Genomic DNA, 113,744 nt, shown 5'->3' on the forward strand with positions numbered 1-113,744 from the left:
ACGATGCCTGCTCTCATCCCAAGAGCTTGAACCAGCCTACCCGTTCAGGGAATCCTCTGAATGGGGCAGTCCACTAGTTCGACGGTATTTTTCGCATGGCCTCATTCCAGACTGGGCGGTTGACGAGGCGTCTGAAGTCTTTACAGACGCGTTTGATCGGCTGGAGGGAAAGACCATTGGGGGTAAGCTTGACAGTCACTACCTCGAATATCGGAATCGCTTTCACTTTGGACTTTCTGGGACGCAAAAATCCGGGATCATCATTTGGCACCCACTTGCATCTCCGTCGCTGTTACGAGCAGCACGTGGGCTGCCGGCTGAGGTAAAGAGTACCGGGCGCGTCGTCTTCGACGTTACCAGGGAGCTCTGTGAAATTGCTGCGTACCTGCCGTATGATACGCCGGCGCGCGACTGGAGCACCGTCCCGTACCACCAACCGGGAAGATACGATGGAGTTTCGTTTTCGTTGCAGCCGGCACCGGAACTTTTAACTAAGGCGCATTCAAGGAACGCGTCAGGCTCTGCACCCAGGCGACCGTCCGTGCGTGAAGACGTAGACAGAGGTAAGCTAATTTCTACAGAGATCATCCGCCATTTTTCATACCTGCGGAATAGCAACAGCGCCGTCTCCGATCTTATGACGGACAAAATTATGGGTAAGATCAAATGGCTGGAGGCGAAGAAAAGCAGATTTCACCGCGTCTGGTACTCGCGAATAACGGGGCTCGTCGACATCCTGGGCTTATCCGACTGAATCAACTGTCGGCTCTGCCTGCCGCCTGGCAGCACCCACGCACTTGTCCGCCCTCGGCCTCCTGGCCGCTACCGCGCGAACGCCATTGCGAGCCCATGGTGCGCTTACAGGCGTCACGCCGCCGCGAGTGTCGGCGTGACATTCGCGGCCGTGCAGAGTGCGCGCGCAAGACTGCGTGTGGGTGTTGGCAGGCTTGAGATCCGGAAGGGTACGATCTCTAGGTTAGCAGGTGAACCCTATGGTAGTTCAGAGGGTTGCCCCATACTCGCCAACCTTGGCAAATTCACGGCCAGGTATTCATTCCCGGCATTTGGTGGATCGGGGCGATGACGAATGGCTCTGGCGCTGAGGTCCAGAATTTGCAGATGCGTTCGTAGGGCGTGAGATCGCCGAGCGTCTTGAGCCTGCTGGCGGCGTTGTAGGCTGCCATGAAGTTGGCGAGGTAGGCGCGCAGTTGATCGTGGCTGTCATAGCGGAAGCGCCTGACGGTTGCGTCCTTGATTGTGCGGTCATCCGCTCGACCTGGCAGTTACCCAGCATAATGGCGTTGGTGCCTTGAGGTCCCGCCAGCCTGAACAGGGTTGGCGCCATGGTGAGACCATCCGGAACATGGGGCACCGGGAGCACGCAAGTGCGGGTAGGCCGACCTTCTAACGATGGGCTGTGGGCCCAAGCCGTTATCTGGCCGCCCCTGCGGCTCGCCCAGGTGCGCCGTGAGCGCGGATCCGTAGTTGCCGTGTTGCCGGCAGCTCCCCTGCGTAGAACTCGTCGAGGAGGAGGAGGATGCGGGTCGTAGGCCTGGACGTCCACCGCGTCTTTGCCGAGGCGGTGATGCTGGGCGAGGCCAAGGTGATCCGTCTGGGCCGCGTCGGGATGACGCGCGAGCACCTGGACACCTTCGCCCGGACTTCATTGACGCACCATGTGGTGGTGGAGGCGGCCGGCAATGCCACGGAGGGGGCCGAAGTGCTGGCCCCGCATGTCGGACGTGTGGTGATCGCCAACCCGCGCCAGGTACGGCTGATGGCCGAGGCGCGCATCAAGACCGACGTGATCGACGCGACGGTGCTGGCCCGGCTCTAAGCCAGCGGCTTCTTGCCGGAGGTTTGGGTGCCTGATGCGCACACCCAAGCGCTGCGGCGCCAGGCGACCCGGCGGATGCAGATCGCCCGCCAGCGGGCGCAGCTCAAGACGATGACGCAGTCGATCCTGCACGCCCATCTGGTGCCGCCATGCCCGCATGCCGACCTGTTTGGGCCGAAAGGGGCGGGCCTCGCTACCTGCACAGCCCCTTCCACCAGACGAGGTCGACGCGGTGGCACCCCACCTGCGCGAGCACGACCGGCTGAGTGAGGACCGTAGACCGCGGTTCCTTAGGTCCGGTCTTGAGGTCCTCGACCGTTACCCGCTTCCGCCATTTCGCAACCGTCTTTGGGTTAATGCTCGGTTAGGGGCTGTGGTGCGAGAGCGAAGCTTGCGATCGCTGTATTGCTGTTCTGACGGCGTGCGTTGTCGTGGCGCTGCCGTGGCGAAGCTGACCCATAGTGCCTCCTTCCACGCGTTTGAAAGGATCGCAGCATCAAACCGTTGGCCCAAACACCTAGCCCAGCCCCACCAGCCCGCGCGCAAAGTCCCGAGCCGTGAAGGGCCGCAGATCGGCCGCCTTCTCTCCCACGCCGACGAAATGCACCGGCAGCCCGATCTCCTGCGCCAGGGCCACCACCACGCCGCCCTTGGCGCTGCCATCCAGCTTGGTGACGGCCAGGCCGCTGACGGCCACCATATCCTTGAAGATCCGCACCTGCTGCAGCGCGTTCTGGCCGGTGGTCGCATCCAGCGTCAGCAGCACCGAATGCGGCGCCGTCGGGTCCAGCTTGCGGATCACGCGGATGATCTTGGCCAGCTCCTCCATCAGCGCGGATTTGTTGTGCAGCCGCCCGGCGGTATCGATCAGCAGAAGGTCCATGCCTTCCGCCCGCGCACGGGCCAGGGCGTCATGCGCAAGGCCCGCGGCATCGGCCCCCATCTTGGCCGGCGCCACCACGGCGCAGCCGGTGCGCTCGCCCCAGATCTGCAGCTGTTCCACGGCAGCCGCCCGGAAGGTGTCGCCTGCGGCGAACATCACGCGCAGACCTTCGGCGCGGTATTGCTGGCCGAGCTTGGCGATGGTGGTGGTCTTGCCGGTGCCGTTCACGCCGACCACCAGCACCACATGCGGCGCGTGGTCGCGGCGGATGGCCAATGGCTGTGCGACGGGCGCGAGGATCTCGGCGATGGCCTCCGCCAGCGCGCCCTTCACCTCCTCGTCCGAAACCTCCTTGCCGAAGCGCGTCTTGCGGAAGCCGGCCACGATGCGCCGCGCCGCGGCCACGCCGAGATCGGCCGCGATCAGCGTATCCTCCAGCTCCTCCAGCGCCGCATCGTCCAGCTTGCGCTTGCGGAAGACGGTGGTCAGCGCATCGGTCAGGCGCGCGGTGGAGCGCGACAGACCGGTCTTCAGGCGGGCGAACCAGCCGCCGCCACCCGCCGGCTCGGGCTCGGGCTCAGGCTCAGGCGCGGGCTCAGACGCGGGCGGCGCTTCCGGCTCGCTGCTGGCCAGGGCCTCGATGAGGGCGGCCTCGGGGTCCGGAGGGGCCAGGCTTCCGGGCGCCGGCGGCGGCGCCTCCGCCTGCGGCAGGGCGGCGGGCGTCGGGGCGTGGGGCGGGGGCACAGCCGGGCTCGGGGGCAGCGGCGCGACCGGCGGCAGCATCGGCGCGGGCGGCGCCTCGGGGCTTGGGGTGGCCGGGATGGCGGGCTGCGCCGGCGGCGGGGTGACGGGGCTGGGCGGGGGCGGCTCCGCCGGGGCCTCGCGGCCGCGCAGCCGGTCCCAGAATCCCTTGAGTGCCATGGCTCAGGCTGCCTCCGCGATCAGGCCCTGGTCGTCGGCGGCCAGCACGCGCATCGGGCGCAGGCTGCCGGCGGCGGGCGCTTGGCCTGCCGCGATCCGGACCGGGGCGAATTGTTCGGTGTGGCCGCGGCCACCCTGTTCCAGCAGCACCTGCTCCACCCGGCCGAGCCGGCTGGCAAACAGCGCCCGGCGGGCCTCGGCCCCGGCCTGCCGCAGCCGCGCCGCCCTTTCGCGCCGCAGCGGCACCGGCAGCTGCGGCATGCGCGCGGCGGGGGTGTTGGGCCGCGCGGAGAATGGGAAGACGTGCAGGAAGCTGAGGCCGGCCTCGGAAACCAGGTCCAGCATCTCGGCAAAATGCGCCTCGGTTTCTGTCGGAAAGCCGGCGATCAGGTCGGCGCCCAGCGCCACCTCCGGCCGCAGCGCGCGGGCGCGGTGGGCGAGCGCCAGGGCCTCCGCCCGGCTGTGGCGGCGCTTCATGCGCTTCAGGATCAGGTCGGCGCCGTGCTGCAGCGACAGGTGCAGATGCGGCATCAGGCGCGGCTCCTCTGCCAGCAGCCGCCAGAGGTCGTTATCCATGCCGGCCGGGTCCAGCGAGGACAGGCGCAGCCGCGGCAGTTCCGGCAACAGCGCCAACAGCCGCCGCACCATCTGGCCGAGGCACGGCTGGCCTGGCAGGTCCGGGCCGTAGCTGGCGATATCGACGCCGGTCAGAACCACCTCCCGATACCCCTGCGCCACCAGGGCGCGCACCTGCTCCACCACCAGGCCGAGCGGCACGGAGCGCGAGGGGCCGCGGCCCTGGGGGATGACGCAGAAGGTGCAGCGATGGTCACAGCCCTGCTGCACCTGGACCAAGGCGCGGGCGCGGCCCGCGAACTCCGTCACCGGCAGCGGCGCGGCCGCTTCGGCCTGCATGATGTCGGAGACCGGTGTGGCGGGCGCGGAAAGATCCCAGGCCTCGGGGCGCAGTTTCTGGGCATTGCCGATGACGCGCTGCACGCCGGGCAGGGCCGCCCAGACGTCAGGCGCGATCTGCGCGGCGCAACCGGTCACCACGATGCGCGCCGCGGGGTTTTCGCGGGCCGCGCGGCGGATGGCCTGGCGGGCCTGCGCCTCGGCCTCCGCCGTCACGGCGCAGGTATTGACGATCAGGGTCTCGGGGCCGTGGCCGGCCTGCGCCGCCAGGGCCCGCATCGCCTCGGTCTCATAGGCATTCAGGCGGCAGCCGAAATTCAGCGTCCGCAGGCTCATCCGGCAAAGGACGAAAGGTCGAGCGTGCCGGTGAAGGCGGTGGCGACCGGGCCGGTCATCAGCACGTGGCCATCGGCCTCCCGCCATTCCATCCGCAGGTCGCCGCCCGGCATGGTGATGGTGGCGCGGCGGCCCGTCAGCCCGCGGCGATGCGCATTGACCATGGCGGCGCAGGCGCCGGAGCCGCAGGCGAGCGTGATGCCGGCGCCACGCTCCCAGATCACCAGCCGCATATGCTCGGGCGAGAGAATCTGGGCGAAGCCGATATTGGCGCGGTCGGGGAAAATGGGGTCGTGCTCGAGGCCCGGACCGATCTCCGCCACCGGCACCAGGTCCAGGTCGCGCACGAAGAAGGTGGCGTGCGGATTGCCCATGGAGCAGGCCGCAGGATCCGCCACCGCGCCGCGGGCCAGCGGCACATGCAGGGTATCGACCTCCCGCGCCAGGGGCACGTCCTGCCAGCCGAGCCGCGCCGGGCCCATATCGGCGCGCCACAGCCCGCCGGGCAGGCGCTCCACCGGCAGGTCGCCGGCAATGGTGCGGACCACCACGCGGTCGCGCCCCGCCTCATCCGCCACCAGGGCCGCGATGCAGCGCGTCGCATTGCCGCAGGCGCCGGCCTCGGAGCCATCCGGGTTGCGGATGCGCATGAAGACATCGGCGCCGTCCGTGCCGGGCTCCATCACGATGAACTGGTCGCAGCCGATGCCGAAATGGCGGTCGGCAATGGCGGCGGCGGCGGCCGGCATGATGGCCAGCGGCTGGGCACGCGCATCCAGCAACGGACCTCGGCGTGCATCCAGCACGACGAAGTCGTTCCCGAGGCCGTGCATCTTGCGGAAGGGCGTGGTCACCGCACCGATATAGAGCGCCCGGGGGCGGCGTGAAACCCGCGGCGCAGCGTCACGCGGCGCTCATCCACCTGTCATCGCCCTGTCGCCGCCCGCGCCTAGGGTCTGTGGACAGTGGGGGCCGGGATGCGGCCGGCGAGGAACTTTTCGTGCTGGGCAGGAAGACAGCGGAGCCGATGGCACTCCATCGGCGAGCATGGCTGACGCACCCAGCGCGGAAAAGCAGCGCCGGACGCACCCGCAGCCCAACTGTCCACAGACCCTAGCTTGCGCCGAGTCGAAGGAGCCTCCCCGCCGTGACCCTCAGCCGCCGCGCCCTGCTGGCCACCACGCTGGCCACCCCCGCCCTGCTGCCGCGCGTGGCCGGCGCCCAGGCCGATGCGCGCCCCGTGCTGCGCATCGCCGTGCAGGCCCTGCCGCCGACGCTGGAACCGCTGGAGGCGATTTCCAATGTCGGGCTGCGCATCACCACCAATGTCTTCGACACGCTCTGGCGACGGGATTTCGCGGCCGAGGCCGCGCAGGGCGGGCAGCAGTTGACGCCGTTCCTGGCCACCAGCCTGGAACAGCGCGACCCGCTGAGCTGGGTGGCCACCTTGCGGGAGGGGGTGCGCATGCAGGATGGCGGGGAGCTGACCTCGGAGGACGTGCTCTCCACCTTCTCCGCCGAGCGCATGTGGGGCGACCCCGTGCAGACCTTCGAGGGCCGGGTGAACTTCGGCCATCTGGCGGGCGTCGAGGCCGAGGGGCCGCGGCGGGTGGTGTTCCGGACCAAAACCCCGGACCCGGTGATGCCGCAGCGGCTGGCGGCCTATGGCGGCTGGATCCATTCGGCCCGCGCCTATGCCGAGAGTGGCCGGGACGGGCTGCGCACCAGGCCGATCGGCAGCGGGCCCTATCGGGTGGCCTCCTTCCAGCGGGACCAGCGCGCGGTGCTGGAAAGCCATGACGACTATTGGCAGGGCCGGCCGCCGGCGAAGCAGGTGGTGTTCAGCGTGGTGCCCGAGGCCTCCTCCCGCCTCGCCGGCCTCCAGGCCGGGGACTACGACCTGGTGACCAACCTGCTGCCGGAGCAGATCGAGGGCCTGGCGCGGCATCCGACGCTGGAGGGCGTCGATGTAGCGCTCGATTTCGCGCACATCCTCTACTACGACACCAGCCGCCCGGCGCTGCGCGACGTGCGGGTGCGGCGCGCGCTGAACCATGCGGTGGATACCGAGCTTCTGGGGCGCAGCCTCTGGGGCGAGGGCTTCCGGCCGATGCGCGCTTTGCAGATCCCGGCCTTCGGCGATCTGTATGACGCCAATCGCCGCGGCTTCGCCCATGACCCCGACCTGTCCCGCCGCCTGCTGCGGGAGGCCGGCTATCGGGGCGAGGAAATCGTCATCCGCATCGCCCCCGGCTATTACCTGCAGATGCTGCAGGCGGTGCAGATCGTGCAGCAGATGTGGCAGGCGGTCGGCCTGAACACGCGGCTGGAAACTCGCGAGAACCTGTCGCTCCTCACCCAGCCCGGCGCCGATATCCGCCCCACCTCCATCGCCTTCCGCTTCCCGGACCCGCTGGGCGGCGGCCTCGCCGTGCATCTGTCCGAGGACTATTCGCTGCAGAAGAACGGCTTCTGGCAGCCGGTACGGTTCAACGAGCTGGTCCGCGCCCTGCGCCTGGCCAATGACCCCACCGAGCGGAAACGCCTGTGGCTGGCGCTGCTCGATGAATTCGAGGCGGAGGCGCCGGCGCTGATCCTGTATCCCGTGCGCGAATACTACGCCAAGCGGCGCGCCATCCAGTGGCAGCATCCGCCGCTCTACTACATGGATTTCCGCGCCTCCCAGCTGCGCTTTACCTGAAGGGCCGCCCAAGATGAGCAAGATCGTCTTTCTCTCCGACCTGCATCTCTCGCCGACGCACGGCTTCTTCTGGGAGAATTTCCGGATCGGCTGCGAGGCCGCCAATGCGGCGGGGGCGGAGGCCGTGATCGTCAATGGCGACCTCTGCATCAACGGCCCGGACAGCGATGCCGAAATGGACTTCGCCGCCCGCGCCCTGTCCCGCCTGCGCGGCGAGGTGCTGGCCCTGCCGGGCAACCACGACGTCGGCGACGAACCGCCCGGCCAGGACGCGAAGCAGCTCATCGACGGCGCACGCCTGGCGCGCTGGAACGACGCCTTCGGCAGCGACCGCTTCACCCTGGATATCGGCGCCTGGCGGCTCCTCGGCGTGAACGCCCAGCTCTTCGGCTCCGGCCTGCCGGAGGAAGCCGAGCAGACCGCCTGGCTCGCCCAGCAGCTGGCCGGCGCCCAGGGCCGCCCGGTGGCGCTGGTGCTGCACAAGCCGCTGTTCATCGAAAGCGCGGATGAGGCGGAGGCCACCGCCTCCTCCCTCAATCCGGCACCGCGCGCCGCCCTGCTGCCGCTTCTGCGGGCGGGCGGCGTCCGCATGGTGATCAGCGGCCATCTGCACAGCAGCCGCGACCGCGTGGTGGAGGGCATCCGCCACCTCTGGCTGCCGGCGCTCGCCTTCCTGGGCTCCGCCAGCCATGGCGGCACGCCCGCCGTGGGCGCCGTGACCGTGGACTTCGCCGGGCCGGAGGCCGTGGTCGCGGACCTGCCCCTGCCCGGCGCCGTGCCGCATGACCTGGCCGCACTGAAGGGCCACGGCCGCTACAAGTTCCTGCGCGACATGCCGGAATGCCCGCCCGGGATGGAGCGATCCGTGCTCGGCGATGCCGCCGCCTAGAACCGTATTTTCGTGCCGACCTGGGCTTTCGGAGAGAGAAAATCTTTCTGAGGCACGTCTATTGCCTTCCCGTGGAAAAATCCTCTTCTCTCGGCTGGAAATCATCCTGCCGAGAGGGTCCACGACCATGACCAAGGTCCATGTCATCCACGAGAACGACGCCTGGGTAGAGCCGCTGCGCAGCGCCTTCGCCAGCCTCGGCACGCCCTTCGAGGAATGGTTCCTGGACCGCGGCGTGCTCGACCTGAACCGGCCGCCGCCGCCCGGCGTCTTCTACAACCGGATGAGCGCCTCCTCCCACACCCGCGGCCATATCTACGCGCCGGAATACGCCGGCGCCGTGATCGAACAGCTGGAACGGCACAACCGCCCCCTGGTGAACGGCCGGCGCGCGCTTCAGCTCGAACTTTCGAAGGTCGCGCAATACCAGGCGCTGTCCCTCCACGGCATCCCCACGCCCGCCACCCTCGCCGTGGTCGGCCGCGAGAACATTCCCGAAGCCGCCGCCAAGCTCGGCTACCCGCTGATCCTCAAGCACAACCGCGCCGGTAAAGGCCTCGGCGTCCGCCTGGTGCGCAGCGAAGCCGGGCTTCGCGAAGCCCTCGCCTTGCTCGACGTCACCGCGGATTCCGAAGCCCACCCGCGCGACGGCATCTGGCTGGTGCAGCGCTACATCGAAGCTGCAGCCCCCTTCATCACCCGCGCCGAATTCGTCGGCGGGCGCTTCCTGTATGCCGTGCAGGTCGATACCTCCGAAGGCTTCGAACTCTGCCCCGCCGACGCCTGCAACATCGGCGAAGGCGCCGCCTGCCCGGCCGTCGCCCCCACCCACAAGTTCAACATCCTGGAAAACTTCCAGCACCCCCTGATCCACCGCATGGAAGCCTTCCTGCTGGCCAACCACATCGGCGTCGGCGCCATCGAATTCATCACCGACACCCAAGGCCAAACCTTCGCCTACGACGTGAACACCAACACCAACTACAACGCCGAAGCGGAATCCCGCGCCGGCCGCACCGGCCCCCAAACCGGCATGGGCGCCATCGCCGCGCACCTGACGGCGCTGCTGCGTCGCGAGGCACTGGCGGCGGCGGCGTGAGGGGGGCGGACGCCAGGTGATTGCAGGGGGACGCTGTCCCCCTGCACCCCCTGCCAAGGGGCAGTGGCCCCTTGGAACCCTTGAATCTTGAGCAGGAATGGAGAGGGGGCCGGAGCGACCGCATGATCTGCGGTACCGCGGGCCCCCTCTCCATTCCTGCTCAAAGGTCCTGAGGTCCAGGAGGCCACTGCCTCCTGGCGGGAGGGGTGCGGGGAGGGCAGAGCCCTCCCTGCGAACCACCCAGCGCCAGCCACCCTCTCGCTTGCGCCCCGCGCTTCGCGCCGCTACAAGCCGCGCTCCGCGAGTCATGGCCTCTGGTTGGGCATGCCTGGCCGCGGATACGTGTCCTTGCCGCATGGTGCGGTCTGGTTCTCTGAGAGGGGGGCTGGGGTGAGTGGGACCGGCCAGACCGAGTGGAGGTCCAAATGCCCAAGATGAAGACCAAGTCGAGCGTGAAGAAGCGCTTCACGTTGACGGCGTCCGGCCGTGTGAAGGCGGGTGTGGGCAACAAGCGCCACATGCTGACGGCGAAGACGAACAAGATGAAGCGGCAGAACCGCGGCACGTTCCTGCTGCCGAAGCAGGACAGTGACACGGTGAAGCAGTGGATGCCTTACGGTTCGAGCCGGTAAGGGGGGATCTGAGCCATGGCACGTGTGAAGCGCGGCGTAACCAAGCACGCCCGTCACAAGAAGGTCCTCAAGCTCGCCAAGGGCTATGTCGGCCGGTCTTCCACCGCCTATCGTCCCGCCCTGGAGCGGGTCGAGAAGGCGCTGCAGTATGCCTATCGCGACCGTCGCAACAAGAAGCGTGAGTTCCGGGGTCTGTGGATCCAGCGCATCAATGCGGCTGTGCGCGAGCATGGCATTACCTATTCCCGCTTCATGGCGGGCATCAAGGCGGCGAACATCGAGATCGACCGCAAGGTGCTGGCGGCGCTGGCCTATGATGATGCGGCGGGTTTTGCGGCCATCGTCGAGAAGGCGAAGGGCGCCCTCCCCGCGCAGGCCTGAACCATTCGGTTCGGACTGAAGACCAAACAGGAGGGCCGTCCCGCAGGGGGCGGCCTTTTCCGTATCCGGATGCTGGCATGATGACGGACGATTTGGCGGCACTGCGGCAGGAAGCGGAGGCGGCGCTGGCGGGCGCTCAGGATCTGCGAGCGCTCGATGCGGTGCGGGTGGCGGTGCTCGGCAAGTCCGGCAGCCTGAGTGGGCTGCTGAAGGGGCTGGGTGCCGTTCCCGCCGACCAGCGGAAGGAACGCGGCGCTGCGCTGAACCGCCTCAAAGGTGAGGTCGAGGCGCTGCTGGAAACTCGAAAAGCGGCGCTGGAGGCGGCGGCGCTGGAGGCGCGGCTGAAGGCGGAGCGGCTGGATGTGTCGCTGCCGCCGCGGCCCTTCGCGCCGGGCACGGCGGCGGAGGGTGGGATTCACCCGATCAGCCGGACGATCGAGGAGCTGACCGCGATCTTCGGTAGCATGGGTTTTCGCGTCGTCGAGGGGCCGGATATCGAGGGCGACTGGTACAATTTCGGCGCGCTGAACATCCCGGACCATCACCCGGCGCGGCAGGACCACGATACGTTTTACATGCCGGGGACGGATGCGGCGGGGCAGCGGCTTGTGCTGCGGACGCAGACCTCGCCCCTGCAGATCCGCACCATGCTGGGCGAGCAGCCGCCCATCCGCATCATCGCGCCGGGCCGCACCTATCGCGCCGACCATGATGCGACGCACAGCCCGATGTTCCACCAGGTGGAGGGGCTGGTGATCGACCGCGGGATCACGCTCGGCCATCTGAAGGGCTGCCTGACCGACTTTCTCCGAGCTTTCTTCGGCATCAGTGATCTGCCGGTGCGGTTTCGCAGCAGCTACTTCCCGTTCACCGAACCGTCGATGGAAGTGGACATCGGCTGGAACAAGAAGACCGGCGAGCTCGGCGGTGGCGGCGATTGGCTGGAGATTCTGGGCAGCGGCATGGTGCATCCGAAGGTGCTGGCCAATTGCGGGCTGGACCCGCGCGAATGGCAGGGCTTTGCCTTTGGCATGGGGATCGAGCGCATCACCATGCTGAAGCACGGCATGCCCGACCTGCGCCCCTTCTACGAAAGCGATCTGCGCTGGCTGCGGCATTGGGCGGCGGACCCGCTGGCGCCGGCCAGCCTGCATGAGGGGATCTGAGCGATGAAGTTTCCCCTGAGCTGGCTGCGCGAGCATCTGGAGACGGATGCGACGCTGGAGACGATTTCCACGACGCTGTCGGCCATCGGCATCGAGGTCGAGGGCATCGAGGACAAGGCGGCGGCGCTCGGCAGTTTCCGGATCGCCCGCGTGATCGAGGCGGTGCGGCACCCGAATGCCGACCGGCTGCGGCAGCTGCGCGTGGATGTGGGCGATGGGCGCGAGCTGTCCGTGGTCTGTGGCGCGCCGAATGCGCGGACGGGCATGAAGGGCGTGCTGGCGGTGCCGGGCGATTTCATCCCGGGCACGGGCATCACGCTGAAGCTCGGCGAGATTCGTGGCGTGAAGTCCGAGGCGATGATGCTCTCCTCGCGGGAGATGGGCCTCGGAGACGATCATTCGGGCATCGTGGACCTGCCGGAGGATGCGCCGGTTGGCGCCAGCTATGTGAAGTGGGCTGGCCTCGACGACCCGGTGATCGAGATCAAGGTCACGCCCAACCGGGGCGACGCGCTTTCCGTTCGCGGCATTGCGCGGGACCTGGCGGCGGCGGGCCTCGGCACGCTGAAGCCTTGGGAGGTGGCGCCCGTGACGCCCGCCTATCCGGCGCCGTTGCAGTGGCGCATTGCCGATCCGCGCGCCTGCACCTGGGTGCTGGGGCGCGCGGTGCGCGGCGTGAAGAACGGGCCGTCGCCGCAGTGGCTTCAGGACCGGCTGGTGGCGATCGGGCTGCGGCCGATCAGCGCGCTGGTCGATATCACCAACTACTTCACCTTCGCCGTCGGCCGGCCGCTGCATGTCTTCGACGTGTCCAAGGTTGCGGGCACCGAGCTGACCATGCGCATGGCCCGGGCCGGCGAGGAGCTGCTGGCGCTGAACGGCAAGACCTATGCGCTGACCGAGGAAGACGGCGTCATCGCCGATGCGAATGGCGCGGAGGCGCTGGGCGGCATCATCGGTGGTGAGCATTCGGGCTGCGATGAGGCCACCACCGAATGCTTTATCGAATGCGCGCTCTTCGACCCGGTGCGCATCGCGCTGTCGGGCCGCCGGCATGATGTGCGCACCGATGCCCGCTCCCGCTTCGAACGCGGCATCGACCCGGCGCTGCTGCCCAAGGCGCTGGAGGCCGCGACGCGGATGATCCAGGAGCTGTGTGGCGGCGAGGCTTCGGAGATTTCCGAAGCCGGCGCCCAGCCCGCCTGGCAGCGCGAAGCCACGCTGCGCTTCGCCCGGGTGCGCGACCTCGGCGGGCTGGACCTGCCGGAAGACGAGATCGTCGGTCGCCTCACCCGCCTCGGCTTCGCCGTGACGCGGCGCGAGGCGGATCGCGTGACGGTCGCCGTGCCGTCCTGGCGCAACGACATCGCCGGCGCCGGCGCGCTGGCGCAGGACCCGTCCCTGCCCGCGGACCGCGCGCGCATCGCCGCCGAAGGCTGCGCCGAGATTGAGCCGGAATGCGACCTGGTGGAGGAGGTGCTGCGCCTCGGCGGGCTGGATGCCGTGCCGGCGGTCTCGCTGCCCGTGACCTCCGCCGTGCCGCGCCCGGCGCTGTCGGCGAAGCAGGTGCGCGCGGCGCTGGCGCGGCGGGTGCTGGCTTCGCGCGGCATGCAGGATTGCGTGACCTACGGCTTCCTGGACCGCGCCACGGCGGCGCTGTTCGGCCCGGCTGCGGAGCAGCCTGGAACATGGTCTCCGCCGGATGCGCTGCACCTGGAAAATCCCATCGCCAGCGACCTGGACCAGATGCGGCCGACGCCGGTGGCCTCCCTCGCCATGGCCGCCGCCCGCAATGCGGCCCGCGGCTTTGCGGATGTCGCGCTGGGCGAGATCGGCGGTGCCTATCGCGATCCGGCAGCAGGCGTCAGCCAGCTCGCCGTCGCCGCCGGGGTTCGCGCGGGCCAGACGACGGCCAACTGGGCGGCGCCGGCGCGGCCCGTCGATGCGCTGGATGCGAAGGGCGATGCGCTGGCGGTGCTGGGTGCGCTGGGCGTGCCCATGGCGGCCGTGATGCTGACCACCGATGCGCCGGGCTTCTACCACCCCGGCCGCTCCGGCGTGCTCCGCCAGGGGCCGAAGACGGTGCTGGCCACCTTCGGCGAGCTGCACCCGCAGGTGGTGAAGGCGCTCGGCCTGGCCGGGCCCGTGGTGGCCTTCGAGGTCTTCCTCGATGCGATCGCGGAGCCGAAGCGCCGCAAGAAGGGCCTGCCGGACCTGCCCGCCTTCCAGCCGCTGAAGCGGGACTTCGCCTTCGTGGTGGATGCGTCGGTGCCGGCGGAGCAGCTGCTGCGCGCCGCCCGCAATGCCGACAAGACGCTGGTCAGCGAGGTCACCCTCTTCGACCGCTACGCCGGCGAGCGGATGGCTGAAGGAAAGATCAGCTTGGCCATCCAGGCCACGCTGCAGCCGCGCGAGCGCACCCTGACCGATGCGGAGATCGAGGCGGTGACGGCCAAGATCGTCGCCGCGGTGGCGAAGGCGACTGGCGCGGTGCTACGAGGGTAGCCGGCAGGGGTCTGCGATGGGCCGGGTCGTTTCGGTGCAGGTGGATGCGGAGGGCCGGCTGGTACTGCCGGAGGAAGTCCGCGCCGCGCTGGGCGTGCAGGGCGGGGGTGAAGTGCTGGTGCAGGCGCACGACGGCCGCCTGCATATCCGCCCGCGCGACGCCGCCATCCGCGATGCCCAGGCCATGGTGGCCTCCATGGTCCCCGCCGGCCTCAGCCTGCAGCTGATGCCTCGGCATCGGCGACCTCGACCTGCAGAGCTGGAACATCCTGGCCGGCCCCGCCGGCCTGCCGGCCGATCTCGCCGCCCGCACCCAGGACCTGCTGCGCCGCGCCAGCGCCCATCCGGGGCTGGAGGAGAAGCTGCGCAGCAACGGCCTGCTGGCCCTGCCGGCCCTGGACCCCGCGTCGACCCGCGCCCGCATCCTGGCTGACCGGCCGCGCTGGCAGGAAATGGTCCAGATCAGCGGCGCGCGGATCGAGTAGCCGGGGCGGCCAGGCCCGGAAAGGTTTGGACTTCGGCGGGTTCTGCCCTATCTCCCGGGTGACGCAGGCGGGATTTCCCGCCATAGCCGGCGCCCGGAAGCAGATGACCGAAACACCCCTCTCCCGCATCCGCAACTTCTCGATCATCGCCCATATCGACCATGGGAAATCGACCCTCGCGGACCGGCTGATCCAGACCACCGGCACGGTGGCGCTGCGCGACATGAAGGAACAGCTCCTCGACAATATGGAGCTGGAGCGGGAGCGCGGCATCACCATCAAGGCGCAGACGGTGCGCCTGCACTACAAGGCGAATGACGGCGAGACCTATGTCCTCAACCTGATGGACACGCCGGGCCATGTCGACTTCGCCTATGAGGTGAGCCGCTCGCTCGCGGCCTGCGAGGGCAGCCTGCTCGTGGTCGATGCCTCCCAGGGCGTCGAGGCGCAGACGCTGGCCAATGTGTACCAGGCGCTGGACGCCGGGCATGAGATCGTGCCGGTGCTGAACAAGATTGACCTGCCCGCCGCCGAGCCCGACCGGGTGAAGCAGCAGATCGAGGATGTGATCGGCCTCGATGCCTCGGACGCCGTGATGATCTCGGCCAAGACCAGCCTGAACATCGAGGGCGTGCTGGAGGCCATCGTCACCCGCCTGCCGCCGCCGACCGGCGATGCCGAGAAGACGCTGACCGCCCTGCTGGTGGACAGCTGGTACGATGCCTATCTCGGCGTGGTGGTGCTGGTGCGCGTGCGGGATGGGCGGCTCCGCAAGGGCATGAAGATCCGCATGATGTCGAACGGCACCGCCCATACGGTGGAGCAGGTCGGCGTCTTCACGCCCAAGATGGTGGCGGTGGAGAGCCTCGGCCCGGGCGAGATGGGCTATGTCACCGCCGCGATCAAAACCGTGGCTGACACCAATGTCGGCGACACGCTGACCGACGACCGCAACCCCGCCACCGAGGCCCTGCCCGGCTTCAAGCCCTCCATCCCCGTGGTCTGGTGCGGGCTGTACCCCGTGGATGCGGATGACTTCGAAAAGCTCCGCGAATCGGTTGGAAAACTGCGGCTGAACGACAGCAGCTTCCACTACGAGATGGAGAACAGCGCGGCGCTCGGCCTCGGCTATCGCTGCGGCTTTCTCGGCCTGCTGCACCTCGAGATCGTGCAGGAGCGACTGTCGCGCGAGTTCGACCTCGACCTGATCGCGACCGCACCCTCCGTCGTCTACAAGATCACCAAGACGAACGGCGAGGAGATCGAGCTGCACAACCCGGCCGATATGCCGGACCCCAGCGTGATCGAGGAAATCAGCGAGCCCTGGATCAAGGCCACCATCATGGTGCCGGAGGAATATCTCGGCTCCGTCCTGACGCTCTGCAACGAACGCCGCGGCGAGCAGGTGGAGCTGACCTATGTCGGCACCCGCCCCATGGCGGTCTATCGCCTGCCGCTGAACGAGGTGGTCTTCGACTTCTACGACCGGCTGAAGTCGGTATCCCGCGGCTATGCCAGCTTCGATTACACGGTGGATGGCTACCAGGCGGGCGACCTGGTGAAGATCTCCATCCTGGTGAATGCGGAACCGGTCGATGCGCTGTCCTTCATGGCGCATCGCACCCAGGCGGACCGCCGCGGCCGGCAGATCTGCGAGAAGCTGAAGGAGCTGATCCCGCGCCAGCTCTTCAAGATCCCGATCCAGGCCGCGATCGGCGGCCGCGTGATTGCGCGCGAGACGATCAGCGCCATGTCGAAGGATGTGACCGCGAAGTGCTATGGCGGCGACATCAGCCGCAAGCGCAAGCTGTTGGATAAGCAGAAGGAAGGCAAGAAGCGGATGCGGCAGTTCGGCAAGGTCGAAATCCCGCAGAGCGCCTTCATCGCCGCCCTGAAGATGGATGCCTGAAACCCAACCCCCTGCCTGCCTGAGGGAACGAGACCAAGATGACCAAGATCGGTAAGCGGGGCCTTCTCGGCCTCGCCGGCGCAGCGCTTGCCGCCCCTGCCTTCGCCCAAGGGGCCTTCCCGACCCGCACCATCACCATGGTGGTGCCCTTCGCGGCGGGCGGACCGACCGATACCGTGGCGCGGCTGATCGCCCAGGCCATGAGCACCAATCTCGGCCAGACCGTGGTGGTGGAGAATGTCGGCGGCGCCGGCGGCACGCTGGGTGCGCAGCGCACCGCCCAGGCGCGGCCGGATGGCTACAATGTGCTGATGCACCACATCGGCATGGCGACCATCCCGACGCTGTATCGCCGCCTGGCCTATGACCCGATCAATGGCTTCGAGACCATCGGCCTGGTGACCGAGGTGCCGATGACGCTGGTCGGCCGCAACGCCCTGCCCGCGCAGAACATGCAGGAGCTGGTGGCGCTGGTGAAGCGCGAGGGCGAGAAGCTCAACTACGCCAATGCCGGCATCGGCGCGGCCAGCCACCTGTGCGGCCTGCTGCTGATGCAGGCGATGGGCACGCGCATGACCACCGTGCCCTATCGCGGCACGGGTCCGGCCATGAACGACCTGCTGGCCGGTACCGTGGACCTGATGTGCGACCAGACCACCAACACCACCGAGCAGATCAAGGCCGGCGGCATCCGCGCCTTCGCCGTCACCACCTCGGACCGCCTGGAATCCCTGCCGGACCTGCCCACCGCCGCACAGGGCGGGCTGCCGGGCTTCGAGGTCAGCGTGTGGCACGGCCTCTATGCGCCGAAGGGCACGCCGGCGCCGATCATCACGCGGCTGAACCAGGCACTGGTTGCGGCGCTGCAGGACCCGAATGTCGGCACCCGCTTCGCTGCGCTGGGCACCGCGCCGGTGCCGGTGGCGCGCGCGACGCCGGCGGCGCATCGCGAGTTCTGGCAGGCGGACATCGCCAAGTGGCGCCCGCTGATCCAGGCCGCCGGGCAGTACGCGGACTGATTTTTTGGGACGCTGCCGCGGGCGGGTGGCCAAGTGGGCCGCCCGGTTATCTAAGCCCTCCCCCGCAAGCGGGGGGTTGCGGCGCTGCCGCAACGCCGGAGGCTGGTTGGGTGGGGGGTAAGGTAGCGCCTACCCCCACCCCGACCCTCCCCCGCGAGCGGGGGAGGGAGAGCGATCAGCGCCTCGTGACCGAAAGGTCCAGCACGCGGTCCTGCGGGTCGAGGTCGCGCTCCAGCGCATCCAGCGTCGCGCCGAACTCCGCGCGCATCGCCGCCTTCTCCGCCTCCGGCAGCCAGGACCCCTCCAGCCCCGCCAGGCTCAGCTTCCGCGCCTCCGCCACGCCCCAGCCGAGATCGGCAAAAACCGTGCGCCAACTATGGCCCATGGTGGTGCCGAAGATGGTGGGGTCGTCGGTGCCCAGGCTGATGTTCAGCCCGGCGTCGAACATCGCCTTGATGCGCTGGCGCCGCGGCGCGCGGTTCCATTCCATGCCGGACCAGCAGGCCATGGTGAACGGCACCTGGTCCTTCACCGCGCGGGCCACCACGGCGGGGTCGGCCAGCATGTTGTAGCCATGGTCCAGCCGGTCGCAGCCCAGCATGTCGCGGCACAGGCTGTAATGCATGGGCGGCGCTTCAAACAGCGTCTGGTTGTCCTCGCAGACATGCGCCGTGCGACGGTAGCCGGCCCGGCCCGCCTGCCGCCAAGCCTCGACCCAGAGATGCGCGGGCCCGGCGCGCTCGGCGCCGTCCAGGCCGATGCCGATCACCTCCGGCCGCTGCCACTTCGCCATCCACTCCAGCATCTGCAGGGATTCGGAAGGCAGGCAGACGCTGCGGTCGATACAGGCGATCAGTTTGGCGGAGACGCCATAGGCGGCGTTGCCGCGCGCCAGACCTTCCAGCAGCCCGTCGACGATCTCCGGGTAGGTCACGCCGTTCGGGGCGAAGTAGTGCGGATTGAAGAAGATCTCGGTGTGGCGGACGTTGCCGTGGCGGTGCAGGTCCTCGATGCATTCGAAGGCGATGCGGGCGAACTCGGCCGGCGTCCGCACCGCCAGCGCGCCGAGCCGCAGGATGTCGAGGAAGTCGTAGAAGGTCTCGAAGCGGTACATCTCGGCGGCCGGCTTGGGCAGGCGCACGCCGTTCCTCGCGGCCAGCTCGTCCAGCGTTTCGGCCCGGATCGCACCGGCGATATGCAGGTGCAGCTCCACCTTCGGCACGGCGTCGAGATAGTCGGAGAAGGAGAGCATCAGCGGCGCTCCAGGTTCCAGAGGAACATGGCCGGGCCGCGCAGCACGCCGTTCAGGTCCGACCGCCAGGCGCTCGCAGCCGTGAACTGGCCGAGTGGCATGTAGAAGCCGTCCTCGGCCGCCAGGCGATGGATCTCGTCCGAGATGCGCTTGCGTTCCGCATCATCCTGCGCGCGCGCGAATTCCACGCGCAGCCGCTCCACCTCGGCATTCTCGGGCCATCCCGCGAAGCCGCCGGTGCGGCCGGCGCCATTCACAAAGGGATTGAGCAACGGCGACTGCATGTCCGGCACCGTGTTGGTCGTATGCGCCCGGTTCCACCCCTCCTGCCGCGCCCGCCGCCCAAAATAGGTGTTGAGGTCCATGGTCTGCAGGTCGACCCGGAAGCCGAGCTGGGTCAGCAGCCCCTGCGAGACCAGGCCCAGCGCCGCGATGCCGGGCGCATCGGCGGGATGGATGATGGCGACGGGGCGGGAGAGGTCCGCGCCCGACTCCCGCAGCATGCGGCGCGCCGCCTCCAGGTCGGTCGAAGCCGGCATGCCAGCCGTGGTCTCCAGCGGCGTGCCGCAGCCGAACATGCTGCGGCATTCGCGGGCGAATTCCGGGCGTCCGGCAACTGCCGCAAGATAATCCGCCTGGTTCACCGCCAGCATCACCGCGCGCCGCACCTGCGGATTGTCGAAGGGCGGGTGCAGGTGGTTGAAGCGCAGGATGCCCTGGTAGCCGAAGGGCGAGACGGTCGCGACCCTCACCGCGCGATTGCGCTCCAGGATCGGCAGCACATCGGCCGGCAAGCGTTCCACATAGTCGATCTCGCCGGTGGTGAGCGCCGAGACCTGGGTCGAGACATCCGGCATGGCGAGCAGCTCCACCCGCTCCATCCGCGCCACCTTGCCGCCGCTGGCCCAGACCGCGGGCTCCGGCCGCGGGCGATAGCCAGGGTTGCGGGTGACGACGATGCGGTCGCCGGGCCGGTATTCCTCCCGCACGAAGCGATAGGGGCCGCTGCCCATCACCTCCGTCACCTGCTGCGTCGGCGGCGTGGCGGCCAGGCGCGCCGGCATCATCATCGGCACCATGGCGCCGGGCTTGCCGAGCGCCTGCAGCACCAGGCCGAAGGGTTCGCGCAGCACCAGCCGGAAGGTTTTGGCGTCAATCACATCGAGGCTCGCGCTGGCGCGCATCATCGCGCCACCCAATGCATCCCGCGCGCCCCAGCGGCGCAGCGAAGCCACGCAATCCTCTGCAGTCACCGCGGAACCGTCATGCCAGGCGAGGCCGTCGCGCAGGACAAAGGTCCAGGTCAGGCCATCCGCGCTGCGCTCCCAGCGATCCAGCATCTGCGGCGTCGGCTCCCAGCGGTCATTCACCGCCACCAGCGTATCAAAGACCAGGTAGGCGAAGTCGCGCGTGGTGAAGCTGGTGGTGAAATGCGGGTCCAGCACCGTGGTCAGAGTCTCCGGCGCCACGCGCAGGGTGCGGGCGCGGTCGGGCTGCTGGGCTGCAACTGGCATGGCAGCCAGCAGGGCAGCGGCGAACAGGGCAAGGGCGGTGCGCGGCATGGCGCGGACTCCTGGCGGATCTGGGTCTTGGGGGGCTGTGGCGGCGTTTGGCGGGAAGGGTGCCGCCCGCCCCCGGCGGCGTCAACGCGCGGCGCTTGATCGCGCAGCGGGAAGGCGCCAAGCATCCGGCAACAGGGAAGGATCGGATCATGCGGGCCATCGTCATTCATGCCGCGCGCGACCTGCGCGTGGAGGACCAGGACTCCGGCCCGCCCGGCGCCGGGCAGGTCGCGGTGCGCATTCGCCAGGGCGGCATCTGCGGCTCGGACCTGCACTACTACCTGCATGGCGGTTTTGGCGTGGTGCGGGTGCGCCAGCCCATGGTGCTGGGCCATGAGATCGCCGGCGAGATTTCCGCCCTCGGCGCCGGCGTCGCGGGCCTCGCGGTGGGCGACAAGGTGGCGGTGAATCCCTCCCGCCCCTGCGGCGCCTGCCGCTACTGCCTTGCGGGCCAGGCGCAGCATTGCCTGGACATGCGCTTCTACGGCAGCGCGATGCGGATGCCGCATGTCGACGGCGGCTTTCGCCAAAACCTGGTCTGCGACGCGGCGCAGGCCGTGAAGCTGCCCGCCACTATGGATTTGCGCCGCGCTGCCTTCGCGGAGCCGCTGGCAGTGTGTCTGCACGCCGCGCGCCAGGCCGGCCCCCTGATGGGCGCGCGCGTGCTGATCACCGGCGCCGGCCCCATCGGCATGCTGTGTCTGTTGGTGGCGCGCCATGCCGGCGCGCGGCAGGTGGTGATGACGGACCTGACGCCGAAGCCGCTCGCCCTGGCCCGCGAATTGGGCGCCGATGCCACGCATGATTTGCGGGCGGAGCCGGAGGCACTGGCGCCCTATGGCGCGGACAAGGGCAGCTTCGACGTCGTCTTCGAATGTGCCGGCAGCGGGCTGGCGCTGGCGGGCGCAATCGCCGCGGCGCGGCCCGGCGCCACCATCGTGCAGGTCGGCATCGGCGGCGATGCCTCCGTGCCGCTGAACACGCTGGTGGCGAAGGAGATCACGCTGCGCGGCACCTTCCGGTTCCACGAGGAATTCGCGCTGGCCGTGGATGCGCTGGCGCGCGGCGCAATCGACCCGATGAAGCTGCTGACGGAGGTGGTGCCGATGGAGGATGCGGTGGCCGCCTTCGATCTCGCCGCGGACCGTGCGCGGGCGATGAAGGTGCAGCTGGCGCTGTAGCCCCCCTTCCCGCCCAGGATATCGCGGCCCAAACTGCGCGCCGTGCAGCAGATGGGCTTGGTGATGGCAGCGGTTTCGGTTGGGCAGAACGGCTTTCCCCTGGTGCTGGAGAAGACGCCCGCCACCGGGTCCCGCGGCGTGGTCACCAGCAACCACCCCATGGCCTCCGCCGCCGGCGCGCAGGTGCTGCTGGAAGGCGGCAATGCGGTGGATGCCGCCCTCGCCACGCTCTTCGCGCTGACGGTGGTGGAGCCGATGATGGTCGGCCTGCTCGGCGGCGGTGTCGGCCATATCCGCATGGCGGATGGGCGGCATGCGGTGATGGACGGCCTCTCCACCGCCCCCGCCGCCGCGACACCCACGATGTACACGCCCCGCACCGATGTGCCGCCGGAGGAGCGGGAGGTGGAGGGCCGCAGCAATGCGATCGGCCCGCTCTCCGTCGCCGTGCCGGCCGCGCTGCGCGCCTGGGCGCAGACGCTGCAGACCTACGGAACCTGGTCGCTGGCCGATGTGATGGCGCCGGCGATCCACCTCGCCGCCAATGGCTTTCGCGTCACGCCCTATCTCTCCGACTGCATCGGCGATGCGGCGCCGGACCTTGCGCGCGATGCCGACCTGGCCGCGCGCTTCCTGCCGGGCGGCGTGAAGCGCGCCGCGGGCGAGCGCCTCGTCCAGGGCGCCTATGCCGAGACGCTGCGCGCCATCGCCAAGGAAGGCCCGGACCTGCTGCATGCGGGCGCACTGGGCGGCCTGGTGGCGGATGCGCTGGCGGCCGGCGGCGGCATCATCACCCGAGCTGACCTGCGCGCCAGCCGTCCCATCGCGCGCGCGCCGATCGGCGCAAGCTATCGCGGCTACGAGGTTTTCGCGCCGCCGCCACCGGCCTCCGCCGGCGTGCATGTGGCGCAGATGCTGAACGTGATGAGCGGCTTCGACATCGCCGCGATGGGCTTCGGCACGGTCGAATCCTGGCACCTGGTGGCGGAGGTGCTGAAGATGGCCTTCGCCGATCGCGCGGTGGCGACGGCAGATCCGGATTTCGTCACGGTGCCGGTGGAGACGCTGACCTCCGCCGCCTATGCCGATCTGCGTCGCGCGGAGATCGACCCGGCTCGCGCGCAGCAATGGGCGGCGCATCCCTCGCTCGCGGAATCCAACTGCACCACGCATGTGACGGTGGCCGATGCGGCGGGGAATATCGTGGCCACGACGCAGACCATCAACGCGCTGTTCGGCGCGCGCATCGCGATCCCCGGCACCGGGCTGATCGCCAACAACTACATGCACAATTTCGACCCGCGGCCGGGCCTGGCGCTGTCCGTGCAGCCGGGCAAGCGCGTCTATACCTCCATGGCGCCGACGATCGCGCTGCGCGATGGCAAGCCCGCCTTCGCACTTGGCCTGCCGGGCGGCTTGAAGATTTTTCCCTCCGCCTTTCAGGCGGTGCTGAACCTGATCGACCATGGCATGACTCTGCAGCAGGCCGTGGAAGCGCCGCGCATCTGGACGCAGGGCCTGGCGCTGGAGCTGGAGCCGGCGGTGCCTGATGCCGTAGCGGCGGCGCTGGCCGCGCTGGGCCATCCGGTGCGGCGCGTGGCGACCATCGGCGGCGGCATGAACGGTATCGCCTTCAACGCCGATGGGACGATGACGGGCGCCGCCTGCTGGCGCGCCGATGGATCGGTGGTGGCATTGGGCGGCGGGCTGGCGCGCGCCGGCGTGCGCTTCGTGCTGGAGACCGCCAAACCTGTTTGACCCTCCCCAGGACCCAGACATGACGAAGAAGATTGCCCTGCTGCAGCCCATCGCCGGCGAGATGGCCGAGATCATCCAGTCCTGCCTGCCCGCCGGCTTCACCGCCACCGCCGTGAAGGGCCGCAGCGTCGGGGATCTGCGGGCCGAGGTTGCCGATGCCGAATATGCGCTGTGGTGGGACGTGCCCGTGCCGGCCGAGGTGTTGGCCGCCGGGCCGAAGCTGAAGCTGGTGCACAAATGGGGCGTCGGCATCGACAATATCGACCTCGACTATTGCCGCGCCCACGGCATCCAGGTGGCGCGCACCACCGGCAGCAACGCCGCGCCCGTCGCGGAATTCACCATCGGCCTGATGCTGGCCCTCGCCCGCCGCATCGTGCCTGCGCACAACAGCACCACCGCCGGCGGCTGGGCGAAGAACGAGGTGTGGAAGCAGTCCGTGATGCTGAGCGGCAAGACCGTCGGCATCATCGGCCTCGGCGCCATCGGCAAGGGCGTCGCCAAGCGGCTGCAAGGCTTCGATTGCCGCGTGCTGTACTATTCCCGCACCAAGCTGCCCGAGGACCAGGCGCGCGCGCTGGGTGTGGAATACCGCGCGCTGGATGACCTGCTGGGCGAGGTCGATTTCCTCTCCCTCAACTGCCCGCTGACGCCCGAGACCAAGGGCATGATCGACGCCGCGGCGCTGGCGAGGATGAAGCCAACGGCAAGCCTGGTGAATGTGGCGCGCGGCGGCGTGGTGGTGGAGGCGGATCTGGTGGCGGCGCTGAAGGCCGGAAAGCTGCGCGCCGCGGCCGTGGATGTCTTCGACCAGGAACCGCCGCCCGCCGACCATCCGCTGCTGCACATGGACAACGTGCTCGTCACGCCGCATTGCGCAAGCACGGCCTATGAGAACAGCCGCCGCAGCATCGAGCACTGGCTGGGCAATATGGTCCGCGTCTCGAAGGGCGAGCCGATCCCGGAGCAGGACCGCGTGGTGTGAGATCTCCCTCCCCCGTTCACGGGGGAGGGTCGGGGTGGGGGCTGAGCGCGCGCAGACCCCCACCCAACCCTCCCCCGTGTTACGGGGGAGGGCTAATGCATCACTGCTTCGCGTAGTGGTGGCAGAAGCCCGCGCCGATTTCCGTCAGCCGATCCGCGATCAGCTTGCCGCTCTCCGCGCTGCACAGCCGCGGATCGCCCGTGCCGAGACCATTCGGGCTGACCGCATCGTACTCGATCGGCACTGTGACTTCGGCGCCGTTGAAGCTCAGCGAGCCCCAGCCCTGGAAGGGCAGGCCAAGCGCCGTCGGATTGCCGCTGCGCGGCTCCGGAATCAGGTCCGTGCGGATACGCTCCGGGAACAGATGCATCCCGAGGCTGGTCAGCGGATCCGCGCCGTGGCTCGACACCGCCTTCGCCTTCTCCGCCCCCAGCAGCTTGGGCATCTCCGCATAGGCGATTCGCCACAGATACAGCGCCGGGATCACCAGGCCCGTCCTGTGCATCACCGAGCGCGTCGCCTCGTTCACCACATTGACGTTGCCGCCATGGCCGTTGATGACGATGAGCTTCGTCAGCTTGTGCCGCAGCAACTCTCCAAACATCTCATCGAGCACGGCCCGAAACGTGGCGGCCGAGAGCGCGATGCCGCCCGGCATCGGGCCGAAGAAATCGCCCTTGCCGAAGGGCAGCACCGGCGCGACCACGGTGCGCGTGCCTTCCGCCGTCGCGCGCAGCGCGATCAGCTCGGCCATCTTCTCGGCCAGGAAGTAGTCGCCCATCGGCGCATGCGGGCCCTGATCCTCATGGCTGCCCATCGGCAGCAGGATCACTGGGTTCTGCGGATAGAGCGTGCGGGCCTCGTCGCCCGTGATCTCGCCCATGCGGACTTTCGTCGGCGATATCTCAGTCATGCTGGCGGGTTCCTCAGTTGATCTCATCGGCACGGATGCAGGCGACACGATGCGCCGGACTGCCGAATTCGCGAAGGGGGGGCACGGTCTCCGCGCATTCGGGCCGCGCATGCCGGCAGCGCGTGCGGAAGACGCAGCCGGAAGGCGGCGCGGAGGGGCTGGGCGGCTCGCCCGGTAGGATCTCCCGAGTCAGCCGCCGCGCCGGGTCCAGCATCGGCGTCGCCGAAAGCAGCGCGCGGGTATAGGGGTGCGAGGGGCGCGCGAAGACGTCCGCCACCGGCCCCTCCTCCATGACCCGGCCGAGATACATCACGATGACCCGGTCGCAGAGATGCCGCACCACCGGCAGGTCGTGGCTGATGAACAGCATGGCGAGACCGAGGTCGCGCCGCAGCTCCGCCAGCAGCTTCACCACCTGCGCCTGGATCGAGACATCCAGCGCCGAGACCGGCTCATCCGCGACGAGAAAATCCGGATTGGTCGCCAGCGCCCGCGCGATGCCGAGCCGCTGCCGCTGGCCACCGGAAAATTCATGCGGATAGGCGCCGAGCCGCTGCGGATCGAGCCCCACCCGCACGAACATCTCTGTCAGTCGCGCACGCCTCTCGGCGGCGGAGAGGCGCGTGTGGATGGCCAGCCCGTCCTCCACCTGCGCGCCGATGCTGCGACGCGCATCGAGACTTCCAAAAGGATCCTGGAAGACGATGCCCATGCGGGCACGCAGACGGCGCCAGGCGGCGCTGCCGGGTTTTGGCAGGGGATTGCCATCGAAGCGCACCGCGCCGCCCGTGGCGGCCAGCAGGCCCAGCAGCACGCGGCCGAGCGTCGACTTGCCGCTGCCGCTTTCGCCCACCACGCCCAGCGCCTCGCCCCGCGCCACGGTCGCATCCACACCGGCCACAGCGCGCACCGGCTTGCCGAGCGCGAAAATGCCGCGCGGCGCGAAGGTCATCTCGACACGCTCGGCCACCACCAGCGGTTCGCTCATGCGCTCAGCTCCCGCCAGCGCACGCAGCGCACCGCCTGGCCCTGTACCTCCTCCAGCGGCGGCGGCGTCTCGCAGGCCACGGTGGCGAAGGCGCAGCGTGGCGCGAAGCGGCAGCCGGGTGGCCAGCGATCGGGGCGCGGCACCACGCCGGGAATGCCCTCCGGCTCCACATCGCCATCCGGCACGGCGGCGAGCAGCGCGCGCGTATAGGGGTGCAGCGGGCGGCCGAAAACCTGGGCGACAGGACCGCGCTCCACCACCTGCGCGGCGTACATCACCACCACATCCTCCGCGACCTCCGCCACCACGCCGAGGGAGTGGGTGATGAGCACGAGGCCCATCCCCTCCTCGCGCCGCAGTTCCGCGAGCAGGTCGAGGATCGCCGCCTGCACCGTCACATCCAGCGCTGTCGTCGGCTCATCCGCAATCAGCAGTCGCGGCTTGTTGGCGATGGCCATGGCGATCATCACGCGCTGACGCATGCCGCCCGAGAGCTCGTGCGGATAGGCGCGGGCGCGGCGTTCCGGATCCGCGATGCCGACGCGCTTCAGCAGCGTCACCGCCTCCGCGCTCGCCTTTGCGGGCGGCACATCGCGATGCGCGCGGATCGCCTCCGCCACCTGGTCACCGATGCGATGCACGGGGTTCAGGCTGCTCATCGGGTCCTGGAAGACCATCGCCATCGCGCCACCGCGCAATTTTCTCCGGGCCGCCTCCGGCATGCGCAGCAGATCCTCGCCATCCAGCCGCGCCACGCCCGCGGCGACGCGCGCGGCCGGCGGCAGCAGGCCCATGATGGCGGTGGCCGCCATGGATTTGCCGGAACCGCTTTCGCCCACGATCGCCAGCGTGCGACCGGCATCGAGCCGAAAGCCGAGATCCTCCACCGGGCGGATGATGCCGCCGGGCACCGCGATCTCCACCGTCAGCCCCTGCACATCCAGCAGCGGCTGCGGCGCGGCCGGCGCCGGGAACAGGCCGGGCAGCAGACGGTCCACCAGCCGCAGCCTTGGCGCGCCGCCACCGCCGCGCTTGTCCGCGACATCGCGCACGGCGTCACACAGCAGGTTCATCGCCAGGATGGTGATGGTCAGCGCCAGGCAGGGCCAGAGCAGCAGCATCGGCGCCTGCTCCATGGTGGCGCGCGCACCGCGGATCATCAGCCCCCAGCTCGGCGTCGGCGGCACCACGCCGAGGCCGAGGAAGGACAGGCCGCTTTCCAGCACCACGGCGGAAGCAACGGCGAGCGAGACCTGCACCAGCACCGGCCCCGCGATATTGGGCAGCACCGTGCGCAGCAGGATGCGCGGCGTGCGCGCGCCGAGCGCACGCACCGCCTCCACATAATCCTGCCCGCGCGCCGAAAGCACTTCCGCGAAACTCACGCGGATGAAGCCGGGCAGATACAGCACGGACAGCACCAGGATCAGCGTGCCGGTGCCCGGGCCGAGCAAGGTCACGACCAGCAACGCCAGCAGAACCGGCGGGAAGCAGAGCACCACATCCGCGCCGCGGATCGCCAGCACCTCCGCCAGCCCACGGAACCAGCCACCAAGCAGGCCGAGCGCCGTGCCGATCACCGCCGCGATGGCCGCGGACGCAAAGGCGACGGCCAGCGAGGATCGCGCGCCCCAGATCAGCCGGGACATCACGTCGCGCCCGAATTCGTCCCGCCCCATCGGGCTGCCGGGCACATAGGCCACCAGCCGGTTCGCCACATCCTGTCGCACCGGATCCATCAGCGGCAGCAGCGGCGCCAGCGCCGCGATCAGCACGATCAGCCCGACGATCGCCGCCGGAAACCACAGCCGCCTCATGATCGGGTGATCCGTGGATCAAGCGCGGCGTAGATCAGGTCCATCGCCAGGTTGATCAGCAGGAAAAGGCCAGAGACGGTGATGACGATGCCGACCACCATGGGGTAGTCCCGCGCCTCCACCGCGCGCAGCAACGGCGTGGACAGGCCGGGCCAGTTGAAGACGTATTCCACCAGCACGGTGCCGCCCAACAGCGTGCCCATCTGCAGGCCGAGCACAGTGGTGACCGGGATCAGCGCATTGCGCACGACATGCCGACGCAGCACGCGTTGCGGCGTCAATCCTTTGGCCCGCGCCGTGCGGACATGGTCGCGCGACAGCGCATCCAGCACCGATGCGCGGGTCATGCGGAAGATGGTCGCCGCCAATCCCTTGGCCACCGCGATGGCGGGCAGCGAGAGCAGCACCAGGTGCCGCACGGGGTCTTCTGCGAAGGGCGTATAGCCACCCGCCGGCATCCAGCGCAGCCATTGCGCCAGCACCAGGATCAGCAGCGTGCCGAGCACGAAGACCGGCACCGCCTGCAGCACGGCGGCGAGTGCCGAGGCCGCACGGTCGAAGGCGCCACCCTGGCGCACCGCGGCGAAGGTGCCGGCGGGCAGCGCGATGGCCACCGCCAGCATCGTGCCCGCGAGGATCAATTCCAGCGTGCGCGGCAGGCGCAGCGCGATCTCCTCCGCCACCGGGTAGTCATCGACCAGCGAGGTGCCGAGGTCGCCGCGCGTCAGGCCCATCAGGAAGGCGCCGTACTGCTCCAGGATCGGTCGGTTCAGCCCGAGCCGTTCGCGCAGTTCCTGGATCGCATAGGCATCCGGCATGGCGCCGCCGGTGGAGAGCAGCATCTCCGCCGGATCGCCCGGCACCATGTGCAGCGCCAGGAAGACGATGGTCGCCACAACCCACATCAGCAGCAGCGACAGCCCGATGCGCTTGGCCAGCCACCACATCAGCCGAACGCCGCGAACTCCAGCAGCGCGCCGGAGGAGGTGGTGAGCGCGCCGGGCAGATTGGCGAAGCCGGTGATGCGGCGGTCATAGCCATAGCCCTGCTCGCGCCAGGCCAGCGCCACCAGTGGCACTTCCTCCAGCGCCGCGCGCTGCATATCCTTGTAGATCTCGATGCGTTTCGCCGTGTCGAATTCCATGCGGCCCTTGGCCAGCAGCTCCACCGTGCGCGGCGTGGACAGGCGGAAGGACCGGCCATGCGCATCGGACAGCGAGGTATCCAGCACCACCGTCAACCCATCCGGATCGTTGAAATCGGCGGAGACGCCGTGCACGGCGATATCGTATTGCCCGCGGATGCCGGCGGAGACGCGGGTGGACCAGTCCGTCAGCCGCAGCTCCGCCTGGATGCCGACTGCGGCGAGGTATTGCTGGGTGATCTCCGCGCTGTCCTTGTGCATGCCGAATTGCGAGGTTGCGAGCAGTGTGGTGGAGAAGCCGTTCGGGAAGCCCGCCTGCGCCAGCAGCGCCTTGGCGCGCTCCGGGTCATAGGCATGGCCCTTGGCAAGTTCCGCGTCGTACCAGGGCGTGCCCTCGACGATCGGCATGCCCTCGATCGGCTTGCCGCGGCCGGAGAAGGCAACGCGGACGATATCCTCGCGCTTCACCGCATGCGCCACGGCGCGGCGCACCAGCGGGTTGTTGAAGGGCGGCCGCGAGCCGTTGAACAGGATGTCCATGAAGGGGCCCATCTGCGCATCCAGCTTGAGCCGCGGATCATTCTCCACCGCCGCCATGCCGGACCAGGGCACGTATTCGATCATGTCCACATCGCCGGATTGCAGCGCGGCAAGGCGCAGATTCTCATCCGCATAGACCACCATGCGGATGGTGTTGGTGCGCGGCAGGTCGGGCACCCAGTAGTTGTTCGCCTTCTCCAGCTGCAGCCAGGTGCCGCGTTCCTGGCTCGCGACGCGATAGGGTCCGCAGCCCACGGCATTGGCCATGTCGCGGGAGCCGCGCCAGACGATGGCCATATTGTAATTGGCGAACCAGAGCGGCGCCGTCGCATTCGGCGCCTTCATCACCAGGCGCACGGTGTGCGCGTCCGGCGTTTCCACACGCTCGATCTGCTGCATCTGCGTGCGGTAGTAGGCGGTGGAGCGTTCGGCGGCGATCTGCTCGATGCACCACTTCACGTCTTCCGCAGTCACCTTCTCCCCATTGTGGAAGACGGCCTCGGGGCGCAGCTTGAAGACCCAGGCGCCTTCGGCATCGCGCGAATACTCGCGGGCAAGCTCGCCCTGCAGCTCGCCCTTTTCGTCGAAGCGCATCAGGCGGCGATGGATCAGCATCTTCACTGTGCCGGCGGAGGCACCGGTGGAAGGCCAGGGCTGCAGGTTCGGCGGCCAGGCCGAGAGGCCCATGCGGATCACGCCTGGCCGCTGCTGCGCGCGCGACGGTTTCGTCAGCAGCGGCGCGGCGCCGAGGCCCGCGGCCGCGCCGAGCATGGTGCGTCGGGTGAGATGGGGCATGGGCTTTCCCTTCGAGGGGTGCAACGCAGCAGGTTTCACCACGAATGCCACGCGTGATGGCGTGACCTGTCAAGCGCAAATCCGCTCAGGCGGGAAACACCGCGACGGCTGCGACGGGGATGGCGAGATCGACGAGGCTGCCCGGCTGCGGCACCGCCTCCTGCCGCGGCAGTTTCACGACAAAATCCGTGCGCCCTGCATGCGCAAGACGCAGACGCGAATGGTCGCCGAGATAGACCACCTCCTCCACCCGCGCTGTCGTCGCATTGGCCAAGCCCTGCGTGCCCGGGCCGAGCAGCACGCGCTCCGGTCGGATGGACACCAGCACCGCGGTGCCGGGTGCGAATGCATGCGGCATGGCCTCCAGCGTGCTGCCATCCTCCAAACGCAGCAGCGTCGCATCCAGCACGCGCGCGGCCAGGCGGTTGCTCTCGCCGATGAAGCCGGCGACGAAGGGATTGGCGGGGCGCTCATAGACGGCCTCCGCCGTGCCCAGCTGCTGGATGCGTCCCTCGTTGAAGACGGCGATGCGGTCCGACAGTGTCAGCGCCTCCGCCTGGTCATGCGTGACATAGACCATGGTGACGCCGAGCTGGGCGTGGATGCGGCGGATTTCGGCCTGCAGCTCCTCCCGCAACTGCTTGTCCAGCGCACCGAGGGGTTCGTCCAGCAGCACCAGCTTGGGCGCAAAAATCAGCGCGCGCGCCAAGGCCACGCGCTGCTGCTGGCCGCCCGAGAGCTGCTGCGGGCGGCGGTCGCCGAAGCCCGGCAGGCGCACCATCTCCAGCGCGCGCCGCGTGCGGGTGGCGATCTCCTCGCGCTTCAGGCGGCGGATGGACAGCGGAAAGGCCAGGTTCTCCGCCACCGTCATATGCGGGAACAGCGCGTAATTCTGGAACACCACGCCGATGCCGCGGCGATGCGGGGGCACGGTGTCGATACGCACGCCGTCCAGCTCGATGCTGCCGGCGGAGGGGTCCTCGAAGCCTGCCAGCATCATCAGCGTGGTGGTCTTGCCGGAGCCAGAGGGGCCGAGAAGGGTCAGGAACTCACCCCGGCTCACATCGAGGTCGAGATCCGTCACCACCGGCGTGCGGCCGTCATAGCTTTTCGACACGCCGCGGAAGCGGACCAGCGCATCGGTCATGGCAGCGTCTTCCGCGCGCTGCGCAGCCGCAGCGACTCGCTGGCCAGCAGGAAGACCAGCGAGCAGAGGAACAGCAGCGTGGCAGCCGCCAGGATGGTGGGCGTAAGAAATTCGCGGACGGAGGCATACATCTGCCGCGGCAGCGTGAACTGGCCTGGCCCCGCCAGGAACAGCGTGATGACGAATTCGTCCAGCGAGGTGGCGAAGGCAAAGACTGCGCCGGCCGCGATGCCCGGCCAGATGTTCGGCACCACCACGCGCAGGATCGCGGCCGTGGGCGGCGCGCCGAGCGAGGCGGCGGCGCGCAAAAGATTGGCATCGAAGGTCTGCAAGGTGGCGAGCACCGCCATCACCACGAAGGGCACCGCCACCACCGTATGTCCCAGCACCAGCCCCGGCAGCGACCCGGTCAGACCGACCAGCGCATAGGCGAAGTACATGGAAGCCGCGGTGACGATATAGGGCGTGACCATCGGCAGGGTCAGCAGCGTCACCAGCAGCGCCTTGCCGCGAAAGCGCCCAAGCTGCAGCCCGATCGCCGCCGCCGTGCCTAGCAGCGTCGCCAGCAGCGTCGTGGCAATGGCGACCACAAAACTGTTGCGCGTGGCCAGCACCCAGCGGCCGGCGGTGAGGAAATCCTCGTACCAGCGCAGAGAAAAGCCGCGCGGTGGCAGCACCATCAGCTCGGTGGGCGAGAAGGACAGCACCACCACGGCCAGCATCGGCGCGACCAGGAAGGCCAGCACCAGGCCTGTGGCGCCGCGCAACAGCACCCGCGCGAGGGGGTGTTCGCGCATCAGGCGCGCGCGCCCGTCTGCACCGCGCCGCCGGTCAGCAGGCGCGTCAGCGCGATCACCGCGCCGCTCATTGCCAGCAGATAGGCGGAGAGTGCTGCGGCCATGCCCCAGTTCACGTCGCGCGTCATGAAGTTGGCGATGAACCAGGTGACCATCTGGTCGCGGTCGCCGCCGATCAGCGCCGGCGCGGTGTACATGCCGACCGCCAGCAGGAAGACCATCGCACCCCCCGCCGCGACGCCCGGCAGGCTCAGCGGCAGCCAGACGCGCAGGAAGCGCTGCACGCCATTGGCGCCGAGCGAGGCAGCGGCGCGCAGATAGGTGGCGTCCAGCCGCGTCATGACGCTGTGCATCGGCAGGATGGCGAAGGGCAGCAGCACATGCACCAGCGCCACCACCACCGCGATGCGCGTGCCGAGGATCTGCGCCGGCGCATCCAGCAAGCCGAGCCCCAGCAGCGCATCATTCACCGGCCCCTCCCGCTGCAGCAGCACATACCAGGCGGTGGTGCGCACCAGAACGGAGGACCAGAAGGGAATCAGCACCAGCGTCAGCGCGACGGAGGACCAGGGCGCGCGCAGCCGGGCAATCGTATAGGCCACGGGATAGGCCAGCAGCAGGCAGAGGAAAGTCACCAGCAGGCTGACCCAGAGCGTGCGCAGGAACAGCGTCCGGAACAGTTTTTCTTCGACTGCCACCTGCGTCACCGTGCCGTCGGGCGTGCGGGTCAGGTCCAGGGCGCGTAGCAAATAGAGCGAGGTGGTGGGACCGCTGGCGCGTTGCAGCATCAGCCAGGTGTCACGCTGCCCCCAGCGCGCATCCAGCGCCACCAGCGCATCGGCATAGGGCGCGCGCAGGCGGTCGCCGGCGCGGGCGGTACGCAGCAGCAGCGTGCGCAGTCCGGTGCTTTCGAAATTCATCCGCTGCGCCAGGTCGCCGATGCGGCGTTCCTCCAGCGCCGCCGCCAGCTCGCGCGCTACCGCCGCGAAGGCGCCTTCCGGCGGCAGCCCCTGCCCGTCCCAGGACGCCAACAACGCGCTGGTCTCCGGCAGCGCCGCGGCCACCTCCCGGTCCGCCACGGCGCGAAACAGCGTCAGCCCGACAGGGACCACGAAACTCCCAAGAATCAGCAGCAGCAGCGGCGCGATCAGCAGCGCCGCCAGCCAGTTGGTGCGCCTCAACGGTTCAGCCAGGAGGCGAAGCGCTGCTCCAGGTCGGGCCCATTCTCCAGCCAGAACTCGGTATCGATCTCAAGCCCGCCGGCCTGATGGTTCGTCATCATCAGCGGATTGCGCGCGCGCACGTCAGGGTTCTCCGCCACCGCCTGCGTCACCGGGTTGATCGGCCAGAGCTGCGTCAGCGCCAGCAGCGGGCCGGGGCTGGTGATATGCTCGATCAGCCGCATGCCCTGCGCCGCATTGGGCGATCCGCGCACCACCGCCCAGCTGTCATAGGCATAGAGCAGCGTGGACCAGCGCAGATTGTAGCGCTGGCCGGCGCGGATGCCATTGGCGACGCGGCCGACGAAGCCCACGGCATAAGCAACCTCGCCGCTGTTCACCAGCTCGATCGGCTGCTGCCCGCCGGTCCAGAAGGTCAGATGCGGGCGCAGGCGGTCGAGCGCGGCGAAGGCGCGCTGCTGGCCCTGCGGCGTCGCCAGCACCTTGTAGACATCGGCCGCGGCGACGCCATCGCCCATCAGCGCGATCTCCAGCGTCATGCGCGCACCGCGGCGCAGGCTGCGACGGCCGGGGAAGCGGGCGGTGTCGAAGAATTCCACGAAGTTCGCAGGACCGTTCGGATGCCGCGCCTCGTCGTAGAAGACGGAGACGCCCCAGCCGATGGCGCCGGCGCCGCAGGTGGTGGCGCCGCCGGGCATGAACTTGCTGCGGTCCACCACGGACCAGTCGATGCGCTCGAAGATCCCATCCTCGCAGCCGCGCACCAGGTCCGGTGCCTCCACCATCACCACGTCCCAGGTGACGTTGCGCGCGGCGACCATCGCGCGGATCGGGCCGACATTGTAGTCATAGGCCGTATCCACCACCGGCCCGCCGGCGAAGGTGGAAAACAGCGTGCGCCGCATATGGTCCTGCAGCGCGCCGCCACCGGCGACGATGGTGAGGTCCCGCGCCAAAGCGGGCGTCGCCGCCAGCACGATCGCGGCGAGGGATGCGAGCAGGCGCCTCATCGGCAGGTCTCCGGTCGTCAGGGGGGCGGAATGCTGGACAAGGGGGTGATGTGCCAGCCGGCATTCTTCCTGGCGTAATAGGTATTGAGCAAGCGCGTTGTGACCGGCCCCGGCACGCCGGCACCGATCGGCGCGCCATCCAGCCGCGTCACCGGAAACAGGCCGCAGGAGGTGGCGGTCAGGAAGGCTTCCTGCGCCGCCGCCAGCTGCTCCGGCATCAGCCTTCCGTAGCGGGCGGGGATGCCGAGTTCGGCGGCCAGTTCGAACATGCTGCGGCAGGAGATCCCCTCCAGCACGCCGGCTTCCGGCGAGAGCAGCGCGCCGTCGATCACCGCCACCACGTTGAAGCCCGGCGCCTCCGCCACCGCGCCGTCCGTGGCGCAGAGGATGGGCACGTCGAATCCCTCGTCCTTCGCCAGGAAGGCGGCGCGGATGAAGTCGCCCCAATGGGTGTTCTTCCACACCGGGTTCACCGCGCTGGCCGGAATCCGCGCCACGTCGCGCACCAGCATCGCATTCTGCCCGCGCTGCATCTCCGCCGGCTGGCCGCGCAGCACCAGCGGCGTGACGGTGGCGAAGAAGCGGTTCTGCGAGAGCGTCGGGTCGCGCGACCCCGGCACGGCCATGCCGCGCGTGCAGGCGAAATAGACCAGCGCATCCGGCAGCCCGCTGCGTCGGACCAGATCCGCCAGCAGCCGCCGCATCGCCTCCCGCGTCATGCCGGGGTCCAGCCGCAGCCCGGACAGCGAGGCGAAGAACCGGTCGAGGTGATCCTCCAGCCGGAAGAAGCCGCCCTGCCAGACATGCACCACGTCATAGGTCATGTCGGCATACATCAGGCCGAGGTCGCGGACCGGAATCTTCGCCTCGGCCAGCGGCACCACCGCGCCATCGATGAAGCCGAGGGCGCGACTGAAATCCGCGTTCTCCACGGTCAGGTGCGTGGGAACCTGCAAAGCCTCGGCCATCGGGCACTCCTCGGGCGCCGAGCATAGGAAGGCGCCGCGCGCCGCGTCAAACCGGGGGCTGGAAGGCGCCCTGCCCCGCCACCTCGGCCCAGGCGCGGAAGGCGGGCGAGGGCGTGACGCGGCCGGATTGCAGCAGGTCGAGCCAGCAGGCGGTTGCCTTGACGAAGCGGTTCACGCCGCGCGGCCAGATCGCCAGGCTCATCGCCTCCGCCATCGCCGGCTCCGGCACGCCCAGCGCATAGGCCGATTCCAGCGCGACGCGCAGGCCCCAGATCTCCTCGCCGGCCGTGTGCACGCCGATCAGCGCGAGGCGCGCGAGGCCGGGCGAAAGCGGCGAGCCATCGATCAGCGCATCGCAGCCTTGCAGATATTCGCGCGCCGCCGGCAGCGCCGGAAACTGCCCCTGCCAATGCGCGGCGATGCAGGCATAGCGCGGCGCACCCGCCGCCCAGCCCACCAGGCGGAAAACCGCGGCCGCCAGCGCATCGGCGCCGCCCGCCAGGCGGAACTTGTGCAGGTGATGGGTGCCGACCGGCTCCTCGCAGGCGGCGAGGATGGCCAGCCAGACCACCTCCTTCTCCAACGGCGCAAGGTGGCGCTGCTCCAGCGTCAGGGCGCGATACATCGCCTCATAGGCCGCATGCAGTTCCGGCAGCGCGGCGGCCATGGCGCCGTGATGCGGCAGCACGAAGCCGCGCGCGGCGCGGATTTGCTCCAGCGCGCCGCGGATCTCATCGGGGGTTCGGTCCATGCCGGAGTGTCGGAAGCGGCGCCGGGGCGGTCAAGCCGCCAGGGGTGGCGCAACCGCGTGGCTTGGGGTCAGTATTGTCCTGTCAAACAGAACAAGAGGTTCCCATGCGCCGACGCCAAGCCCTGACATTGCTCGCCGCGCCCCTGCTGGCACCCCGCTTGGCCCGCGCCCAGGCCGCCTGGGCGCCGAGCCGGCCGGTCACGCTCGTCGTGCCCTTCCCGCCCGGCGGGCCGACGGACTTGGCCGCGCGCGTCGTGCAGCAGGGGATGTCGACGGCACTCGGCCAGACCGTGGTGGTGGACAACCGGCCGGGTGCGACGGGCGCCATCGGGTCGCGCTACGTCGCGCAGCAGCCGGCGGATGGCCATACGCTGCTGGTGGCCGCCAGCGGCACGCTGACCATCAACCCGGTGGTCATGCGCAACCCGGGCTATGACGTGGAGAAGGACTTCGTGCCGGTCACGCTGGTGATGACGGCGCCGAACATGCTGGTGGTGCATCCCTCCATCCCCGTCCGCACCGTGCCCGAGGTGGTGGCCTGGATGAAATCCATCCGCGGCGGCCCGGCCTATGCCTCCTCCGGCGTCGGATCCTCGGAACAGCTGGGGATGGAGCTGTTCAAGCTGCTGACGGGGACGGAGGCGATTCCCGTGCCCTTCCCCGGCGGCCCGGCGGCGGCCACCGCCGTCATCCAGAATACCGCGCCCTTCGCGGTACTGAACGCGGCCACGGTGGGCGCGCATGTGCAGGCCGGGCGGCTGCGCGGCATCGCCATCTGCGGCCCGAACCGCTTCCCGCAGCTGCCGGATGTGCCAACCATGGCCGAGCAGGGCCTGCCCGACCATGTCTCCGGCTCCTGGACCGCCATCGTGGCGCCCACGGGCACGCCGGAGCCGGCGCTGGCGCGGCTGAACGAGGTGATCGTCGCCGCGCTGAAGACGCCGGAGGTGACGCAGCGCCTGGCCAATGTCGGCTTCGCGGTGGATGCCACGAGCCGCGAGGCGCTGGGCAAGCTGATCGCGGACGACCTGACGCGCTGGCGGCGCGTGGTGCGGGAGGCGCGGATCGAGGTGAACTGAGGGGGGCAGAGGCCCCCACCCCAACCCTCCCCAGAGGGAGTTTATTCGCTTAACCCTGCGGGCGGCGCTTGGGGCCGGCGTAGGGCGCACGTGGCTTGTCGCCGCGGGGCGGGCCGCGATAGGCGCGGGGCGGGCCAGCCGGCCGTTCCGGGTGCATGGAACCAGCCGGCCGTTCCGGGTGCATGGAACCAGCCGGCCGTTCCGGCCGCGGCGGCGCCGGGCGGTCGCGCGGCGGCTCCCGCCGCGGGGCGCGGTTCGGCGCCGGCGCATGCGCCATCTGCTCGATCCGGATGCGGTCGTCGTCATCCCCCGTCTCACGCTGGGCAGACGCGGCAAAGCGCGCGGCGGCCCAGGGGGCGATCTCCACCCGGGTCTCGCGGTCCATCACCTCGATCCGGCCCACTTCCTTCCGCGTCAGGTCGCCCTTGCGGCAGACGAAGGGCAGGATCCAGCGCGGATCGGCCTGGTCGTGCCGGCCGATGGACAGGCGGAACCACACCCCCTCCCCGCCCTGTTCGCGCGGCGGGCGCGGGGCCGGGGGCGGCGGGGCCGAGAGTTCTTCAGGCGCGGGCAGGGAGGATCGCAGCGCCTGGAACAGCGCGGCCGCCACCTGCTCCGGCGTCTTGTCCACCAGCAGGGCGCGGGCGAGGTCCAGGTCATCCTCATCCGCCACCGCATCGACCGCGGTGCGGGCCTGGGCGGCCAGGCGCTCGCGGTCCTTGGCGCGGACATCCTCGGCGCTCGGCGGGCCGGACCACTCGGCCTGGATGCGGGCATAGGACAGCAGCCGCTCCGCCAGGCGCCGGCGGGTATGCGCCACCATCAGCACCGCCACGCCCTTGCGCCCGGCGCGACCGGTGCGGCCGGATCGGTGCTGCAGCGTCTCCTTGTCCCGCGGCAGCTCGGCATGGATGACCAGGCCGAGATCCGGCAGGTCGATGCCGCGCGCCGCGACATCGGTGGCGACGCAGACCCGCGCGCGGCGGTCGCGCAGCGCCTGCAGCGCGCGGTTGCGCTCCGCCTGGGTCAGCTCGCCGGACAGGGCCACGGCCGAGAAGCCGCGCTCCACCAGGCTGCCATGCAGGCGGTTCACCTGTTCGCGCGTGTTGCAGAAGACCATGGCGCCGCCGGCATCGTACCAGCGCAGCGCATTGACCACCGCGGCCTCCACCTCCCGCGGCCCGACCAGCATGGCGCGATAGGCGATGTCGCCATGCCGCTCGCCTTCCACCGTCGCCGCGATGCGCAGCGCATTGCGCTGGTAGGAGGCGGCGAGCGCCACGATCTCCCGCGGCACGGTGGCCGAGAACATCAGGGTGCGCCGATCCTCCGGCGCGCCTTCCAGGATGGCTTCCAGGTCGTCCCGGAAGCCCATGTCCAGCATCTCATCGGCCTCGTCCAGCACGGCGGCGCGCAGCTGGGACAGGTCCATATTGGTGCGGTCGAGATGGTCCCGCAGCCGGCCCGGCGTGCCGACGACAATCTCCGCCCCGATGCCCAGCGCCCGCCGATCCGCCCGCACATCGGTGCCGCCGACGCAGGCGATCACGCGCACATGGGTGCCGGAATAAAGCCAGGCCAGCTCGTCCCGCACCTGCATCGCCAATTCGCGCGTCGGCGCGATGACCAGCGCCAGCGGCAGCCGGCTGCGGCCGCCGGAGAGCACCTGCTCGGCAATGGCCAGGCCGAAGGCGACCGTCTTGCCGGAGCCGGTCTGGGCGGAGACCAGCAGGTCCCGCCCCGCGGTTGCAGGGTCCAGCACGGCGGCCTGGACGGGGGTGGGTTCGGCATAGCCGCGCTCGGCCAGGGCCTGGGCGAGACGCTCGGGGAGATCGGGAAAGGGCATTATGGCGGCTCTCTAGCCCATAGCGGCCCGGGACGCACGAAAACCCTGGCCGCAGCGCAGCATGGCTGACCCGCGCAAGCTACCCCCCGTGCAGCACCACCCCCGCCGCGCGCAGCCGGGCCAGCTCCTCCGCCCCCAGCAGCGGGCCCAGCACCGCGTCATTGTCCGCGCCCAGCCTGGGCGCCGGATTGCGCAGGATGCCCGGCGTTTCGGACAGGCGCGGCACCTCGCCATGCATGGGCAGCCAGCCCTCCGGCATCTCGGCATCCGGCACCTCGACCAGTGCCTCGCGCTCGGCAATGTAGGAATCCGCGTCCAGCTCGGCCACATCCATGATCGGGCCGATGGTCACGCCGTCCCGGTCGAATTTCGCCAGCGCCTCCTCCCGGTCCATGCCCGCGATGGCATCCCGGATCACGCCGTCGATCGCCTCGATATTCGCCAGGCGGTCGGGATTGGTCCGGAAACGCGGATCCTCCACCAGCTCCGGCCGGCCGATGCTGTGCATGAGGCGCACGAAGACCGCCTGGGTGCTGGTGGACAGGCTCAGCCAGCCGCCATCCCTGGTGCGATAGGCATTGCGCGGCGCGGTATTGGTGCTGCGGCTGCCGGTGCGGGGCTTCACCTTCCCGCTGACCCGCCAATTCGCCATCTGCGGCTCCAGCACCGCAAAGATCGGCTCGAATAGCGAGAGGTCCACCACCTGGCCCTGCCCGCTCCGCGCCGCATGCCACAGCGCGATCATGGCGGCCGAGGCGCCATACAACCCCGCATAGGCATCCGCCATGAACATCGGCGGCAGCACCGGCTCCCGGTCCGCGAAACCGTTCAGCGCCGCAAAACCGGCATAGCCCTCCACCAGCGTCCCGAATCCCGGCTTGTGGCGGAACGGCCCGGTCTGTCCCCAGCCGGAAATCCGCACGATCACCAGCTTCGGATTGATCGCCCGCAGCACCTCCGGCGCCAGGCCCATTTCCTCCAGCACACCCGGCCGGAAACTCTCGACGAAGATGTCGGCCCCGGCCACCAGCCGCTTCACCACCGCGATCGCCTCGGCCTGGCGCAGATCCAGGCAGAGGCTGCGCTTGTTGCGGCACCAGGTCTTCCAGGCGGTCTCGATGCCGCCCACCTTCCAGGCGCGCAGGCTGTCCCCCGCCGGGGGCTCCACCTTCAGCACCTCCGCCCCATGATCGGCCAGCACCTTGGTGAGCATATTGCCGGCGACCAGGCGCGAGAGATCCACCACCCGGACCCCCTCCAGCGCCCCGCGCGCCGCCGGGTCAAACTGCCGCCGCCGCTTCGGCTGCCGCGCCTTGCCTTGCTGCACCCGCAGACCCCTCCCCACCCGCGGCAAGGCGTAGGCGCGGGTCTGGGACCGGTCAATCCGCCCCCTCGCCGACCCCGCCGGCCGCTAGACCGTTTACGTTTAGATGCGTATCTGCACCCTGCCGCAGGGAAAACTCTCATGACACTCGCCGGCCTGTCGCTGCGTGACCTCGAATACCTCCTCGCCGTGGCGGAGCACCTCAGCTTCGGCCGCGCCGCCCAGGCCTGCGCCGTCAGCCAACCCACCCTCTCCGCCCAGATCCGCAAGATCGAGGAACTGCTGCAGGTCGAATGCTTCGAACGCGCCCCGCGCGGCGTGCTCGTCACCGCCCGCGGCGCCGAACTGATCGCCCAGGCCCGCCTCGTCGTCGCCGAAGCCCGCCGGATGTTCGAGATCGCGGCGGCCGGCGCGGCACCCCTCGAAGGCACCTTCCGCCTCGGCGTCATCTCCACCCTCGGCCCCTACCTGGTCCCCTTCCTGCTGAAGCCGCTGCGCGCCCGCTTCCCCCACCTCCGCCTGCTGCTCTCCGAAGGGCTCACCCGCCACCTGGCCCGCCAGGTGGAGGACGGCGAACTCGACGCCATCCTCGCCGCCTCCCCCCTGCCCGGGCCGGACCTCACCGAACTGAAGCTGTTCCGGGAGGAATTCGTCCTGGTGGTCCCCCGCGACCACCCCCTCGCCCGCGTCGAACAGGTGATGCGCGACGACATCCCAACCCCGGAACTCATCCTGCTCAGCGAAGGCCACTGCCTGCGCGACCACGCGATCGCCTACTGCCCCACCCGCCTGCAGGTCGACCGCCCCGAACTCCAGGCCGCCAGCCTGGAAACCCTGCGCCAGATGGTCGCCGCCGGCGTCGGCGTCTCCTTCATGCCGCAACTCGCCGTGCAGATCGGCGCCCTGCTCGACGACATGGTCGCCTACCGCCGCATCAGCGACGCCAACCTGGGCCGCGACGTCGCCCTGTTCCACCGCCCCGGCTTCAGCCGCATCCGCGACGTCCGCCTCCTCCGCCAAGCCATCCGCGAAATCCTGGCCGAGCACAGCGCCGTCAAAGTGGCGACGACGCTGGCGTAGGGTCGAGGGGGCGCGGCGCCGGTGGCTTCGCAGGAGGGGCTCTGCCCCTCCCGCACCCTCCCCGCCAGGAGGCAGCGGCCTCCTGGACCTCAGGACCTTTGAGTAGAAATGGAGAGGGGGCCGAAGCGGCCGCATGATCTGCGGTACCGCCGGCCCCCTCTCCATTTCTACTCATGATTCAAGGGTTCCAAGGGGCCACTGCCCCTTGGCAGGGGGTGCAGGGGGACAGCGTCCCCCTGCAAACCACCCAGCGCCCGCCCCCCTCACCCTTCGACCGCGATGCCCGCTCTTTGGATGACGCTGCGCCAGCGCGGGATTTCGGCGGTGAGTTGGGTGGTCAGGGCGGTGGGGCCGTCGAGGCGGATGATGGCGGCGGCGGGTTCCAGGCGGGCGATCAGGGTTTCGTCGGTTTTCATGGCGGTAAGTTCGGTGACCAGGCGGTTGGTCAGGTTTTCGGGCAGGCCTTTGGGCGCGAACATGGCGAACCAGTTGGGGGCGGCGTAGCCGGGCACGAGTTCGGCGATGGCGGGGATTTCGGGCACGGCGGGCACGCGGTTGGGCATGGTCATGCCGAGCAGGCGGGCGCGGCCCTGGCGGTGGTGGGTCAGGACTTCGACGGTGCTGCCGAAGACGAAGTCGATTTCGCCGGTGTAGATCGCGTTCACCGCCTGGCTGACGCCGCGGTAGGGCACGTGGACGGTTTCGATACCGGCCAGCGCCGCGAATTGCGCGCCGGCCAGGTGGTTGGCGGAGCCGACGCCGCCGGAGCCGTAGGTGAGCTTGCCGGGGTTGGCCTTGGCTTCGGCGATGAGGCTGGCGAGGTCGGTGAAGCGGCTGTCGGCGCGCACCATCATGCCGGCGGGCACGTCGCAGACGACGGTCAGCGGGGCCAGGTCGCGCAGCGGGTCGAAGTTCAGCTGGCGTTGCAGCGTCGGCAGGATGGAGATGGAGGAGGAGATGAACAGCAACGTGCCGCCGTCGGGCGGGGCGTTGGCCACCATCTGCGCGCCGAGTCCGCCGCCGACGCCGGGTCGGTTCTCGATGAAGAAGGTGGCGCCGAGGGTGCGGCTGAGGCGGTCGGCGATGATGCGGGCGGGGATGTCCTGCGGGCCGCCGGCGGCGAAGGGGATGATGATCTTCACCTGGCGGATCGGCCAGGTGTCCTGGGCGCGCGCGAGGAGGGGCGCGGCCAGCCCGCCTGCGGCCAGCAGCAGGGCGTTGCGTCGGTTCATCCTGGGTCCTCCGGTTCGGCCGGTCTGGGCGGCCGTTATCCCGCCATTCTGGACTTCCGCGCGTCAGCCGTCACCCTGCTACGCGGCGGGCGCGCTTCCCCAGGCGCATGAAGCGGGCGTATGCGGGGGGGATATCGTGCCGCAAGGACCTCCGATGACCCTCCAGACCGCGATTCCCTGCACCTTCATGCGCGGCGGCACCAGCCGCGGCCCCTATTTCCTGCGGAGTGACCTGCCCGAGGGGCGGGAGGACGCGGGCAAGGTGTTGCTGGCGGTGATGGGATCACCGGATGCGCGGCAGATCAACGGCTTGGGGGGCGGCACGACGCTGACCAGCAAGACGGTGATGGTCAGCAAGGCGGCGCCCGGGGAGAAGCAGCAGGTGGATTACCTGTTTGCCCAGGTCTCGGTGGACCAGGCGGTGGTCGATTGGGGTCCGACCTGCGGCAATATGCTGGCCGGCATCGGCCCCTTTGCCATCGAGAACGGCCTGGTGCCGCCCGAGGATGGCGAGACCAAGGTGCTGATCCGTGCCGTGAACACCGGCGCACTGATCGAGGCGGTGGTGCAGACCCCGGGTGGGCGGGTGACCTATGATGGGGAGGCCGCGATCGCCGGCGTGCCTGGGACGGCCGCGCCCATCGTGCTGAACTTTGCCGAGGCCGTGGGTGGGGCGACGGGCAAGCTGATGCCGACCGGCAATCCGCTGGACCGGATCGAGGAGGTGGATGTCACCTGCCTGGATGTCGCGATGCCGGTGGTGATCGCGAGGGCGCGCGACCTCGGCAAGACGGCGCGGGAGAGTGCCAAGGAGCTGGACGCCGACCGCGATTTCATGGCGCGGATCGAGCGCATCCGTCGTGCGGCCGGCCTAGCCATGGGCATGGGCGATGTGGCGGGCAAGGTGATGCCGAAGTTCGCCATGGTGGGCGAGCCCGCGGGCGGCCAGGGCGTCGCCGCGCGCTACTTCACGCCGCTGGCCTGCCATGAGGCGATGGCGGTGACCGGCGGCATCTGCATCGCCAGCGCCTGCAAGTTGCCGGGCACGGTGGCCGAAGGGATCGCGATGGTGAATGCCGAGGCGCGGGAGATGGTGACGCTGGAGCATCCGACCGGGGTGATGGAGGCGGTGATCACCACCGGCACGGCGGAGGATGGCAGCGCGACGATCCTGGGCGGCGGCACGCTGCGCACCGCACGCCGGATCATGAAGGGCGAGGTCTATATCCCGGCCAAGGTCTGGGCCGGCAAGTGAGCCTGGAACGCATCGAGGAGGCCGCGCTGCTGGATCTGGCCACGCGCGCCTTGGCGCGCGGCGGCATGCGGGCCGAGGAGGCAGCGCCGGCGGCGCGGGTGCTGGTGCTGGCGGAGCTGGCGGGGCTCACCACGCATGGCATCAGCCGCGTCGGCCAGTATCTGGACCGGGTGAAGGTCGGCGGCATCGATCCGCAGGCGGCGGTGCGGGTGGCCCGCGTGATGCCGGCGCTGGCCATGGTGGATGGGCGCAACGGCATCGGCCCGCTGGTCGGCATGGTCGGGCTGGAGGCGGCGCTGGCGGGCGCGCGGGATTGCGGCATCGGCGCCGCCTTCGCCCGCGGCAGCAACCACTTCGGGCCCATCCTGCCCTATGCGCTGATCGCGGCGGAGCAGGGCTTCGCCAGCATCATCGCCTCCAACGCGACGACGACGATCGCGCCCTGGGGTGGGCGGGATACGCGGCTGGGCAACAACCCGATCGGCATCGGCGTGCCCAATCCGGGCGGCAATCCGGTGATCCTGGACATGGCCTTGTCCGTCGCGGCGCGGGCCAAGATCCGGGACCTGGCGGCCAGCGGGGCGCCGCTGCCGGAGGGCTGGGCGGCGGATGCCGAAGGGCGCCCGACCACGGATGCCAAGTCGGCGCTCGCCGGCTTCCTGCTGCCGGTGGGCGGCCACAAGGGCTATGGGCTGGCGGTGATGGTGGACCTGCTGGCCGGGCTGCTCTCGGGGGCGGCCTTCCTCAGCCATGTGCAGGCCTGGGACAAGAACCCGGAGGTGGCGCAGAACCTCGGCCATGTCTTCATCGCCATCGATGCGACGAAGCTGGCGGCGCCGGAAACGCTCGCCGCGCGCATGGCGGATTTCATCGGTATCCTGCACGCCACGCCGCCGGCCGATCCGGCACGGCCGGTGATGGTGCCGGGCGAGCGGGAATTGGCGCGGCTGCGGCAGCAGCGGGCGGAAGGCGCCGAGGTGAAGCGAGCGGAGCTGGATCGCCTGCGGGCGCTGGCGGCGGGCTGAGCACCCGGATGCAGGAAGCCGCGCCGGCCGCCGCCCCGGGCGCCCTGTCCCTGCTCCGGCAGCGGCCCTTCGCCCTGTTCCTCTTCTCCCGCATCCTTTCCGCGGCCGCGCTGCAGGTACAGGTGGTGGCGGTGGGCTGGCAGGTCTACGAACTGACGGACAGCGCCCTGGCGCTGGGCCTGGTGGGGCTGGCGCAGTTCCTGCCGATGCTGCTGCTGACCCTGGTGGTGGGCCAGGTGGCGGACCGGGTCGATCGGCGCCTGCTGGTCGGCATCTGCCGCATCGTCACCGCGGCCGGCGGCTTCGGCCTGGCCTGGGGCAGCCTGGCCGGCTGGCTGGATCGCGATGCGATCTTCGCCTTCGTCGTGCTCTTCGGCGCTGCGCGGGCCTTCGAGATGCCGGCCCAGCAGGCGCTGATTTCCGGCGTGGTGGCGGCGCCGGACCTGCCGCGCGCCATGGCCATGGGGTCTTCGGCCAACCAGGTGGCGACCATCTGCGGCCCGGCGCTGGGCGGCTTCCTCTATGCGCTGGGCGGTGCCACCGCGGCCTATGGCGTGGCGGCGCTGGCCTTCCTGCTGGCCGGGCTGATGGTGCTGGCCATCCGCATCCCGCCACGCAACCTGATGCGCGGCAAGGTGACGATGGAAAGCCTGTTCTCCGGCCTCACCTTCATCTGGTCCCGCCCGGCGCTGCTCGGCGCCGTCTCGCTCGACATGGTGGCGGTGCTGCTGGGCGGCGCGGCGGCGCTGTTTCCGATCTATGCGAAGGATATCCTGCAGACCGGCCCCTGGGGGCTCGGCCTGCTGCGCGCCTCGCCGGCCATCGGGGCGCTGGCCATGTCCCTTCTGCTGACCTGGCGGCCTTTGTCGCGCCACGCCGGGACGCGCATGTTCATCGCCGTGATCCTGTTCGGCCTGGCGACCATCGTCTTTGGCCTGTCGCGATCGCTGATCCTGTCGAGTGCCGCCCTGGTGGTGCTGGGGGCGGCGGATGTAGTCAGCGTCGTGGTACGCCAATCGCTCGTGCAGCTTGCCACGCCGGATGAGATGCGCGGGCGCGTGGCGGCCGTGAATTCGCTGTTCATCGGCACCTCGAACCAGCTGGGCGAATTCGAATCCGGCGTGGCCGCGGCGCTGCTGGGTCCGGTTGCCGCGGTTGTGCTGGGCGGTGTCGGAACCGTGCTGGTGGCAATCGCCTGGATGCGATGGTTCCCGGCGCTGCGCGCGATCGATCGGCTGGAGGATGTCCGGCCTGTATCCAACATGGCGGATGACACAGGCGGACATGTCTCGACCGGGCGAAAGCAAGGAAACGATTGACCTCGGGGGGGCGCAGGATATCGTCCCCCCCGCATCGGGCCGGTCCAGGACCAAACAGGTCGCCTCTCCCAGCGGTGCCAAGGACCCGGAGATCGTTCACGTGTCGCCGCCTTCGGATATGCCCGCACCGTATTTGCACGAAGCAGAACGCCTGGCGGCGCTGCGCCGTTACGACGTGCTGGACACCAGCCCCGAGGCCGCCTTCGACCGGATCGTCCGGCTTGCCAGGCAGTTCTTCGAAGTGCCGATCGCGCTGATCTCCTTCGTCGATGCCGACCGGCAGTGGTTCAAGGCACGGATCGGGATGGAGCTGTCGGAGACCCCGCGCGCCATCGCCTTCTGCAATACCGCGATCCAGGGCGGCGACATCTGCCAGGTGCCGGATGCCACCCGGGATCCGCGCTTCGCCGAAAATCCGCTGGTGCTGGGCGAACCCCGGCTGCGCTTCTATGCGGGCGCGCCGCTGCTGACGCCGGAAGGCCATGCCCTCGGCACGCTCTGCATCCTCGATGCGAAGCCGCGGCCGCCGCTGGATGCGGCGCAGGCGCAGTCCTTGCGCGACCTGGCCGCGGCGGTGATGGCGCAGCTGGAACTGCGCCACCAGCTTGCGGCGCGGGAGGCGGAGATGGCGCGCGCCGCGCTGCGCGAACGCCTGCTGCGCAGCGTGGCGGAGACGCCGACCTTCCGCGATGCGATCGAGGCGGCGATGACCGCGCTGCGCGAGGATACGCACGGCGTCCTCTGCCTGGTCTTCCGCCTGGCCCCGGACGGACACCACCTGCAGATGATCGGCGCGCAGGACCAGTCGGGCGTCGCCGATCCCTCGCATCTGGCGCGGCTGCGCGCATTGCCGCTGACCGCGGACAATACCGCCGCCGGCGCGGCGATCCGCCAGGACCGGCAGATCGTCATCCGCGATGTCCAGGCGGAGCCGGAGGCCGGATTGCCCGATGCCCCCTTCGCCGCGGCCTGCGGCCTGGTCTCGATGATCGTGACGCCGCTCTCGATCGGGGCGGAGCGCTACTGCCTCTCGCTCGGCTTCGGCGCGGAGCGACAGGACCTGGAGGCGATGGCGGAGCGGCTGCGGGAGGCAGCCGTGACCTTGCGGCCGCTGCTGCGCCGCCTGCGCGACGCCGAGGAGACCGCGCTGTTCCGCCGCATGGTGGAGGCCAGCAGCGAGCCCGTGGTGATCAGCCACACCCGGCGCGACGCCGCGCCGGGGTCGGAGGGCGCCGGGCTGATGATCCGCTACGTCAATGCCGCCTTCCTGCAGCAGTCCGGATTCCGGGAGGAGGAGGTCCTCGGCCAGCCGGTCGCCATGCTGACGCATGCGGATGCGGACCCCGAGGCGCGCCGGCTGGTGCAAGCCGCGATCCAGGCCGGCCATCCGCTGCGGCAGCAGATTCTGCACCGGAAGCGCGACGGCTCGCCCTATTGGGTCGAGCTGAACATCTCGCCCCTGGTGGACGAGACCGGCTGGCATACGCATTGGATGGCGATCCAGCGCGACATCACGGAACAGCGCGCGGCGGAGGCAGCGCTGAGCGCCAGCGAGGCCGCCTTCCGCGACCTGTTCCACCTGCATCCCGCGCCGATGTGGGTCTATGACAAGGAAACACTGGCCTTCCTCGAGGTGAACGAGGCGACGCTCACGGCCTATGGCTGGACCCGCGAGCAGTTCCTCGGGATGACGGTGCTCGACCTGCCGACGGAGGCGGATCGGGCGAAGGTGCTCTCGGCGGCGCGGCAGCTGGGCGACCGGCTGCGGGTCACTGGCCCCTGGCCCGCCCGCACCGCATCGGGCGAGATCCGCCAGGTGCAGATCCTGTCGCGGCTGATCGACTTCCGCGGCCGCCGCTGCGCCCTCGCCGTGGTCTGGGACCTGACGGAGCGCCTGCGCGCGGAGGCCGCGGTGCGCGAGCTGGCGGAGGAGCTGGACGCGACCTTCCAGAGCATCAGCGACGGGCTCTGCACGCTCGACCACGACTGGAAGATCACCTCCATCAACAGCGAGGCGGAGCGCCTGCTGCGGCGGCAAGCGGGCGCGCTGCCGGGCCGCACGTTCTGGGACTGCTTCCCTGACATGGTCGGCAGCGAGGTGGAGCGGAACTTCCGCGCCGCGGTCGCGCAGCACGAGACGCGCCGCTTCATCCATCACCTGCGGCAGATCGACACCTGGTTCGACATCACCGCCTATCCGGCGCGCAACGGCCTGACCATCTATTTCCGCGACATCACCGCCGAGCACCGGCGCGAGGAAAGGCTGCGGCTGCTCGAAGTGGCGGCGAGCAAGCTGAACGACATCATCCTGATCACCGAGGCCGAGCCGATCCTGCCGCCCGGCCCGCGCACGCTTTTCGTGAACCAGGCCTTCGAACGCCTGACCGGCTATGCGACGGAGGAGATCATCGGCATCTCGCCCCGCTTCCTGCAGGGCCCGAAGACCAGCCGCGCCGAGCTCGACCGCATCCATGCGGCGCTGGCCGCCTGGCGGCCGATCCGCGCGGAGCTTCTGAACTACCGCAAGGACGGCAGCGAATTCTGGCTGGAGCTCGACATCGTGCCGGTGGCCGATGGCCTCGGCCACTTCACCCATTGGGTGGCGGTGCAGCGCGACATCACGGAACGCAAGCGGGCGCAGCTGCAGCTGGAGCAGCAGGCGGCGCTGCTCGACCAGGCGCGCGACGCCATCCTGGTGCGCGGCATCGACCACCGCATCCAGTACTGGAATCGCAGCGCCGAAGGCCTCTATGGCTGGACGGCGGAGGAGGCGGCGGGACGCTCGGTGCTCGACCTGCTCTATGACGATCCGGGCCCCTTCCTGCACGCCAACGAGCAGGTGCTGGCGCAGGGCGAATGGAGCGGCCAGATCGAGCAGCGCCGCAAGGATGGATCGCGGCTGGTGGTGGACGGTGCCTGGACCCTGGTGCGCGACGCGGAGGGGCGGCCGCGCGCCATCCTGGCCGTGAACACCAATATCACCGAGCGCCTGGAGCTGGAGCAGAAGCTGCGCCAGTCGCAGCGGCTGGAAGCGATCGGCCAGCTGACCGGCGGCGTGGCGCATGACTTCAACAACCTGCTGACCGTCATCCTCGGCAATTCGGAGATGCTGGCGGAAAGCCTGGAACACGACGCCGAGCTGCGGCAGATGGCGGAGATGAACATCGCGGCGGCGGAACGCGGCTCCGCCCTGACCAGCCGCATGCTCGCCTTCTCCCGCCGCCAGGCGCTCGACCCCAAGGTGATCGACGTAAACGGCCTGCTGGCCGGGCTGCACCAGATGCTGCACCGGACGCTGGGCGGGCATATCGAGGTGGAGATCGAACCCGCCGAGGATCTCTGGACGGCGCTGATCGACCCGCCGCAGCTGGAGAATGCGGTGCTGAACCTCTGCATCAATGCGCGCGACGCCATGCCGAAAGGGGGCCGCCTGGTGATCGAGACCGCGAACGTGCAGCTCGACGCCGCCTATGCGGAGGCGGAGGGAGAGGTGACGCCCGGTGACTACGTGCTGATCGCCGTCTCCGACACCGGCACCGGCATGACGCCAGAGGTGGTGGCCCGCGCCTTCGAGCCCTTCTTCACCACCAAGGATGTGGGCCAGGGCAGCGGCCTCGGCCTCAGCATGGTCTTCGGCTTCATGAAGCAGTCGGGCGGGCACGTGAAGATCTATTCGGAGCCCGGCCTCGGCACCAGCGTGAAGGTCTATGTCCCGCGCGCCGGGCGCAGCCAGCTTCGCTTCGACCCGGGTGCCGGGGCGGAGGCGCCCCGCGGCGGCACGGAGAAGCTGCTGGTGGTGGAGGATGACCCGCTGGTGCGCGACCATGTCGCGGGCCAGCTGCGGGAGCTGGGCTACCGCGTCGTCATCGCCGGCCATGCCGCAGCGGCGCTGGAGGCGCTGAGGCTGCGGGACGATTTCGACCTGCTCCTCACGGATGTGGTGATGCCCGGCGGCATGAACGGCCATGCCCTGGCGCAGGAGGCGCTGCGCATCCGCCCGGGCCTGCGCGTGCTCTATACCACCGGCTATACGGAAGACGGCATCGTGCACGACGGCAGGCTGGATCCGGACGTGCTGCTGCTGAAAAAGCCCTATCGTCGCCGCGACCTGGCGGAGAAGGTGCGCCAGGCGCTGGATGCGGTCAGGCCAGGGCCTGCTGCACCGCCTCCTGCAAGGCACGACGGGTGAAGGGCTTGCGCAGGAAGCCCTGCACCGCGCCGGTCGTCACCTCGCCATCCGGCACATAGCCGGACATCAGCAGCACCGCGGTTTCCGGCCGAAGCGCATGGATGCGCTGCGCCAGCGCCATGCCCTCCACGTCGTCCGGCATCAGCACGTCGGACAGCACCAGGTCGAAGCGCTCCCCGGCCTGCATCAGCGCCAATGCCTCCCGCCCCCCCGGCACGCTCTGCACGCGGTGCGCGGAGCGCGCCAGCATGCGCTCGATCATGGCGCGGATCTCTGGCTGATCCTCCACCACCAGGATGCGCGCGGCCCGGCCGGGCGGGGGCATGGCTGCATCCGCGCCACCGCCACCGGCCCGTGGGTCCTGCTGCTGCTGCGCCAGCGGCGTCCGCGCCTCGGGCAAATAGAGCGTCACCGTTGTGCCCTCCCCCGCCGCGCTGCGCAGCGCCATCCGGCCGCCCAGCTGCGTCACCAGGCCGAAGACCTGCGACAGGCCGAGCCCGGAGCCGGCGCCGGCGGGCTTGGTGGTGAAGAAAGGCTCGAAGGCGCGGGCGGCGACATCCTCGGACATGCCGGGGCCATTGTCGGTGATGGCGATCGCGACAAAGCCGGGGGCGTCCACGCTGACGCCGGCGTCCGGCAGCTGCGCGCGCGCAGCGCCGATGAGGATGCGCCCCGGCCGCCGCGTCGCGGCCTCTCCGCCCAGGATCGCATCGCGCGCATTGCTCACCAGGTTGCAGATGGCGGCCTGCAGCTGGGCGGGGTCGAGCGCGCAGCGCGGCAGCTCGGGCTCCGTCTGCAGCCGCACCTCGATCGCCGGTGTCGCCAGGTCCTGCAGCACCGGCAGCATGTCCTGCAGCAGCGACCCCACCGGCAGCGCCTGCAGCCGAAGCACCTGGGTGCGGGCATAGGCGAGCAGGCTGGAAGCCAGATGGGCGCTGGCTTCCGCCGCGCGCCGGGTGCGCTGCGCCACGCCGCGCAGCACCGGATCCATGGTGGCTTCCTCCAGCGCCTCCAGATTGCCGAGCACCACGGTGAGGAGGTTGTTGAAGTCATGCGCCACGCCGCGCGCCATGCGGCCCAGCGCCTCCAGCGCCCGGGCCTCGCGCAGCTGGGCTTCCGCCAGGTGGCGCAGCTCGGCCTCCTGCCGCAGTTCCGCCAGCGCCCGGCTGCGCCCGACGGCGCCGCGCCAGGCCATCCAGGCGGCGCCGGACAGCAGCAGGATGATCGCGAGCGCCGTGGCGGCCTGGCGCAGCATGCCCTGCCACCAGCCGTCCAGGCGCGCCTGCAGGTCGACGCCGAAGCTCACATACAGGGGGAAGGGCTGGACGCGGCGATAGGCATACAGCCGTTCCACCCCATCCACCGAGGAATCCGTTCGGAACACCCCCGCATCGTGCGATCGCGCCATGGCCTGGACCAGCGTGCTGGAGGCGGCCAGCCGAAGCCCCTCCCCGCCCGCAGGCAGGCGCACCAGCAGCAGGCCATCGGTCCGCATCAGCGACGCCGCGCCGCTCGCGCTGGTCGAGGCGACGGCGAAAGCCTCCTCCAGCACCTCGGGGCTGATCACGGCATGGATGGTGCCGTTGAACCGGCCGTCCGGGCTGATCCTGCGGCGGCTGATCGCGAAGGAAGGCCGGCCGGTGGCAGGGCTGACATAGCGCGAGCCGATATAGCGGGGCTGCGCGCGGTCGCGCTGTTCCCTGAAGGATTCGAGGTCGGCGAGGTTGCGGCCCGGCGCGAAGGGGACGGTCGAGGCCAGGACATCGCCCTCTGCATTTGTGATCCAGAGCGAGTCGGTCTGGTCCAGCCGGGCGACGATGCTCAGAAGCTGCCGGCGCAGGCCGTCCGAGGCAATGGCCGCTTCCTCCATGTCGCTGATCATGTCCGCGACCAGTTCCAGCACCAGCTCCTGCGTCTCGAACAGCCGCCGTGCGTGCTGCTGCATGATGCTGGCCGTGGCCTCGGCATCCCGCCGCGCTTCCTCCAGCACCATCCGGCGCCGGTCGGATCCCACGGCCACCAGCACCAGCACCGGCAGCAGCACGATCAGGGCCAGAAGGGCCATCATGCTGCGGCTGACGGCCAGCGGCGGCTTGTCAGGGTGTCCCGCGCCCCGCGCGCCGCGCCGCCTGACGGCCTGGCCTTCATCGGCGGGGGCGCTCGCGGCATGGTCCAGACGGCTGGGGCGCTTCATGAATCCTGGGCCTGGTCCAACGTGCCCCCTGCGCGCCGCGACCTGTGGCAGGGGTTTTGGCAAAACCTGCAGGTATTGCATCCTGCGGCTGCACTCGGTGTCATTTTTGGGGCGAAGGCTCCCTCGCGCGAAAGTTGCAGGATGCGAAATCGCGTTAAGGTTGTCGACAGGGTTGGCGCTTGGACATAAAGTTGTCGGGAGCCAATCTGCTGCCAACCAGTCGGGGAGCGTCCATGGCTGACCGCGTGACGTTCCCCTCCGCGCACTCATCGGAGGCGGCTGACAGCCCGCGCCCGGTGCTGGTGCTGGAGGATGATGCGGCGGTGGCCACCACGATCTGCACGGCCCTGCTGCGGGACGGCTGGGCCACGGTGACGGCCCGCACCCTGGCGGAAGCCCGCCAGCGGCTTCGGGAGGATCGGCCCCGCCTGGTCATCGCCGATCTCGGCCTGCCCGATGGCAATGGCATCGCCTTCGTGCGCGAAGCCGCGACCTGGCCGGATCTCGGCATCATCGTGGTCAGTGGTCGCGCCGAGGAGGTGGACCGGGTGATCGGGCTGGAAGTCGGCGCCGACGACTACCTCACCAAGCCCTTCTCGCTGCGGGAGATGGTCGCCCGCGTGCGCGCCCTGAGCCGCCGCCTGGATTTCGGCGGCAGGCCGGCGGCGCGGCCGGCCGGGATGGCGGAAGCGCAGGCCGCTGCCCCCGCCCCGCCTGCTGCCCCGCCGGCTGCCGAGCCCGCTGGCGCCGCGCCGCCCGCAAGCTGGACCATCGCCGGCCTGGTGCTGCAGCCGAGCCGCTTCCGCATGCTGGCGCCGGACGGCGCCGAGATCCGCCTGACCGCCGGCGAGGCAGGGCTGCTGTCGCTGCTGCTGACCGAGACCGACCACCTGGCGGACCGCGAGACGATCTCGCAGCGGGTGCTGGGGCGGAAGATGCTGCCGGAACAGCGGGGGGTGGACCAGCTGGCCTCCAACCTCCGTCAGAAACTCTTGGCGGCCTCCGCCAGGCAGGTCACCATCGCCGCCCACCGCGGCAAGGGATATCGACTCGTCTGGTGACCCAATGACCCCCGCCCCGCCGCAGGCGCCGGCGCTGACCATCCTGGTGGTGGATGACGAGCGGCCGATCGTGGAGCTGTTGCTGCGCGCGCTGACCCATCGCGGCTTCCAGGTGCAGGGCGCCGACAATGCCGAGGCCGCGAAGGCCCATGTGCGAGCCGATCCCAGCATCGGCGTGGTGCTGTCCGATGTCCGCATGCCGGGCCAGACCGGCCTGGCGCTGGCGGAGGAACTGCTGCGCGGGCGGTCGGAGGCGGAGGCGCTGGAAGTGGTGCTGCTGACCGGGGGCGCCACCGCCGATGTCGCGCTCGGCGCGCTGCGCGCCCGCACCTTCGACCTGGTGCAGAAGCCGCTGCGGCTGAACGAGGTGGCGATGGTCGTGGAACGCGCGCTGGCCAGCAGCCGCCAGCGCCGCGCCCGCGCCATCCGCGATTCCGAGGTGGAGGAGCATATCCGCGCCGCGGAGGCGGAACGCGCGCGGCTGTTCGAACGGCTCAGCGCCTCCTCCGCCCGGCTGGAGGATGCCAACAGCGCGCTCGCCGCCAGCCAACGGATGCGCAGCGACCTGCTGGCGGTGATCTCGCATGAGATGCGCACGCCGCTGATCCCGATCCTCGGCTTCTCGGAGATCCTGGCCGGCGACGCGCCGCTGCCGGCGGCGGAGGTGCAGGACTATGGCCGGCTGATCCATGCCGGGGCCGATCGGCTGCTGTCGCTGATCGAGGGGGCGCTGGATATCGTGGCGCTGGCGCACGGCCGCGGCCTTGTCCCGGGGCTGCCGGAGCCGGCGGAGCGACTGCTGGGGCGGGTGCTGGCGCGCCACCAGCCGGCGGCGGCCGCCCGCGGCATCCGCCTGGCGATGCAGGTGCCCGACCCGTCGCCGATGCTGGCCGGCGACCTGCGCCTGCTGGCGGCGGCCATCGGCCAGCTTCTGGACAATGCCATCAAGGCCAGCCCCGACGGGGGGGTGGTGGAAGTGGCCGCGCTTGCGCCTCCGGAAGGCGGCGTCCTGCTGCAGGTGCGCGACCATGGCGCCGGCCTGCCGCCGGGCCTGCTGGAACAGCTCGGCACCCCCTTCCTGCAGGCGGACATGTCGCTGAACCGCGCCTGGCCCGGGGCCGGGCTGGGCCTGGCGCTGGCAAGCCGCGTCGCCCAGGCCCATGGCGGCCGGCTGCGGCTGCAGCCGGCGGCGGATGGCGGCACCGAGGCGCGCATCGAGCTGCCGGCGAAGCCCGGCGCCGCCGAGAGGCCGTCCGTGGCCGCCAAGGGCTGAGCGCGAGACCGACCGCGACCTCAGGCGCCGGCGGTGGCGCCCCTTGCCCGCAGCTCCGCATGGCGCCGCGTCACCGCATCCAGATTGTCGTGGCACCACTGCGCCATCCGCTCCTCCTCCCGCAGCGAGAGGTCAAGCACCGCATGAGCGCTGTCATGTCCGGCGAGTTCGGACAGGGTGACGAGGCAGCGATAGGCGGCGATCTCGTAATGCTCGAAGGCATAGTTCGCCATCGCGTTCTTCAGCACCTCGTCGGGCGCCACGGCATGGCCAAGGGCGGCGAGATTGGCGACAAAGCCAGTCACCAGGTCCTTCAGCCCGGAGTGGGAGCTGCCGAGCGAGGACAGCAGTTCATCCAGCCGGTCGCGCTGCACCTCGCTTTCCCTGACGTGCCGGCGCAGCGCGGCTTGCATCTCCGGATAATTGTCCAGCCGCTCGACCTGGCGCGACAGGAGCTGGATGGCCTCGGTTTCCATCGCCCTGGCATCGATCAGCCCGGCGACATAGGTCGCGCGATAATCTTGCTGCATGGTCTTCTCCAGGATGTCGTCGGCTTGCCGCCGGGGCCACCGGGCGGCGTCATCTGGCGGCCGGGAAGCGGATGCTGCCGCGCAGGCCAGGCCGCTCCGTGCCCGGCGCCACCTGTTCCAATTCCAGCCGTCCGCCGAGTTGCCCGGCCAGGGCGCGCCCGATGCGGGTGCCGAGGCCGCTGCCCTGCGGCGCGGCGCCCGCAGTCAGGCCGATGCCATTGTCCTGCACGGCCAGCAGGAAGGTCTCACCCTCCCGCTGGAAGATCACTTCCACCAGGCCGTCCATCTCCTCCGGGAAGGCGTATTTCAGCGAATTGCCGACCAGCTCGTTCACGATCAGGCCGATGGCCACGGCCTTGGCCATGGGCAGCATCGCGCTCTCCGCCCGCACCGTCAGCACGATCGGACGCATATCCACCGCTAGGTCGTCGAGATCCGCGATCAGGCCTTCCAGGAAGCCGCGGCTTTCCACCTGCGCGCGGCCATCCTCCTCCCGATGCCGGTCGAGGCGGCCGTTGATGCGTGCCAGCGCCGCGATGCGGTCGGAGGCGACCTGCAGCGCCTCGCGCGCCGTGACATCGGCGGAGGCGCCCGCCTGCAGGCGCAGCGTCGCGGCCAGGCGCTGCAAATCGTTGCGCGCGCGATGCACCGCCTCGCTAAGCAGGGTACCGCTCTGCGCCAATGTCTCGCGCAGCTGGTCATTGGCCTGGTCGAGCCCGGCGCGTTCCGCAGCTAGCGACGCCAGCGCCCGATGCATCGCCTCGAGCAGCGCCGCGGTGAAGAGCGCGATGCCAAGGAAGACCGCGACCTCCAGCAGCACCGTCGCCTCGGTGATCACCAGGCTGCGGCTTGGCGGCAGGAAGAACCAGACGCCCAGTGCGGTGCTGAGCAGCGAGGCATAGATGCCCGCGCCACGGTCGAAGACGATGCCCGAGGCCATGATGGCCGGCATGAACATCAGAAAGGGCATTTCCGGCCCGGGCCCGAGCAGCAGCAGCCGCAGCAGCAGGCTGCCCGCCACCAGCAGCGTGGCGGCCAGGTAGCGGATCCAGACGGGCATCGCCCGCGTCACCGCCATCTTCAGGAAAAGCCGTTCCATGCGCGGCGCCGCTGCCTCTGCCGGGCGGGCGCCGCGCGCGGCGCCCGCCCGGTCCTTCCTCAGGCCGCGGCGCGGTTGACGCGACCCTCGGCGATCGAGGTCAGCTTGCGGTCGGCGGCATATTCCTCGTCCAGGGTCTGCTGCAGCACCGCGGCGCAATCCTGCCGGCCGAGCTGCTTGGCGAAGGCCACCAGCGTGCCGTAGCGCGTGATCTCGTAATGCTCCACCGCCTGGGCGGAGGAGATGATGGCGGCATCCAGCACGTCATTGTCGTTGGCGACGCCCAGGATGTCCTGCGCTTCCTCCAGGATGCCGTCCATGGCGGCGCAGGTGGTGCCCTTCACCGGCTGGCCGTGCATCTGGAAGACCTGCTCCAGCCGGCGGATCTGGCCCTGGGTCTCGGTCAGATGCGCCTGCAGGCCCTGCTTGAGCTGCGGGTCCGTGGCCTTGTCGATCATCTTCGGCAGCGACTTCGCGATCTGCTGCTCGGCGTAATAGATGTCCTGCAGCGTGTGGACGAAGAGGTCATCCAGCGTCTTGATGGATTTCGAGAACAGGCCCATGCGGAAGCTCCTTCCGAAAAGCGGACCGGCGGCGCGCCACCGGAAGGGGCGGCGCAACAAGCCGGACACGGGGGCTGAACGCGGCAGGGTGGGGGTGGTTTGACGGGGCGTGCCGCGAATCCCCCGGCGGGGGTGGCGCGCTGTGATCCACGCGATCGGGCTGCGAAGGTCCGGCGGACGGCACCGGCGCCGCGACAGGGCGAGGGCCGGGAAGTGGTGCCCCGTACGGGATTCGAACCCGTGTTACAGCCTTGAAAGGGCCGTGTCCTAGGCCTCTAGACGAACGGGACAGGCTTGGATGGGCGGCGTATGGCGTCCGGACCGCCCGCGGTCAACCCCTAGCGCCTCACGCCAGCCCCATCCGGGTGCCGCGCGCGGCCCAGCCGGCCAGGCCGGGCCAGGCGCCCGCCAGCCGGACCAAGGCCTGCGGCGTGCGGGCCATCAGCCCATCCGCCAGCCCCGCCAGCCGCATCCCCGGCCGCACGGAGCTGGCCCAGGCCGCGTGGAAGGCCTCCGCGCCCGCGCCCGCGCGAATCGCCTCCGCCGCGCGCTGGCCGGAGGCGAGCGCCATGGCGATGCCATCGCCGCAGAGGGAGGGCACCACCGCCGCCTGGTCGCCCACCCGGAACAGCCCGCCGGGCCCGCCTGCGGCCCGGTGCAGATAGCCATAGGGCACGCCCGCCACCGTCAGCGGCCGCGGCCAGGCAGGCCGCGCCGCCCGCAGCAGCTCGGCGGCCAGGTCGGAGGCTGCCGCCACATGCGCCAGCAGCGCCGCAGGGTCCCGCGCCGCCTGTGCAAGGCCGGGCGTGCCGGGCGCGAGCGCCAGGCAGAGATTGGCGCCGCCGCCGGCGCGCGGCTGCAGCCCGGCATAGCCGCCGGGGCAGGCTAGCAGGGCGATGGCCTCGCCCATCTCCACGCCGTGCAGCGCCAGCTTCACGCCGAGCGAGCCGCCGGCGGCGGGGCGGGCCAGGCCGCGCATTTCATGCTTGCCGGTGGCCAGGACCAGCTGCGCGCCCTCCGGCGTCGCGCCATCGGCCAGGCGCAGCCGCCAGCCGCGGGGGCCGGCCTCCGCCACCAAAGCGGCGGCGCCGCAATGCAGTTCGGCCCCCGCCTCCTCGGCCCGGGCGAGCAGTGCGGCATCCAGCGTCAGGCGGGGCAGCGACCAGGCGGCGAAGGGCAAGGGCATGCGGCTGCGGTGCCGGCCGGCGCCGAACTGGGCGCTGCGGATCGGCACCGCCCCCAGCGCCGCAAGGTCCAGCCCCAGCCCGGCCAGCAGGGCCGCCGCATCGGCGCCCAAAAATTCGCCACACACCTTTTCGGCCGGCGCCGCCGCGCGCTCCACCAGCAGCGGCGCCGCGCCTGCGCGGGCCAGGGTGATGGCGGCCGCGGCACCCGCCGGGCCGCCGCCGAGGATCAGGCTCCGGCCCGTCATCCGCCGGGACCTTCCACCGCCCAGCGGAAGGGCAGCACCCAGCGCGGCCGGGCCACCACCCCGGCCTCCGCGATCAGCCGCGACCAGTCGGCGCGGCGGAAGCCGCGCGCGATGGAGACCGGGCCGTCATGGCACACCATCGGATGCATGCGCAGCAGCCGCGTGCCGGCCCAGACGGCGGCCCAGGGGATGGGGTGGCGATGCAGGTCCAGGATCAGCCAGGCCCTGGCCGCATGCGCCGGCAGCCAGCGCAGGAAACGGACCAGCGTCGCGTCATCCAGGTGATGCGCGAAAAGCCCGCAGACGATGACGTCGAAGCGCCGATCCGCCGGCAGGTCGAAGAGATCGGCGGTGATCCAGCGCGCCGGCGTGCTGTGCGCCGCGGCATGCCGCGCCGCCCAGGGGCTGCGGTCCAGCCCCCAGAGGTCCAGCGCCTGGCCGCGCCGCGCGCCCCAGGCGGCGATGGCCCGCAGCGCATCGCCGCCGCCGGCGCCGACATCCAGCACCGAAAGCGGCTGCCCGTTCACCGCCACGCGGTCCAGGAAGCGCAGCAGCGGCGCGGTGGCGAAGGTCATCCGGTTGATGCGCGCCAGGTCGGCCAGCGCCGCGTCGAAATCGGCCTCGGACTGGCCGGGGTCGTCCATGATCTCGGGCGCCTGGCTGCGTGGCATCTCAGCCGAGCTCAAAGCGCATGGCCTCGGCCGAGAGGCCCGGGCCGAAGGCCAGCGCGCAGCCATGCCCCGGCCGCCCTGCCGCCAGCATCCGCGCCAGCACGAACATCACGGTGGCGGAGGACATGTTGCCATGGTCCGACAGCACGTCGCGGCTGGTGCTGAGCGCATCGTCCGGCAGATCCAGCCCATGCGCCACCGCATCCAGGATCGACCGCCCGCCCGGATGCACCGCCCAATGCCGCATCTGCGCCAGGCCGCGCCCGCCATGCAGCGCCGGCGCCAGGTCGGGCAGCGCATGCGCCAGCGTGAAGGGCACCATGCCGGACAGCGTCATGTCGAAGCCCGCATCGCCGATCCGCCAGGTGATCTGGTCCGCCGCCGCCGGGATCACCTGGCTGGCGAAGCCTTCCAGCCGTAGCCCCGCAGGGTCCGAGGTGACCAGCGCCGCGGCGCAGCCATCCGCGAAAAGCAGGAAGCACAGCAGCTGTTCCAGCGCCGTGGTGTCCTGCAGATGCAGCGTGCAGAGCTCGAGGCAGACCACCAGCACGCGCGCCTCCGGCTCGCTGCGCACGATGTGCCAGGCCAGCTTCAGCGCATTGATCGCCGCCTGGCAGCCCATGAAGCCCACCGTGGTGCGCTCGACATTCAGCGGCAGGTCGAAGCCGGCGATGATCTGCCGGTCGAGGCCCGGGGCTACGAAGCCGGTGCAGGTGGCGACGATGATATGCGTGATGCCGGGGCCTTCCTGCTCCAGGCCCAGCCGGCGCAGCGCCGCCCCGGCCAGGTCCGGTGCCTCGGCCTCCCACCGCGCCATGCGGGCGCGGGTGCCGGGGAATTGGCCGCCCTGGCGGTAGAAGCCGCAGACGGTGCCGGACCCTTCCGGCGCCGAGGGTTCCAGCACCGAATGGCGGCTGGCGATATCCGCCCGCGCGGCCATCCGGGCGAAGGCGCGGCTGTCGCGGCCCAGGGCTTGGGCGGCGGCGAAGGCGCGGAAGGCGCCATGCACCTGGTGGCGCGGCACGGCGGTCGCGATGCGGTTGAGAAACACTTCCTTCATCCATGGCAGGTTGGTATGGGCGGCGGCGACACCAGGGCCTGATGCCGGCCCTGGCGCATCACGCTGGCGCCATGCGGCAGGCCCTGCCCGCGGTGAAAGGCCGGCGCGGTCGAGCCATGCAGAAAAGCCGGGACAAAAGCCCCGTTTCTTCCGATAAGGGGTGTCTGCGCGGGCCCCACCACCCATATGGGCCACTCGCCACCACGGCGGCGCGTCCCCCTTCCGATGACCTCCCCGCCTGCCGGCACCCCCGGAAGGGCCGGGGATGCGCCATTGGGCGGGGGTTTGTGACAAGTTGAAGAAGAGTCTTCGGCCCCCTTCGGGGCGAAGCGGAGCGGATCGACAGATGGACGGTATGTTCGCACGCAAGGCGACCGATCGGGACGAGACGGCGGAAGACGGGGCGCGCCCCTTCGACCACGCTGCCGCCACCGCCCTGCCCGGCCTGCCGGATCACGATACCTTCGACGGGGAGTTGGTCTCCGACCCCCTGCCGATGGACGAGATCGAGGACGCCGCCAATTCGCTGCTGGAAGAATTCGGCCTCGGCAATGTCGGAGGCGAGGACCCGCGCTCCGGCAATGCGGATGACGAGGAAGCGCAGAGCCCCTCCCTTGCCGCCGACGAGCCGAATGAGACGGCCGATGGCCTGCCCGCCGGGCGGAACATTAGCGCCGCCGCCGCCGCCGCCGCCAGCCGCTCGGACGACCCGGTCGCGCTGTTCCTGCGCGAGATGGGCGTGGCCGAGCCGCTGACGCGGGAGGCCGAGATCGCCATCGCCCAGCGCATCGAGGCCGGGCGCGACGCCATGCTGGCCGCGCTCTGCGAGAGCCCGACCACGGCCGCGGCGCTGACCGCCTGGCGCGATGCCATCGCCGCCGGCCGCATGCCGCTGCGCGACGTGATCGAGCTGGAGGCGACCGCCGCCGCCAGCCTGCCCGAGGAAACTCTGCTCGAGACGCCGGCGGAGGGCGAGGATGCGGCGGCCGAGCTGCCGCATGCGACGATCGACGCCAGGCTGAAGCCGGAGGCGCTGGCCGCGCTGGATGCGGCGCTGGACGGCCTGGCCGCGCTGCGCGCCGCGGGCGCCGGCTCGGCCAAGGCCGCGGTGGTGGCCAAGGCGCGGGCGGAGGCGGTGGCCCTGGTCACCGGCCTGCGGCTGCGCCCGGCCCGGATCGAGGAGCTGATCGAGCGGCTGCGCGAGGCCAACCGCGCGCTGATGATGCTGGACGGCCGCGCCCTGCGCCTGGCCGAGGCCGCGCGCATCAGCCGGGCGGACTTCCTCAAGCTGTGGAACGGCGGCGCCGCCGGCGCCACCGCCCGGCTGGAGGGGGCGGCCAAGGGCGCCGGCCTCCGTGACCTGAAGGCGGGCCTGCTCGAGGTGCGGGCCGAGCTGGAGCGCATCGAGGCCAGCTGCGGCCTGACCGCGCCGCAGCTGCGGCGCCTGCATGTGGAAGCCGCCGGCGCCGAGCGCGACATGCGCCGGGCGCGGGAGGAGCTGACGCGCGCCAACCTGCGCCTGGTGGTCTATATCGCCCGGAAGTACCGCAATCGCGGCCTGATGCTGGGCGACCTGATCCAGGAAGGCAGCCTGGGCCTGATGCGCGCGGTGGAGAAGTTCGACTGGCGCCGCGGCTTCAAGTTCGCGACCTATGCCACCTGGTGGATCCGCCAGTCCGTCACCCGCGCCATCGCCGACCAGTCCCGCACCATTCGCGTACCCGTCCACATGACGGAAACCGTGGGCAAGGTTGTGCGCACCGGCCGACGTCTTGCGCAGCAGACGGGCCGCGAGCCGACGCCGGAGGAACTGGCGACGCGCCTCGGCATGCCGCTGGAGAAGGTCCGCACGGTGCAGGGCCTGGCCAAGGAGCCGGTGAGCCTGGAGGCGCCGATCGGCGAGGAGGGCGATGCCCGCCTCGGCGACCTGATCGAGGACAAGGACGCGATCCTGCCCTTCGACGCCGCCGCCCGCGCCGGGCTTCGCGACGCCGCCGGCAAGGTGCTGGGCGACCTGACGCCGCGCGAGGAGCGCATCCTGCGCATGCGCTTCGGCATCGGGATGAACAGCGAACACACGCTGGAAGAGGTCGGCCGCACCTTCGGCGTGACCCGCGAGCGCATCCGCCAGATCGAGGCCAAGGCCCTGGGCAAGCTGCGCCAGTCCAACCAGGGCCGCGCCCTCCGCAGCTTCCTGGAAGCCTGACCTCAAGCCCTCCCCCGCCTGCGGGGGAGGGTTGGGTGGGGGGCATCGCTGCGCCCATTACTGCAAGGAGCCACCTGCATGGCCCCCATCCCCTTCGACAATTCCTATGCCCGCCTGCCCGATCGCTTCTTCGCGCGGCAGCCGGCCACCCCCGTCGCCGCCCCGCGCCTGATCCGCCTGAACACGGCGCTGGCCGCGCAGCTCGGCATCGACCCCGCCGCGCTCACACCCGATGTCCTGGCCGGCAATTCCGTGCCCGAGGGCGCCGAACCCCTCGCCCAGGCCTATGCCGGCCACCAGTTCGGCCACTTCACCCCCCGCCTCGGCGATGGCCGCGCCCTGCTGCTGGGCGAGGTGGTGGACCGTGACGGCCAGCGCCGCGATATCGCCTTCAAGGGCTCCGGCCCCACCCCCTTCTCCCGCCACGCCGATGGCCGCGCCGCGCTCGGCCCGGTGCTGCGCGAATACATCGTCAGCGAGGCGATGGCCGCCTTCGGCGTCCCCACCACCCGGGCGCTCGCCGCCGTCACCACAGGCGAGGAGGTCTTTCGGGAAACCCCCCTGCCCGGCGCCGTGCTGACCCGCGTGGCCGCCAGCCACATCCGTGTCGGCACGTTTCAATACTTTGCCGCCCGTGGCGACGAGGAGGCGGTGCGGATCCTGCTGGACCATGCCATCGCGCGGCATGACCCTGCGGCCGCCCAGACCGAACGCCCAGCGCTGGCCTTCTACCAGGGCGTGGTGGCGCGGCAGGCAGCGCTGATCGCGCGCTGGCTCGGCCTCGGCTTCATCCATGGCGTGATGAACACCGACAATATGACGGTCTCCGGCGAGACCATCGACTACGGCCCCTGCGCCTTCATGGAGGCCTACGACCCCGGCGCCGTCTTCAGCTCCATCGACCATGCCGGCCGCTACGCCTATGCCAACCAGCCGCGCATCGCCCAGTGGAACCTGGCCCGGCTGGCCGAGACGCTTCTGCCCCTGCTGGCGGATGGCGAGGAGGCGCAGATCGAGGCGGCGCAGACCGCGCTGGCCGGCTTCGCGCCGATCTTCCAGGCCGCCTGGCTCGATGTGTTCCGCACGAAACTTGGCCTGGCCGGGGCGGAGGAGGCGGATCTCGACCTGATCCAGGACCTGCTCTCCCGCATGGCGGCGAACCAGGCCGACTTCACCCTGACCTTCCGGGCCCTGGCGACGCAGCCCGGCGAGGCGCGGACCCTCTTCGCCGACCCCGCCGCCTTCGACCGCTGGGCGGAGGGCTGGGCCGCGCGGCGGGCGCGTGCGGGCCTGCCGGATGCGGCGATGCCGGCGGCCAACCCCGCCTTCATCCCGCGCAACCACCTGGTGGAGGAAGCCATCGCTGCCGCCGTGGCGCGCGACGACTTCGCGCCCTTCGAGACGCTGGTGGAGGTGCTGGCGCGCCCCTTCGAGGACCAGCCCGCCCATGCGCGCCTGGCCCTGCCGGCTCGGCCGGAGGAGCGCGTGCTGGCCACCTTCTGCGGCACCTGAGGCTCGGCGCCTGACCCGCCGATCTTTTGGGTCAGGCCCTCCGTCAGGCCAACGCCACCCGCACCACTGCCGGCGTGCCGCGCAGGCTGGCCAGGTGCAGCAGAAGTGTGCGCAGGGCGATGGCGACGGCCAGCATTTCCCCCGCCTCCTCCAGCGTCACCATCAGGATGTAGTCCCAGCGCGCGAAGGCATCCTCCAGCCCCGCCTCGGCCATCACCCGGGATTCCAGCAGTTCCAGGCCGATGGCGCTGGCGAGGAACAGCGCCGCGGCCGCCGCCAGCCCCCATTTTGCCGGGCCGGGTAGCCGCCACCAGAAGGGCAGCAGGATGGCGATGCAGAACAGCGCCAGGGCGCCGAAGGGGATGACCCAGGTGTTGAACAGCATGCCGTCCTCCGGCTCCTGCGCGCCGAGCGCGTCGAACAACTCGTGGATGGCGGTGGCCTCGTCGACCGCCATGAACAGCAGCAGCCCCGCGATGAACAGCCAGATCCGGCGATCCGCCCTGCCCCGCCCCTCCTCGAGGCCGGAGAGCAACGCGGCCACGCCGGCGGTGGCCAGCAGCATCACGGCGGAGAAGAAGGCAGGGATGCTGGCCTCGCCCAGGAAGCTGAAACGGGGCGCGAGGCCGAGAAGATGGTCGCGCCCCTGCTCCAGCCTCATCCAGCAGACAAGAAGGTGCGCCACCGTCAGGATGGCGATGGCGATGAGATGAAAGCGGAAGAGGCGCGCGGGCGCGAAGGCCAGCGGCGCGCACAGGCTGCCGCCGACCTGCCCGACCACAACCCGCCCCGGATTGTCGGAGAAATAGCCTGATGTCACGCTCTGATCCTTCCCGCGCACATTCGGCGCAAGTCAAACCGCGCCATCAGCCAGCCAAGGTGAACTTCTAGACCGATCAGTGCCTCAATAAATTCAGAAATCAATCACAATTCGAGGCGTTCCTGGTCTTCTTCCCCGCCCATGCGCCGACGAATTGCTCAGATGCTCTCGGTTGGGGCCATTTTCCTCCTTCGAAGCGCAGCCAAGCTGGGAAGATATTTGCCCGATTTATGCCGTAATTGAGGAACGGTGCCGCGCCCCGGCACGTTGGATGGGCACGGGTCCAAGCCCCGCGACCCCGACGGCACGATCCGCCGGGGGACAGGCGATCGACCAGCGCCGGTCGACCGCCGGCGGCCCGGGCTGATCCGGACCGCCTCCCGCACAAGGATGGAGGCGACACATGAAGCATCTTCTTCTCGGCACGACGGCGGCTTTGCTCCTGGTCCCGGCGCTCGGAATGGCCCAGGGCCAGACGGCGTCGCAGGCCGGACCGGCGGCCGACCAGGGCCGCGCCGGCATCCCGGCCGTGGCGCAGCAATGCCTGCAGGACCTGCGGACCTTCGGCCAGCGCATGCGCGATGACGGGCTGTGGCTGAGCGGCTATCGCGCCGGCTATGGCTGGCGCGGCGCCGCCGCGGCGCCTCTGGCCAGCCCCAGCGGGGACCGCAGCGCCGCCGAAACGCCAGTCGGCACCGGCGATGTCGCCGCCCGCGGCGGCCCCTCGGCCCGCGCCCGCGCCGCGGATGTGCAGGCCCAGGGTGGCGGCGCGATCGGCGCGCCGCGTCCGGGCATGGCGGGCCCTGTAGCGGCGGCCCCCGGCGGCGCCGCGGCAAGCCCCTGGTCCAACACCGGCTGGCGCATGCCGCCGATGCAGGAAATCCGCACGCTGCATGCCGGCGCGGTCGCCATTGCGCAGCGCGGCGAGGAGCGGGGCTGCCAGATGGTGCTGGCCGAGGCGCGCGAGGCCTACGGCACCTACAGCACCCGCCTGCGTGAGGCCGGCGTGGATGCAGACAGCATCGGCACCTACCGCCAGCAGCAGCTGGTCGCTGCGCGGCCGGTGACGGAAATGGGCCGCGCCTTCCGCGCCGACAACATCACCGGGACCGATGTGCGCAGCCCGCGCGACAACTGGCTGGGCAGCGTCGAGGACGTGATCCTGGATCCGAATTCGGGCCGCATCACCTACCTGATCCTGGCCCGCGGCGGCTTCCTCGGCATTGGGGAGGATTACGTGGCGGTGCCGTGGAGCCGGCTGCGCGCCACGCCGGGCATGGACGTCTTCGTGCTCGACACCACCGAGGCCGCGCTGGAACGCGCGCCGAAGGTGGAGCCGGATGCCATGGTCAATGCCGAGGCCTATGGCCAGCGGCGCCAGCAGATCGACCGCTTCTGGCAGCAGCAGGATCGCGGCTGATCCTGCATCAGGGGCGGCCACCTGGCCGCCCCGCCTGACGGTTGCCAACTGGCCGCCGCGCCGATGTGAGGAGACGACGGCTTGGACATCGGCGCGATGCTGTTTCGGGACTGGCAGTCCCTGCTGCGCGTGGTGCTGGTCGGCAGCCTGGCGTATCCGGCCCTGGTGCTGTTCCTGCGCGTCTCCGGCAAGCGCACCCTGGCCAAGCTGAACGCCTTCGACCTGGTGGTCACGGTGGCGCTGGGCTCCACCCTGGCCACCGTGCTGCTGAATCGCAGCGTGACCCTGGCAGAGGGGCTGCTGGCGCTTCTGCTGCTGATCGGGCTGCAGTTCCTGGTCGCCTGGCTCGCCGTGCGCTCCAGCCGCTTCAGCGACCTGGTGAAGTCCGAGCCGACCCTGCTGCTGCACCAGGGCCGGTTGCTGCAGACGGCGATGCGGCGCCAGCGCGTGACCGAGGCCGAGATGCTGGCGGCGCTGCGCTCCGGTGGCGTGGCGGGGCCGGAGCGCGCGGAATCCGTGGTGCTCGAGACCGATGGCACGCTGAGCGTGGTCCCGGCGCGGCCAGGCTGACGCGCCTTCCAGCCGCCGCCCATGCAGACAGGAGGAACTGCCTGGTTCCATAGTCGGGCTTGGCCTGAGGGAGAGAGAGCATTGGGCGCCGCGCGGCTTCGGCAATTCTGGGCGGATCTTCTCGCCTCCTTCTGGCTGCGCCCGGCGGCGATGACGGTGAGCAGCATCCTGCTCGCACTCGGGCTGATCCGGCTGGAAGGCGTCGCGCTGCCGGACTGGGTGGGGTACTGGGTCTATGCCGGCGGCACCGCCGGGGCGCGGGACGTGCTCGGCGTCATTGCCAGCGCGACCATCGGCGTGGCCGGCACCACCTTCTCCATCACCGTCGCGGCCCTGACCCTCGCCTCCAGCCAGATGGGGCCGCGGCTGCTGCGCAACTTCACGCGCGACGCCGGCAACCAGTATGCGCTGGGCGCCCTGGTCGCCACCTTCGCCTATGCCCTGGTCGCGCTGCGCTCGGTGCATGAGGCGGAGGAGGGCGAATTCGTGCCGCAGCTGGCGGTCTCCGTCGGGCTGCTGATGGCCTTCGCCTGCATCGGCGTGCTGATCTGGTTCCTGCACCATGTCGCAGCCTCGATCAGCGTCGACCGGGTGGTGGCGCTGGTGCAGAAGGACCTGACCGCGGCGCTGGACCAGGTTGCGCGCGACGAGCCGCGACAGGCGGATCCGGTGCCGCGGCCGCAGGATGCCGCACCGCTGCACGCAGCGGGCAGCGGCTATCTGCGCGTGCTGGACGATGCCGCGCTGGCCGACTGGGCGGCGGAGAGCGACGCCCTGCTGCTGCTGGAGGTGCGCGCCGGCGGCTTCGTCTTCCCAGGCAGCGAGGTGGGCTGCGTCAGCCCCGCCGCCAGGCAGGAGGAAGCCCAGGCGAAGCTCGCCGAAGCGATGGTGCTGGGCGATGCGCGCAGCGTCGAGCAGGACCTGGAATTCGCCGTGCGGCAGCTGGTCGAGGTCGGGATGCGCGCGCTCTCCCCCGGGATCAACGACCCGTTCACCGCCATCGCCGTGGTGGACCGGCTGGGGGCGGCGCTCTGCGGCCTGGCCGGACGCGGCCTGCCGACCGGACAGCTGCATCGCGAGGGCCGTCTGCGGCTGGCGCGGCCGGCCACGGATTACACCGGCCTGGTCGATGCCATGTTCCACATGCTGCGCCAGGGTGGCGCCGGGCAGCCGGCGGTGATGATCCGGCTGCTGGAGGTGCTGGCCGTGACCGCGACGGTGGAGCACGACCCGCACCGCCGCGCCGATCTGCGCCGCCATGCCGAACTCACCTGCGACGCGGCGCTGCGCGACTGCACGGATGAGGCAGCGCGGCAGGCGATCCTCAACCGCCACGCCTCGGTCCTGGAGGCGGTCGCAAGCTGACCGCAGACGTCAGGCTCAGCGCGTGGCGCCCGCTGCGCCCTGTCGCATCGCCAGCGCCAGGCCCGCGGCCAGCACCGCCACGAAGAGCAGCCCGCCCGGCACCCACATCAGCAGGCCGCCCAGCTGCTGGTCCTCCAGCGGCGTGAAGCCCCAGGGTAGCGTCACGTCGGGCGCATGCACGGCGTAAAGCGCGCGCGGCGCGAAGGTGAGCAGCGCGCCCAGCACGCCCATCTGGATGGCGGTGGCCAGCGCACCGACCACCGCCGCCAGCGGCCGCCCCGGCCCGTGCCGCAGCAGCGCCGCCCAGAACCAGGTGGCGCTGAAGACCAGCGAGCCATGCATCAGCCAATAGGCGATGCCATCCGCTTCGAAGGTCGCGGCATACGGCCCGGGCACATGCCAAAGCCAGAGCAGCACGGCGAACAGCGCCACGGGCAGCCCCACGCCGGCCCGCGCCACCAGGCGCAGCCGCAACGCCGCCAGCGCCAGCAGCGGCGCGGCCCCCAGCACCACCAGCAGGTGCTGCGTCACCCGCAGGCTGAACAGCGCGACCGACAGGCTGCAGATCGGCGAAGCCAGCGCCAAGGCCAGCACCACCCAGCCGAGCATCGGCCAGGTCGGGCCGCTGCCGCGCGAATCCGGCCAGCGCCGGAGCATGGCGAAAAGCAGGACCGCGCCCAGCAGCAGGCCGCCGATCAGCAACGGATGCGTATTCCAGGCCGCCCCGCCCGGCATCGGCGGCGGCCCGCAGAAAGGCACCGCCAGCGCGGCGAGCGGCCAGGCGCCGAGGGTCATGCCGGTGCCAGCGGCCAGCTTCTGGCGCAGGCGTGGCGCGGCTTTCGCGGGTTTCATCGCCGGTGAACGGCGCTGCCGCACCGTGGTTCCGGCTGATCGTGAATTCCGCGGTTGCGCGGCGCTAGAGCGGCCGATGCTGGTCCCTGCCAGGATGGCAGCAGGGGGAAGGCCCTGCCTCCTCCCGCGCCGCGGCACGAACCTGGCCCAGCAGCTTGAGGCGCTCGGGAGGCGACAGAATCCGCCAGATTTCCATCAATTCCGCCAATTCGGCATCCGTTGCCCCGCGTTGTCGCGACGCCCCGCTTCTTTCGCCACCTGAACTCATTGCCACACTCCCCGCTGCGCTGCGACAGCCACCCAAATCCAAGCTTAAATCACGCCAACGAATCGTTCACGTAAAAAATCCAAAATTCAAGATATCTGATCCTGGCGCTGGAGTTGAACGCGTAGCACTTCCGGTTGCAACGCGGCTCCCCTGCGACATCATTTCATAACTGGGACGCCTTCGGGTTGTGGCCTGCCCCCCTCGATCAGCGGGCGCTGCTGGGCGATCTCTTCCGCCAGCAGGTCCATGACCGGGCGGATGCGAGGGGCCTGGCGCAGGTCGGGATGGGTGAGCAGCCAGAGGTCGGAGGCGAAGGCGGGTTCGGGCGGCGACAGGCGCCGCAGCAGCGGCCAGGCATCGCCCAGGAAGCAGGGCAGGTGCCCGATGCCGAGCCCGGCCTTCACCGCCCCGGCCAGGCCCAGCACCGTGTCGAAACGCCCGGCCAGGCGCTGCGGCGGCACCTCACGCAGCGCCTGCACCACCTGCAGCCCTGCCAGATTCTCGCCCAGCCCTACCCAATCCACCCCCACCCGATCCGTTGGGGCCTGATCCCCCAGCCCCGCCGCGCCATACAGCGCCCAGGCGATGCGCGCCACGCGGCGGCCGACCAGGGTGGGCGGCGGCTGTTCCGTGGCCCGCACCGCGATATCCGCATCCCGCCGCGATAGGTTCAGCGCCGCGTTGCCGGTGACCAGATCCAGTTGGATGCCGGGATGCCGCGCCCGCAGCCGGACCAGCATGGGCAGCAGTAGCTCCGCCAGCAGGCTGTCGCTGGTGGCCAGCCGCACCTCTCCACTTGGTGCAATGGATTGGCCGAGGATGCGGGTGGTGACGCCCGTGATGTCCTGCTCCATCCGCGCGCCCAAAGCGGCCATTTCCTCCCCCGCCGGGGTCAGGGCATAGCCGCTGCGATGCCGCTCGAAGAGGCGGGTGCCGAGCTGCGCCTCCACCTGCCGCAGGCGGCGGAAGACGGTGGAATGGTCGATGCCCAGGCGCTGGGCGGCGGCAGGCAGGTTGCGGGTTTCCGCGATGGCGCGGATCAGGCGGATATCGTCCCAGGCCAGCATGGCGGCTCCCCTCCGGCCACCGGCTATGATCCTGCGCAATGCCATCTGTCCAGATGCAATCCTTGGCTTGCATTCGTGCAACCGCTTTGCGCTTCTCCGGCGCCGGGCCAGCGCCTAACTCTGCCGCCAAGGGAACGCCGACGCGTTCCGCAAGGAGATGATCCCCATGACCCGCAACGGCTTGCACCATGTCACGGCCATCGCCGGCCGCGCCCAGGACAACCTGGACTTCTACACCCGCACCCTGGGCCTGCGCCTGGTGAAGAAGACGGTGAACTTCGACGATCCCGGCGCCTACCACCTGTACTACGGCGACGCCGGCGGCAGCCCCGGCACCATCCTGACCTTCTTCCCCTGGGAGCATGCCGCCCCCGGCCGCGCCGGCGCCGGCGAGTTGCAGGAGACGGTGTTCCGCATCCCGCTTTCGGCCATCGGCTTCTGGACCAGCCGCCTGCAGTCCTACGGCGTGGAACGCGCGCAGCGTTTCGGCGAGACTCTGCTGCGCTTCCGCGACCCGGACGGGCTGCGCCTGGCGCTGGCCGGCATCCCCGGCATCGAATCCGAGCCCGCCTGGGACAATGGCGAGGTGCCGGTGGCACACGCGATCCGCGGCTTCCACAGCGTATCGCTGATGCTGGACCGCACGGCGGCGACCGGCGCCATCCTTTCCGACGTCTTCGGCTTCGCCGAGGTGGCGAAGGAAGGCTCGGTGACGCGCTACCAGGCCGAGGGCACCGCGATCGGCGGCATCGTCGACCTGCAGGAGGTCGGCGGCTTCCTGCCGGCACGCCTCGGCCGCGGCTCGGTGCACCACCTCGCCTTCCGCGCGGCGGATGATGCGGCGGAGGCCGAGATGGTGCGCAAGCTGGCGGCCAATCACGGCCTGCACACGACGGAGCAGAAGGACCGCAACTACTTCCGCTCCGTCTATTTCCGGGAGCCGGGCCATGTGCTGTTCGAGATCGCGACCGACATCCCCGGCTTCGCCGTGGACGAGCCGGCCGAGAGCCTCGGCGCCGCGCTGAAGCTGCCGGCTTTCCTGGAGACGCATCGCGGCGCCATCGAGGCCGCGCTGCCCGAACTGGCTTGAACTGTCACCGCCCCCGCCCACACGGCGGGGGCGCCGAGGAATGCGCGCCATGAGCACGACGAGCGACTTCATCCACCACTACGAACCCGCCACCGACGCCACCCGACCGCCCCTTCTGTTGCTGCACGGCACCGGCGGCGACGAGACGGACCTGCTGCCGGTGGGCCGCATCGTGGCCCCTGGCGCCGCGCTGCTCTCGCCGCGCGGCCAGGTGCTGGAACGCGGAATGCCGCGCTTCTTCCGCCGCCTGGCGGAAGGCGTCTTCGACGAGGCCGATCTGCGCGCCCGCACCGATGACCTCGCGGCCTTCATCCGTGATGCGCAGCAGCGGCACGGCCTGGCGCCGCTGGTGGCGGTGGGCTTCTCCAACGGCGCCAACATCGCCGCCGCCCTGCTGCTGCGCCATCCCGGCCTGCTGCGGGGTGCCGCGCTGCTGCGCGCCATGGTGCCCTTCGCCGATGCGCCGGCCGGTCCGCTGAAAGGCACGCCCGTGCTGCTGCTCTCCGGCCTGATGGACCCGATCGTGCCGGCGGAGAACAGCCGCGCCCTGGCCACCCAGCTGCAAGGCGCCGGGGCCAGCGTGACGCATCGGGACCTGCCGGCCGGGCACGGCCTGTCGCAGCAGGATCTCAGCCTGGTGCGGGACTGGGTGGCGGCGCTTTAGCCGACAGGCCGCGTCGATGAATCGGGTCGGGCCGGATGGCTGCCCGTTCGGCAGGCCCCCCCCTGCGCGTAAGTTCCGGCACCGGCCCTGGGGCGCTGCCGCCACGCCTGCTATGCTCCCGCCCAGTCTTCCCGGCTTGAGGCATTGATGGCGATCGATCCGCGCCAGATCGGCGAGCGGCTGCGCGCCTGGCGACTTGGCAGCGGCTTGTCGCCGGAGGAGGTGGCCGGCCGCCTCGGCATTTCCCGGGCCGGGCTCTACAAATACGAGAAGGACGGCATCACCCGGCTCGACCTGCTGGAGGCGATGGCGGAGATGTTCGGCGTCTCCCTCGCCGCGGTTCTCGGCATTGAGGTGGAGCATTTCTCCACCGGCGCCGCCTTCTTCGAACGGATGCGCCAGCTGGAGGCCGAGGCCGAGCATGTGGTGGCCTATTTCGAGCCGGTCTCCATCCTGCTGACCTCCTCCTCCTACCTCGCGCGGCTGGACATCATGCTGCGCGAGAGCCTGGCCGGGGATGCCGAGGCCCTGGCCGCCGCGGAAACCGCGCTGGAGGTGCTGAAGCAGCGGCGGCTGACCGGCCGCACCCCAGTGGTCAGCAGCATGGTCGCCCTGCCGCAGCTGGCGCAATTGCTGCGCACCGGGCTGGTGGGCCGGGACGATATGCCGAGGGAGGTGCAGGCGGAACGCCGAGGCTGGGCGCGGGAGGAGGTGGAGAACCTGGCCCGGCTGCTGGAGACCTCGCCGATCGGCGTGCAGGTCGGCCTGCTGGAAGCCGCGCCACCGAGCGGGACCTTCCAGCTCGTCCGCCTCCGCAGTGGCCGGACCCTGGCCTGCATCAGCCCCTTCCGCCTGGCCGACCACCCCAATGTCACCTTCGGCATCGCCACCGTTACCGCGGAACCGGCGACGGTGAGCCTGTATGAACGGCTGGCGAAGCAGCTTTGGGCGCGCGCGCTGCAGGGGCCTTCGGCGGCGGCGCTGCTGCGGGACCTGCTGCGCAAGACCGGCCAGGCCGCCGATTCGCCTTGACAGGCGCGCCGCAAATCCACAACCATGGACTGATCCAATTGCGTGGACTGCTCCATGGACCTTGGATCCGCGGGATTTGCCGTCGCTGACCGAACCTGCGCTGTCGTGGAAAGCGCGGCGGTCGGCCGCCGCTACCATCGGCTGGAGGTCGCGGCCCCGGACCTCGCGGCCCGCACGCGGCCGGGTCAGTTCTACCACCTGCTCTGCCGAGACGCGGCCGGCAACGGCCCCTTCCTGCGCCGGCCGATGAGCGTCTGGCGCATCGGCGCCGAGGGCAGGCTGGGCTTCCTGCTGCATGTGAAGGGATTGGGCACCTCCGCCCTCGCCCGGCTGCGCGCGGGGGACCAGTTGAGCCTGGTCGGTCCACTCGGCCAGGGCTTCACCCTGCGACCTGGCTGGCGCCGCATCCTGATCCTGGCGCGGGGCGTCGGCCTGGCCACGCTGGCGCCGCTGACGGAAGCGGCGGCGGCGCGTGGCATCGCCGTGCAGGCCGTGCTGTCCGCACGGGCGCCGGAGGATCTGATGGCGGCCGAATTCGCCGGCGGCAGCGGCGCCATCATCGACGCGGTCTACGACACGGACGGGACGTCCGAACCCCCGGCGGTGGAGGCGCTGCTGCGCCGGCGCTTCGCGACCGCCCGCCCGGATGCGGTTTTCACCTGCGGATCGAACCGCCTGTTCCAGCTGCTGCAGCGCCTGGCCGCCGAATACGACATCCCCGGAGAGGTCGCGCTGGAACAGCAGATGGGCTGCGGACTCGGCATGTGCTTCTGCTGCGTCCGCCCGATCCGCCTGGCCGATGGCAGCGTGGCGCAGCAGCGCGTCTGCACCGAAGGCCCGGTCTTCGACCTGCAGCAGGCCCTGGCATGGTAGTCGATCTCTCGGTCCGGCTGGGCCGGCTGACCCTGGCCAATCCGATCATGCCGGCCTCCGGCACCTTCGGCCCGGAACTGGCGCAGGCCTTCGACCTCGATCGCCTCGGCGCGCTGGTGACCAAATCCATCACGCCGGAATTCCGCGAAGGCAATGCCCTGCCGCGCGTGGCGGAGACGGAGAACGGGCTGCTGAATTCCATCGGCATCCCGGGCAAGGGGCTGGACCACTTCATCGAACACGGCATGCCGGAATGGCGGCGTTTCGCGGCGCCGCTGGTGGTCAGCCTCTCGGCGCCCACCGTCGCGGAATTCGCCAGGGCCGCGGCCCGCCTGGCGCGCACGCCCGGCATCGCCGCCATCGAGGCCAATATCTCCTGCCCCAACCTGGAGGAGGATGGCCGCGCCTTCGCCATGCTGCCGAAGACGGCCGCGGCGGCGGTTGCCGCCCTGCGCCGCGCGTCGTCCCTGCCGCTCTGGGTCAAGCTCTCGCCCAATACGGGCGACATCGCCGCCGTCGCGCGCGCCTGCGAGGCGGCGGGCGCGGAAGTCCTGGTGGTGGCCAATACCATCCTGGGCCTGGCGATCGATATCGAGACCGGTCGGCCGAAGCTGGGCGCCGGCATGGGCGGCTTTTCCGGCCCCGCCTTCAAGCCCATCGCGCTGCGCCTGGTCTGGCAATGCGCCCAGGCCGTCCGCATCCCCATCATCGGCGTCGGCGGCATCATGAACGCGGCGGATGCGGTGGAATCCCTGATGGCCGGCGCATCCGCCGTGCAGGTGGGCACCGCCAGCTTCATCCACCCCGTCGCCATGCCGCAGGTGCTGGAGGGGCTGGAGGAATTCTGCCAGCGCAAGGGCATCACGCGCATCGGCGATCTGGTCGGCGTCGCGCTGCCGCGCCAGGTCACGGGGATGGCCGCCGAATGAGCAGCCTGCCCGCACGGCGCCAAGCCGCGCCCGCCATCGAGGAAGCCGCGCTGGCCCAGCGCCTTCTGGACGGCTTCCGCCGCCTCTCGGCCGATCCCGCCGGCGGCGTCACCCGCCCGGCCTGGTCGCCGCAGGAGACCGCCTGCCACGCCATGCTGGCCGAGGCCGGGGAGGCGCATGGCCTGCGGCGGCATGTGGATGCGGTGGGCAATCTCTGGCTTGCCCCGCCCGGCCTGGACGACCGGCCGGCCATGGCCAGCGGCTCGCACCTGGATTCCGTGCCGCAGGGCGGCAATTACGATGGCGCGGCCGGCGCCGTGGCCGGCTTGGTCTGCGCCCTGCGCGCGGCCCGCGACGGCCTGCCGCTGCGCGCGGTGGCGCTACGCGGCGAGGAATCGCCCTGGTTCGGCGCCCCCTATGTCGGCAGCCGCGCCGCCTTCGGGGCGCTGGATGCCGCCGAACTCGCAACGCCGCGGCGGGACAGCGGCCGCAGCCTGGCGGACCACCTGGCGGCCGAGGGCTTCAGCCCGGCAGCGGCCGGCGCCGGGGTCCCGCTGCCCGAGGTGCAGCGCACGACGATGTTCTGGGAACTGCATATCGAGCAGGGGCCGGTGCTGGTGGACCGCGAATTGCCCGCGGCGGCGGTCGGTGCCGTGCGCGGCCATATCCGTTTCCCCCGCGCCCGCTGCACCGGGGAGGCCGGACATTCCGGCGTGGTGCCGCGCCACCTGCGCCGCGACCCGGCCATGGCGGTTTCGGAACTGCTGATGGATCTCGACGGTCTCTGGGCCCGCAGCCTGCAGGAAGGCGTCGATCTGGTGGTGACCGCGGGCATGATGGCGACCGAGGCCGAGGTCAGCGCGCCGACGCGCATCCCCGGCGAATTGATCTTCAGCCTGGATATCCGCAGCGCCGATGCGGCGACGCTGGACGGCATGCGCAGCTTCCTGGCGCGCCGCTGTTCCGATATCGGCCGAGCGCGCGGCGTCACCTTCGATCTCGGCCGCCGCGTGGAAGCGGCGCCCATCCTGCTGGACGAGGACGGCCGCCTGGCGATCGAGGCGGCGCTGCCGGAGCCGCACAGCATGGTCTCCGGCGCCGGCCATGACGCGGCGGAATTCGCGCGCCGCGGCATTCCGGCCGCCATGGTCTTCGTGCGCAACCGGCACGGCAGCCACAATCCGCGCGAGGCGATGGAGATTGCGGATCTCATGCACGGGATCGAGGCGCTCTACGCCGCCATCCGGGCTCGGGCCGGGTAGCGTCGCAGGTTACGGCGGCGCCAGCTGCAATCGGATGAAAGCCTCGGGCGGCGCATTGTTCGCCGCCATCAGGCCGCGCATCAGCGCCACCAGCCGCGCCTCGGTCGCGGCATCGCGCAGCGGCCTCGCCTGGCCGGGATCGGCGGCCAGGTCATAGAGCCGTGTCTCATCCTCCAGCAGCGCGCCGGGGCCGTAGCGGTCGAACATGGGCGAACGCGCGATGACCGGCACCTGCATCACCTTGGCCCCCTTGGTGAAGGGCAGCGGTCCGGCGATGCGGATATCCGCCAGTTCCTCCACCGTGAAGGGCATCATGATGTGGGTGGGCATCAGCGTGTATTGGTAGATCTCCTGGCGTCGCAGGTCGGGTGGGAAGCGGTGGTAGGTGAAGCGGCCATCGGTCACGTTCACCGCGCCGCCGAAATAGCCGAAGAGCAGCGCGTCCCGCCGCTGCCCGCCCGCGCGCGTCACGCGCAGCGGGATGCCTTCCATGGCTGGCGTGGGCGGGACATCGAACAGGTCGAGGAAGGTCGCGGCCAGGTCCATGGTCTGGGTCAGCGCGGCGCAGCTTTCACCCTGGCTGGCCGGCGCGCGCGGGTCATGCACCAGCAGCGGGATGTGCTCCACCTCCCGATAAAGGTTCATGCGGTTCTTGGCCCAGAAGTCATGCTCGCCGAGCAGGAAGCCGTGGTCGGTCGTGACCACCAGCGCCGTGTCCTTCCACAGGTCGCGCGCGTCGAAGACTTCGAGCAGCCGGCCCAGCAATTCGTCACAATGCGCGACGGTGGCGTAGTAGTTGGCGCGCAGCTCCTCGCATTCCTCGGGCAGTTCGTCGACGCGGCCATAGCGCGGCCAGTCGAGCACCGGGCCGCGGTAGTCGGTCGGGAAGGCCTCGCGGAAGCGGGCCGGCGCATGGAAGGGCTCGTGCGGATCGAAGGTCTCGATCTGCAGCAGCCAGTTGTCGGCCCCCGCATTGCGCGCCAGGAAGTCGAGCCCGGCTGCCATGCACTGCGCCGAGGGGAAGTCCTTTTCCTCCCGGATGAACTGGCGATTGATGATGTCGTTGGCGCGCTTGTCGCGGCGCGCGCTGCTGAACTGCTTCGCGTGCACCATCTCCCGCAGCCGGTCCCAATGCGGCTGCACCATGGCCTTCCAGGCATCGCCTTCCTGGCCGCGGATGAACTCGTGGCTGTCGTAGCGGGTATGGTAGGTGGCGCCGCCATCCTCCCAGTAGTGGAAATGGTCGGTGACGAGGTGGCTGTAGGTGCCGGCCGTCTTCGCCAGGATTTCCGGGAAGGCATCGTCGAAGGGCTCCAGCGGCCCCCAGGAGCGATGCAGGAAGGACAGGCGCCCCGTCAGCATGTCCCGCCGCGCCGGCATGCAGGGCAGGCTGCCGACATGGTGGTTGTCGAACCGCACCGATCGCGCGGCCAGCCGGTCGAAATTCGGCGTCGGCACCCGCGTGCCGCCATAGCAGCCCAGCATGTGCCGGTTGAGGCTGTCGAAAAGCACGAAGACGGCGCGCATGCCCTCAGGCTCCTGCCATGGCGAGGAAGGCGCGCCAGTCGCCGAGATCGCTGATGTCCTGCGCCGCGGCGGCGGCGGCGGGATCGCAGAGATAGCCGTGCACCATCCGCCCATCCTGCAACGCCACCTGGCCCAGCCGGATCGGCGCGCGAACCAGCGCGGCAAGCTCCGCGATCGCCTCCTCGGGCAGCGCATAGAGCTCCCCGCCGATGCTGGCGCCGGCGCCCGCGCCGGCCTCGACCAGGCCCGGATTGAAGGGTGGCGCCGCGCCACGCGCCAGCAGGCGGTAGGACGGTGCGGTGCGGACCGCACCCAGCAGCCGCGCGCCGCGCCCGGCCAATTCATGGTGGCGCGGCAAGCCCTGCAGGTGGTTGCCCACCGCCAGCAGCAAGGCCTCCGCCGTCATTCCGCGCGGATGCCCTGGCGGTCGATCAGGGATCGCCAGCGCTGGATCTCCGCCAGCTGGAAAGTGCGGAACTCCTCCGGCGTGCTGGCGGTGATGTTGAAGCCCAGGCTGCCCATGCGGCTGACCACCGTCTCGTTCCGCAGCGCCGCCGCCAGCTCCCGGTGCAGGCGCGCGACGATCGGCGCGGGCGTGCCGGCGGGCACGGCAAAACCCTGCCAGGAAGTCACGACCAGGTCGCGCAGGCCGAGCTCCACGCCGCTCGGCACCTCCGGCAGCAAGGGCGCGCGTTCGCGCGAGGTGATGAGGATGGCACGCAGCCGGCCCTCCCGCACATGGGTGGCGACATTGCCCAGGTTGAAGAAGGCCATCTGCACATTGCCGCCCAGCAGGTCGGTCAGCGCCGGCGGCCCGCCCGGATAGGGCACGTGCTGCATCTTCGTATCGGTCAGCGACTTGAATAGCTCCGCCGTCAGATGGTCCGAGGAGCCGATGCCGCTGGTCGCATAGGAGACCTGGTCGCCGCGGCTGCGCAGCCAGGCGACGAGGCCCGGCAGGTCGGTGGCGGGCACGACGCGGGGATTGACCACCAGCACATTGGGCGTGGTGGCGGCCAGCGTCACCGTATCCAGGTCTCGCACCGGATCGTAGCTGAGATTGGGGCGCAGGGCGAAGTTGATGGCGAAATGGCCGATGGAGCCCAGCAGCAGCGTATAGCCATCCGCCGCGCTGCGGGCGACGTAGCGCGTGCCGACCTCGCCATTCGCGCCCGGCCGGTTCTCGACGACGATGGGAACGCCGAGCGCCTGGCTAAGCGTGGGGACCATGCCGCGGATGATGACATCGCCGGTGCCGCCAGGCGGGCCCGGCACGACGACGCTGATGGGCCGGCTCGGCCAGGCCTCCTGCGCCTGGGCCTGCCGGCCCGCCAGGCCCAGCAAAGCCGGCATGGCAAGAAGGGCCGCGCGGCGCGGCAGCGCCGGGACCCTCGATGCCGGATTGCGAAAATGGGGCGCCTGCCCTGCCGGGTCGTCCATGGGTGGTCTCCTCCGTGCCAAGCCCTGCGCGAAGGCGGGCGGCTTTTATTGGACGGCAGCCTCGGTCCATCAGGCCTTCCCAGTCCAAGACAATCGGGCGAAAGGGTTCATGCCGAAACGGCATGGGAAGGCCAACCGGATGGAATTGCGTCAGCTGCGCTACTTCGCCGCCGTCAGCCGCCACCGCCATTTCGGGCGGGCCGCGGCCGATCTGCGCGTGGCCCAGCCGGCGCTCAGCCGGCAGATCGCCAAGCTGGAGGCGGAGCTGCGCCTGCGGCTGCTGGACCGCCACGCCCGCGGCGTGTCGCTCACCGCGGAGGGCGAGGTCCTGCTCGCCCGGGCCGAGGCGCTGATCGCGGAGGCCGAGGCCCTGGCGACGGAATCACGCGCCCTGCGGACGGAGCCGCAGGGGACGGTCACCCTCGGCTTCTCCCCCAGCGTCGCCGGGCTTTTCGGCGGGCGCTTCGCCGCGCTCTGCCTGCGGCGCTATCCGCGCATTCGCCTGCGCATCACGACCGGCGCAAGCCCCGTGCTGGAAAGCTGGATCCATGAGGGACGCGTGGATATCGCCATCCTCAACGGGCCGACGGATCCGCGGCACTTCCTGCTGGCGCCGTTGCTGGAGGAACCGCTCTGCCTGATCGGCCGGCCCGGCGACCCGCTGATGGGCGAGGCGGGTCTGGAGCCGGCCGCGCTGGCGGGCCTGCCCCTGGTGCTGACCGGCCCGCCGGATGGGCCGATGCAGCGCGTGCTGATCGCGGCGCAGGCGCAGATGGGCCAGGCCTTCGACGTGCTGGCGCAGGTCGATACGGCCGCGGTCGGCGTGCAACTGGTGCTGGCCGGCGTGGGCCCGATGATCGATGTGGCCGCCGTCGCCCAGGCCGAGGTCGCGGCCGGACGGCTTGTGGCGGTGCCGATCGCCGGCCTGCAGATCCAGCGCTACCTGGCGCGCGCCAAGGGCCGCGCGGGGTCGGATGCCGTGGCGCGCCTCAGCAGCCTGATGCGGGATTGCGTGGCGGAGATGCTGAGCGAGGGCGCCTGGCCGAAGGCGCGGACCCTGTCCCAGAGCTGACCCGCAGACCGGGAAGAGCAGCGTGGCGGAATGGCCGGCCTTGCATTAGCGTTTCACCGAATGACGGGACCTTGAAGCCATGCAGATCACCGCGCAGCGCGAGGGCGACAGCCTGACCATGGCCCTGGCCGGGCGGCTGGACACCAGTACGGCGCCCCGGCTGGGCCAGGAGATGGATCTGGACGGGGTGCGGCACCTCGTCCTCGATCTCGACGCCTGCCACTACGTCTCCAGCGCCGGGCTGAGGGAGTTCCTGCGCGCAAGGAAGCGCCTGGCAGCGGTCGAGGGCACCATGCTGCTGACCAATGTGAGCCGTGATATCCAGGACATCCTGGACATGACCGGCTTCTCCAAGCTGATCCCCAGCCGGCCCAAGGTGCGCAGCATCTCGCTGGAGGGACTGGAATTCCTCTCCGCCGGCGTCTGCGGCGAATGCTATCGCATGGACCCCGAGACGATCGTGAAGCTGTACCGGGAAGGAATCGGCGCCGACATCGCGGAGAAGGAGAAGCAATACGCGAAGGCGGCCTTCGTGCTGGGCATCCCCACCGCAATCTCCTTCGACGTGGTCGCCTGCGGCCCGCGCACCGGCGTGGTCTATGAGATGCTGGACGCGACCCTGTTCAGCGCCATCATCCGGAACGACCTGCAGAACATCGACCGCCATGCCCAGCTTCTGGCGCAGGTCGCCGGCACGGTTCACCAGACGCCGGCCGATCCGGCGATCTTCCCCGACATCAAGGCGAACTTCCGGCACCATATCGGGCAGATGGACTTCTTCCTCTCACCCGAGGAGATAGCCCTGCTGCACCGGCTGCTGGAGACGATCCCGGACGCCGGGACCTGCGTCCATTTCGACCTGCACACCAGCAATATCATGATTCACGACGGGGAGCCGGTGATCATCGACATGGGCGACCTGTCGCGCGGGCACTACCTGTTCGACATCGGCCTTCTCTGCTCCATCTATGGCTATCCCGAGACCGGGATCTGCGAGATGGCGACCAAGATCCCGAATGCCGAGGGCCTTCGGCTGCTGGAGCGCTTCCTGGAGCACTACTTCCGCGACAAGCCGGCCGAGGACTACCGCTTCTTCCAGCAGAACAGGTCTTTCCTGGCCTCGCTGCGGCTGATCTACACCAGCACCTTCCTGCCCAGCTTGCGGGCGGAATCGGCCCGGATCATCAAGGACATCCTGCTGCCGAGGATGACCGGCTAAACTACGCGCTTCAGGCTGCCGAGGCGCGCGGCCAGACCTGCCCCGGCCGCATGGCCAGGAAGCGCGCCGGATCCACACCCTCCTCACGTAGCGCCGCGGCCAGGTCGGCCGGCGGCTGCTCGATGCCCTCATCGGTCAGGCGGAAGGTGCCCCAATGGAAGCCCAGCGCCTGGCGCGCCCCCAGCAGGCCGAAGCCGCGCACGGCATCCGCGGGATTCATGTGCTGGTCCGCCATGAACCAGCGCGGCTCATAGGCGCCGATCGGCAGCAGCGCGAGGCCGAGCGGGCCGTGCCGCTCGGCCACGCGCTGGAAGGGGCGCCCCTGGTCGAAGCCGGTATCGCCGGCGAAGAAGACGCCCTCGCCCAGGCCGCGCAGCACGAAGCCGCACCAGAGCGCGTGGTTGCGGTCCAGCACCCCGCGCGCCGTCCAGTGGTGCACCTGCTCCAGAACCGCGTCCACGCCGGGCCCAAGCGGCACCGCATCGCCCCAATCCGCGGTGGTGACGGCGATGTCCGCATCCTGGCCGCGGATGGTCGATTCATGACCGAGCGGGGCGATGATGCGCGGCCGGTCGCGCCGCCAGAGCCGGGTCAGCGTCTCGACATCCAGATGGTCGTAATGGCCATGCGACACCAGCACGACGTCGATCGGCGGCAGGTCGTCGAAGGCGATGCCGGGCGGATTGACGCGTCGCGGGCCCAGGAAGCTGAAGGGGCTGACACGTTCGGACCAAACAGGGTCGGTCAGGATGTTCAGACCCGCCCCCTGCAGCAGGAAGCTGGCATGGCCGACGAAGCTGACCCTGAGCGCCGCGCCCTCCACGCGCAGTGGCGGCCGGTCCGGCGGAAAGGGGCTCGGGAAACGGTCCGGCCAGTCATCCCCGCCCCGGCCGAGCTGCCATCGCGCCACGTCCAGCAGGCGCCGTGGCGGCGCACCGCCCGGGTTGAAGAAACGCGAGCCGTCGAAATGGTCGCTCACCGGCCAGGCCTCGCTGGCGCGGGAACCTCCCATGCAGCCGGCAAGCCAGGGCAGCGAGGCAAGCGCGGGAAAGGCAGCGGCAAGCGTCAGAAGCCGGCGCCTATCCAAGAAAGTTGGCCCCTGCCGCGCCTGCTGCAACGGGGATCCTCATGCTCTCCGGGGGGCGCATCGTCATCTCCAGCTTGCGACCGGGGCGAGGCGCCCCGATCCCTATCTGGTGCGCCGCACCGCCGCGTGTAGATGGCCGCGCGGGAGACTGCCGCCGCCGCAGCGGGTACCTATTCGGGCTGGTAGTTGACGCTGCGCAGCAGTTCCGTCGCGCGCGCGATCTCGGCACTGATGAAGCGACGCGTCTGCTCGATGCTCTCCGTCACAGGCTCCAGCACCTGGGACTTCAACCGCTCAACGATCGCGGGCTCGCGCATCGTCTCCTGCATCATCGCATTCACGCGCTGGCAGATCTCCGCCGGCGTGCCCTTTGGCGCCCAGACACCGTACCAGGACTGGAACTGATAGGAGGGGAGGCCCGCTTCCGCCATGGTGGGCACGGTCGGCGCCAGGACCGACCGCTCCGCCGTCGCGATGCCGAGCGCGCGCACCCGGCCATCGCCGGTGGCCGGCAGCAGCGCGAAGCTGGGGTCGATCAGCAGTTGGACATTGCCGCCCATCAGGTCGGTCAGCGCCGGCTGGGTGCCGCGATAGGTGACCAGGTTGATGTCGAGGCCGGTGCGGCGCAGGAACTCGATGGTCGCCAGATGGCCCGCGGAGCCGAGGGAGGAGATCGCGAAATTCCAGTCGCGCGGATTGGCCTTCGCCGCCTCGATCACCTCGGCCAGGGTGCGCTGCGGGCGCTGGCCGGTCATCACCATCACCAGCGGCGCCTGCGCCGTGCGGGCCATCACCTCCAGGTCCCGCTGCGGATCGAAGGTGGCGCCCTTCAGCACCAGCGGCATGACGGCGGTATTGAAGGCGGAAGCCAGCAGCGTGAAGCCATCGGGGGCCGCCTGCAGCACCGCATTGGTGCCGACCAGGCCGGCTCCGCCGGTGCGGTTCTCCGCCACCGCCACCGCGCCGAGCTTTTCCTGCAGCTTCTGCGCCAGCAGCCGCGCCAGAGCATCATTCGCGGCCCCCGGCGGCCAGGGGCAGATCACGCGGATCGGCCGGCCGCGAGGCCAGGCGTCCTGGGCCCGCACGGCAGGCGCCGCCAGCAGGCCGATGCCGCCCGCCGCGGCCAGAAGGTGACGTCTTTTCATGGTTTGCTTCCTCCTGAATGGGCGCGCAGTTGCGCGGCCGGTTGATGGATCAGTTCTCCAGCAGCGCGCTTCGGTCCGCGCTGGACAGGGGCAGAAGGGGCGGACGGAGCCGCTGCCAGCCCGCCTCCCCGGTGCGCTGCATCAGCAACGCCTTCAACGAGGCCATCTGCGCGAAGCGGGAGGCACGGTTGCGCATGGCGACGATGCGCGCCTGCGCCGCCTCGACCTCCGCCACGCGGGCCGGATCGGCGAAGTGCCGGAAGACGAAGGCGAGATCGGACGCGACGAGATTGGAGGTGGCCGTGATGCAGCCCGCGCCACCCTTGCGCAGCAGCGGCAGCATCAGCGGATCCGCGCCCGCCAGCACGGCGAGGCCCGGGAAGGACGTGACCAGCGCCTCCATATGCGAAAGGTCGCCGGCGGAATCCTTGATGCCGGTGAAGACGCCCGGATAGGCCTCGCGCAGCCGCGCGATGACGGGAAAGGGGATCGGCACCGCCGACATCTGCGGAATGTGGTACAGCACGATGCGCAGCCGCGGATCGGCCAGGCGTTCCACCACCTCGGCATAGGCGGCGAAAAGGCCGTCCTCGGTCGGCGCCTTGTAGTAGAAGGGCGGCAGCATCACCACGGTGGTGACGCCCAGCGACAGCGCGTGGCGCGTCAGCGCCACCGTCTCCGTCACCGCGGCCACGCCCGTGCCGGGCAGCAGTTGCGCCGGCGCGATGCCGGCTTCCACCACCGCCTCCAGCAGCGCGCGCCTTTCGTCGGAGGAGAAGGAATTCGCCTCCCCCGTCGTGCCGAGCAGCGCGATGCCATCGCAGCCTTCCGCCAGCAGGCGGCGGCAATGCGCGATGAACAGCGCGTGGTCGGGCGCGAAGGTCTCGGTGATCGGCGTGAGGGCGGCGCTGAACACGCCGCGCGGATGCAGCGCGGTCATGCACCGTCTCCCTTCGCCCAGTCCGGCGCGACGCGGACATATTTGATGGCCTGCCGCCAATAGGTATAGGCGATGTGCAGCATGCCATCCGCCGTCTGGCACAGCGACGGGTAGGAGAATTCCCGGTTCAGCCGGTCCTTCGAATTGTTCGTCATGCAGTAGCCATCGCCGGTCTCGAGGTTGCGGCGGACCGGCCAGGTTTCTCCCCGGTCGGCCGAGATCGCCAGCGTCATCGGCGCCCGCGGCGCACCCCAGAAGGCGCTGCGCCCGCTGGAGGGTGCGGCCGGCGTGAGGTTCTCCTCGCCGATATCGTCGTAGAGCGAAACGCGCCGATCGGTCGCATCGGCGGCGCTGGAATGGTTGTAGACCATCGCCAGCCTTCCATCCGAAAGCCGCGTCGCCATCACGGAGGAATTGTTGTTCGGCAGCTCCGTCGGCACCGGCGCGGACCAGCTGCGGCCGCCATCGGCCGAGTGGCTGCGGTAGATCGAATCCGCCCAGCGGCTGCGGAAGAAAGCCACCAGCGTGCCGTCGCGCAGGTCGACGAGGCTCATATGGACGCAGCCCGTGCTGGACGGCACGGCATGCTCGGACCAGGTGGCGCCGCCATCCGAGGAAATCATCACCGAGCTGGTATCGAGGTCGCCGGTCCAGGCGCCCTGGGGCGGCTTGGTGCAGCGCCAGATCGGCAGCAGCCAGTCGCCATTGTCCAGCACCAGGATCGGGCTGCGGATGAAGGTGCCGAAGCCTGGCTGCTCGCCGAACAGCGTCTCGATCGGGCCCCAGCTGCGCCCTTCATCCGCCGAGATGCGGCGCCGGATGATGGCGGTATCCTGGTTGCCGGAAATCTGCGCGGTCCACAGCAGCCACAGCCGGCCGTCCGGTGCCTTGAACAGCAGCGGGTTCTGCTCCGACCGCGTCGGGTCGTCCGAGAGCCGCACCGCCGGCGACCAGCGATCCGCCCCGGCGCCGAGGCGCGAGAATTGCACGGAGATATCCGGCACACCCTCCTGCGTACCGCCGAACCAGACGCAGCCCATCTCGCCGCCCTTTAGCGGCAGCAGGAAGGCGGCGTGGTTCTGCACGCAGGGCGTCGGGATGAAGGCCTCGATCCGCGCCGGATCGCCGGCGGCGGGGGCCAGGATCTCGGGGCGTTCGATCAGGCCGGCGGCATCGGGCATTGCGGCCTCCTCACAGCGCCGCGCGATAGATCGCGAGGATCTGCTCGCGGCTCATCTCGCGCGGGTTGTTGTCGAGCAGGCGGCGGATGGCATGCGCCTCCGTCGCCATGGTGAGCAGGTCCTCCTCCGGCACACCAAGGCGCGAGAGGCGCATCTCGATGCCGAGCGCGGCGCACCAGCCATGGCTCGCCGCCAGCACGTCGCGCGCGCCCCCAGCCCCCAGCGCCTCGAGCACCAGCGCCGTCTTCTCCGGCACCGCCTCCGCATTGAAGGCCAGGGTGTGCGGGAAGATCACCGCGCAGGCCAGGCCGTGCGGAATGTGGTGCCGCGTGCCCAGCGGATAGGCCACCGCATGGCCCGCCGTGGTATTGACCGGGCCGAGGCAGAAGCCGCCATAGAGCGAGGCCAGCGCCAGCCCCGCCCGCGCTTCCCGGTCACTGCCATCGGCTACCGCGCGGCCGAGGAAGCGGCCGACGAGGCGGATGCCTTCCAGCGCATAGAGATCGATCAGCGGATGCGCCTTGCGGCTGGTGAAGGCTTCGGCGCAATGCGCCAGCGCATCGACGCCCGTTGCCGCGGTCACAGCGCGGGGCACGGTCATCGTCAGGTCCGGATCGACCACCGCGAGATCGGCGATCATGTGGCGGCTCTGCACCGCCAGCTTGTTCTGCGTGGCCGTATCCGTGACCAGGGCGCGCGATCCGGCCTCGCTGCCGGTGCCGGAGGTGGTCGCCACCTGCACCAGGGCCATGCTGCGGCCGGCGACCTTTTCCGGCCCCACCACATCCTGCAGCGACTGGCCGCTTCCCGGCAACACGGCGACCAGCTTGGCCAGGTCCATGGCGCTGCCGCCGCCGAAGCCGATGACGAGCTGCGGCCGCGTCCGCGCCGCGACGTCCAGCGCCGCATCGAGGTTGGGGATGTCCGGCTCCGGCTTCACCGCGCCGAAGACCGTCACCTCGCCCGGCAGGCCGAGCAAGTCGATGCGCGCGGCATTGAAGGCATCCGCGATCACCAGGCTGCGCGTGATGCCCTGTTCCCTCGCCCAGGTCCCGACGGTGGCAACCTGGCCGGCACCGAAGGCGATGCGGCGGGGGCGGTCGATGTCGATGGGATACAGAAGCTCCGTCATGATCCTGTCCTCAGGCGCTCGCGCGATGCGCAGCCAGCAGTTCGGCGTATTCGATGGCTTCGATCAGGCTGCGCTCGCTGGCGATGCCCTGGCCGGCGATGTCGAAAGCCGTGCCGTGGTCGACCGAGGTGCGGATCACCGGCAGGCCGAGCGTGATGTTCACCCCCGACAGCGCATCCCACTTGCCCGTGGCGGGATCGACATGGAAGCCCAGCAGTTTCACGGGGATATGGCCCTGGTCGTGATACATGGCGACGACGGCGTCGAACTGGCCGGCGCGCAGCTTCACGAAGACCGTGTCGCCCGGCACCGGTCCGGTCACGCGCATCCCGTCCGCGACCGCCTGGGCGATGGTCGGCGCGACCACATCGATATCCTGCCGGCCGAACAGCCCGCCCTCCCCCGCATGCGGGTTCAGCGCGGCGACGGCGATATGCGGGTTCGGGATGCCCAGGCCGCGCAACGCCTGCTGCGTCAGCTCCAGCACCAGGCGGGTGCGTGCCGGCGTGACGCGCTTCGGCACATCCTCCAGCGCGCAATGGGTGGTGACGTGGCTGACGCGCATATTGCCATGCGCCAGCAGCATCACGCTGCCCTTCACGCCCGTCAGTTCGGCCAGCATCTCGGTATGGCCGGCATAGTGGTAGCCGGCCTTGTTCAGCGCTTCCTTGTTCAGCGGCGCGGTGACGATGGCGCCGACGCGGCCCGCCTGCGCCAGGCGCACGCCATGCTCGATGGCGAGGTAGGCGAAGCGGCCGCCATCGGCGCTCAGCACGCCCGGCCTGATCGGCGCGCCCTCCGCCCCCGCCTGCAGGAAGGCGAGCGGCGGCCAGTCGTCCTGTTCCGCCGTCACCTCCGGCATGGCGAGCCCTGCCGCGAAGGCGTCGCGCGCCTGCAGCAGCGCCGCGCCGCTGCCGATGATCAGCAGGCGCAGCGCGCCGGACGCGATCCGGTCCCGCAGCGCCGCGCAGGCCTTGACGATGATCTCCGGCCCGATGCCCGCCGGGTCGCCCATGGTGATCGCGAGGGGAAGCGGCGTCATGCGGACAGGCTCCAGGACATCGTGACAGGCTCCGCGAGAAGGTCGCGCCACAGCGCATCGCTGCCGAAGGCGCCGGACTTCGAGACGACCGTCACGCCATCCCAGGCCCCGCCACGAAGGACGGAGCGCGGCACGCCGGGCTGAACCAGGCCCACCGCCTGCAGCCCGCTGGCGCCCGCTGCCTCGCAGATCGCGCGCAGCGTCTCGCCCCCCGCGGCGACCAGCGTGGTCGGTGCCGGCAGGCGCGGGATGAGGTCGTTCAGGATGCCGGCGATGCGCGCTGCCGCGACGTCACGCGCCAGGCCGCCGGGCAGGTCCATGCCCACCATCGCAACGCCCTGATCGCGCAGCATGGCGCCGATGCGCGCGGCCACCGCATCGTCGCCGCCCGCGATACGCAGCGCCTGCTCGCCACAGGCCGCAAGCTGCCGCGCCGTGGCCGGCTGGTCGGAGCCAAAGAGGCCGAGCACCGGCCGCGGCAGCGCCTGGCTGGTGCAAGCCGGCGCCGAGGCCGCCAGCGCGCGCGCCAGGCCCCCGCTGCCGCACCAGAGCACGGGCGCCGAAGCGGTGCGGCCGAGCGCCACCACCGCGGCGAGATCGGCCTCCTCCTCCGCATCGAAGATCGAAAGGCCCGGCGGCAAAGGCCCGCCCGGCTGGCCGCGCTGCGGCTGCAGCCCCTCCCCCGCCAGCAGTTCCGGCAGGCTGGGCGCGAGCGCGCGGAAGCCACCCTCCGCCTGCCGCACCAGCACATGGCCCTCGCGCGTGATGCGGCCCTGCGCGGGAAAGGCCGGGGCGAGCACGACATGGTGCCAGGCCCCCATCGCCATGCAGGCCGCGAGCTCCGCCGCCACATGGCCGCGCAGCAGGCTGTCGATCTTCTTGAAGGCGATATCGGCACCGCGCCAATGCGGGGCCATCCGGCGCAGCCTGACCACCGCCTTCTCGCGCGCAACCTCCCGCGTGCCGGTATCGATGGCGAGGCTGCCGGCCGGCGCCGCGCCATCGGTCCAGCGCAGGGGCACCGGTCCGCAAAGGCCGGTCAGCTCCGCCGCGGAATCCAGGGCGCCGGTCAGGTCATCGGCCAGTAGGCGCAGGATCGGCCGGGTCATCGCGGGGTCGCGGCCGGGCCGATGGTGCCGAAGGACAGCCGCAGGCCGGTGGACAGCTCCTCGGCCAGGGCGCGGACATGCGGTGCGGTCAGCGTGATGAACTCGGCCAGCGGCAGGCGGTCGCTGCCGATGGTCAGGCTGACGCCCGCCGCCGGCGCCCCGCGCGCGTCAAGCACGGGCGCGGCGACGGTGCGCAGCCCATAGGCATTCTCGCCATCCGAGACCGCATAGCCCCGCGCCCGCACCTCATCGAGCCGCGCCAGCAGCGCATCGAGGTCGATCAGCGTGCGATCGGAAAGCTTCACGCGCGGCACGCTTTCGAGCTGCGCGACCTGCGCCTCCCGCGGCAGCCAGGCCAGGATCGCCTGGCCGAGCGCCGTGGCATAGGCGCCGATGCGCGTGCCCGGGCGGCGCACCACGCCATGCCGCTCCAGCCCCGCCTCGACGCGCGCCAGGTAGATGACCTCCCCCTTCTCCACCACGCCGAGGGAGCCCGCATCGGCCACCCCCGGCACCAGGTCCCGCAGCAGCGGCCGCGCATGGGTGGGCAGGTCGCCGGCGGAGAGCGCGGCATAGCCGAGTTCGAGGCATTTCAGCGTCAGCCGGAAGCGCCGCCCCTCCGGGACTGCGCGCAGATAGCCGAGGTCCGCCAGCGTATGCACCAGGCGGAAGGCGGTCCCGCGGTCGTGCCCGGTCTGCGCCGCCACCTCGGCCACGGTGAGTTCGGGACGATCGGGGCCGAAGGCCTTCAGCACGGCGAAGGCTTTGGCGACGGATTGGACGAGGTTTTTCGGGTTCTCGGCGCGGGCCGGTGGTCCATCCATGGTCGCGCCTCCCCTGCCCATTTGATCGGAATGCGATCACTTGTTCGAATTATGCTGAATTGCTATCCGTCGGGCGGTCGCGCTGTCAAGCGCACCGCACGCGCGAGAAGGGAAGAGCCCGCATGATGCCAGACACCGCCGCCGGCCATGCGATCGTCACCGGCGCCAGTTCCGGCATCGGCGCGGCGATCGTCGCGCGTCTGCTGAGGGAAGGCTGGCGCGTCACCGGGATCAGCCGCAGCAATCCCGGCCTGGCGGAGCCGGGCTATCGGCATCTCGGCCTGGACCTGCTGGACACGGCCGCGCTGCCCAAGGCCCTGGCCGCCGCCCTGGCCGGGCTGAATCCGACGGCCTTCGTGCATGCGGCCGGGCTGATGCGCGGCGGCCTGCTCGGCACGCTGGATGCCGAGGCGGGGCGGGTGCTGTGGCGTCTGCATGTCGAAGCGGCGGCGCTGCTGGCGGACCATCTGGTGCCGCAGATGCCCGATGGGGGGCGCATCGTCCTGATCGGCAGCCGCACGGCGGCGGGGGCGGCGGGGCGCAGCCAGTATGCGGCCACCAAGGCCGCGCTGGTCGCCATGGCCCGGTCCTGGGCGATCGAGCTGGCGCCACGCCGCATCACCGCCAATGTCGTGGCCCCGGCGGCGACCGAAACGCCGATGCTGCTGGACCCGGCACGCAGCGCGGTGGCGCCGAAGCTGCCGCCGATCGGCCGCTATATCCAGCCCGAGGAGGTCGCGGCGCTGACCGCCTTCCTGCTGGGCCCGGAGGCCGGCGCGATCACCGGGCAGCAGATGGTGATCTGTGGCGGCAGTTCGCTCTGAGCCAGCGCGGACCGCCCCGCGCCACGCCGCGCGGGCGCCTCAGCTATGCAGCCCCGGCGCCTCATGCCCGGTGCGTGCGACATATTCGGTGTAGCCGCCGCCATATTCGTGCACGCCCTCCGGCGTCAGCTCGACCACGCGGTTCGACAGCGCGGCGAGGAAGTGCCGGTCGTGCGAGACGAAGAGCATGGTGCCCTCATACTGCGCCAGGGCGGCGATCAGCATTTCCTTCGTCGCCATGTCCAGGTGGTTGGTCGGCTCGTCCAGCACCAGGAAATTGGGCGGGTCGTAGAGCATCTTCGCCATCACCAGCCGCGCCTTCTCCCCGCCCGAGAGCACGCGGCAGCGCTTGTCCACATCGTCGCCGGAGAAGCCGAAGCAGCCCGCCAGCGTGCGCAGCGAGCCCTGGCCGGCGCGGGGGAATTCGGATTCCAGCGCCTCGAAGACGCTCTGCTCGCCATCGAGCAGGTCCATGGCGTGCTGCGCGAAATAGCCCATCCGCACGCTGCCGCCGAGCGCCACCGTCCCCTCATCCGGCTCCGTCGATCCCGCCACCAGCTTCAGCAGCGTGGACTTGCCGGCGCCATTGGTGCCCAGCACGCAGCAACGTTCGCGGCGCCGCACCAGCAGGTCCAGCCCCTCATAGATCACGCGGCTGCCGTAGCGCTTGTGCACCTTGCGCAGCTTCACCACGTCGTCGCCCGAGCGCGGCGCCGGCAGGAATTCGAAGGCCACCGCCTGGCGCCGGCGCGGCGGCTGCACGCGGTCGATCTTCTCCAGCTTCTTCACCCGGCTCTGCACCTGCGCGGCGTGGGAGGCGCGGGCCTTGAAGCGCTCGATGAACTTGATCTCCTTGGCCAGCATCGCCTGCTGCCGCTCGAACTGCGCCTGCTGCTGGCGTTCGGCCATGGCGCGCTGCTGTTCGTAGAATTCGTAGTTGCCGGCATAGCTGGTCAGCGTGCCGCCATCGATCTCGATCACCTTGTTGATGACGCGGTTCATGAATTCGCGGTCGTGCGAGGTCATTAGCAGCGCGCCGTCATAGCCGGCCAGGAACTGCTCCAGCCAGATCAGGCTTTCCAGGTCCAGGTGGTTGCTCGGCTCGTCCAGCAGCATGACGTCCGGGCGCATCAGCAGGATGCGCGCCAGCGCCACCCGCATCTTCCAGCCGCCGGACAGCGCGCCGACATCGGCCTCCATCATCTCCTGGCTGAAGCTGAGGCCGGCCAGAACCTCCCGCGCCCGGCCTTCCAGCGCATAGCCGCCGAGCGATTCGAAGCGGCCCTGCACCTCGCCGAAGCGCTCGATCAGCGCCTCCATCTCATCGGCCCGCGCCGGATCGGCCAGCGCCGCCTCCAGCGCCTGCAGCTCCGCCGCCACGGTGCTGACATCGCCGGCACCGTCCATCACCTCCGCCACCGCGCTGCGGCCCGACATCTCGCCCACATCCTGGCTGAAGAAGCCGATGCTGATGCCGCGATCGACCAGAACCTGCCCCTCATCCGGCGGCTCGCGGCCGATGATCATGCGGAACAGGGTGGTCTTGCCCGCGCCATTCGGGCCGACCAGCCCCACCTTCTCGCCCCTCTGGAGCACGGCGGAAGCCTCGATGAAGAGGATCTGCAGGCCGTTCTGCTTGCTGATGGAGTCGAGGCGGATCATGGCGGGTCGGGGTCTGGGACGGTTGCGGCGGGCTTATGGCACAGCCGGGCCGGCGCCGCGACCGCCGCGTGGGCGCAGGACCGGCGCGGAACCGACCGGCCGCCGCCGAGTTGCTCTGCGGCAGAACAGGTGATGCATGGCCCGCGCGAAAACCCATAGCCTCAGCGACGTCCTGGACCAGCTGGAAAGCCTGGCAGAGGGCGAAACCGTTGCGGTGCAGGATGTGGTCGACAAGCTCGGGCACCAGTCCTTCGCGGCGCTGATGCTGGTCTTCGCGCTCATCGCGGTCTCCCCCGCCAGCGCCATCCCCGGCCTGACGGCCACCGTGGCAGTGATCGTCTTCATCCTGGCGGCGCAGATGATCCTGGGGCGCGACAGCGTCTGGCTGCCGGGCTTCATCACTCGCCGCCAGCTTTCCGCCAGCAAGCTCTGCAAGGGCATCGGCTGGCTGCGTAAACCGATCGGCTTCGTGGAGCGCTTCCTCGGCCAGCGCCTAACCTGGCTGCTGCACCGCCCCTGGCTGCTGCTGCCCCTGGTGCTGATCCTGGGGCTGACGCTGTTCATGCCGATGATGGAGCTGATCCCCACCTCCGGTTCCATCGCCTCCGCCGTCATCGCGCTTTTCGCGGCGGGGGTGCTGGCGCGGGATGGGGCCGTGGTCCTGGCCTCCATGGCGCTGCTCGCCACCCTGCCGCTCGCGATCTGGTATTTCGGCTTCGGTGGCTGATTCGGCCCAGCGTTGCCTGTCCAGTCTCGCCCATCCGGTCTTGCCTTGCCTGTCCTGTCTTGCCTGCTCGCCCGTTATGTTGCAGTTTTATGACTGTCCGCGCGAGGCGTGGATGGCACGGCGCTGAAGCGCGCGGCTGGGGGCGACGGCAAGGTGGTGGCGGGTTTCGGGCCGGAGGGCCGTGCGGCGGCACGCCGACGATGCCTGCTTCCCGCCGCGGCCCGCATGGCCGGGCCAGGCCGCGCTGCCCTGCGCTCAGCCCTGCCGCGCTGAAAAGGAAAGCCCGATGCAAAGCCGCCTGCTGCTTCCCGTCCTGCTCCTCGGCGCCGGCGGTCTCGCCGCGCCCGCCGCGGCCCAGGGCAGCCTGAACCTCTACTGCTCGGTGCAGAACGAATGGTGCCAGGCGGTGGCCACCAATTTCCAGCGCGACACCGGCATCCGTGTGAACATGACGCAGCGCGGCAGCGGCGAGACGCTGGCCGCGATCCGCGCCGAAAGCCAGAATCCGCGCGGCGACGTCTGGTTCGGCGGCACCGGCGACCCGCATCTGGCGGCGGCCGAGGAGAACCTGACCCAGGCCTATGAGAGCGCCAACAATGCCGGCCTGCACCCCTGGGCGCTGACCCAGTGGCGGCAGTCCGAGCGCCGCGCCATCGGCGTCTATGCCGGCGCGGTCGGCTTCGGCATCAACACCGAGCTGCTGGCGCGCAAGAACATCGCGCCGCCTTCCTGCTGGGCGGATCTGCTGGATGCGCGCTTCCGCGGCGAGATCCAGATCGCCAACCCCAACTCCTCCGGCACCGCCTATGTCGTCATCGCGACGCTGGTGCAGCTGATGGGAGAGGAGCCGGCCTTCGACTATCTGCGCCGGCTGCATCCCAATGTGAATTCCTACACCCGTTCCGGCACCGCGCCGATCAAGGCCGTGGCGCGCGGGGAGACGGGCGTCTCCATCAGCTTCGTGCATGACGCGGTGACGGAGGCCAATGCCGGCTTCCCCGTGACCTACGCCACCCCCTGCGAGGGCACCGGCTACGAGATCGGCTCCATGTCCATCATCCGCGGCGCGCGCAACCTGACGCAGGCGCGGCGCTTCTACGACTGGGCGCTGACCGAGCCCGCGCAGCGCCTGGGCTTCGAGGCCGGCGGCCAGCTGCAGCAGCCCTCCAATGCCGCGGCGCCGCTGCCGCCGAATGCGCCGGACCTCTCGCGCATCCGCCTCATCGAATATGATTTCGCGAAGTATGGCCGCGCGGCGGAGCGCCGCCGGCTGATCCAGCGCTGGGACCGCGAGGTCGGCTCCGCACCGCGCTGATCCTCTCACCCCGCCGGCGCGGACCTCCGCGCCGGATCGCTGCCCCCTGCAGGATGCCCCCCATGTCCTTCCGCCTGGTCGCCGCCACCGCGGTCATCGCCTGTGCCACGCTGCCGGTCACGGCACAGGCGCAGGGCAGCCTCAACATGCTCTGCGCCCCCGCCGCCGATTGGTGCGAGGCGATCGCCAGCGCCTTCCAGCGGGAGACCGGCGTGCGCGTCGCCATGGCCCGCAAATCGGCCGGCGAGATCTTGGCGCAGATCCGTGCGGAGGCGCAGAACCCGCGCACCGACATCTGGTTCGGCGCCTCGACGGAGACGCATATCTCGGCGGCCGAGGCGAACCTGCTGCAGCCCTATACCTCGCCCAACATGGCGAACCTGCATCCCTGGGCGCAGCGCGTGCATGCCATGTCCGGCGAGCGCTGCGTCGGCGTCTCCTCCGGCGCCATCGGCCTCGCCTGGAACCGGGAGCTGATGACGCGGCGCAACCTGCCGCTACCGACCAGCTGGGCCGATATGCTGAACCCCGCCTATCGCGGCGAGATCCAGATGCCGAACCCGAATTCCTCCGGCACCGCCTACACCATCATCGCGGGCCTGGTGCAGCTCTGGGACGAGGATCGCGCCTTCGCCTATCTGGCGCGGCTGCATGCCAATGTGAACGCCTATACGCGCTCCGGCGCCGCGCCGATGCAGGCGGTGTCGCGTGGCGAGACGGCGCTGGCGGTCAGCTTCAACATGGAGGTCACCTCCATGCAGCAGGCCGGCTTCCCGATCGACCTCGTCTTCCCCAGCGAGGGCACCAGCTACGAGGTGGCCTGCATGTCCATCATCCGCGGCGCCCGGAACCTGGCGCAGGCGCGGCGCTTCTACGACTGGTACCTGACGCCCGCGGCGATGGATATCGGCCCCAAGGCGAACCAGTTCCACACCCCGGCGCATCGCGAGGCAACGCCGGATGCGCGCATCGCCGATATCTCCGCCATCCGCCTGATCGACTACGACTTCGCGGCCTACGGCCAGGCCGAGACGCGCCGCCGCATCCTGCAGCGCTGGGACCGTGAGATCGGCGCGCTGCCGCGCTGATCCGCGCGTTGCACTGAAGAAAGAGTATTCCCATGACCTACCGTCCCCTCGCGCTCGCCGCGGCCTTCCTCCTGCCCGCGCTGCCCGCGGCCGCGCAGGGGCAGTTGAACCTGTACTGCTCCGCCACGCTGGAATGGTGCCAGCCGATCGCGCGCGGCTTCGAGCGCGAGAGCGGCATCCGCGTGAACCTGACCCAGAAATCCACCGGCGAGATGCTGGCGCAAATCCGCAGCGAGGCGCGCAACCCGCGCGGCGATGTCTGGTGGGGCGGCACCGGCGACCCGCATGTGGCGGCCGGCGAGGAGAACCTGACCCAGCCGCATGAGAGCGCCCGCATCACGGAGCTGCATGACTGGGCGCAGGCGCAGTGGCGCCAGACCCAGGGCCGCACGGTGGGCGTCTATGCCAGCGTGCTCGGCTTCGGCTTCAACACGGAACTCATCGCGCGCCGCAACCTGCCGGCGCCGCGCTGCTGGGCGGATCTGCTGAACCCCGCCTATCGCGGCGAGATCCAGATGGCGAACCCGAACAGCTCCGGCACCGCCTATATCATCATCGCGACGCTGGTGCAGATGATGGGCGAGGAGCCCGCCTTCGACTACCTGAAGCAGCTGCACGGCAGCATCAACGCCTATCCACGCTCCGGCACCGCGCCGATCACGGCGGTGGCGCGCGGCGAGACGGCGCTCTCGCTCTCCTTCGTCCACAACGCCGCCGAGGAAGCCGCCGCCGGCTTCCCGGTGGGACATGCCGTGCCGTGCGAGGGCACGGGCTATGAGATCGGCTCCATGTCCATCATCCGCGGCGCGCGCAACCTGCCGGCGGCGCAGCAATTCTACCACTGGGCGCTCTCCGCCCCGGCCCAGATCATCGCCAGCCAGGAAGCGAAGAAGCTGCAGACCATGGCGAACCGCGGCGTGCCGCTGACCGATGGCGCGCCGAACATGGCGACCGCGCGGATCATCGACTACGACAATGCCCGCTTCGGGGCGAGCGCCGAGCGCCGCCGCCTGCTGGGGCGCTGGGACAGGGAGGTCGGCGCGCTGCCGCGCTGAAGCCAACCCCATGTTCTTCGGCACCTCCTTCTTCTTCTGGCTGATCGCGGCGCTCGGCACGCTGGTCCTGCCCTGGCACATGCAGCAGGATGGGCTGACGCTCGCCGGGCTCTTCGCGCTCGGCCGGGGGGAGGCAGAGGCAGCCTCGGCCCTGTCGCAGGCGGCGCAGTTCGGGCGCTTCTGGTTCTGGCCGGTGATCGCCGGCCTGTTGCTGGCGCTGCCCGGTGCGCTGCCGAGCGGGGATCGCGCGCGGCGCGCGCGCTTCCTGGTCTGGGGCGGCGGGCTGGGCCTTGCCGCGCTGATGCTGCAGGGCCTCGCCGTGGGCATCCAGGGCTGGAATTGGCCGGTGCTGGCCCGCATGTTCGGGGAGCTGGAGGACCGGCAATTCGGCATCGGCCTCGGCGGCGCGATGGCCTTCGCAGGGTTCCTGATCCTGCTGACCGATGGCCTCGCCCTGCGCGGCTATTTCAAGGGCGACCGCTTCGTCTCCGGCGCCGTGGGCCTGCTGGTCGCCTCCATCCTCGTCTTCACCGCCTGGCCGGTCGGCACCGTGCTGTCCGAGATGTTCACGCCACGCGCGGACCTCACCTTGGGCGCCGCGATGGCGGAGCGGCTGTTCGACAGCAAGATCTGGGGCCTCGGCTGCGTCACGGGCCGGGTGAATTGCGGCGTCTTCTGGAACACGCTGCTGCTTGCCACCTGCACCGCGACCGCGGCCACCATCCTCGGCCTGTGTTTCGCGCTGATCGTCACGCGCAGCGGGTTCCGCGCGAAGAAGCTGCTGCGGCTGCTGACGGTGCTGCCGATCATCACGCCGCCCTTCGTCATCGGCCTCGGTCTGATCCTGATCTTCGGCCGCTCCGGCGTCTTCAACCAGATCGCGGAATCCGTCTTCGGGCTGGAGCTCGGCCGCTGGATCTACGGCTTCAACGGCGTGATGCTGGCGCAGGTCTTCTCCTTCACCCCCATCGCCTTCCTTGTGCTGATCGGCGTGGTGGAGGGTGTCTCCCCCGCCATGGAGGAAGCCTCGCAGACGCTGCGCGCCAGCCAGATGCGCACCTTCCGCGCCGTGACCCTGCCGCTGATGCTGCCGGGCCTCGCCAATGCCTGGCTGGTGGTCTTCGTGGAAAGCCTGGCCGACTTCGGCAATCCCATCGTGCTCGGCGGCTCCTTCGGCGTGCTGTCGACCGAGATCTTCTTCGCCGTGGTCGGCGCGCAGCAGGATTTCGGCCGCGCCGCGGTGCTGGCGGCCATCATGCTGGTGGTGGCGCTGACCGCCTTCGTCATCCAGCGCAGCGTGGTGGGCAAGCGCAGCTATGTCTCGATGACCGGCAAGGGCGATGTCGGCCTGCCGACGCGGCTGCCGCCGCCGGTGCGCCGCGTGGCCTTCGCCGTGGCGATCCCCTGGGCCATCCTCACCGTCGTCGTCTATGTCATGGCGCTGGCCGGCGCCTTCGTGCGCGTCTGGGGCCGCGACTGGACGCCGACCTTCAGCCATTTCGAACGCGCCTTCGCGCTGGAATGGTCGCCGGCGGGCGCGCTGATCTTCTCCGGCGGCGCCTGGCATTCGCTGTTCACCACCATCCAGCTCGCCGCCATCGCGGCCCCCATCACCGCGGGCCTCGGCCTGCTCGCCTCCTGGGTGCTGACGCGGCAGCGTTTTGCGGGGCGCACGGCGCTGGAATTCGCGCTGATGCTGACCTTCGCCGTGCCCGGCACGGTGATCGGCGTGGCCTATATCCTGACCTACAACCTGCCGCCGCTGGAGATCACCGGCACCGCCGTGATCCTCGTCGCCTGCTTCGTCTTCCGTAACCTGCCGGTCGGCGTGCGCTCCGGCGTCGCGGCGATGAGCCAGCTCGACAAGTCGCTGGACGAGGCGGCGGTGACGCTGCGCGCCTCCACCTTCCGCACGCTGCGCACGGTGGTGCTGCCGCTGCTGAAGCCCGCCATCGTCACCGCGCTGGTCTATTCCTTCGTGCGCGCCATGACGACGGTCTCGGCCGTGATCTTCCTGGTCTCGGCGGAGTATGAGATGGCGACGGTCTTCATCATCAACCGCGTCATCAATGGCGATTACGGCCTGGCGATCGCCTATTGCGCCGTGCTGATCGTGCTGATGATGGCGGCGATCGGGCTGATCAACCTGCTGGTCGGCCGCCGCAACCTCGGCAGGCGCGCCGCCGCCCTTCCCACACCTGCTCCAGTCGGAGGCCGTGCGTGAGCATCCCCATCAAGACAACGGGCGCGGAAGTTCGCCTCACCGGCCTCGGCAAGCGCTACGGCCAGGTGCAGGCGGTGAAGCCGCTGGACCTGGTGATCGAGGGCGGCACGCTGGTGACGCTGCTCGGCCCCTCCGGCTGCGGCAAGACCACGCTGCTGCGCATGATCGCCGGGTTGGAACAGGCAACCGAGGGCCGCATCTTCATCGGCGGGCGTGACGTGACCTTGCTGTCCGCCGGGGAGCGCAATGTCTCCATGGTCTTCCAGTCCTATGCGCTCTTCCCGCACATGTCGGTGCTCGAGAATGTCGCCTATGGCCTCGTCTCCTCCGGCGAGCGCAAGCAGGCCGCGCATGCCAAGGCCGAGGCGGTGCTGGAGACGGTGGGGCTGAAGGGTTTCGGCGGCCGCCTGCCCTCCGAAATGTCCGGCGGCCAGCAGCAGCGCGTGGCCGTGGCCCGCGCCCTGGTGCTGGAGCCGGATGTGCTTCTGTTCGATGAGCCGCTGTCGAACCTCGACACCCGCCTGCGCCGCACGATGCGGGAGGAGATCCGCGCGCTGCAGCAGAGGCTCGGCCTGACCGTGGTCTATGTGACCCACGACCAGTCGGAGGCGCTGGCCGTCTCCGACAAGATCGTGGTGATGCGCAATGCCGGCATCGCCCAGGCCGGCGCGCCGGAGGTGCTCTATGCCAGCCCCGATTCGGTCTTCGTCGCCACCTTCATGGGCGAGGCGAACCATGTGCGCGGCGTGATCGAAAGCGTCACGGGCGAGCACTGCGTGCTGGCGCTGGACAGCGCACGCCTGACCCTGCCCGGCCGCGGTCTGCCGCCCGGGCCGGTGGATGCGGTGATCCGGCCGGAGGCGATTCGCATCGCCCCGCCGGATACGCCGAACGGGCTCGAGGCGACCGTGACCCGCGCGACCTATATGGGATCCCACACCGAATACTATTTCGGCACCGCGGTGGGCGAGCTGTTTGCCCAGGGCGCGGACCGCCTGCGCCGGCGGCAGCCGGGGGAGAAGGTGCGGCTGCTGCTGGATGAGGAAGGCGTGGTGGTGGTGCGGCCCTGAGCCACCCTGCCACATCGCGTTGCACCCTCTTGCCCTGACCCGCCGCCCCTCTTACGCCTATGCCGTTTCGGCAACGTCCGAACCGTCTCGGAGGAAACAACCCGTGCTTCACCGTCGCGCGCTGGGCGCCGCCGCCCTCGGCCTGCTTGCCGCCCCCACCCTGGCCCCCAAGCGGGCCCGGGCCCAATCCTATCCCGATCGTCCCGTCACCCTGGTGGTGCCCTGGGCCGCCGGCGGGTCCACCGATGCGGTCGCGCGCATCGTGGCCGCGCGGCTGCAGCAGGACACCGGGCGCGGCTTCGTGGTGGACAACCGCACGGGCGCCAATGGCACCATCGGCTTCGGCTCCGTCGCCCGCGCCCGGCCGGACGGCTACACGGTTCTGGTCGGCACCGTCAGCACCTATGCCATGGCACCGCACCTGTACCAGCTGCCCTATGACAATGACCGCGCCTTCACCGGCGTCGGCCTCATCGCCTCGCAGCCGATGATCCTGTGCGTGCCGCGCAATTCGCCCTATCGGACGCTCGCGGACTTCGTCACGGCCGCGCGCGCGCCGAATTCGCGGCTGGTCTATGCCAATTCCGGCACCGGCTCCTCCACCCACTTGGCGACGGAGCTGTTCCTCAGCGCCGCCGGCGTCACCATGCAGGATGTCGGCTATCGCGGCGGCGCGCCGGCGGTGCAGGGCACCATCACCGGGGAGGTGCAGATGATCATCCAGGCTGCCTCCGGCGTGCTGCCGCTGATCCAGTCCGGCGACCTGCGGGCGCTGGCCATTTCCTCCGCCCAGCGGTCGCCGGTGGCACCCGACGTGCCGACCTTCAAGGAACAGGGTTTCGACGTGGAGGTGGCGGAGCATATCGCCGTGCTGGTCCCGGCCGAGACGCCCGCGCCCATCGTGCAGCGCCTGAACGAGCTGTTCCGCGCCGCCGTCACCGCGCCGGAAACGCGGGAGCGTCTGGCCGCCCTGGCCACCGTGCCGGAGACGATGCGGCCGGAGGAATGGGCCGCCTACAACGCCGCGGAGAACGCCAAGTGGCGGGAGGTGATCCGCGCCCGCAACATCAAGGTGCAGTAGCCGGGCCGGGCGGGGGCGATTGACAGGCGCGCCCCCGCCCCCTCACCTCTCGCCCATGCCCAAGCTCCAAGCCGCCCAGATCCCGGTCACCCCCTTCCAGCAGAACTGCGCCCTGATCTGGGATGCGGAGACGCAGCGCGGCACGGTCATCGACCCCGGCGGCGATGTGCCGCGCATCCTGGCCGCCATCGCCAAGGCGGGCGTCACGGTGGACAATATCCTGCTGACCCATGGCCATCTCGACCATGCCGGCGGCGCCGCTGCGCTGCGCGCGGCGCTGACGCAAAGCCAGGGCGCGCCGGTGCCGGTGGAGGGGCCGCATGAGGCCGATGCCTTCCTGCTGTCCGGCATTGCGGCCCAGGGCCGGCAATACGGCATCGAGGGGCTGGAGAATGCCACCCCCGACCGCTTTCTGACGGAAGGCGAGACGGTCACCATCGCGGGCCAGACTTTCGGCGTGCTGCATTGCCCGGGCCATGCGCCGGGGCATGTGGTCTTCGTCAGCCAGGCGCTCGGCTTCGCCGTGGTGGGCGATGTGCTGTTCCGCGGCTCCATCGGCCGCACCGACTTCCCCTATGGCGACCATGACGCGCTGATTTCCGCCATCGTCACCAAGCTGCTGCCGCTGGGGGATGAGATGCGCTTCCTCTGCGGCCATGGCCCGGGCTCCACCTTCGGCGAGGAACGGCGGACAAATCCCTTCCTGCCGCGCTGAGCTGTCATCGAATTGAGGGGGTTTCGGCGGCCGTTCCGCGCTTGAATGGCGGCATGACCAAGCCCCTCCGCCTCGCGCTCGCCGCCCTTGCCCTCGCCGCCGCGCCCGCCGCGGCGCAGGAGATCCCGGACCGGCTGCGGGCGCTGACCCGCGGCGCGGAATGGCGCCAGGTGGCGGTGATCCCGCTGGCCTTCCCCAGCCACCACCCGCAGGGCATGGCCCGCATCGGCGACCGCTTCTACATCTCCTCGGTCGAGATCATCGAACGCACCCAGCGCTACGACGCGCCGCGAGACGGCATGGACCGCAGCCCCGGCCGCGGCCGCGGCCTGCTCTTCGAGGTGGATGCGGAAGGCAAGCTGCTGCGCAGCCTCACGCTGGGCGAGGGCGATATCTACCACCCTGGCGGCGTCGATTTCGACGGCACCCACCTCTGGGTGCCGGTCGCGGAGTACCGGCCGAACAGCCGCTCCATCATCTACCGGGTCGATCCCACGACCATGCAGGCCGAGGCGGTCTTCCACTTCGACGACCATGTCGGCGGGCTGGTGCGGGACACGGCCTCCAACACGCTGCACGGCGTCTCCTGGGGCTCACGCCGCTTCTATGCCTGGCCGCAGGATGCGGCGGGGCGGCCGACCAATGCGGCGCAGCGCTCGGCCGATCTGCGGCGGCCCAACCCGGCGCTCTATATCGACTACCAGGACTGCCATTCGGTGGGGCCGGGGCTGGCGCTGTGCTCCGGGCTGAACGCCTATCGGCCGCAGGGGCCAGGCGGGCCGGTCTTCGCCCTGGGTGGGCTGGAGTTGGTGGACCTGGCGCAGGGAAGGCCGGTCTTCCAGCTGCCGGTGGAGCGCTGGACCGAATCCGGCCTGCCGATGACCCAGAACCCCTTCGCCGTGGCGGCGCAGGGCGCGAATGGCCTGCGCCTGTGGTTCGCGCCGGAGGATGACACCACGCGCATCTTCGTCTTCGACGTGGCGCCCAGGTAAATGCAAAGGCACAAAGGCTTTGCCTTGGTGCGCCTCAGACGCCGGGCGGGCCGCATCCGCGGCCCTTGGCTTCGTCGTGCCGAAGGCACGCCTGCGGCGTGACGCACTTGCCGCGGCGCCCGTCCAGGCGCTCGGCCACGAGGGCCGCAGGTCGAAAGCCCCCGCCGTCGTTCTACTTCCGCGCCGCCGCCCGCTCGCTCATCACGCAGGCGAAGACCACCACCGCGGCGCCCGCCAGCATGGCCAGCGCCGGGATACGGCCCCAGAAGGCGAAGTCCCAGGTCAGCGACCAGACCAGCCCCGAATAGCCGAAGGGCGCCAGGCGGCTGGCCGAGGCATGCCGGAAGGCCTCCGCCAGGCAGACGGTGGCCATGCCCACCAGCAGCCCATTCCCCACCATCTGCACCAGGGAGACGGCGCTGGGCGGCGACCAGTGGCTGAGCCCCAGCGGCAGCATCACCACGAAGCCGAGCAGGGAGGGCCAAACCAGCACGCGGGCGATCCCGGGTTCGCCGCGCAATTGCCGGTTCAGGGTGAAGACCGCCGAGTAGCAGAAGGTGCCACCCAGCGCGTAGAGATAGCCCAACACCGGCGCGCCGCCCGCCATGCCCGCCAGCCCTGGCGCCAGGCCGATGGCGACACCCGCGAAACCCACGCCGCACCAGGCCCAGGCGGCCGCCGGCGGCCTTTCCTTCAGCGTCCAGGCGGCCAGCGCCAGCACGATGAAGGGGGAGGTGAAGAACACCAGGTAGCCCTCCGCCAGCGGCAGCAGGCTGAAGGCCTGGAAGAAGCAGATGGCGCTGCCCAGCATCACCACCGCCCGGGCGGCATGCAGCCGCGGAAAGCGCGTGGCCAGCGGCCCGCCCCAGCCCGGCATCAGGGCGCGCGCGACACCCACCACCAGCAGCAGGGTGGCGAATCGCACCAGCAGCACCTGCCAGACCTCATGCCCGGCCGAGAGCAGCTTGCTATTGGCGTCGAGCAGGCCGAACAGGCCGATGCCGGCCAGCATCAGCGCGGGTCCGCGCACCTCAGCCTCCCCCCTGGATGAGGCGCGGGTATGCCCGCCCGCGCGACCGCAAGTCCACCGCCCCCCGCACGCATGGCAGGGCTGCGCCGCCGCTTGGCACCTTCCCTCGGCCGGCCAGACAGGGCACAAGCCGCCCCGCCATGACCCCCCAACTCGCCTCCGTCCTGATGCCGCTGATGCGCGGCATGGATCCCGAACGCGCGCATGACCTGGCCCTCCGCGGGCTGCGCTTTGGCCTCGCCGGGGCGGATCGCAGCGCGGATGACCCGGTGCTGGCGACCCGCGCCCTGGGCCTGGATTTCCGCAACCCCATCGGGCTGGCCGCCGGCTTCGACAAATCGGCGGTCGCCATCGCCCCGCTGATGCGGCTCGGCTTCGGCTTCGTGGAGGCGGGCTCCGTCACGCCGAAGCCGCAGATCGGCAATCCGAAGCCGCGGCTTTTCCGCCTGGCGGAGGACCGGGCGGTGATCAACCGCATGGGCATGAACAATGGCGGCCTGGCCGTCTTCCTGGCCCGGCTGGCGCATCTTCCTGCGAACCGGCCGGCCGTGCTCGGCGTGAACATCGCCATCAACAAGGACGGCGCGGCGCCGCTGCGGGACTATCCGGCGCTCTATGCCGCCGTCGCGCCGCATGCGGGCTATGTCGCCATCAACGTCTCCTCCCCCAATACCCCCGGCCTGCGGGATTTGCAGGGGGAGGCCATGCTGCGCGACATCCTGGCCGCCGTGGTCGCCACGCGGGACGCGCTGGCGGGTCCGCGCCCGCCGATATTGGTAAAAATCGCGCCGGACCTCTCGCCCGCCGCGGTCGAGCCGATCGTGGAGACGGCGGTGGCGCAGGGCATTGCCGGGCTCATCGTCTCCAACACCACCATCGCCCGGCCGGCCCTGCGTTCGGCGCAGAAATCCCAGGCCGGCGGCCTGTCCGGCCCGCCGCTCAAGGCCGCGGCGACGGAGCTGCTGCGCCGCGTCGCGCGGCTGACAGCGGGGCGCGACCTGACGCTGATCGGCTGCGGCGGGGTTTCCAACGGGGCGGATGCGCTGGAGAAGATCCGCGCCGGCGCCGCCCTGGTTCAGCTCTATGCCGCCTTCGCCTATGACGGGCCGGCACTGATCCCGCGCATGAAGCGGGAGCTGGCCGCGGCGCTGCGGCGGGACGGATTCAAGACTGTGGCCGAGGCCATCGGGGTGGATGCACGATGATCATGCTGGACGGGGTTGCGACCCTGGCGGACCGCTATGACGGCTTCATCCTGGACCTCTGGGGCGTGGTGCATGACGGGCGCAAGCCCTATCCGGGGGTGGCGGAGGCGCTGGGCAGGCTGAAGGCGCGCGGCAAGCGCATCGCCTTCCTCTCCAATGCGCCGCGCCGGTCCTTCGTGGTGGATGACCTGCTGACCGGCATGGGCCTGGACCGCGCGCTCTGGGACGGGACCATGACCTCCGGCGAGCTGACCTGGCGGCACCTGAAGCACCGCGACCGGGCGGATTTCGCCGCCCTGGGCCGGAAGGCGCTGCATATCGGGCCGGAGCGCGACCTTTCCGTGCCGGCGGAGACCGATGTGGTGCTGGTGGGATCGGCGGAGGAGGCCGAGTTCGTCCTGAACACCGGGCCGGAGCCGGCCCGCGGCAACCACGATATCGAACCCTATCGCCCGGCACTCGCCGCCTGCGCGGCCCGCCGCCTGCCGATGGTCTGCGTCAATCCGGACCGGCATGTCATGGTCGGCGATGAGCGGGTGATATGCGCCGGGGCGCTGGCCGACCTCTATGTCGAGCTCGGCGGCCCGACCGCCATCGAGATCGGCAAGCCCGACCCGGCCTGCTACCCGCCGGTGCTGGAGCTGCTGGGCCTGACCGATCGCGCCCGCGTGGTGGCGATCGGCGACAGCCCGCATACGGACCTGGCCGGCGCCCAATCCGCCGGCATCGATGCGGTCTGGGCGCTGACGGGCCTGGCCGCCCACGCCCATGGCGCGGCGCCGGACCCGGAGGTGCTGGCCCAGGTCGCGGCGAGCGAGGGCGTGCGCCCCGTCGCCGCGCTGTTGGGGCTGCGCTGGTAGTTCGAGCAATTTCCGTTCTGGCTGGAACAGCCAGAACGGATCTCTTGCTCGAGATGCCAGAGAATCTAGCGCATCCCCCACTCCACCCTGCGCGACACCGCCATCACCAGGGACAGCGCGGCGAACAGCGCCAGCGCGCCGGCCAGCAGGGCGAAGGCTTCCAGGCTGAGCACGACATAGAGGAAGCCGAAGAGCGCGGCGCAGACGGCGGCCAGGATGCCGCCCAGCCTCGCGCTGGCGGTGGTGGCCGCGGTGAAAAGCGAGGCCTGCCCCGCCACCAGCGCCGCGGCGATGCCATAGGCGGGCGCGAAGCCCAGCGGCTCCCCCAGCGCCAGCAGCAGCAGCGGAAACAGCACGACCGAGGCGCCGAGCAGCCCGTATTGCAGCGGATGGATCCGCACCCGTGCCACCACCTCGAAGATCCCATAGGTGATGAAGGCGAGCGCCAGGAAGAAGACGATGTATTTCGAGGCGCGGTTGACCATGCGGTAGGTCGGCACCGCCTCCAGCAGCTCCACCCCGATCCCCTCCCCCGCCGCGCCGGCGCAGAGGCTGCCGCGGGACAGCGGCTGGCGGGTGGTGGTGGTCCAGCCTGCCGCGAAACCTTCCGCCGTCACCTGGCTGCTGGCGGGCAGTTCGCGGCCGGTGAAGCTCGACGTGGCCCAGTTGCCGCTGATGCCGAGCCGCAGGCGCCGCGCCAGGGGCAGCATGTGGAAGCTGCCTGTGCCGCGCAGCTCCAGCCGCAGCGCGAAGGGCGAGGCCCCCTCCGGCGCCGCCTGCAGGCCGGGGGACCAGCGCAGCGTCTCGGCGGCGATGCAGGGTTCGCGATCCTGCGTCGGGTCGATCCCGCCCTCCGCCAGCGGCAGCGTCCGGTCCCCCCAGCGCAGCGGCGTCTCCGCCGCGGCCAGGCGGAGGTCATTGCTGCCGAGCACCAGCTGCGCCTCGGGCCAGAGGAATTCCGCCGCGGGCAGCGGCACCGGGCCGGTGCCGGCCGCCGCCGGATCGCCGGTGCGGGGCGGGGTCAGCCCGGCCAGGTTGAAGCTGCCCGAAAGGTCGATGGCGGCGGTATAGACGGTGGCCTCGAACAGGCCGCGGCGGCGCGTTTCCGGGGCGAGCGCGACCTCCGCCCGCAGATCGGTCGGCGGCACCATCAGCGTGCCACGGCGCCAGACCGGCGGCTCGCCCGGCTTCTCCACCACCGCCACGCGATAGGGCAGGCGCAGTAGCGGCCCGGCCAGCACCTGGCCGCGGCCCCAGCTCTGCGCGATCTCCTGCACCACGCCGTCGCGGCGCTGCTCGCGCTCCTCGATCAGCCCGGCGATCATCCAGTGCGGCACCAGCAGCAGCAGCAGCATGGCGCCGACGGCGATCAGCTTGACGGCATTGGGTCCGATGCGGGGCGGCTTCGGGGGCGGGACGGGCGCTGTGTCGGACATGTCGGAACCTCCGTGAATGGAGGCGCCAGCCTGGGCGGGCCGCGTGCAGCGGCTGCGGAGGCGGCTTGCAGGCGGCGTCGATTTTTCGTGCAGAGCCTGTGCAGCGGCCGCGCGGCGGCCGAAACTGCCCTGGCATGGCCAAGATCCTCGTCGTCGACGACGACCCCCATATCCGCAGCGTGCTCTGCTTCGCCCTGGCGCGGGACGGCTTTGTCACCGCCGAGGCCGCGGATGGCGCCGCAGCACTCGCTGCCGTGGCGCGGGAGGCGCCGGACCTGATCCTGCTGGACGTGCTGATGCCGGAACTGGACGGAACCGAGGTGTGCCGCCGCCTGCGCCGCAGCTCCGACGTCCCGGTGATTTTCCTGTCGTCCCGCGACGAGGAGGTGGACCGCATCCTGGGCCTGGAACTCGGCGGCGACGACTATGTCACCAAGCCCTTTTCCCCGCGCGAGGTGGTGGCGCGCGTCCGCGCCGTGCTGCGCCGCCGCCAGGCGCAGCCCGAGACCCCCGCCACCGCCCCCCTGCGGCAGGGCGCGCTGGAACTGCACCCGGACCGGCTGGAGGCGCTGTGGCAGGGCAGGCCCGTGGTGCTGACCGTCACCGAATTCGCCCTGCTGCATGCCATGGCCGCCGCGCCCGGTCGCGTCTTCACCCGCGACCGGCTGATGGACCTCGCCTATCCCGATCGCCGCGTGGTCAGCGACCGCACGCTGGACAGCCATATCCGCCATATCCGCGCAAAATTCGCCGCCCTCGGGGCGGAGCCGATCGGCACCGTGCATGGCATGGGCTACCGCTTCCTGGCCGGCGGCTGAGGATGCGCCGCAAGCCGCGCATCCTGACGGTGCTGCTGCTGTCCAACCTGGTGCTGCTGGGGCTGCCGCTCGGCGGGCTGTGGCTGCTGCGGCTGTATGAGAGCGCGCTGGTGCGGCAGACGGAGACGGAGCTGGTGGCCCAGGCCGCGGTCCTGGCCGCCGCCTTCCGCCTGGAATGGCGCGGGCCGGAGGCCGCCCCCACCCCGCGCGCTCCCTTGGCGCCCCGCCCCGCGGGCCTCGACCTGGCACGCGACCCGGTGCGGCCCCTCGCCCCCGCCGCCCAGCCCGGACCGCCGCCCGAACCGCGCGCCGCCGCCGCCGGCGCCCGGCTCGGCCCGGTGCTGGTGGAGACGCAGCGCATCACTTTGGCCGGGATCCGGCTGCTGGACCGCCAGGGCGTGGTGGTGGCGACGAGCCGGGAGGAGCTGGGCCTCAGCCTAGCGGCGATGGAGGAGGTGCAGGCGGCGCTGGCCGGCCGGGCCACCTCCAGCCTGCGGGCGCGGCGGGTGGATGCCGACCAGCCGCGCGGCGCCGCCAGCCTCAGCCGCGGCGCGGCGCTGCGGGTGGTGGTGACCCAGCCGGTGGAGGAGGCCGGCCAGGTGATCGGCGCCGTCCTGCTGTCCCGCACCCCGCCGGGCATCGACCAGACGATCTACAACAACCGCCACGCCTTTGGCGGCCTGGCGCTGGCGCTGCTGCTGGCCGCCGGGCTGCTGGCGGCCTTCACCGCCTATGCGGTCAGCCGCCCGATCCAGGCGGTGACCGCCCGCGCCCGCGCGGTGGCCGCCGGCCAGCGCCAGCCGCCTGGCCGGGTGCGCCGCTCCGCGGTGCGGGAGGCGGATGAGCTGTCCGCCGCCATCCAGGCCATGGCCGCCACGCTGGAGCAGCGCGCCGACTATATCCGCGGCTTCGCCACCGAGGTCAGCCACGAATTCAAGACGCCGCTGGCCGGGCTGCGCGGCGCGCTGGAACTGCTGCAGGACCACGCCGCCAGCATGGCGCCCGCCGAGCGCGACCGCTTCCTGGCCCAGGCCGCCGGCGATGTGGACCGGCTGGACCGGCTGGTGCGGCGCCTGCTGGAACTCGCCCGCGCCGAGGCGCCCCTGCCCCAATCCCCCGCCCGCTGCACGCTGGAGCCGGTGGTGGAGGCCGCCGCCGCCCCCTTCCCCAGCCTGCGCTGGCATCTGCAAAATGCCGAGCCGGCCCCGCCCCTCGCCATGCCGGCGGAGGCGCTGCGCGCCGCGCTCGCCTGCCTGTTCGAGAATACGCTGCAGCATGCCGGCCCTGGCGCGACCTGCCGCCTGTCCTGGCAGGCGGAGGAGGGCTGGCTGGCGCTGACGGTGGCCGATGACGGGCGCGGCATCTCGCCCGGCAATGCGCCGCGCATCTTCGACCGCTTCTTCACCACGGCGCGGGAGACGGGCGGCACCGGCCTCGGCCTGACCATTGCGCGCAGCCGGCTGGAGGCGACGGGCGGGTCGCTGACCCTGCTGCCGGACCGCCCCGGCGCCGCCTTCCTGCTGCGGCTGCCGCGCGCCTGAGCAGGGGAGCCCTGCGCCGGAGAGGTGTGGGCGGGGCGGCGCGCGGCGCGTAGACTCCCAAACTGTGAGACCTTCCCCGACTGCCCTCTCCGCCCGCCCGCCGATCTGGCTGCTGGTCGCCATCATCGGCATCGGGCCCTTCACCATGCAGGTGCTGGTGCCCTCGCTTCCCGCCATGGGCCGCGACCTGGGCGCCAGCACCTCCACCGTGCAGCTGACGGTCACGCTCTACCTGCTGGGGGTGGGCGCGGGACAGCTGATCTATGGGCCGCTGTCGGACCGGTTCGGGCGGCGGCCGCTGCTGATGGGGGGCCTCGCGCTCTATGCGGTGGCGAGCCTGGCGGCGGCGCTGGCGCCGGGCATTGGCGCGCTGGTGGTGGCGCGCGTGGCCCAGGCCGTGGGCGCCTGCGCCGGGGTGGTGCTGGTGCGGGCGGTGATCCGCGATGTCTGGTCCCGCGACGAGGCGGCGAGCGTGCTCGGCTACGTCACGATGGGCATGACCATCGCGCCGATGGTGGCGCCCATCCTGGGCAGCCTGCTGGAGGCCAGCCTCGGCTGGCGGGCGAGCATGGTGGCCTGCCTCGGCTTCGGGCTGCCTTTGGCATTGGTCGCCTGGCTGCGCCTGCCCGAGACCCTGCCGGCGCCACAACCCCTGCCTGGCCTGCTGGCGATCCTGCGGGCCTATCGCAGCCTGTGGGCGATTCCGGCCTTTCGGGCCTATGCGGCGCTGACCGCCTGCGCCACCGGCATCTTCTTCGCCTTCCTGGGCGGCGCGCCCTATGTGGTGGTGCAGGGCATGGGCTATTCGCCGGTGCAATTCGCCATCGCCTTCGCCGCCATCTCCATCTTCTTCGCCGCCGGCAACTGGCTGGCGGGGCGGCTTTCGAAGCGGATGGGCATTCTGCGCATGCTGGGCGTGGGGACCGTGATCTCCACGCTGGGCGCGATCGGGGCGGCGATCGCCATGGTGGTGTTTCCGCCCCACATCCTGGTGTTCTTCGTGCCGATGGCGGCCGTCGCGGTGGGCAATGGGATGACGCAACCCAATGCCATCGCCGGGGCGCTGAGCGCCCGGCCGCAACTCGCCGGCACGGCGAGCGCCCTGGTCGGCGCGCTGCAGATGGGATTCGGCGCGCTGATGACCTTCGTCGTCGGCCTGGTGGAATTCGGCAGCGGCATCGGCACCTCGCTGACCATGGCGGCGACGGGGGTGGCCTGCCTGCTGGCGCTGCGCGGGGCAAGGCGGGCGAGCGGGGGGTGAGGCGCCCGGCTTTTGGGTGCATGTTGGAACGGCGCGCCCTTCGCGGGCGGCACAGCCTATGGGGAGAGCCGACGATGGGCGACAGCTACATGCAGGACCAGGCCGAGGCGCTGGCGCAGCACCTGCGGCTGACGGACGGAAAATCCGGCTATGTGGAGGCGACGGCGGAGGGGTTTCGGGTGTTCGTGCGGAAGAAGTGGCCGGGGAAGCCGGTGCTGAGCTGGGATGGGCTGCCGGTGGAGTGGAATGAGAATGTGGGAACGCATAAGGCGAGTGGGAGGTAAGGCCCTTTGCGATGACGCGCCTGTTGCGCTCTAAGGACGCGATCTGCAACGATTAAGCTCTCAGCGGCTTAATCCTGGCCCGATCGGCGTCGCACATCACCTAAACCTCAAACCGCGCCAACCTAACCGCCGTATGCCCCCGCATCACCCGCGGACTCGGCATCACCAGCAAACAGTCATCATGCGGCGTCCGCACCTCAACCTCGCCGTCCAGCGCGATCAGCGTATTCCGCCGCTCAATCACCTCCCCACCGCGAAAATCCCGCAAGAACGCAAAACCGGTCGTCGTCGCCGTCACCGTCCTCGTCACCCGCGCCAGCCGCCCCTCCGGCAGCGGCGCCTGAACCGGCAAGGCCACCCCCTCCTCCGCCATGCCCAGCGCCCGCAGCAGCCGCGCCGCCGCGTCTTCCATCAGCGCCAAGGTCTCCGGCTGCCAATGCGGCCCCGCTTCCAGCAGCAGGGCGCTGGCGCCGTCCTTGAAGCGGGGGTGGTCGATCAGCCGCATACCCGCCGCGTGCCCGTCATCCGCCACCACCAGCGGCGGCGTGCCGATCGCGCGGCCCAGCGTCCGCGCCGCGGCGCCGGGGCCGGAGAGGAACAGCGGGTCGCTGGGCCAGAGCATCGAATGCAGGTCCAGCAGCACATCCGCCCGGGTCATCACCGGCAGCAGCGTCCTGGCCCGGTCCAGCTCCACGGAGCGCCGCGCGCCGCCGAGCAGGGCCGGCGCCCAGAGGCGGTTCATGTCCTCCTCGACGAAGCGGCTCGCCGTGGGGTCGGCGGGGTCGAAGCGGTCGAGCGCCGGCAGGTTGGCGAAGACCAGGGTCAGCGTGCCGCGCCGCGGCCGCACCCCGTCCCGCAGCCAGCGTGTCAGCAGCAGCGCGCCGGCAATCTCATTGCCATGCACCACGGCGGAGACCACCAGATGCGGCCCGGCCTCCGCCGCCGCGAAGCGCCACACGCCGGGAATGCCGGCATTGCCCGCCCGCCAGGGGCCGAGCTCCGGCATCGGCAGGCGCACCTCCAGCGGCGGCAGGCCGAGATCGGACAGCGTATTCGGCTTCACGCCGCCATCCTGTCGCCGAGCCGGTCGAGGAAGGCCAGGCAGGCGGCCATCTGGTCCTCCGCGATCCATTCCTCCGGCTGATGCGCCTGGGCCACGTCGCCGGGGCCGCAGACCAGGGTGGCGATGCCGGCGCGCTGGAACACGCCGCCCTCCGTCGCGAAGGGCACCTGGGCCGGTGCGCCCACCGCGCCGCAGCCCTGGGCCAGCGCCAGCAGCGGGTGCGTGGCGGGCAGGTCCAGCGGCGGAGCGTAGCAGCGCGGGGTGATTTGGAACTGCGCGTCCGGCGCGCGCGCGCGCAGATCCGGCAGCAGCACCGTCTCGGCAAAGTCCTGCAGCGAATCCCGCACCGCCTCCGCCGAATCCCCCGGCACCGACCGCACCTCGAAGACGAATTCGGCCAGGTCGGGGACGATGTTCAGGATGCTGCCGCTGCGGAAAGTGCCGGTATGCACCGTGGTCCAGGGCGGTTCGAAGCCCGCCGCGCGGCGCCCTTCGGCGGCGAAGCGACGGGCGGCCGACTTAAGAAGGACCACCGCCTCCGCCGCCGCCTCCAGCGCATTGGCGGTGCGGTGGGTCTGCGAGGAATGGCCGGTCCGCCCCGTCACCGCCACCTCCCAGGAGGCATAGCCCTTATGGGCGATCACCGGCGCCATCCGGCTCGGTTCGCCGACGATGCACAGCGCCGGCGGCGGGCCGTGCCGGGGCAGGCTGTCCACCAGCAGGGGGGCGCCGGCAAAGGTGGTTTCCTCGTCGAAGGACAGGCAGAGGTGGATCGGCCGCGCCAGCTTCTTCGCCAGAAGTCCCGGCACGGCCGCCATGACGCAGCCCCAGAACCCCTTCATGTCCACGGTGCCGCGCCCGATCAGTCGGCCGTGTTCGCGGCGCAGCCCAAAGGGGTCGGCGGCCCAGGCCTGGCCTTCCACTGGCACGCAGTCGCTATGCGCGGACAGCGCCACCCCGCCGGGCACCGCCGGGCCGAGCACCGCATGAAGCGCCGCCTTGCCGCCATCGGCATTCGGCACGCGCCGGCTTTCCACGCCGTGCCGGGCGAGTTCTTCCTGCACGAACTGCACCAGGTCCAGGTTGCTGCGCGCGCTGGTGGTGTCGAACCCCACCAGCCGCGCCAGCAACGCGACCGCGTCGTTT

96 protein-coding genes, 1 tRNA gene and 4 pseudogenes (1 of these 101 running past the window's edge) are annotated in these 113,744 nt (G+C 70.7%); 52 read left to right on the forward strand and 49 right to left on the reverse strand.

Annotation, left to right across the window (positions count from 1 at the left end; all coding sequences use genetic code 11):
• Positions 1-754 (forward strand): hypothetical protein (locus J3S20_RS23970; protein WP_216839344.1); only part of this gene is annotated, 754 nt, incomplete at its 5' end.
• 283 nt (positions 755-1,037) lie between these two features.
• Here J3S20_RS23970 and J3S20_RS30485 read toward each other — a convergent pair.
• Positions 1,038-1,285, reverse strand: a pseudogene (locus J3S20_RS30485) (IS481 family transposase); the annotation flags it as partial.
• 252 nt (positions 1,286-1,537) lie between these two features.
• Between J3S20_RS30485 and J3S20_RS23980 the strand changes: the two are divergent.
• Positions 1,538-2,111: pseudogene (locus J3S20_RS23980) on the forward strand (IS110 family transposase); the annotation flags it as partial.
• Here J3S20_RS23980 and J3S20_RS30490 read toward each other — a convergent pair.
• The 4 genes and pseudogenes from J3S20_RS30490 to dapF form a co-directional block, all read right to left on the reverse strand.
• Positions 2,103-2,297: pseudogene (locus tag J3S20_RS30490) on the reverse strand (IS481 family transposase); the annotation flags it as partial. The pseudogenes J3S20_RS23980 and J3S20_RS30490 overlap by 9 nt on opposite strands.
• A 57-nt stretch (positions 2,298-2,354) precedes the next feature.
• Positions 2,355-3,503 carry a signal recognition particle-docking protein FtsY gene (ftsY, locus tag J3S20_RS23985; protein WP_216839607.1) on the reverse strand — a complete coding sequence of 383 codons (1,149 nt, stop codon included), beginning with the start codon at positions 3,501-3,503 and terminating at the stop codon, positions 2,355-2,357.
• A 141-nt stretch (positions 3,504-3,644) separates the two neighbouring features.
• Entirely contained in the window at positions 3,645-4,892 is a 1,248-nt protein-coding gene (gene mtaB / locus J3S20_RS23990) for a tRNA (N(6)-L-threonylcarbamoyladenosine(37)-C(2))-methylthiotransferase MtaB (protein ID WP_216839348.1), read from the reverse strand.
• A complete protein-coding gene (dapF, locus tag J3S20_RS23995; RefSeq protein WP_343215287.1) occupies positions 4,889-5,746 on the reverse strand; it encodes a diaminopimelate epimerase in 858 nt (285 codons plus the stop codon). Before dapF ends, mtaB begins: the two co-directional genes overlap by 4 nt.
• A gap of 293 nt (positions 5,747-6,039) precedes the next feature.
• Here dapF and J3S20_RS24000 point away from each other — a divergent pair, with 293 nt between their 5' ends.
• The 8 genes and pseudogenes from J3S20_RS24000 to J3S20_RS31300 form a co-directional block, all read left to right on the forward strand.
• Complete coding sequence (locus tag J3S20_RS24000; RefSeq protein WP_216839350.1) at positions 6,040-7,593, forward strand: ABC transporter substrate-binding protein; 1,554 nt, start codon at positions 6,040-6,042, stop codon at positions 7,591-7,593.
• A 13-nt stretch (positions 7,594-7,606) separates the two neighbouring features.
• Positions 7,607-8,482 (forward strand): metallophosphoesterase family protein, encoded by an 876-nt coding sequence (locus tag J3S20_RS24005; RefSeq protein ID WP_216839352.1) that lies wholly within the window; start codon positions 7,607-7,609, stop codon positions 8,480-8,482.
• Positions 8,483-8,609: 127 nt separating this feature from the next.
• Positions 8,610-9,581, forward strand: coding sequence for an ATP-grasp domain-containing protein (locus J3S20_RS24010; RefSeq protein WP_216839354.1), 972 nt, complete (start codon positions 8,610-8,612; stop codon positions 9,579-9,581).
• Positions 9,582-10,006: 425 nt separating this feature from the next.
• Positions 10,007-10,213, forward strand: coding sequence for a 50S ribosomal protein L35 (gene rpmI / locus J3S20_RS24015; protein ID WP_168054448.1), 207 nt, complete (start codon positions 10,007-10,009; stop codon positions 10,211-10,213).
• A 15-nt stretch (positions 10,214-10,228) separates the two neighbouring features.
• On the forward strand, positions 10,229-10,594 hold the full coding sequence (rplT, locus tag J3S20_RS24020; RefSeq protein WP_216839355.1) for a 50S ribosomal protein L20: 366 nt from the start codon (positions 10,229-10,231) through the stop codon (positions 10,592-10,594).
• A gap of 80 nt (positions 10,595-10,674) precedes the next feature.
• Entirely contained in the window at positions 10,675-11,760 is a 1,086-nt protein-coding gene (gene pheS / locus J3S20_RS24025) for a phenylalanine--tRNA ligase subunit alpha (RefSeq protein WP_216839609.1), read from the forward strand.
• A 3-nt stretch (positions 11,761-11,763) separates the two neighbouring features.
• Complete coding sequence (pheT, locus tag J3S20_RS24030; protein WP_216839357.1) at positions 11,764-14,265, forward strand: phenylalanine--tRNA ligase subunit beta; 2,502 nt, start codon at positions 11,764-11,766, stop codon at positions 14,263-14,265.
• A gap of 16 nt (positions 14,266-14,281) precedes the next feature.
• A pseudogene (locus J3S20_RS31300) lies at positions 14,282-14,413 on the forward strand (AbrB/MazE/SpoVT family DNA-binding domain-containing protein); the annotation flags it as partial.
• A 64-nt stretch (positions 14,414-14,477) separates the two neighbouring features.
• Here the strand turns inward: J3S20_RS31300 and J3S20_RS30495 are convergent.
• A complete protein-coding gene (locus J3S20_RS30495; protein WP_246603222.1) occupies positions 14,478-14,897 on the reverse strand; it encodes a hypothetical protein in 420 nt (139 codons plus the stop codon).
• Between J3S20_RS30495 and lepA the strand changes: the two genes are divergently transcribed.
• Both lepA and J3S20_RS24045 read left to right on the forward strand, forming a co-directional pair.
• A complete protein-coding gene (gene lepA, locus J3S20_RS24040; RefSeq protein ID WP_216839361.1) occupies positions 14,854-16,659 on the forward strand; it encodes a translation elongation factor 4 in 1,806 nt (601 codons plus the stop codon). The genes J3S20_RS30495 and lepA overlap by 44 nt on opposite strands.
• Positions 16,660-16,697: 38 nt before the next feature.
• Entirely contained in the window at positions 16,698-17,678 is a 981-nt protein-coding gene (locus J3S20_RS24045) for a tripartite tricarboxylate transporter substrate-binding protein (RefSeq protein WP_216839363.1), read from the forward strand.
• A 175-nt stretch (positions 17,679-17,853) separates the two neighbouring features.
• Here the strand turns inward: J3S20_RS24045 and add are convergent, their stop codons facing one another.
• Positions 17,854-18,930, reverse strand: coding sequence for an adenosine deaminase (gene add / locus J3S20_RS24050; protein ID WP_216839365.1), 1,077 nt, complete (start codon positions 18,928-18,930; stop codon positions 17,854-17,856).
• Positions 18,930-20,492: an ABC transporter substrate-binding protein gene (locus J3S20_RS24055; RefSeq protein WP_216839366.1), complete on the reverse strand. Its 1,563-nt coding sequence runs from the start codon at positions 20,490-20,492 to the stop codon at positions 18,930-18,932. The genes add and J3S20_RS24055 overlap by 1 nt, the downstream gene beginning before the upstream one ends.
• Before the next feature lie 149 nt (positions 20,493-20,641).
• On the opposite strand from J3S20_RS24055, the gene J3S20_RS24060 reads away from it, so the two are divergent.
• The 3 genes from J3S20_RS24060 to J3S20_RS24070 all read left to right on the forward strand — a co-directional run bounded on the left by J3S20_RS24060 (position 20,642) and on the right by J3S20_RS24070 (position 24,416).
• Positions 20,642-21,673, forward strand: a complete 1,032-nt coding sequence (locus tag J3S20_RS24060; RefSeq protein WP_216839368.1) for an L-idonate 5-dehydrogenase — start codon at positions 20,642-20,644, stop codon at positions 21,671-21,673.
• Positions 21,674-21,736: 63 nt separating this feature from the next.
• Complete coding sequence (ggt, locus tag J3S20_RS24065) at positions 21,737-23,431, forward strand: gamma-glutamyltransferase (protein ID WP_216839370.1); 1,695 nt, start codon at positions 21,737-21,739, stop codon at positions 23,429-23,431.
• A 19-nt stretch (positions 23,432-23,450) separates the two neighbouring features.
• Entirely contained in the window at positions 23,451-24,416 is a 966-nt protein-coding gene (locus J3S20_RS24070) for an NAD(P)-dependent oxidoreductase (RefSeq protein WP_216839371.1), read from the forward strand.
• Positions 24,417-24,516: 100 nt separating this feature from the next.
• Here the strand turns inward: J3S20_RS24070 and J3S20_RS24075 are convergent, their stop codons facing one another.
• From J3S20_RS24075 to J3S20_RS24125, 11 genes are all read right to left on the reverse strand, one after another.
• The gene (locus J3S20_RS24075; RefSeq protein ID WP_246603223.1) at positions 24,517-25,329 is read right to left on the reverse strand and encodes a creatininase family protein; all 813 of its coding nucleotides are present in this window, start codon (positions 25,327-25,329) and stop codon (positions 24,517-24,519) included.
• Between the two features lie 13 nt (positions 25,330-25,342).
• The gene (locus tag J3S20_RS24080; protein ID WP_216839373.1) at positions 25,343-26,317 is read right to left on the reverse strand and encodes an ABC transporter ATP-binding protein; all 975 of its coding nucleotides are present in this window, start codon (positions 26,315-26,317) and stop codon (positions 25,343-25,345) included.
• Positions 26,314-28,134 (reverse strand): dipeptide/oligopeptide/nickel ABC transporter permease/ATP-binding protein, encoded by a 1,821-nt coding sequence (locus tag J3S20_RS24085; protein WP_216839375.1) that lies wholly within the window; start codon positions 28,132-28,134, stop codon positions 26,314-26,316. Before J3S20_RS24085 ends, J3S20_RS24080 begins: the two co-directional genes overlap by 4 nt.
• On the reverse strand, positions 28,131-29,081 hold the full coding sequence (locus J3S20_RS24090) for an ABC transporter permease (protein WP_216839377.1): 951 nt from the start codon (positions 29,079-29,081) through the stop codon (positions 28,131-28,133). The genes J3S20_RS24085 and J3S20_RS24090 overlap by 4 nt, the downstream gene beginning before the upstream one ends.
• Complete coding sequence (locus J3S20_RS24095; RefSeq protein WP_216839379.1) at positions 29,081-30,613, reverse strand: ABC transporter substrate-binding protein; 1,533 nt, start codon at positions 30,611-30,613, stop codon at positions 29,081-29,083. The genes J3S20_RS24090 and J3S20_RS24095 overlap by 1 nt, the downstream gene beginning before the upstream one ends.
• An 85-nt stretch (positions 30,614-30,698) precedes the next feature.
• Entirely contained in the window at positions 30,699-31,760 is a 1,062-nt protein-coding gene (locus tag J3S20_RS24100; protein ID WP_216839381.1) for an ABC transporter ATP-binding protein, read from the reverse strand.
• On the reverse strand, positions 31,757-32,557 hold the full coding sequence (locus J3S20_RS24105; protein WP_216839387.1) for an ABC transporter permease: 801 nt from the start codon (positions 32,555-32,557) through the stop codon (positions 31,757-31,759). Before J3S20_RS24105 ends, J3S20_RS24100 begins: the two co-directional genes overlap by 4 nt.
• Positions 32,557-33,738 (reverse strand): ABC transporter permease, encoded by a 1,182-nt coding sequence (locus J3S20_RS24110; RefSeq protein WP_216839389.1) that lies wholly within the window; start codon positions 33,736-33,738, stop codon positions 32,557-32,559. The genes J3S20_RS24105 and J3S20_RS24110 overlap by 1 nt, the downstream gene beginning before the upstream one ends.
• The gene (locus tag J3S20_RS24115; protein ID WP_216839391.1) at positions 33,735-34,748 is read right to left on the reverse strand and encodes an extracellular solute-binding protein; all 1,014 of its coding nucleotides are present in this window, start codon (positions 34,746-34,748) and stop codon (positions 33,735-33,737) included. The genes J3S20_RS24110 and J3S20_RS24115 overlap by 4 nt, the downstream gene beginning before the upstream one ends.
• 17 nt (positions 34,749-34,765) lie before the next feature.
• Complete coding sequence (locus J3S20_RS24120) at positions 34,766-35,716, reverse strand: aminotransferase class IV (protein WP_216839394.1); 951 nt, start codon at positions 35,714-35,716, stop codon at positions 34,766-34,768.
• A gap of 46 nt (positions 35,717-35,762) precedes the next feature.
• The gene (locus tag J3S20_RS24125) at positions 35,763-36,467 is read right to left on the reverse strand and encodes a hypothetical protein (protein WP_216839395.1); all 705 of its coding nucleotides are present in this window, start codon (positions 36,465-36,467) and stop codon (positions 35,763-35,765) included.
• A 104-nt stretch (positions 36,468-36,571) separates the two neighbouring features.
• Between J3S20_RS24125 and J3S20_RS24130 the strand changes: the two genes are divergently transcribed.
• A complete protein-coding gene (locus J3S20_RS24130; protein WP_216839398.1) occupies positions 36,572-37,546 on the forward strand; it encodes a Bug family tripartite tricarboxylate transporter substrate binding protein in 975 nt (324 codons plus the stop codon).
• Between the two features lie 49 nt (positions 37,547-37,595).
• On the opposite strand, the gene J3S20_RS24135 is transcribed toward J3S20_RS24130, so the two are convergent.
• Both J3S20_RS24135 and J3S20_RS24140 read right to left on the reverse strand, forming a co-directional pair.
• A complete protein-coding gene (locus tag J3S20_RS24135; RefSeq protein ID WP_216839400.1) occupies positions 37,596-39,392 on the reverse strand; it encodes a DEAD/DEAH box helicase in 1,797 nt (598 codons plus the stop codon).
• A gap of 79 nt (positions 39,393-39,471) precedes the next feature.
• Positions 39,472-40,719 carry a CaiB/BaiF CoA transferase family protein gene (locus J3S20_RS24140; protein ID WP_216839402.1) on the reverse strand — a complete coding sequence of 416 codons (1,248 nt, stop codon included), beginning with the start codon at positions 40,717-40,719 and terminating at the stop codon, positions 39,472-39,474.
• Between the two features lie 138 nt (positions 40,720-40,857).
• Between J3S20_RS24140 and J3S20_RS24145 the strand changes: the two genes are divergently transcribed.
• Positions 40,858-41,796, forward strand: coding sequence for a LysR substrate-binding domain-containing protein (locus tag J3S20_RS24145; protein ID WP_216839404.1), 939 nt, complete (start codon positions 40,858-40,860; stop codon positions 41,794-41,796).
• Positions 41,797-42,059: 263 nt separating this feature from the next.
• On the opposite strand, the gene J3S20_RS24150 is transcribed toward J3S20_RS24145, so the two are convergent.
• Complete coding sequence (locus J3S20_RS24150) at positions 42,060-43,028, reverse strand: Bug family tripartite tricarboxylate transporter substrate binding protein (protein WP_216839406.1); 969 nt, start codon at positions 43,026-43,028, stop codon at positions 42,060-42,062.
• Between the two features lie 154 nt (positions 43,029-43,182).
• Between J3S20_RS24150 and J3S20_RS24155 the strand changes: the two genes are divergently transcribed.
• From J3S20_RS24155 to J3S20_RS24170, 4 genes are all read left to right on the forward strand, one after another.
• Positions 43,183-44,283 (forward strand): 4-oxalomesaconate tautomerase, encoded by a 1,101-nt coding sequence (locus J3S20_RS24155; RefSeq protein WP_216839408.1) that lies wholly within the window; start codon positions 43,183-43,185, stop codon positions 44,281-44,283.
• Positions 44,280-45,308, forward strand: coding sequence for an Ldh family oxidoreductase (locus J3S20_RS24160; RefSeq protein ID WP_343215288.1), 1,029 nt, complete (start codon positions 44,280-44,282; stop codon positions 45,306-45,308). Before J3S20_RS24155 ends, J3S20_RS24160 begins: the two co-directional genes overlap by 4 nt.
• 8 nt (positions 45,309-45,316) lie before the next feature.
• Positions 45,317-46,627: an MFS transporter gene (locus J3S20_RS24165; protein WP_216839410.1), complete on the forward strand. Its 1,311-nt coding sequence runs from the start codon at positions 45,317-45,319 to the stop codon at positions 46,625-46,627.
• A gap of 133 nt (positions 46,628-46,760) precedes the next feature.
• Positions 46,761-50,816 carry a PAS domain S-box protein gene (locus J3S20_RS24170; protein ID WP_216839412.1) on the forward strand — a complete coding sequence of 1,352 codons (4,056 nt, stop codon included), beginning with the start codon at positions 46,761-46,763 and terminating at the stop codon, positions 50,814-50,816.
• On the opposite strand, the gene J3S20_RS24175 is transcribed toward J3S20_RS24170, so the two are convergent.
• Positions 50,770-53,010, reverse strand: coding sequence for an ATP-binding protein (locus J3S20_RS24175; RefSeq protein WP_216839414.1), 2,241 nt, complete (start codon positions 53,008-53,010; stop codon positions 50,770-50,772). The two genes, J3S20_RS24170 and J3S20_RS24175, sit on opposite strands and share 47 nt — an antisense overlap.
• Before the next feature lie 233 nt (positions 53,011-53,243).
• Here J3S20_RS24175 and J3S20_RS24180 point away from each other — a divergent pair, with 233 nt between their 5' ends.
• Both J3S20_RS24180 and J3S20_RS24185 read left to right on the forward strand, forming a co-directional pair.
• Positions 53,244-54,071 (forward strand): response regulator transcription factor, encoded by an 828-nt coding sequence (locus J3S20_RS24180; protein WP_216839416.1) that lies wholly within the window; start codon positions 53,244-53,246, stop codon positions 54,069-54,071.
• Positions 54,072-54,075: 4 nt separating this feature from the next.
• Positions 54,076-55,344, forward strand: a complete 1,269-nt coding sequence (locus J3S20_RS24185) for a hybrid sensor histidine kinase/response regulator (RefSeq protein WP_216839418.1) — start codon at positions 54,076-54,078, stop codon at positions 55,342-55,344.
• Positions 55,345-55,364: 20 nt separating this feature from the next.
• Here J3S20_RS24185 and J3S20_RS24190 read toward each other — a convergent pair whose 3' ends face one another.
• From J3S20_RS24190 to J3S20_RS24220, 7 genes are all read right to left on the reverse strand, one after another.
• Positions 55,365-55,874 (reverse strand): DUF892 family protein, encoded by a 510-nt coding sequence (locus J3S20_RS24190; RefSeq protein ID WP_216839420.1) that lies wholly within the window; start codon positions 55,872-55,874, stop codon positions 55,365-55,367.
• Between the two features lie 49 nt (positions 55,875-55,923).
• Entirely contained in the window at positions 55,924-56,973 is a 1,050-nt protein-coding gene (locus tag J3S20_RS24195) for a sensor histidine kinase (protein WP_216839421.1), read from the reverse strand.
• Positions 56,974-57,032: 59 nt separating this feature from the next.
• The gene (locus J3S20_RS24200) at positions 57,033-57,536 is read right to left on the reverse strand and encodes a YciE/YciF ferroxidase family protein (protein ID WP_216839423.1); all 504 of its coding nucleotides are present in this window, start codon (positions 57,534-57,536) and stop codon (positions 57,033-57,035) included.
• A 214-nt stretch (positions 57,537-57,750) separates the two neighbouring features.
• Positions 57,751-57,826, reverse strand: a tRNA-Glu gene (locus tag J3S20_RS24205).
• 56 nt (positions 57,827-57,882) lie between these two features.
• Positions 57,883-58,968, reverse strand: coding sequence for an NAD(P)/FAD-dependent oxidoreductase (locus J3S20_RS24210; RefSeq protein WP_216839425.1), 1,086 nt, complete (start codon positions 58,966-58,968; stop codon positions 57,883-57,885).
• The gene (locus J3S20_RS24215) at positions 58,965-59,639 is read right to left on the reverse strand and encodes a methyltransferase domain-containing protein (protein WP_216839427.1); all 675 of its coding nucleotides are present in this window, start codon (positions 59,637-59,639) and stop codon (positions 58,965-58,967) included. The genes J3S20_RS24210 and J3S20_RS24215 overlap by 4 nt, the downstream gene beginning before the upstream one ends.
• A 1-nt stretch (position 59,640) precedes the next feature.
• The gene (locus J3S20_RS24220; RefSeq protein ID WP_216839429.1) at positions 59,641-60,699 is read right to left on the reverse strand and encodes a type III polyketide synthase; all 1,059 of its coding nucleotides are present in this window, start codon (positions 60,697-60,699) and stop codon (positions 59,641-59,643) included.
• 346 nt (positions 60,700-61,045) lie between these two features.
• On the opposite strand from J3S20_RS24220, the gene rpoD reads away from it, so the two are divergent.
• Both rpoD and J3S20_RS24230 read left to right on the forward strand, forming a co-directional pair.
• Positions 61,046-62,905, forward strand: coding sequence for an RNA polymerase sigma factor RpoD (gene rpoD, locus J3S20_RS24225; protein ID WP_456305708.1), 1,860 nt, complete (start codon positions 61,046-61,048; stop codon positions 62,903-62,905).
• Positions 62,906-62,983: 78 nt separating this feature from the next.
• Positions 62,984-64,417: a protein adenylyltransferase SelO gene (locus J3S20_RS24230; protein WP_216839431.1), complete on the forward strand. Its 1,434-nt coding sequence runs from the start codon at positions 62,984-62,986 to the stop codon at positions 64,415-64,417.
• A gap of 43 nt (positions 64,418-64,460) precedes the next feature.
• Here the strand turns inward: J3S20_RS24230 and J3S20_RS30970 are convergent, their stop codons facing one another.
• Positions 64,461-65,237: a hypothetical protein gene (locus tag J3S20_RS30970; protein ID WP_216839433.1), complete on the reverse strand. Its 777-nt coding sequence runs from the start codon at positions 65,235-65,237 to the stop codon at positions 64,461-64,463.
• Positions 65,238-65,640: 403 nt separating this feature from the next.
• Between J3S20_RS30970 and J3S20_RS24240 the strand changes: the two genes are divergently transcribed.
• From J3S20_RS24240 to J3S20_RS24250, 3 genes are all read left to right on the forward strand, one after another.
• Positions 65,641-66,657, forward strand: coding sequence for a PRC-barrel domain-containing protein (locus tag J3S20_RS24240; protein ID WP_216839435.1), 1,017 nt, complete (start codon positions 65,641-65,643; stop codon positions 66,655-66,657).
• 81 nt (positions 66,658-66,738) lie between these two features.
• Entirely contained in the window at positions 66,739-67,227 is a 489-nt protein-coding gene (locus tag J3S20_RS24245) for a DUF421 domain-containing protein (protein WP_246603225.1), read from the forward strand.
• Positions 67,228-67,308: 81 nt separating this feature from the next.
• On the forward strand, positions 67,309-68,592 hold the full coding sequence (locus J3S20_RS24250; RefSeq protein WP_216839437.1) for a DUF2254 domain-containing protein: 1,284 nt from the start codon (positions 67,309-67,311) through the stop codon (positions 68,590-68,592).
• 15 nt (positions 68,593-68,607) lie between these two features.
• Here the strand turns inward: J3S20_RS24250 and J3S20_RS24255 are convergent, their stop codons facing one another.
• Positions 68,608-69,444 carry a cytochrome c oxidase assembly protein gene (locus J3S20_RS24255; RefSeq protein ID WP_246603226.1) on the reverse strand — a complete coding sequence of 279 codons (837 nt, stop codon included), beginning with the start codon at positions 69,442-69,444 and terminating at the stop codon, positions 68,608-68,610.
• Between the two features lie 426 nt (positions 69,445-69,870).
• Positions 69,871-70,779, reverse strand: coding sequence for a LysR family transcriptional regulator (locus tag J3S20_RS24260; protein WP_246603227.1), 909 nt, complete (start codon positions 70,777-70,779; stop codon positions 69,871-69,873).
• A 166-nt stretch (positions 70,780-70,945) separates the two neighbouring features.
• On the opposite strand from J3S20_RS24260, the gene J3S20_RS24265 reads away from it, so the two are divergent.
• From J3S20_RS24265 to J3S20_RS24290, 6 genes are all read left to right on the forward strand, one after another.
• On the forward strand, positions 70,946-71,869 hold the full coding sequence (locus tag J3S20_RS24265; RefSeq protein WP_216839442.1) for a ring-cleaving dioxygenase: 924 nt from the start codon (positions 70,946-70,948) through the stop codon (positions 71,867-71,869).
• 49 nt (positions 71,870-71,918) lie between these two features.
• On the forward strand, positions 71,919-72,533 hold the full coding sequence (locus tag J3S20_RS24270; protein WP_216839444.1) for an alpha/beta hydrolase: 615 nt from the start codon (positions 71,919-71,921) through the stop codon (positions 72,531-72,533).
• 147 nt (positions 72,534-72,680) lie between these two features.
• Positions 72,681-73,565, forward strand: a complete 885-nt coding sequence (locus J3S20_RS24275) for a helix-turn-helix domain-containing protein (protein WP_216839446.1) — start codon at positions 72,681-72,683, stop codon at positions 73,563-73,565.
• 105 nt (positions 73,566-73,670) lie between these two features.
• Positions 73,671-74,438 (forward strand): dihydroorotate dehydrogenase electron transfer subunit, encoded by a 768-nt coding sequence (locus J3S20_RS31185; RefSeq protein WP_216839447.1) that lies wholly within the window; start codon positions 73,671-73,673, stop codon positions 74,436-74,438.
• On the forward strand, positions 74,432-75,367 hold the full coding sequence (locus tag J3S20_RS24285; protein ID WP_216839450.1) for a dihydroorotate dehydrogenase: 936 nt from the start codon (positions 74,432-74,434) through the stop codon (positions 75,365-75,367). Before J3S20_RS31185 ends, J3S20_RS24285 begins: the two co-directional genes overlap by 7 nt.
• Positions 75,364-76,629 (forward strand): Zn-dependent hydrolase, encoded by a 1,266-nt coding sequence (locus J3S20_RS24290; protein WP_216839453.1) that lies wholly within the window; start codon positions 75,364-75,366, stop codon positions 76,627-76,629. Before J3S20_RS24285 ends, J3S20_RS24290 begins: the two co-directional genes overlap by 4 nt.
• Positions 76,630-76,638: 9 nt before the next feature.
• Here J3S20_RS24290 and J3S20_RS24295 read toward each other — a convergent pair whose 3' ends face one another.
• The 3 genes from J3S20_RS24295 to J3S20_RS24305 are packed head-to-tail and all read right to left on the reverse strand — an operon-like array spanning position 76,639 to position 79,596.
• A complete protein-coding gene (locus J3S20_RS24295; RefSeq protein WP_216839455.1) occupies positions 76,639-78,156 on the reverse strand; it encodes a sulfatase in 1,518 nt (505 codons plus the stop codon).
• A gap of 4 nt (positions 78,157-78,160) precedes the next feature.
• Positions 78,161-78,562 carry an allophanate hydrolase-related protein gene (locus J3S20_RS24300; protein WP_216839457.1) on the reverse strand — a complete coding sequence of 134 codons (402 nt, stop codon included), beginning with the start codon at positions 78,560-78,562 and terminating at the stop codon, positions 78,161-78,163.
• Positions 78,559-79,596 (reverse strand): Bug family tripartite tricarboxylate transporter substrate binding protein, encoded by a 1,038-nt coding sequence (locus tag J3S20_RS24305; RefSeq protein ID WP_216839459.1) that lies wholly within the window; start codon positions 79,594-79,596, stop codon positions 78,559-78,561. The genes J3S20_RS24300 and J3S20_RS24305 overlap by 4 nt, the downstream gene beginning before the upstream one ends.
• Positions 79,597-79,735: 139 nt before the next feature.
• On the opposite strand from J3S20_RS24305, the gene J3S20_RS24310 reads away from it, so the two are divergent.
• Both J3S20_RS24310 and J3S20_RS24315 read left to right on the forward strand, forming a co-directional pair.
• Positions 79,736-80,668, forward strand: coding sequence for a LysR family transcriptional regulator (locus J3S20_RS24310; RefSeq protein ID WP_216839461.1), 933 nt, complete (start codon positions 79,736-79,738; stop codon positions 80,666-80,668).
• Between the two features lie 79 nt (positions 80,669-80,747).
• Positions 80,748-81,887, forward strand: coding sequence for an anti-sigma factor antagonist (locus tag J3S20_RS24315; RefSeq protein ID WP_216839463.1), 1,140 nt, complete (start codon positions 80,748-80,750; stop codon positions 81,885-81,887).
• Positions 81,888-81,897: 10 nt separating this feature from the next.
• On the opposite strand, the gene J3S20_RS24320 is transcribed toward J3S20_RS24315, so the two are convergent.
• The 8 genes from J3S20_RS24320 to J3S20_RS24355 form a co-directional block, all read right to left on the reverse strand.
• Positions 81,898-82,899, reverse strand: a complete 1,002-nt coding sequence (locus tag J3S20_RS24320; RefSeq protein WP_216839465.1) for an MBL fold metallo-hydrolase — start codon at positions 82,897-82,899, stop codon at positions 81,898-81,900.
• 245 nt (positions 82,900-83,144) lie between these two features.
• Positions 83,145-84,119, reverse strand: a complete 975-nt coding sequence (locus J3S20_RS24325; RefSeq protein ID WP_216839467.1) for a Bug family tripartite tricarboxylate transporter substrate binding protein — start codon at positions 84,117-84,119, stop codon at positions 83,145-83,147.
• A gap of 49 nt (positions 84,120-84,168) precedes the next feature.
• Positions 84,169-85,059, reverse strand: a complete 891-nt coding sequence (locus tag J3S20_RS24330; protein ID WP_216839469.1) for a dihydrodipicolinate synthase family protein — start codon at positions 85,057-85,059, stop codon at positions 84,169-84,171.
• A complete protein-coding gene (locus J3S20_RS24335) occupies positions 85,056-86,240 on the reverse strand; it encodes a sialidase family protein (RefSeq protein ID WP_216839473.1) in 1,185 nt (394 codons plus the stop codon). The genes J3S20_RS24330 and J3S20_RS24335 overlap by 4 nt, the downstream gene beginning before the upstream one ends.
• Positions 86,241-86,250: 10 nt before the next feature.
• On the reverse strand, positions 86,251-87,372 hold the full coding sequence (locus J3S20_RS24340; RefSeq protein WP_216839475.1) for an iron-containing alcohol dehydrogenase: 1,122 nt from the start codon (positions 87,370-87,372) through the stop codon (positions 86,251-86,253).
• A gap of 10 nt (positions 87,373-87,382) precedes the next feature.
• On the reverse strand, positions 87,383-88,414 hold the full coding sequence (gene pdxA / locus J3S20_RS24345) for a 4-hydroxythreonine-4-phosphate dehydrogenase PdxA (protein WP_216839477.1): 1,032 nt from the start codon (positions 88,412-88,414) through the stop codon (positions 87,383-87,385).
• Complete coding sequence (locus tag J3S20_RS30975; RefSeq protein ID WP_216839479.1) at positions 88,411-89,523, reverse strand: four-carbon acid sugar kinase family protein; 1,113 nt, start codon at positions 89,521-89,523, stop codon at positions 88,411-88,413. The genes pdxA and J3S20_RS30975 overlap by 4 nt, the downstream gene beginning before the upstream one ends.
• Positions 89,520-90,347 carry an IclR family transcriptional regulator gene (locus tag J3S20_RS24355; RefSeq protein WP_246603228.1) on the reverse strand — a complete coding sequence of 276 codons (828 nt, stop codon included), beginning with the start codon at positions 90,345-90,347 and terminating at the stop codon, positions 89,520-89,522. Before J3S20_RS24355 ends, J3S20_RS30975 begins: the two co-directional genes overlap by 4 nt.
• Before the next feature lie 122 nt (positions 90,348-90,469).
• Between J3S20_RS24355 and J3S20_RS24360 the strand changes: the two genes are divergently transcribed.
• On the forward strand, positions 90,470-91,171 hold the full coding sequence (locus tag J3S20_RS24360) for an SDR family NAD(P)-dependent oxidoreductase (protein ID WP_216839482.1): 702 nt from the start codon (positions 90,470-90,472) through the stop codon (positions 91,169-91,171).
• 39 nt (positions 91,172-91,210) lie between these two features.
• On the opposite strand, the gene J3S20_RS24365 is transcribed toward J3S20_RS24360, so the two are convergent.
• On the reverse strand, positions 91,211-92,833 hold the full coding sequence (locus J3S20_RS24365; RefSeq protein WP_216839484.1) for an ABC-F family ATP-binding cassette domain-containing protein: 1,623 nt from the start codon (positions 92,831-92,833) through the stop codon (positions 91,211-91,213).
• 136 nt (positions 92,834-92,969) lie between these two features.
• Here J3S20_RS24365 and J3S20_RS24370 point away from each other — a divergent pair, with 136 nt between their 5' ends.
• The 9 genes from J3S20_RS24370 (at position 92,970) to J3S20_RS24410 (ending at position 103,100) form a co-directional block, all read left to right on the forward strand.
• Positions 92,970-93,560, forward strand: coding sequence for an exopolysaccharide biosynthesis protein (locus tag J3S20_RS24370; RefSeq protein WP_216839487.1), 591 nt, complete (start codon positions 92,970-92,972; stop codon positions 93,558-93,560).
• Between the two features lie 286 nt (positions 93,561-93,846).
• Positions 93,847-94,875, forward strand: coding sequence for an ABC transporter substrate-binding protein (locus J3S20_RS24375; RefSeq protein ID WP_216839488.1), 1,029 nt, complete (start codon positions 93,847-93,849; stop codon positions 94,873-94,875).
• A 62-nt stretch (positions 94,876-94,937) separates the two neighbouring features.
• Positions 94,938-95,963, forward strand: a complete 1,026-nt coding sequence (locus J3S20_RS24380; protein WP_246603229.1) for an ABC transporter substrate-binding protein — start codon at positions 94,938-94,940, stop codon at positions 95,961-95,963.
• 32 nt (positions 95,964-95,995) lie between these two features.
• A complete protein-coding gene (locus J3S20_RS24385) occupies positions 95,996-97,018 on the forward strand; it encodes an ABC transporter substrate-binding protein (protein WP_216839490.1) in 1,023 nt (340 codons plus the stop codon).
• A gap of 10 nt (positions 97,019-97,028) precedes the next feature.
• Positions 97,029-99,242, forward strand: coding sequence for an ABC transporter permease (locus J3S20_RS24390; RefSeq protein ID WP_216839491.1), 2,214 nt, complete (start codon positions 97,029-97,031; stop codon positions 99,240-99,242).
• Positions 99,239-100,312, forward strand: a complete 1,074-nt coding sequence (locus tag J3S20_RS24395) for an ABC transporter ATP-binding protein (protein WP_216839492.1) — start codon at positions 99,239-99,241, stop codon at positions 100,310-100,312. The genes J3S20_RS24390 and J3S20_RS24395 overlap by 4 nt, the downstream gene beginning before the upstream one ends.
• 103 nt (positions 100,313-100,415) lie before the next feature.
• Positions 100,416-101,393 (forward strand): Bug family tripartite tricarboxylate transporter substrate binding protein, encoded by a 978-nt coding sequence (locus J3S20_RS24400; protein ID WP_343215289.1) that lies wholly within the window; start codon positions 100,416-100,418, stop codon positions 101,391-101,393.
• Positions 101,394-101,448: 55 nt separating this feature from the next.
• A complete protein-coding gene (locus J3S20_RS24405) occupies positions 101,449-102,108 on the forward strand; it encodes an MBL fold metallo-hydrolase (RefSeq protein WP_216839496.1) in 660 nt (219 codons plus the stop codon).
• 53 nt (positions 102,109-102,161) lie between these two features.
• Positions 102,162-103,100 carry a DUF6454 family protein gene (locus J3S20_RS24410; RefSeq protein ID WP_216839498.1) on the forward strand — a complete coding sequence of 313 codons (939 nt, stop codon included), beginning with the start codon at positions 102,162-102,164 and terminating at the stop codon, positions 103,098-103,100.
• Positions 103,101-103,272: 172 nt separating this feature from the next.
• On the opposite strand, the gene J3S20_RS24415 is transcribed toward J3S20_RS24410, so the two are convergent.
• Entirely contained in the window at positions 103,273-104,130 is an 858-nt protein-coding gene (locus J3S20_RS24415; RefSeq protein ID WP_343215290.1) for a DMT family transporter, read from the reverse strand.
• 140 nt (positions 104,131-104,270) lie between these two features.
• Here J3S20_RS24415 and J3S20_RS24420 point away from each other — a divergent pair, with 140 nt between their 5' ends.
• Together J3S20_RS24420 and J3S20_RS24425 are read left to right on the forward strand one after the other, a co-directional pair.
• Complete coding sequence (locus J3S20_RS24420) at positions 104,271-105,335, forward strand: quinone-dependent dihydroorotate dehydrogenase (RefSeq protein ID WP_216839500.1); 1,065 nt, start codon at positions 104,271-104,273, stop codon at positions 105,333-105,335.
• Positions 105,332-106,195 (forward strand): TIGR01459 family HAD-type hydrolase, encoded by an 864-nt coding sequence (locus tag J3S20_RS24425; protein WP_216839502.1) that lies wholly within the window; start codon positions 105,332-105,334, stop codon positions 106,193-106,195. The genes J3S20_RS24420 and J3S20_RS24425 overlap by 4 nt, the downstream gene beginning before the upstream one ends.
• A gap of 65 nt (positions 106,196-106,260) precedes the next feature.
• Here the strand turns inward: J3S20_RS24425 and creD are convergent, their stop codons facing one another.
• Positions 106,261-107,631, reverse strand: coding sequence for a cell envelope integrity protein CreD (gene creD, locus J3S20_RS24430; protein WP_216839504.1), 1,371 nt, complete (start codon positions 107,629-107,631; stop codon positions 106,261-106,263).
• Positions 107,632-107,765: 134 nt separating this feature from the next.
• On the opposite strand from creD, the gene J3S20_RS24435 reads away from it, so the two are divergent.
• From J3S20_RS24435 to J3S20_RS24450, 4 genes are all read left to right on the forward strand, one after another.
• The gene (locus J3S20_RS24435; protein WP_216839507.1) at positions 107,766-108,449 is read left to right on the forward strand and encodes a response regulator transcription factor; all 684 of its coding nucleotides are present in this window, start codon (positions 107,766-107,768) and stop codon (positions 108,447-108,449) included.
• 2 nt (positions 108,450-108,451) lie between these two features.
• Entirely contained in the window at positions 108,452-109,990 is a 1,539-nt protein-coding gene (locus tag J3S20_RS24440) for a sensor histidine kinase (RefSeq protein WP_216839508.1), read from the forward strand.
• 64 nt (positions 109,991-110,054) lie between these two features.
• Positions 110,055-111,251 carry a multidrug effflux MFS transporter gene (locus J3S20_RS24445; RefSeq protein ID WP_343215291.1) on the forward strand — a complete coding sequence of 399 codons (1,197 nt, stop codon included), beginning with the start codon at positions 110,055-110,057 and terminating at the stop codon, positions 111,249-111,251.
• A 74-nt stretch (positions 111,252-111,325) separates the two neighbouring features.
• On the forward strand, positions 111,326-111,535 hold the full coding sequence (locus J3S20_RS24450) for a hypothetical protein (RefSeq protein ID WP_216839510.1): 210 nt from the start codon (positions 111,326-111,328) through the stop codon (positions 111,533-111,535).
• 100 nt (positions 111,536-111,635) lie between these two features.
• On the opposite strand, the gene J3S20_RS24455 is transcribed toward J3S20_RS24450, so the two are convergent.
• Positions 111,636-112,598: a M14 family metallopeptidase gene (locus J3S20_RS24455; RefSeq protein WP_343215292.1), complete on the reverse strand. Its 963-nt coding sequence runs from the start codon at positions 112,596-112,598 to the stop codon at positions 111,636-111,638.
• Positions 112,595-113,744: the 3' portion of an acetylornithine deacetylase gene (gene argE / locus J3S20_RS24460; protein ID WP_216839515.1), read on the reverse strand. Its footprint extends 11 nt past the window's final position; 1,150 of the gene's 1,161 nt are visible here — the last part of the coding sequence; its start codon lies off the right edge, out of view; its stop codon occupies positions 112,595-112,597. The genes J3S20_RS24455 and argE overlap by 4 nt, the downstream gene beginning before the upstream one ends.

The sequence above is a fragment of the Falsiroseomonas tokyonensis genome, from assembly GCF_019024325.1.
Classification (GTDB): domain Bacteria; phylum Pseudomonadota; class Alphaproteobacteria; order Acetobacterales; family Acetobacteraceae; genus Falsiroseomonas; species Falsiroseomonas tokyonensis.

Excerpts from the sequence above, each read along its gene's own strand:
- J3S20_RS24055 (WP_216839366.1), bottom strand. The coding sequence starts at position 20,492 with ATGCCGCGCACCGCCCTTGCCCTGTTCGCCGCTGCCCTGCTGGCTGCC.
- J3S20_RS24375 (WP_216839488.1), top strand. The coding sequence starts at position 93,847 with ATGCAAAGCCGCCTGCTGCTTCCCGTCCTGCTCCTCGGCGCCGGCGGT.
- J3S20_RS24120 (WP_216839394.1), bottom strand. The coding sequence starts at position 35,716 with ATGGCCGAGGCTTTGCAGGTTCCCACGCACCTGACCGTGGAGAACGCG.
- J3S20_RS24335 (WP_216839473.1), bottom strand. The coding sequence starts at position 86,240 with ATGCCCGATGCCGCCGGCCTGATCGAACGCCCCGAGATCCTGGCCCCC.
- J3S20_RS24185 (WP_216839418.1), top strand. The coding sequence starts at position 54,076 with ATGACCCCCGCCCCGCCGCAGGCGCCGGCGCTGACCATCCTGGTGGTG.
- J3S20_RS24220 (WP_216839429.1), bottom strand. The coding sequence starts at position 60,699 with ATGAAGGAAGTGTTTCTCAACCGCATCGCGACCGCCGTGCCGCGCCAC.
- J3S20_RS30495 (WP_246603222.1), bottom strand. The coding sequence starts at position 14,897 with ATGATCGAGAAGTTGCGGATGCGGGAGAGGGGTGTTTCGGTCATCTGC.
- J3S20_RS24285 (WP_216839450.1), top strand. The coding sequence starts at position 74,432 with ATGGTAGTCGATCTCTCGGTCCGGCTGGGCCGGCTGACCCTGGCCAAT.
- J3S20_RS24320 (WP_216839465.1), bottom strand. The coding sequence starts at position 82,899 with ATGGGAGGTTCCCGCGCCAGCGAGGCCTGGCCGGTGAGCGACCATTTC.
- J3S20_RS24130 (WP_216839398.1), top strand. The coding sequence starts at position 36,572 with ATGCGCCGACGCCAAGCCCTGACATTGCTCGCCGCGCCCCTGCTGGCA.
- pheS (WP_216839609.1), top strand. The coding sequence starts at position 10,675 with ATGACGGACGATTTGGCGGCACTGCGGCAGGAAGCGGAGGCGGCGCTG.
- J3S20_RS24310 (WP_216839461.1), top strand. The coding sequence starts at position 79,736 with ATGGAATTGCGTCAGCTGCGCTACTTCGCCGCCGTCAGCCGCCACCGC.
- J3S20_RS24230 (WP_216839431.1), top strand. The coding sequence starts at position 62,984 with ATGGCCCCCATCCCCTTCGACAATTCCTATGCCCGCCTGCCCGATCGC.
- J3S20_RS24450 (WP_216839510.1), top strand. The coding sequence starts at position 111,326 with ATGGGCGACAGCTACATGCAGGACCAGGCCGAGGCGCTGGCGCAGCAC.
- J3S20_RS24100 (WP_216839381.1), bottom strand. The coding sequence starts at position 31,760 with ATGACCGATGCGCTGGTCCGCTTCCGCGGCGTGTCGAAAAGCTATGAC.
- J3S20_RS24175 (WP_216839414.1), bottom strand. The coding sequence starts at position 53,010 with ATGAAGCGCCCCAGCCGTCTGGACCATGCCGCGAGCGCCCCCGCCGAT.
- J3S20_RS24105 (WP_216839387.1), bottom strand. The coding sequence starts at position 32,557 with ATGCGCGAACACCCCCTCGCGCGGGTGCTGTTGCGCGGCGCCACAGGC.
- J3S20_RS30975 (WP_216839479.1), bottom strand. The coding sequence starts at position 89,523 with ATGACCCGGCCGATCCTGCGCCTACTGGCCGATGACCTGACCGGCGCC.
- J3S20_RS24070 (WP_216839371.1), top strand. The coding sequence starts at position 23,451 with ATGACGAAGAAGATTGCCCTGCTGCAGCCCATCGCCGGCGAGATGGCC.
- J3S20_RS24290 (WP_216839453.1), top strand. The coding sequence starts at position 75,364 with ATGAGCAGCCTGCCCGCACGGCGCCAAGCCGCGCCCGCCATCGAGGAA.
- J3S20_RS24295 (WP_216839455.1), bottom strand. The coding sequence starts at position 78,156 with ATGCGCGCCGTCTTCGTGCTTTTCGACAGCCTCAACCGGCACATGCTG.
- J3S20_RS24060 (WP_216839368.1), top strand. The coding sequence starts at position 20,642 with ATGCGGGCCATCGTCATTCATGCCGCGCGCGACCTGCGCGTGGAGGAC.
- J3S20_RS24315 (WP_216839463.1), top strand. The coding sequence starts at position 80,748 with ATGCAGATCACCGCGCAGCGCGAGGGCGACAGCCTGACCATGGCCCTG.
- ggt (WP_216839370.1), top strand. The coding sequence starts at position 21,737 with ATGGCAGCGGTTTCGGTTGGGCAGAACGGCTTTCCCCTGGTGCTGGAG.
- J3S20_RS24085 (WP_216839375.1), bottom strand. The coding sequence starts at position 28,134 with ATGAGGCGGCTGTGGTTTCCGGCGGCGATCGTCGGGCTGATCGTGCTG.
- J3S20_RS24410 (WP_216839498.1), top strand. The coding sequence starts at position 102,162 with ATGACCAAGCCCCTCCGCCTCGCGCTCGCCGCCCTTGCCCTCGCCGCC.
- J3S20_RS24045 (WP_216839363.1), top strand. The coding sequence starts at position 16,698 with ATGACCAAGATCGGTAAGCGGGGCCTTCTCGGCCTCGCCGGCGCAGCG.
- J3S20_RS24210 (WP_216839425.1), bottom strand. The coding sequence starts at position 58,968 with ATGACGGGCCGGAGCCTGATCCTCGGCGGCGGCCCGGCGGGTGCCGCG.
- J3S20_RS24155 (WP_216839408.1), top strand. The coding sequence starts at position 43,183 with ATGACCCTCCAGACCGCGATTCCCTGCACCTTCATGCGCGGCGGCACC.
- J3S20_RS24340 (WP_216839475.1), bottom strand. The coding sequence starts at position 87,372 with ATGACGGAGCTTCTGTATCCCATCGACATCGACCGCCCCCGCCGCATC.
- rpoD (WP_456305708.1), top strand. The coding sequence starts at position 61,046 with ATGGACGGTATGTTCGCACGCAAGGCGACCGATCGGGACGAGACGGCG.
- J3S20_RS24200 (WP_216839423.1), bottom strand. The coding sequence starts at position 57,536 with ATGGGCCTGTTCTCGAAATCCATCAAGACGCTGGATGACCTCTTCGTC.
- J3S20_RS24165 (WP_216839410.1), top strand. The coding sequence starts at position 45,317 with ATGCAGGAAGCCGCGCCGGCCGCCGCCCCGGGCGCCCTGTCCCTGCTC.
- J3S20_RS24275 (WP_216839446.1), top strand. The coding sequence starts at position 72,681 with ATGGCGATCGATCCGCGCCAGATCGGCGAGCGGCTGCGCGCCTGGCGA.
- rpmI (WP_168054448.1), top strand. The coding sequence starts at position 10,007 with ATGCCCAAGATGAAGACCAAGTCGAGCGTGAAGAAGCGCTTCACGTTG.
- J3S20_RS24075 (WP_246603223.1), bottom strand. The coding sequence starts at position 25,329 with ATGACTGAGATATCGCCGACGAAAGTCCGCATGGGCGAGATCACGGGC.
- J3S20_RS24265 (WP_216839442.1), top strand. The coding sequence starts at position 70,946 with ATGACCCGCAACGGCTTGCACCATGTCACGGCCATCGCCGGCCGCGCC.
- J3S20_RS24325 (WP_216839467.1), bottom strand. The coding sequence starts at position 84,119 with ATGAAAAGACGTCACCTTCTGGCCGCGGCGGGCGGCATCGGCCTGCTG.
- J3S20_RS24300 (WP_216839457.1), bottom strand. The coding sequence starts at position 78,562 with ATGACGGCGGAGGCCTTGCTGCTGGCGGTGGGCAACCACCTGCAGGGC.
- J3S20_RS24355 (WP_246603228.1), bottom strand. The coding sequence starts at position 90,347 with ATGGATGGACCACCGGCCCGCGCCGAGAACCCGAAAAACCTCGTCCAA.
- J3S20_RS24260 (WP_246603227.1), bottom strand. The coding sequence starts at position 70,779 with ATGCTGGCCTGGGACGATATCCGCCTGATCCGCGCCATCGCGGAAACC.
- mtaB (WP_216839348.1), bottom strand. The coding sequence starts at position 4,892 with ATGAGCCTGCGGACGCTGAATTTCGGCTGCCGCCTGAATGCCTATGAG.
- J3S20_RS24270 (WP_216839444.1), top strand. The coding sequence starts at position 71,919 with ATGAGCACGACGAGCGACTTCATCCACCACTACGAACCCGCCACCGAC.
- J3S20_RS24405 (WP_216839496.1), top strand. The coding sequence starts at position 101,449 with ATGCCCAAGCTCCAAGCCGCCCAGATCCCGGTCACCCCCTTCCAGCAG.
- J3S20_RS24125 (WP_216839395.1), bottom strand. The coding sequence starts at position 36,467 with ATGGACCGAACCCCCGATGAGATCCGCGGCGCGCTGGAGCAAATCCGC.
- J3S20_RS24135 (WP_216839400.1), bottom strand. The coding sequence starts at position 39,392 with ATGCCCTTTCCCGATCTCCCCGAGCGTCTCGCCCAGGCCCTGGCCGAG.
- J3S20_RS24440 (WP_216839508.1), top strand. The coding sequence starts at position 108,452 with ATGCGCCGCAAGCCGCGCATCCTGACGGTGCTGCTGCTGTCCAACCTG.
- J3S20_RS24115 (WP_216839391.1), bottom strand. The coding sequence starts at position 34,748 with ATGAGGCGCCTGCTCGCATCCCTCGCCGCGATCGTGCTGGCGGCGACG.
- J3S20_RS24255 (WP_246603226.1), bottom strand. The coding sequence starts at position 69,444 with ATGAAACCCGCGAAAGCCGCGCCACGCCTGCGCCAGAAGCTGGCCGCT.
- creD (WP_216839504.1), bottom strand. The coding sequence starts at position 107,631 with ATGTCCGACACAGCGCCCGTCCCGCCCCCGAAGCCGCCCCGCATCGGA.
- J3S20_RS24195 (WP_216839421.1), bottom strand. The coding sequence starts at position 56,973 with ATGGAACGGCTTTTCCTGAAGATGGCGGTGACGCGGGCGATGCCCGTC.
- J3S20_RS24385 (WP_216839490.1), top strand. The coding sequence starts at position 95,996 with ATGACCTACCGTCCCCTCGCGCTCGCCGCGGCCTTCCTCCTGCCCGCG.
- J3S20_RS24145 (WP_216839404.1), top strand. The coding sequence starts at position 40,858 with ATGACACTCGCCGGCCTGTCGCTGCGTGACCTCGAATACCTCCTCGCC.
- J3S20_RS24095 (WP_216839379.1), bottom strand. The coding sequence starts at position 30,613 with ATGCCCCATCTCACCCGACGCACCATGCTCGGCGCGGCCGCGGGCCTC.
- J3S20_RS24215 (WP_216839427.1), bottom strand. The coding sequence starts at position 59,639 with ATGCCACGCAGCCAGGCGCCCGAGATCATGGACGACCCCGGCCAGTCC.
- J3S20_RS24190 (WP_216839420.1), bottom strand. The coding sequence starts at position 55,874 with ATGCAGCAAGATTATCGCGCGACCTATGTCGCCGGGCTGATCGATGCC.
- rplT (WP_216839355.1), top strand. The coding sequence starts at position 10,229 with ATGGCACGTGTGAAGCGCGGCGTAACCAAGCACGCCCGTCACAAGAAG.
- lepA (WP_216839361.1), top strand. The coding sequence starts at position 14,854 with ATGACCGAAACACCCCTCTCCCGCATCCGCAACTTCTCGATCATCGCC.
- J3S20_RS24365 (WP_216839484.1), bottom strand. The coding sequence starts at position 92,833 with ATGATCCGCCTCGACTCCATCAGCAAGCAGAACGGCCTGCAGATCCTC.
- pheT (WP_216839357.1), top strand. The coding sequence starts at position 11,764 with ATGAAGTTTCCCCTGAGCTGGCTGCGCGAGCATCTGGAGACGGATGCG.
- J3S20_RS24425 (WP_216839502.1), top strand. The coding sequence starts at position 105,332 with ATGATCATGCTGGACGGGGTTGCGACCCTGGCGGACCGCTATGACGGC.
- J3S20_RS24005 (WP_216839352.1), top strand. The coding sequence starts at position 7,607 with ATGAGCAAGATCGTCTTTCTCTCCGACCTGCATCTCTCGCCGACGCAC.
- J3S20_RS24180 (WP_216839416.1), top strand. The coding sequence starts at position 53,244 with ATGGCTGACCGCGTGACGTTCCCCTCCGCGCACTCATCGGAGGCGGCT.
- J3S20_RS24240 (WP_216839435.1), top strand. The coding sequence starts at position 65,641 with ATGAAGCATCTTCTTCTCGGCACGACGGCGGCTTTGCTCCTGGTCCCG.
- J3S20_RS24150 (WP_216839406.1), bottom strand. The coding sequence starts at position 43,028 with ATGAACCGACGCAACGCCCTGCTGCTGGCCGCAGGCGGGCTGGCCGCG.
- J3S20_RS24010 (WP_216839354.1), top strand. The coding sequence starts at position 8,610 with ATGACCAAGGTCCATGTCATCCACGAGAACGACGCCTGGGTAGAGCCG.
- J3S20_RS24390 (WP_216839491.1), top strand. The coding sequence starts at position 97,029 with ATGTTCTTCGGCACCTCCTTCTTCTTCTGGCTGATCGCGGCGCTCGGC.
- J3S20_RS24080 (WP_216839373.1), bottom strand. The coding sequence starts at position 26,317 with ATGAGCGAACCGCTGGTGGTGGCCGAGCGTGTCGAGATGACCTTCGCG.
- J3S20_RS24090 (WP_216839377.1), bottom strand. The coding sequence starts at position 29,081 with ATGTGGTGGCTGGCCAAGCGCATCGGGCTGTCGCTGCTGCTGATGTGG.
- J3S20_RS24420 (WP_216839500.1), top strand. The coding sequence starts at position 104,271 with ATGACCCCCCAACTCGCCTCCGTCCTGATGCCGCTGATGCGCGGCATG.
- J3S20_RS24305 (WP_216839459.1), bottom strand. The coding sequence starts at position 79,596 with ATGGACGACCCGGCAGGGCAGGCGCCCCATTTTCGCAATCCGGCATCG.
- J3S20_RS24330 (WP_216839469.1), bottom strand. The coding sequence starts at position 85,059 with ATGACCGCGCTGCATCCGCGCGGCGTGTTCAGCGCCGCCCTCACGCCG.
- add (WP_216839365.1), bottom strand. The coding sequence starts at position 18,930 with ATGCTCTCCTTCTCCGACTATCTCGACGCCGTGCCGAAGGTGGAGCTG.
- ftsY (WP_216839607.1), bottom strand. The coding sequence starts at position 3,503 with ATGCTGCCGCCGGTCGCGCCGCTGCCCCCGAGCCCGGCTGTGCCCCCG.
- J3S20_RS24380 (WP_246603229.1), top strand. The coding sequence starts at position 94,938 with ATGTCCTTCCGCCTGGTCGCCGCCACCGCGGTCATCGCCTGTGCCACG.
- J3S20_RS24370 (WP_216839487.1), top strand. The coding sequence starts at position 92,970 with ATGGCCCGCGCGAAAACCCATAGCCTCAGCGACGTCCTGGACCAGCTG.
- J3S20_RS24435 (WP_216839507.1), top strand. The coding sequence starts at position 107,766 with ATGGCCAAGATCCTCGTCGTCGACGACGACCCCCATATCCGCAGCGTG.
- J3S20_RS24360 (WP_216839482.1), top strand. The coding sequence starts at position 90,470 with ATGATGCCAGACACCGCCGCCGGCCATGCGATCGTCACCGGCGCCAGT.
- pdxA (WP_216839477.1), bottom strand. The coding sequence starts at position 88,414 with ATGACGCCGCTTCCCCTCGCGATCACCATGGGCGACCCGGCGGGCATC.